This is a genomic window from Arthrobacter sp. L77 (assembly GCF_000816565.1).
GTDB classification, from domain to species: Bacteria; Actinomycetota; Actinomycetes; order Actinomycetales; family Micrococcaceae; genus Arthrobacter_D; species Arthrobacter_D antioxidans.
Window position 1 is genome coordinate 689923 of sequence record NZ_JWSU01000006.1, and the last position, 115343, is coordinate 805265.

General features: G+C 69.7%; 92 protein-coding genes, 4 tRNA genes and 1 pseudogene. 34 read left to right on the forward strand and 63 right to left on the reverse strand.

What is annotated here, in order from left to right; all coding sequences use genetic code 11:
• The first annotated feature begins 373 nt into the window (after positions 1-373).
• Positions 374-1522 carry a non-hydrolyzing UDP-N-acetylglucosamine 2-epimerase gene (gene wecB, locus RY94_RS13380; protein WP_043445855.1) on the forward strand — a complete coding sequence of 383 codons (1149 nt, stop codon included), beginning with the start codon at positions 374-376 and terminating at the stop codon, positions 1520-1522.
• A gap of 38 nt (positions 1523-1560) precedes the next feature.
• On the forward strand, positions 1561-4239 hold the full coding sequence (locus RY94_RS13385; protein ID WP_082046348.1) for a heparinase II/III family protein: 2679 nt from the start codon (positions 1561-1563) through the stop codon (positions 4237-4239).
• Positions 4240-4285: 46 nt separating this feature from the next.
• On the opposite strand, the gene RY94_RS13390 is transcribed toward RY94_RS13385, so the two are convergent.
• The 11 genes from RY94_RS13390 to RY94_RS18450 all read right to left on the reverse strand — a co-directional run bounded on the left by RY94_RS13390 (position 4286) and on the right by RY94_RS18450 (position 20790).
• A complete protein-coding gene (locus RY94_RS13390; protein ID WP_043445859.1) occupies positions 4286-5614 on the reverse strand; it encodes a hypothetical protein in 1329 nt (442 codons plus the stop codon).
• A 5-nt stretch (positions 5615-5619) separates the two neighbouring features.
• Positions 5620-10035, reverse strand: coding sequence for a glycosyltransferase (locus tag RY94_RS13395; RefSeq protein WP_082046349.1), 4416 nt, complete (start codon positions 10033-10035; stop codon positions 5620-5622).
• A gap of 45 nt (positions 10036-10080) precedes the next feature.
• Positions 10081-11331, reverse strand: coding sequence for a UDP-N-acetyl-D-mannosamine dehydrogenase (wecC, locus tag RY94_RS13400; protein WP_043445862.1), 1251 nt, complete (start codon positions 11329-11331; stop codon positions 10081-10083).
• Between the two features lie 9 nt (positions 11332-11340).
• On the reverse strand, positions 11341-13113 hold the full coding sequence (locus RY94_RS13405; protein WP_231554528.1) for a glycosyltransferase: 1773 nt from the start codon (positions 13111-13113) through the stop codon (positions 11341-11343).
• Positions 13114-13247: 134 nt separating this feature from the next.
• The gene (locus RY94_RS13410) at positions 13248-14132 is read right to left on the reverse strand and encodes an ABC transporter ATP-binding protein (RefSeq protein WP_052274344.1); all 885 of its coding nucleotides are present in this window, start codon (positions 14130-14132) and stop codon (positions 13248-13250) included.
• Positions 14122-15006 (reverse strand): ABC transporter permease, encoded by an 885-nt coding sequence (locus RY94_RS13415; RefSeq protein WP_043445866.1) that lies wholly within the window; start codon positions 15004-15006, stop codon positions 14122-14124. The genes RY94_RS13410 and RY94_RS13415 overlap by 11 nt, the downstream gene beginning before the upstream one ends.
• Entirely contained in the window at positions 15006-16769 is a 1764-nt protein-coding gene (locus tag RY94_RS13420; protein WP_043445868.1) for a glycosyltransferase family 4 protein, read from the reverse strand. Before RY94_RS13420 ends, RY94_RS13415 begins: the two co-directional genes overlap by 1 nt.
• Positions 16766-17956: a glycosyltransferase family 4 protein gene (locus RY94_RS13425; protein WP_043445870.1), complete on the reverse strand. Its 1191-nt coding sequence runs from the start codon at positions 17954-17956 to the stop codon at positions 16766-16768. Before RY94_RS13425 ends, RY94_RS13420 begins: the two co-directional genes overlap by 4 nt.
• 80 nt (positions 17957-18036) lie before the next feature.
• Complete coding sequence (locus RY94_RS17960; RefSeq protein ID WP_043445873.1) at positions 18037-18486, reverse strand: hypothetical protein; 450 nt, start codon at positions 18484-18486, stop codon at positions 18037-18039.
• Between the two features lie 356 nt (positions 18487-18842).
• Positions 18843-19913 (reverse strand): LCP family protein, encoded by a 1071-nt coding sequence (locus RY94_RS13435; RefSeq protein WP_043445875.1) that lies wholly within the window; start codon positions 19911-19913, stop codon positions 18843-18845.
• A gap of 94 nt (positions 19914-20007) precedes the next feature.
• Positions 20008-20790 carry a hypothetical protein gene (locus RY94_RS18450; protein ID WP_052274346.1) on the reverse strand — a complete coding sequence of 261 codons (783 nt, stop codon included), beginning with the start codon at positions 20788-20790 and terminating at the stop codon, positions 20008-20010.
• A 213-nt stretch (positions 20791-21003) separates the two neighbouring features.
• Here RY94_RS18450 and RY94_RS13445 point away from each other — a divergent pair, with 213 nt between their 5' ends.
• Both RY94_RS13445 and RY94_RS13450 read left to right on the forward strand, forming a co-directional pair.
• Entirely contained in the window at positions 21004-21492 is a 489-nt protein-coding gene (locus RY94_RS13445) for a DUF3515 family protein (protein WP_052274347.1), read from the forward strand.
• A 44-nt stretch (positions 21493-21536) separates the two neighbouring features.
• Positions 21537-22394: an SMP-30/gluconolactonase/LRE family protein gene (locus tag RY94_RS13450; RefSeq protein ID WP_043445879.1), complete on the forward strand. Its 858-nt coding sequence runs from the start codon at positions 21537-21539 to the stop codon at positions 22392-22394.
• Between the two features lie 43 nt (positions 22395-22437).
• Here RY94_RS13450 and RY94_RS13455 read toward each other — a convergent pair whose 3' ends face one another.
• On the reverse strand, positions 22438-25377 hold the full coding sequence (locus RY94_RS13455; RefSeq protein ID WP_197060675.1) for a discoidin domain-containing protein: 2940 nt from the start codon (positions 25375-25377) through the stop codon (positions 22438-22440).
• Positions 25378-25834: 457 nt separating this feature from the next.
• Here RY94_RS13455 and RY94_RS13460 point away from each other — a divergent pair, with 457 nt between their 5' ends.
• The gene (locus RY94_RS13460) at positions 25835-26062 is read left to right on the forward strand and encodes a DUF3072 domain-containing protein (protein WP_043445882.1); all 228 of its coding nucleotides are present in this window, start codon (positions 25835-25837) and stop codon (positions 26060-26062) included.
• Between the two features lie 80 nt (positions 26063-26142).
• Here the strand turns inward: RY94_RS13460 and ribA are convergent, their stop codons facing one another.
• Positions 26143-27531 (reverse strand): GTP cyclohydrolase II, encoded by a 1389-nt coding sequence (ribA, locus tag RY94_RS13465; protein WP_052274348.1) that lies wholly within the window; start codon positions 27529-27531, stop codon positions 26143-26145.
• Between the two features lie 73 nt (positions 27532-27604).
• On the reverse strand, positions 27605-28543 hold the full coding sequence (locus tag RY94_RS13470) for a LysR family transcriptional regulator (protein ID WP_043445885.1): 939 nt from the start codon (positions 28541-28543) through the stop codon (positions 27605-27607).
• Positions 28544-28687: 144 nt separating this feature from the next.
• Here RY94_RS13470 and RY94_RS13475 point away from each other — a divergent pair, with 144 nt between their 5' ends.
• Positions 28688-32224 carry a bifunctional proline dehydrogenase/L-glutamate gamma-semialdehyde dehydrogenase gene (locus tag RY94_RS13475; protein ID WP_082046351.1) on the forward strand — a complete coding sequence of 1179 codons (3537 nt, stop codon included), beginning with the start codon at positions 28688-28690 and terminating at the stop codon, positions 32222-32224.
• Positions 32225-32273: 49 nt separating this feature from the next.
• Here RY94_RS13475 and RY94_RS13480 read toward each other — a convergent pair whose 3' ends face one another.
• Positions 32274-32969, reverse strand: coding sequence for an NADPH-dependent F420 reductase (locus RY94_RS13480; protein ID WP_043445888.1), 696 nt, complete (start codon positions 32967-32969; stop codon positions 32274-32276).
• A 71-nt stretch (positions 32970-33040) separates the two neighbouring features.
• Positions 33041-34153 (reverse strand): glycosyltransferase, encoded by a 1113-nt coding sequence (locus RY94_RS13485; RefSeq protein WP_043445890.1) that lies wholly within the window; start codon positions 34151-34153, stop codon positions 33041-33043.
• Between the two features lie 118 nt (positions 34154-34271).
• On the opposite strand from RY94_RS13485, the gene RY94_RS13490 reads away from it, so the two are divergent.
• Positions 34272-35339 (forward strand): YeiH family protein, encoded by a 1068-nt coding sequence (locus RY94_RS13490; RefSeq protein ID WP_043445893.1) that lies wholly within the window; start codon positions 34272-34274, stop codon positions 35337-35339.
• Between the two features lie 117 nt (positions 35340-35456).
• On the opposite strand, the gene RY94_RS13495 is transcribed toward RY94_RS13490, so the two are convergent.
• The 6 genes from RY94_RS13495 to leuC form a co-directional block, all read right to left on the reverse strand.
• A complete protein-coding gene (locus tag RY94_RS13495) occupies positions 35457-36608 on the reverse strand; it encodes a D-alanine--D-alanine ligase family protein (RefSeq protein ID WP_043446706.1) in 1152 nt (383 codons plus the stop codon).
• Positions 36609-36613: 5 nt separating this feature from the next.
• Entirely contained in the window at positions 36614-37657 is a 1044-nt protein-coding gene (locus RY94_RS13500) for an NAD(P)H-dependent glycerol-3-phosphate dehydrogenase (protein ID WP_043445895.1), read from the reverse strand.
• Positions 37654-38448, reverse strand: coding sequence for a lysophospholipid acyltransferase family protein (locus RY94_RS13505; protein ID WP_043445898.1), 795 nt, complete (start codon positions 38446-38448; stop codon positions 37654-37656). Before RY94_RS13505 ends, RY94_RS13500 begins: the two co-directional genes overlap by 4 nt.
• Before the next feature lie 13 nt (positions 38449-38461).
• Entirely contained in the window at positions 38462-39811 is a 1350-nt protein-coding gene (gene murA / locus RY94_RS13510; protein ID WP_043445901.1) for a UDP-N-acetylglucosamine 1-carboxyvinyltransferase, read from the reverse strand.
• Positions 39812-40040: 229 nt separating this feature from the next.
• Positions 40041-40640: a 3-isopropylmalate dehydratase small subunit gene (leuD, locus tag RY94_RS13515; protein WP_043445904.1), complete on the reverse strand. Its 600-nt coding sequence runs from the start codon at positions 40638-40640 to the stop codon at positions 40041-40043.
• A 9-nt stretch (positions 40641-40649) separates the two neighbouring features.
• Complete coding sequence (leuC, locus tag RY94_RS13520) at positions 40650-42134, reverse strand: 3-isopropylmalate dehydratase large subunit (RefSeq protein WP_052274349.1); 1485 nt, start codon at positions 42132-42134, stop codon at positions 40650-40652.
• A gap of 145 nt (positions 42135-42279) precedes the next feature.
• On the opposite strand from leuC, the gene RY94_RS13525 reads away from it, so the two are divergent.
• From RY94_RS13525 to RY94_RS13535, 3 genes are all read left to right on the forward strand, one after another.
• Positions 42280-42999, forward strand: coding sequence for an IclR family transcriptional regulator (locus RY94_RS13525; protein WP_043445906.1), 720 nt, complete (start codon positions 42280-42282; stop codon positions 42997-42999).
• A 1-nt stretch (position 43000) separates the two neighbouring features.
• Positions 43001-43552, forward strand: coding sequence for a DUF1697 domain-containing protein (locus tag RY94_RS13530; protein ID WP_043445909.1), 552 nt, complete (start codon positions 43001-43003; stop codon positions 43550-43552).
• A gap of 77 nt (positions 43553-43629) precedes the next feature.
• Complete coding sequence (locus tag RY94_RS13535) at positions 43630-44277, forward strand: MBL fold metallo-hydrolase (protein WP_052274350.1); 648 nt, start codon at positions 43630-43632, stop codon at positions 44275-44277.
• A gap of 98 nt (positions 44278-44375) precedes the next feature.
• Here the strand turns inward: RY94_RS13535 and RY94_RS13540 are convergent, their stop codons facing one another.
• Positions 44376-44768, reverse strand: coding sequence for an SHOCT domain-containing protein (locus RY94_RS13540; protein WP_043445912.1), 393 nt, complete (start codon positions 44766-44768; stop codon positions 44376-44378).
• 180 nt (positions 44769-44948) lie between these two features.
• On the opposite strand from RY94_RS13540, the gene RY94_RS13545 reads away from it, so the two are divergent.
• Positions 44949-45509 carry a potassium channel family protein gene (locus RY94_RS13545; RefSeq protein ID WP_043445915.1) on the forward strand — a complete coding sequence of 187 codons (561 nt, stop codon included), beginning with the start codon at positions 44949-44951 and terminating at the stop codon, positions 45507-45509.
• Between the two features lie 34 nt (positions 45510-45543).
• On the opposite strand, the gene RY94_RS18180 is transcribed toward RY94_RS13545, so the two are convergent.
• The 8 genes from RY94_RS18180 to RY94_RS17970 form a co-directional block, all read right to left on the reverse strand.
• Entirely contained in the window at positions 45544-47496 is a 1953-nt protein-coding gene (locus RY94_RS18180; protein ID WP_052274351.1) for a dynamin family protein, read from the reverse strand.
• Entirely contained in the window at positions 47493-49307 is a 1815-nt protein-coding gene (locus RY94_RS13555; RefSeq protein WP_052274352.1) for a dynamin family protein, read from the reverse strand. Before RY94_RS13555 ends, RY94_RS18180 begins: the two co-directional genes overlap by 4 nt.
• Before the next feature lie 135 nt (positions 49308-49442).
• A tRNA-Glu gene (locus RY94_RS13560) sits at positions 49443-49515 on the reverse strand.
• 65 nt (positions 49516-49580) lie between these two features.
• A tRNA-Gln gene (locus RY94_RS13565) sits at positions 49581-49652 on the reverse strand.
• Positions 49653-49721: 69 nt separating this feature from the next.
• A complete protein-coding gene (locus tag RY94_RS13570; protein ID WP_082046398.1) occupies positions 49722-50537 on the reverse strand; it encodes an HAD family hydrolase in 816 nt (271 codons plus the stop codon).
• Positions 50537-52045: a glutamate--tRNA ligase gene (gene gltX / locus RY94_RS13575; protein WP_043445918.1), complete on the reverse strand. Its 1509-nt coding sequence runs from the start codon at positions 52043-52045 to the stop codon at positions 50537-50539. The genes RY94_RS13570 and gltX overlap by 1 nt, the downstream gene beginning before the upstream one ends.
• A gap of 83 nt (positions 52046-52128) precedes the next feature.
• Positions 52129-52902, reverse strand: coding sequence for a fumarylacetoacetate hydrolase family protein (locus RY94_RS13580; protein ID WP_043445921.1), 774 nt, complete (start codon positions 52900-52902; stop codon positions 52129-52131).
• A 180-nt stretch (positions 52903-53082) separates the two neighbouring features.
• Entirely contained in the window at positions 53083-53223 is a 141-nt protein-coding gene (locus RY94_RS17970; RefSeq protein WP_156135178.1) for a hypothetical protein, read from the reverse strand.
• Positions 53224-53433: 210 nt separating this feature from the next.
• Here RY94_RS17970 and RY94_RS13585 point away from each other — a divergent pair, with 210 nt between their 5' ends.
• Together RY94_RS13585 and RY94_RS13590 are read left to right on the forward strand one after the other, a co-directional pair.
• Complete coding sequence (locus RY94_RS13585) at positions 53434-54465, forward strand: hypothetical protein (protein WP_043446722.1); 1032 nt, start codon at positions 53434-53436, stop codon at positions 54463-54465.
• Positions 54466-54749: 284 nt separating this feature from the next.
• A complete protein-coding gene (locus RY94_RS13590) occupies positions 54750-56327 on the forward strand; it encodes a putative bifunctional diguanylate cyclase/phosphodiesterase (RefSeq protein ID WP_052274354.1) in 1578 nt (525 codons plus the stop codon).
• Between the two features lie 108 nt (positions 56328-56435).
• On the opposite strand, the gene RY94_RS13595 is transcribed toward RY94_RS13590, so the two are convergent.
• Complete coding sequence (locus RY94_RS13595) at positions 56436-57542, reverse strand: branched-chain amino acid aminotransferase (RefSeq protein ID WP_043445923.1); 1107 nt, start codon at positions 57540-57542, stop codon at positions 56436-56438.
• A 97-nt stretch (positions 57543-57639) separates the two neighbouring features.
• A complete protein-coding gene (locus RY94_RS13600) occupies positions 57640-58692 on the reverse strand; it encodes a 3-isopropylmalate dehydrogenase (RefSeq protein WP_043445926.1) in 1053 nt (350 codons plus the stop codon).
• 112 nt (positions 58693-58804) lie between these two features.
• On the opposite strand from RY94_RS13600, the gene RY94_RS13605 reads away from it, so the two are divergent.
• From RY94_RS13605 to RY94_RS13630, 6 genes are all read left to right on the forward strand, one after another.
• Entirely contained in the window at positions 58805-60010 is a 1206-nt protein-coding gene (locus RY94_RS13605) for a sensor histidine kinase (protein WP_043445929.1), read from the forward strand.
• A gap of 55 nt (positions 60011-60065) precedes the next feature.
• Positions 60066-60833 carry a response regulator gene (locus RY94_RS13610; protein ID WP_082046353.1) on the forward strand — a complete coding sequence of 256 codons (768 nt, stop codon included), beginning with the start codon at positions 60066-60068 and terminating at the stop codon, positions 60831-60833.
• Between the two features lie 150 nt (positions 60834-60983).
• On the forward strand, positions 60984-61760 hold the full coding sequence (locus RY94_RS13615; protein ID WP_043445932.1) for an ABC transporter ATP-binding protein: 777 nt from the start codon (positions 60984-60986) through the stop codon (positions 61758-61760).
• Between the two features lies 1 nt (position 61761).
• Complete coding sequence (locus RY94_RS13620; RefSeq protein WP_043445935.1) at positions 61762-64344, forward strand: FtsX-like permease family protein; 2583 nt, start codon at positions 61762-61764, stop codon at positions 64342-64344.
• 79 nt (positions 64345-64423) lie between these two features.
• Entirely contained in the window at positions 64424-66124 is a 1701-nt protein-coding gene (locus tag RY94_RS13625) for a sensor histidine kinase (protein ID WP_043445938.1), read from the forward strand.
• Between the two features lie 30 nt (positions 66125-66154).
• Positions 66155-66694, forward strand: coding sequence for a hypothetical protein (locus RY94_RS13630; protein WP_043445940.1), 540 nt, complete (start codon positions 66155-66157; stop codon positions 66692-66694).
• A gap of 39 nt (positions 66695-66733) precedes the next feature.
• Here RY94_RS13630 and metG read toward each other — a convergent pair whose 3' ends face one another.
• From metG to ilvD, 7 genes are all read right to left on the reverse strand, one after another.
• Complete coding sequence (metG, locus tag RY94_RS13635) at positions 66734-68308, reverse strand: methionine--tRNA ligase (protein WP_043445943.1); 1575 nt, start codon at positions 68306-68308, stop codon at positions 66734-66736.
• 58 nt (positions 68309-68366) lie between these two features.
• Positions 68367-69296, reverse strand: a complete 930-nt coding sequence (locus RY94_RS13640; protein ID WP_043445946.1) for an acetamidase/formamidase family protein — start codon at positions 69294-69296, stop codon at positions 68367-68369.
• Between the two features lie 26 nt (positions 69297-69322).
• On the reverse strand, positions 69323-70912 hold the full coding sequence (serA, locus tag RY94_RS13645; protein ID WP_043445948.1) for a phosphoglycerate dehydrogenase: 1590 nt from the start codon (positions 70910-70912) through the stop codon (positions 69323-69325).
• A gap of 136 nt (positions 70913-71048) precedes the next feature.
• On the reverse strand, positions 71049-72074 hold the full coding sequence (ilvC, locus tag RY94_RS13650) for a ketol-acid reductoisomerase (RefSeq protein ID WP_043445951.1): 1026 nt from the start codon (positions 72072-72074) through the stop codon (positions 71049-71051).
• 52 nt (positions 72075-72126) lie between these two features.
• Entirely contained in the window at positions 72127-72639 is a 513-nt protein-coding gene (gene ilvN, locus RY94_RS13655) for an acetolactate synthase small subunit (protein ID WP_043445954.1), read from the reverse strand.
• 2 nt (positions 72640-72641) lie between these two features.
• The gene (locus RY94_RS13660; protein ID WP_043445957.1) at positions 72642-74522 is read right to left on the reverse strand and encodes an acetolactate synthase large subunit; all 1881 of its coding nucleotides are present in this window, start codon (positions 74520-74522) and stop codon (positions 72642-72644) included.
• Positions 74523-74873: 351 nt separating this feature from the next.
• Positions 74874-76577, reverse strand: coding sequence for a dihydroxy-acid dehydratase (ilvD, locus tag RY94_RS13665; protein ID WP_043445960.1), 1704 nt, complete (start codon positions 76575-76577; stop codon positions 74874-74876).
• A gap of 232 nt (positions 76578-76809) precedes the next feature.
• Here ilvD and RY94_RS13670 point away from each other — a divergent pair, with 232 nt between their 5' ends.
• Positions 76810-77265, forward strand: coding sequence for a hypothetical protein (locus RY94_RS13670; protein WP_043445963.1), 456 nt, complete (start codon positions 76810-76812; stop codon positions 77263-77265).
• 33 nt (positions 77266-77298) lie between these two features.
• On the opposite strand, the gene RY94_RS13675 is transcribed toward RY94_RS13670, so the two are convergent.
• Complete coding sequence (locus RY94_RS13675; protein ID WP_043445966.1) at positions 77299-78267, reverse strand: 2-hydroxyacid dehydrogenase; 969 nt, start codon at positions 78265-78267, stop codon at positions 77299-77301.
• 152 nt (positions 78268-78419) lie between these two features.
• Here RY94_RS13675 and RY94_RS13680 point away from each other — a divergent pair.
• The 3 genes from RY94_RS13680 (at position 78420) to RY94_RS13690 (ending at position 79871) form a co-directional block, all read left to right on the forward strand.
• Positions 78420-78492 (forward strand) — tRNA-Lys (locus RY94_RS13680).
• A 108-nt stretch (positions 78493-78600) separates the two neighbouring features.
• Positions 78601-79308: a hypothetical protein gene (locus tag RY94_RS13685; protein ID WP_043445968.1), complete on the forward strand. Its 708-nt coding sequence runs from the start codon at positions 78601-78603 to the stop codon at positions 79306-79308.
• A gap of 98 nt (positions 79309-79406) precedes the next feature.
• Positions 79407-79871, forward strand: coding sequence for a VOC family protein (locus RY94_RS13690; protein ID WP_052274355.1), 465 nt, complete (start codon positions 79407-79409; stop codon positions 79869-79871).
• A 103-nt stretch (positions 79872-79974) separates the two neighbouring features.
• Here RY94_RS13690 and RY94_RS13695 read toward each other — a convergent pair whose 3' ends face one another.
• From RY94_RS13695 to RY94_RS13705, 3 genes are read right to left on the reverse strand one after another with little or no spacing between them, the layout of a single operon-like run.
• Positions 79975-80835, reverse strand: a complete 861-nt coding sequence (locus RY94_RS13695) for a glycosyltransferase family 2 protein (protein WP_052274356.1) — start codon at positions 80833-80835, stop codon at positions 79975-79977.
• On the reverse strand, positions 80832-82391 hold the full coding sequence (locus RY94_RS13700) for a PfkB family carbohydrate kinase (protein WP_043445970.1): 1560 nt from the start codon (positions 82389-82391) through the stop codon (positions 80832-80834). The genes RY94_RS13695 and RY94_RS13700 overlap by 4 nt, the downstream gene beginning before the upstream one ends.
• The gene (locus tag RY94_RS13705; protein WP_052274357.1) at positions 82391-83800 is read right to left on the reverse strand and encodes an aldehyde dehydrogenase family protein; all 1410 of its coding nucleotides are present in this window, start codon (positions 83798-83800) and stop codon (positions 82391-82393) included. The genes RY94_RS13700 and RY94_RS13705 overlap by 1 nt, the downstream gene beginning before the upstream one ends.
• 219 nt (positions 83801-84019) lie before the next feature.
• On the opposite strand from RY94_RS13705, the gene RY94_RS13710 reads away from it, so the two are divergent.
• The gene (locus RY94_RS13710; protein ID WP_043445972.1) at positions 84020-85174 is read left to right on the forward strand and encodes a glycosyltransferase family 9 protein; all 1155 of its coding nucleotides are present in this window, start codon (positions 84020-84022) and stop codon (positions 85172-85174) included.
• Here RY94_RS13710 and RY94_RS13715 read toward each other — a convergent pair.
• The 7 genes from RY94_RS13715 to RY94_RS18455 are packed head-to-tail and all read right to left on the reverse strand — an operon-like array spanning position 85140 to position 91889.
• Positions 85140-85865, reverse strand: a complete 726-nt coding sequence (locus RY94_RS13715; protein WP_043445974.1) for an SDR family oxidoreductase — start codon at positions 85863-85865, stop codon at positions 85140-85142. The genes RY94_RS13710 and RY94_RS13715 overlap by 35 nt on opposite strands.
• Before the next feature lie 59 nt (positions 85866-85924).
• Positions 85925-87292, reverse strand: coding sequence for a PfkB family carbohydrate kinase (locus RY94_RS13720; protein ID WP_043445976.1), 1368 nt, complete (start codon positions 87290-87292; stop codon positions 85925-85927).
• A complete protein-coding gene (locus RY94_RS13725) occupies positions 87289-87912 on the reverse strand; it encodes a D-sedoheptulose-7-phosphate isomerase (protein WP_052274426.1) in 624 nt (207 codons plus the stop codon). Before RY94_RS13725 ends, RY94_RS13720 begins: the two co-directional genes overlap by 4 nt.
• A gap of 41 nt (positions 87913-87953) precedes the next feature.
• A complete protein-coding gene (locus RY94_RS13730) occupies positions 87954-89246 on the reverse strand; it encodes a glycosyltransferase (RefSeq protein WP_052274358.1) in 1293 nt (430 codons plus the stop codon).
• Positions 89243-90244 (reverse strand): glycosyltransferase, encoded by a 1002-nt coding sequence (locus RY94_RS13735; protein ID WP_043445980.1) that lies wholly within the window; start codon positions 90242-90244, stop codon positions 89243-89245. The genes RY94_RS13730 and RY94_RS13735 overlap by 4 nt, the downstream gene beginning before the upstream one ends.
• Positions 90241-91344: a glycosyltransferase family 9 protein gene (locus tag RY94_RS13740; RefSeq protein ID WP_052274427.1), complete on the reverse strand. Its 1104-nt coding sequence runs from the start codon at positions 91342-91344 to the stop codon at positions 90241-90243. The genes RY94_RS13735 and RY94_RS13740 overlap by 4 nt, the downstream gene beginning before the upstream one ends.
• The gene (locus tag RY94_RS18455) at positions 91341-91889 is read right to left on the reverse strand and encodes a D-glycero-alpha-D-manno-heptose-1,7-bisphosphate 7-phosphatase (RefSeq protein WP_043445983.1); all 549 of its coding nucleotides are present in this window, start codon (positions 91887-91889) and stop codon (positions 91341-91343) included. The genes RY94_RS13740 and RY94_RS18455 overlap by 4 nt, the downstream gene beginning before the upstream one ends.
• Before the next feature lie 115 nt (positions 91890-92004).
• Here RY94_RS18455 and RY94_RS13750 point away from each other — a divergent pair, with 115 nt between their 5' ends.
• Entirely contained in the window at positions 92005-93033 is a 1029-nt protein-coding gene (locus RY94_RS13750) for a glycosyltransferase family 9 protein (protein WP_082046355.1), read from the forward strand.
• Here the strand turns inward: RY94_RS13750 and RY94_RS13755 are convergent.
• On the reverse strand, positions 93030-93854 hold the full coding sequence (locus tag RY94_RS13755; RefSeq protein ID WP_082046356.1) for a sigma-70 family RNA polymerase sigma factor: 825 nt from the start codon (positions 93852-93854) through the stop codon (positions 93030-93032). The two genes, RY94_RS13750 and RY94_RS13755, sit on opposite strands and share 4 nt — an antisense overlap.
• A gap of 263 nt (positions 93855-94117) precedes the next feature.
• Between RY94_RS13755 and RY94_RS13760 the strand changes: the two genes are divergently transcribed.
• Positions 94118-94534 carry a VOC family protein gene (locus tag RY94_RS13760; protein WP_043445985.1) on the forward strand — a complete coding sequence of 139 codons (417 nt, stop codon included), beginning with the start codon at positions 94118-94120 and terminating at the stop codon, positions 94532-94534.
• 4 nt (positions 94535-94538) lie between these two features.
• Here RY94_RS13760 and RY94_RS13765 read toward each other — a convergent pair whose 3' ends face one another.
• The 4 genes from RY94_RS13765 to RY94_RS13780 all read right to left on the reverse strand — a co-directional run bounded on the left by RY94_RS13765 (position 94539) and on the right by RY94_RS13780 (position 98142).
• Positions 94539-95735 carry a hypothetical protein gene (locus RY94_RS13765; RefSeq protein ID WP_043445987.1) on the reverse strand — a complete coding sequence of 399 codons (1197 nt, stop codon included), beginning with the start codon at positions 95733-95735 and terminating at the stop codon, positions 94539-94541.
• Positions 95736-95845: 110 nt separating this feature from the next.
• Positions 95846-96709 carry a hypothetical protein gene (locus tag RY94_RS13770; RefSeq protein ID WP_043445989.1) on the reverse strand — a complete coding sequence of 288 codons (864 nt, stop codon included), beginning with the start codon at positions 96707-96709 and terminating at the stop codon, positions 95846-95848.
• A gap of 114 nt (positions 96710-96823) precedes the next feature.
• Positions 96824-97351, reverse strand: a complete 528-nt coding sequence (gene yiaA / locus RY94_RS13775) for an inner membrane protein YiaA (protein WP_082046357.1) — start codon at positions 97349-97351, stop codon at positions 96824-96826.
• A gap of 287 nt (positions 97352-97638) precedes the next feature.
• The gene (locus tag RY94_RS13780) at positions 97639-98142 is read right to left on the reverse strand and encodes a MarR family winged helix-turn-helix transcriptional regulator (RefSeq protein WP_052274359.1); all 504 of its coding nucleotides are present in this window, start codon (positions 98140-98142) and stop codon (positions 97639-97641) included.
• A 168-nt stretch (positions 98143-98310) separates the two neighbouring features.
• On the opposite strand from RY94_RS13780, the gene bcp reads away from it, so the two are divergent.
• The 8 genes from bcp to RY94_RS13820 all read left to right on the forward strand — a co-directional run bounded on the left by bcp (position 98311) and on the right by RY94_RS13820 (position 108295).
• Entirely contained in the window at positions 98311-98784 is a 474-nt protein-coding gene (bcp, locus tag RY94_RS13785; RefSeq protein WP_043445992.1) for a thioredoxin-dependent thiol peroxidase, read from the forward strand.
• 84 nt (positions 98785-98868) lie between these two features.
• A tRNA-Leu gene (locus RY94_RS13790) sits at positions 98869-98953 on the forward strand.
• Between the two features lie 271 nt (positions 98954-99224).
• Entirely contained in the window at positions 99225-99923 is a 699-nt protein-coding gene (locus RY94_RS13795; RefSeq protein ID WP_043445994.1) for a fasciclin domain-containing protein, read from the forward strand.
• A 206-nt stretch (positions 99924-100129) separates the two neighbouring features.
• On the forward strand, positions 100130-101860 hold the full coding sequence (locus RY94_RS13800; RefSeq protein ID WP_231554531.1) for an ABC transporter substrate-binding protein: 1731 nt from the start codon (positions 100130-100132) through the stop codon (positions 101858-101860).
• Positions 101861-101981: 121 nt separating this feature from the next.
• The gene (locus RY94_RS13805; protein WP_043446757.1) at positions 101982-103466 is read left to right on the forward strand and encodes a malate:quinone oxidoreductase; all 1485 of its coding nucleotides are present in this window, start codon (positions 101982-101984) and stop codon (positions 103464-103466) included.
• A 52-nt stretch (positions 103467-103518) separates the two neighbouring features.
• The gene (locus tag RY94_RS13810) at positions 103519-106701 is read left to right on the forward strand and encodes an efflux RND transporter permease subunit (protein ID WP_043445997.1); all 3183 of its coding nucleotides are present in this window, start codon (positions 103519-103521) and stop codon (positions 106699-106701) included.
• Positions 106702-106787: 86 nt separating this feature from the next.
• Entirely contained in the window at positions 106788-107321 is a 534-nt protein-coding gene (locus tag RY94_RS13815) for a MarR family winged helix-turn-helix transcriptional regulator (protein ID WP_082046359.1), read from the forward strand.
• A gap of 50 nt (positions 107322-107371) precedes the next feature.
• Positions 107372-108295 carry an oxidoreductase gene (locus RY94_RS13820; RefSeq protein WP_043446000.1) on the forward strand — a complete coding sequence of 308 codons (924 nt, stop codon included), beginning with the start codon at positions 107372-107374 and terminating at the stop codon, positions 108293-108295.
• A 33-nt stretch (positions 108296-108328) separates the two neighbouring features.
• On the opposite strand, the gene RY94_RS13825 is transcribed toward RY94_RS13820, so the two are convergent.
• The 7 genes and pseudogenes from RY94_RS13825 to RY94_RS13855 form a co-directional block, all read right to left on the reverse strand.
• Complete coding sequence (locus RY94_RS13825; RefSeq protein ID WP_052274360.1) at positions 108329-109114, reverse strand: hypothetical protein; 786 nt, start codon at positions 109112-109114, stop codon at positions 108329-108331.
• 35 nt (positions 109115-109149) lie between these two features.
• Positions 109150-110319 (reverse strand): cysteine desulfurase family protein, encoded by a 1170-nt coding sequence (locus RY94_RS13830; protein WP_043446002.1) that lies wholly within the window; start codon positions 110317-110319, stop codon positions 109150-109152.
• Entirely contained in the window at positions 110316-111263 is a 948-nt protein-coding gene (gene nadC / locus RY94_RS13835; protein WP_052274361.1) for a carboxylating nicotinate-nucleotide diphosphorylase, read from the reverse strand. The genes RY94_RS13830 and nadC overlap by 4 nt, the downstream gene beginning before the upstream one ends.
• Positions 111260-112321 (reverse strand): annotated as a pseudogene (locus RY94_RS13840) (L-aspartate oxidase); the annotation flags it as partial. The gene nadC and the pseudogene RY94_RS13840, both read right to left, overlap by 4 nt.
• Before the next feature lie 89 nt (positions 112322-112410).
• Positions 112411-113136 (reverse strand): FAD-binding protein, encoded by a 726-nt coding sequence (locus RY94_RS13845; RefSeq protein WP_043446003.1) that lies wholly within the window; start codon positions 113134-113136, stop codon positions 112411-112413.
• Positions 113133-114425 carry a quinolinate synthase NadA gene (gene nadA, locus RY94_RS13850; protein ID WP_043446006.1) on the reverse strand — a complete coding sequence of 431 codons (1293 nt, stop codon included), beginning with the start codon at positions 114423-114425 and terminating at the stop codon, positions 113133-113135. The genes RY94_RS13845 and nadA overlap by 4 nt, the downstream gene beginning before the upstream one ends.
• Positions 114426-114499: 74 nt before the next feature.
• Positions 114500-115249 carry an NUDIX hydrolase gene (locus tag RY94_RS13855; RefSeq protein WP_052274363.1) on the reverse strand — a complete coding sequence of 250 codons (750 nt, stop codon included), beginning with the start codon at positions 115247-115249 and terminating at the stop codon, positions 114500-114502.
• Positions 115250-115343: the final 94 nt, after the last annotated feature.

A 115343-nucleotide genomic window follows, 5' to 3' on the forward strand; every position in this document is an offset into this window, starting at 1 on the left:
GACAGGGATAAGTGGCTGCCCACCCCGCTTCGGCCGTCCTCGGTTTCACTAATGGCCTTTTGACCGCTCCTTCGGGCGGGAAACACCCCTCGACGAGCGCCGCCCCGTTGTTCCTCGCGCGAGGCGCAGCCGGTCTCATCTATCTCTTGAACCACGCAAGGCCGTACCTCGATCTGACAGGACGACGACCACAGGTAACCCGGCATCGGCCGCGAGCTCACGGCGTGAAGCGATCGAACCAGCTGGGATGTCGGAGTTGGTTACGAGCCGTTGACGTGCTCAACCCAGATGGTCCCAAGGAGCCGATATACTTCCACGGGCGGCGCTCCACCTGGTCTCGCCCTATCTCAAAGACACGCTTGTTTAAGGATTTATGAAGATCGTCATGCCGATATACGGCACTCGCCCCGAAGCCATAAAAATGGCCCCGATTATTGCGGCTCTTCAAAAGTCAGGGACGCTGTCCTGTGTCGTGACGGTCACCGGGCAACACCGCGCCATGTTGGATCAGGTCAATGAGTTGTTCGACATACGACCGGACCATGACCTCAATATCCTCCAGCAACGTCAGACGCTCAGCTCGATCATGACCAGGACGATCACCGGATTGGATGAGTTGTTCAGCGTCAGCAGGCCCGATGCGGTCGTCGTCCAGGGAGATACCACTACGTCTACAGCAGCAGCGTTTGCAGCCTTCTATCACGGAATCCCTGTGGTGCATGTCGAGGCCGGTCTCCGGAGCGGAAACTTGTTCTCGCCCTTCCCTGAGGAAGGGAATCGGAAAGTCACGTCGCAAATCGCGAGTTTGCACTTGGCGCCCACGTCAGTGAGCAGGGCGAATCTCCGGGCAGAGAACATCCCTGACGGAGACATAGTCGTAACAGGGAATACCGTTATCGACGCGCTGCTTGAGACTGTCGCGAAGAACATTCCCTTTACGGATCCGGCCCTTGAAGAGGTTGCAGCCTCGGGTAAGAAAGTGCTGCTTGTCACGACTCATCGACGTGAGAATCAGGGGGAAGCCATGCAGGGGGTGGGCCGGGCCCTTGCCCGGATCGCTAATTCGGAGCCGGATCTCGCTATCGTTCTTCCGATACACAAGAACCCCGTAGTTCGTGAAGCCGTGCTGCCACAAATTGGCGGACGGACAAATATCCTGGTAACTGAACCCCTGTCCTACGGCGAGTTCACTCGGCTCCTGTCCGTCTCCAGTGTCGTGCTGACTGATTCTGGCGGAGTTCAGGAGGAAGCTCCCAGCTTGGGGAAGCCGGTCTTGGTGATGCGTGACAACACCGAACGTCCTGAAGCAGTGACGGCGGGCACTGTGCGTCTTATCGGCACTGACGAGGAGCGAATCGTCCACGAGGTAAGCCGACTACTGAATGATCAGGAGTACTACTCCTCCATGGCGAATGCCATCAACCCCTACGGGGACGGCCACGCCGCCGCTCGTACCGTTGCAGCTATCGAGTCTCTGCTCGGGTTGGGCGATCGGATCGAAGACTTCTCTTCCCTGTACTAAACGGACGGGATCCCCGGTCCCTCAATCTTCGAGGATGCATGTTCAAGTCGGATCAACTCGCTGCGCTTCAAGCAGTTGTAGTAACGCAACTTCCCAGCATCGCAAATGAATCGGCGCGGAGGAGAGCATCGAATTTCCTTACCGCTGGCGTGGTGTCGTCTCCTTCGTTCCCAGATCTCCCCTTCGATGGAGGTGCTCTTTGGTCCCGCAAGGGGCCGCGAAGCCAGCAACGCTACCTTCATGGCTTCCTCTTCTTCACCGATTGGTTCGGGACCGTCCTTGCAGACGAAACAACGGCGGTCGAGGCGGCCGAACGGGCCTTGCAAGTAGTGCAGACGTGGGCCGGCCTGCACCCCTCTCGGGACCATGCCGCATCCATGGCCTACCACGACGAGACCACGGCGCAACGGCTTATCAACCTGATCTCGCTCCACCCGTTTGTGGTCGACCGGTGCCAAGACGAGGCCAGGACGGTCCTCGAGCCGCTGATGATCACGACTGCCGATCTTCTTGCTGATGATTCTTTTCACGCCACCGGTAACAACCACGGCATGTTCCAAGATCTGGCTCTTTTGTATTGGGCCATCATGTGCGCCCACGATGATGACTCCCGTCGTTACGAGTATTTCAACAAAGCGATGATGCGCTTGAAGCTGTACTTCAGCACCTGCTTCACGAGCGACGGGGTGCATATCGAGAACACCCCGACGTACCATTTGATGGTTTCGCGGCACGTCGCGAATGTGCAGAAGATCGCTCACGCGGCGGGTCATGAGGATTCCGACTACTACCTGTCTCTGGTTCACCGTGCAGAGCGCTTTGCAATTCACGCTCTTATGCCCAACGGGACTTTCCCGCCGATAAGCGACACTCAGCAGACGGACGTCGCTCGTTCGGGCATGCAGAAGGTGTTCCCAAGCACGGAGTTCGCCTTCGCGAGCAGCCAAGGTTCGGTAGGTACCGCCCCCCCGGAGCGGTGCTTGGTCCTACCCGATTCGGGCTATGCGATCTATAGAAGTGGATGGGGAGATGCCAATGCGACCTTCGCTTTCTTTTCCGCCGCCTACAACGCCGATTACCACAAGCACTCCGATGATCTCAGCTTGTTCCTGCGGAGCGGCGGGATTGATTTACTCAGCGAGTCCGGCCCCTATGGCTACGATTACAAGCACCCATTCTCGCGGTACGCCTACTCGCAGTTCGCCCATAACAGCCTTGTAGTCGACGGCCGGAGCCTCCCGCGGACTGATGCTGGACACGACAGGGTGACGCTCCAAAGGCTTGAGGAGCACGTCGACGGCTTCAAAGTCATCGGTACCAACGCCCGATATGAGGACGTCGTGCACAAGCGCACCCTGACGGTGATGGAGGAGAGTGGAATTCCACGGTTCGATCTCGAGGACGACATCTCAAGTGACACTGAGCACGAGTATCAACTGCTCTGGAACCTCGGGACCGAAGTGAGCGTGGCATTGCGAGATCAGGGGTTCGAGCTCTTCCATCAGGGCCGCAAGATGATGGACCTGACAGTCACAGCCGATGTGCCTACTGGCATGACACTGCATGAGGGTGTCAAGAAGCCGCGACCCCTCGGCTGGCGTTTTCCGAAGTTCGGTGAGGCGGTCCCAGCGAAAGTCGTCGTCTTCAAGTTCAAGGGATCTCGCGCCCGGGTAGAAACCCGGATCAGGCTTGCAGACTTCACTTACGCCGACCAGGAGTCATCGATCTCCGAAGAACGGTGGTCCCTGTACTCCGGCGAGATTCCGCTGAAATACCGTTTCATCCCTCGTACTTCCGCGGCCGGCCGTTCTCGGCTCGCGGTGATCTTCAGCTCCGTTGATGACATAGGACACCCCGCTGGCGCCTATGAGGCCACTTTGGAGAAAGCTGGCACCAGCACCTTGTACATCTCTGGGGATGCCAAGGATCGAATCGGTAGTCATCCTACTGGTCAAGAATCCGCTGTCTCCCGCTCTCTGCAGCGCCTGATTCGAGCTGTCGCGGAGGAGAACGGCATCTCGATGGCCGACGTGGTGACCGTTGGTATCTCCGACGGCGGAGCCGATGCCCTGATCCACGGCCTCGCGTTGTCCGTTGGCCGGATCATCGTCGGGATTCCTCATTTTGGCAGTGAGCCCATCGTGTCTGGCCCCGGTGACCACATCCTGCCGCTCGCGCCAAGAAACCTGGCCATAGGCGACCAGGCCGAAGGAGCGCACACACGGGACGAATCCCCTGACACAGTGGTCGAGCACCCGCGGACTTCGATCCTCGTACTCCAAGACGACTATCACGAGGCACAACGGGTTCTGGCCTTGCTATCTGGGCTGCGCGGGACAGGCGCGCCGTCGCTGTGCCTGACAGCACCGGCCGATCTCTCTGGGGCCAATGCCAGGTCTGTGTCCGAGTACTTTCTTGCAGCGAATCTCGAGCAGTGGGTGTCTGGTTCCCAAGCGGAGGCGCTTCCCTACATTCTGACGCCAGATGCAGAGGGAGGGAGCGTCAGTATTAGGGTTCATGCCCCGAAGGGCGCACAGATTTCGTACCGGTTGTACAAGAATTCAGAGAACATCCGTCGGCGTAGCTATTCTGACCAGCAGGTCGCGGTGTTCGACAGTCTTGCCCCAGGAACGTATCGAGTGCGGGTGTTCACAGCGGAAGCCGCCGGGAACCATGTGGAAGCCTTTACGACGCGCTGGGTTACCCTCCGCGAATGATGCCTTGACCGAGGATCGGCTGGACCGTGACCTCGGTGCGCATCAACTAAACGCGGTGGCCACCGACTCGGCCAATCGTTGAATCCCCGAAATCCATGCTCATTACCAGGGGGAAATCGAGGCACTTCACGCTGAGTGTTCTGGTGTAACTGCTCCTCTCGCGAAGTGACAGGCCGAGGGCCTGGGCAGCATTGAGTGGAGGATGCATGGGGAGTATCCCGTAGGCAGCGATTTGACCGTCGATATGGCCGAGCACTTTGTCCGTCCCAACCGCGTCCAGCAGGCTCTCGGCTCCTTTTCGGGACAGCATGTAGCCGTCGGTCCCCCACCCCCCGGTCGAATCAGGACGTGAGCCTAGTGCATCCCATACGTGGGTTATGCCTGTCCCGACCCTCCCTGCTTTCAACGCCGACATCCTCTCGTTGACGAAGAGCACGTCGAAGTCTCCGGCATCGTCCGCCACGGACGCGAGGTCCCGCCAGGCATAGGGCAGGCCGTCATCCTCGATGAACAATGCATGGCTGTCCTGACCTGCCAGAAATTCACGCCACATCGACAGGTGCCCAAGAGCACAGCCGAGGGCACCGCCTCCGATTCTGAGCCCTTGGTGGGATGCAAGATCCCGGCTCGACGAAGGATCGAGGGACCGGCCATCAATTCCCTCGTGCTTCGCTGGGTGAACGCCCAACTTCCCGTACAGCTGCGTGATCAGACCGAGTTTCCGGTGATCCTCCGGCATATTGAGAACATAGACGGGGAGGTCCCCGGTTTGTCCGGCATAGCGGGCCGCGTACTGGATCCGCTGCGTCAGCGCCTGGACAGCGACAGTGCCTCGCTCCGCGACGGTGAAGTCGAGTAATCGCTCGGCATCGGCCCACGAGCCGCTCAATGCAGCCAGCTCAGCCAGCTTCATCCCTGAAGAGGATGGCACCGTCTCCAGCCGTGGATGGTCCAACTCGGCGAGCAGCACCGTCGCTTCTCCCACCCGGCCCGCGGACAGCAGTGTCTCCACCAAGAACACGAGAATGCCGATATCGTCCGGCCATCGGTGGTTGGCCTCCACGAGGAAGTCAGCGGCCGCGCCGTATTTGCCGGCTCGTCGGCCCGCTATCATTCCGGCTGTGGCGTAGAGATCTGGTCGTAGACCCGATTCCCGCAGATCCTCCAACCGTTCGAATGCTGCATCAAGACCGCGCGTCACCCTCAGATAATCGATGTAATTGCGGAAGTCGACCCTCGATCCGTTGGGAATCGCTGACCCGGGCGTCGCGAATCGGTCCTCAAGGTCCTTCGCATGCTTGGCGAAAGCGAGTTGAACATCGGTCTTCATCTCCCACTGATACATCAACTGCCGCCCGAAGGTCTTGGAATCCATGGCGATCAACCTCCTAGTACCGAGCGCTTGAGCGCCTCGAATACTGTCGTGTCTCGGAATTTCGCCTGAGCAAAGGCACGGGCTTCTTCGCCGGCTTCGACCCACGTCTCGCTTGTCGCGGTCCTCTGAACGATTCGCTGCACCATGTCCGGAACCTCTGCCGTGAGCCAGTGAACGGGATAGATCTGGTCGGCCCCGGGCCAGGCAAGGCTCACTGGTAACGCACGTGAGGCAGCCCCATCCGCCAGGGTGAGATGGAAGGATTCGAAATCGCTGACGGAAAGCACAGTGCCGATCTTTCGGTACCATTCGGCCATGTCGTCTCCGTGCGTATCGAAGACAACGGCCCCCTTCAGCAGGGGGTCTTCGTCAAGCCGCCGATACTGATCGAGGTAGTAGGCAAGCTCATCGCTTCGCTCCGCCATCCACGGGAAATCCTCAGGGCGCTTTCCCTTGATGAACAGCTTGTAGCGATCATCGACGGCACGCAGACCCCGCACAACGTCGAGCACCAGGTCCAGTCGTTTGCGCTGCGGTACGATCCCCACCACGCCGATGTTCCACCGCGCAGCAGGATCCTTGGACAGATTGAGTCGGTCCGCGGCAACATAGTTGGGAACGACGACGGACTTTTCCGAAGGGATGCCGAAGTCCCGCTGCGCGATCTGGGCTGTGTGCCGTCCCACGAAGATGAACTGATCAACATTGCCCATTTTTAGTCGTCCGAGGTAGGGCGTGCTCAACTCTTGGAGATGCAGCCGACAGACGAGGCGCTGGTCGCTCCGCTTATTGTGCGAGAACCAGACCGCATTCCCTAAAGTCCACTCGCAGAAGATGATTTCGGCCTGGGCCAATTTGATGCGGCTCTCTGCCTCATCGTGCTGCGAATGGCCTTGCCACTGGTCGATGTCTACGAGATGACCTTCGGCCTCGAGGTGGTCGATCATTCCTCGAGCAAACTTCAAATCATGGCCCGCGACAAGGATCCGCCTGCCCGCGGAACGCAGTCTTGGGAGCTCAGGGTCTGCGGGGCGTTTCAGGGTTCGGTAAAGAGTCAGTGACGGTGCGCCATCGGTGGACTCTATGGATCGGAGATCGGCACTCTCAACGGTCGCTGTAGCGTCGATTCCGACGAGCCCCTGTCCCGACACACCGACGTGCTCCGATTCGGTGCGTGCGGAGTTCCATTCGAGGTACTTCCGGGAACTCAGCAGGTCCTCGTAGTAGGTGCGGTCAACTGGCGAGCTGGGGACATTTCCGATCAGACTGATGCCGCTCGCAAGCAACTCCTGAGGATCATAAGGCTCTCCCGCCAGAAGTACGGCGGCGGGACGCACGCTCTGCTCCTCCAGCCGCTGCAGAGTCTCTGGGGTCAGTTCAGGCACCTGGAGGGCGTACTGCGCGAGAACGGGCGCATCGATCTGAAGACCGGCGGTCCTCAGCGCGTAGGTAAGACGATGAGCGGCTGTATGGGCACGCAGCACGCTTCGCATCGCCAGCCAGGCATCGTCGTTGCGTGCCTTCTCGTTGTCCATCCAGTAATCGATCAGTACGCGAGCCTTCGCCTCGTCCGGCACTATGGGAATGACGCTTCCAAAGATCTGCTCGATTCCCCTGCCCGGGCCACTGACCACGGCTCCTCCGCAGGCGGCAACTTCGAAGACCCTCCGCGAGAACATGGTCCCTGACTGCTCTACAGAGTTCACGTTGATATGCACGGGATGTGCCTTATAGGCGTTGACCATTTCCGCGTACGTCAGTCCGCCTTGTACGTGGGGAGCGAGATCCGCGGGAAACTTGTAGGGACTGTCAGGGTTGAGGTGCTGGCGGTCGTAGATCGTAAGACCGGCCGGTACTGCTGCGGCAAGAAGACGCGCAAGCTGCTCTGAACGCTTCTTGTACCGGTCGCCGTAGTAGGAACCTGCGTACGTGACGGTGTGGGAGTATTTCCTGTTGCCGGGCAGCGGGTTGTGAAGCGCCGGCTGCGCGTAGAACGGCAGCGAAGCCACCGTCTTGAGGAAGGAGCCCTTCGATTCCAGGTAGTTTCGGATTGAGCCGTCGTCACTGGTGAAGATGTGCTCGAAATGTTCCGCTGTCCGCTTGAATCGGTTGAAGTGGACCGGGTCTTCCTTGTTCCAGAACAGCGTGGGGACGGAGTTCTCGCGACAATGCTCCAGCAACTCGCGCAGATCCGCGAAGGAATCATTGTCGTAGAATCCGACCTTGCCGCGCCATTCGCCGTCGTTTCCGTCCCATGCCGACTCTACGAACAAGACGTCGATTGCTGAAGCGTCGAGTTGGCTCTTCCACCGGGTAGGGCTGAGCATGACCAGCGATGTTTCCGGTTCCAGCCCCGCGATCGTGAACTCGTCCGCGATGATTCCGATCGTGAGATCGGTCAGGCGTCGGCCCGTCCCGGAGGGTTCGGCCACGGAGGCAAGAGCAGCGAATGCCGCCTCGGCAACCTTGCCCCACGTCCGCTTGTCGACTGTCCACAGTCTCGCTCGGCGCCCCATCGCCTGTCTCTGCTCCGGGTGCTGGATGAGGTCGTCGATCACGCGGGCCAGATCGGATGAATCCCCGGCTTTGAAGAGTCTGGCGCGTTCTCCGTCGCGACCCGAAAGGTCACGCAGGGGCGCGAGGTCGGAGAGCACGACAGCTTTGGCGGCGGCCATCGCTTCGAGTGGTTTGAGGGGCGACACCATTTCCGTCACCGGAAGCGGAAGCCGTGGGCACGGCATGATGTCGAAAACGCTGACATAGTCGGGAATCTCGATTGCTGGCACACGTCCCGTGAAGGTGACCGCATCGGTAATACCCAGAGAGCGAGATTTCGCCTCCAACCTGGGCAGAGCCGGACCGTCACCCACAATCACCGTCCTCAAACCGACCCCTGCCGAAAGGAGGGTTGCCACTGCTTCGAGGAGAGTCTCGATTCCCTCGTAGTCGACGAGGCTGCCCGCGTAGCCGATCACTGGCACATCTTGGTCGAGCTTCAGACGCTGAACAGTCCCGCCGTGCTTCGGCATTTCACTGAACTCGTCGGTGTCGACGGCGTTGGGAAAAATCCGAATCTTCTCGTTGGGGGCTCCCCTGGCAACCAACTCCTGGCGGACCTGCTCGGTGATCGCAAATACGACATCGGATTCCGTTGCCACAAGAGCTTCCATGGACTTCGCGAAGGAAAATCGGTCGGATCCGCTCCATCCAGGCTTGGTGGAAGCCTCGGTGATCTCCCAGAGGCCCCGCACCTCGTAACTGAAGGGAATGCCCAGCCGTCGCGCAGCAATCAAGGCTGGCAGCGCGGTTACATGGTTCGAGGCCGCGTGAATGCGTTCGACCCGGTTTCGTAGAGCTACCTGGACATAGCTATCAGCCGCTTGATGGAGATAGTGATCGAGCGGGGCCTGAGTCCAGGTTGGACCATGACTGAAGAAATGACTGATCCCGTCGATCACTTCGCCGTAGCTGGACGCCGAGCGTGGTGCGACGTCCGTCTTGATGTCCCAGGGGTAGCCGGGCCGCGCGGCGACGACAACATCAGCTCCGGCCTGCCTGAGTCCCCCGATCACTCCCGCAGTCCGCGTCGAGTACCCGTTGGAATTGTAGGGGGAAACAGAATGGGCGCAGTACAGCACTCGTCCGCGTTCTGCCTGGTATCCGGCATTGCTCTGTCGGGGCGGCAGTGCAATCGGCTGGCTGTTCAGCCTCTCCAGCCCAGTCACGGCATCGATGAGCTGCCGCTCTTTCGGGCTCAGATCCGTCAGGACATTGGAGTATCGGTCGATAACTGCCGCGGGGTCCGCGATCTGGCCGAGGACGAAGTACTGGTGGGAGACGAGGCTGATCACATTCGCCTTCGAGCCGAGTTGCTCGAGCGTCGCGCGAAGCTCCTCTGTACGCTCCGCGGCCGTGAGAACCGCTCCCCGAGGCTTCACGGCTCGGGGAGCAACAGGCGCCGTGTGAGGCCGTGCGCCGGAACCATCACCGGCGGCCCTCGAAGCCGGCACTTTCTCGCTGCCGGTACCGGCAGGAAGCGCCAGCGCTTGAGGCTTTTCAGTACTGTCAGTCGGCTTAGCGAGCAGTCGCGAGACAGCTCGGGCTGGAGCGAGAACCGCTGTACCGACTCGAACGCGCTTCGATTGCCTCAGCGCTGTGAGGGTGGAGCGCAGCTTCCTGTTGTCGTCAGTGAGCGATGCCATCTCCTTCGACGCTCGGGAATTGGCGGTCTGAACGGCCTTCAATCGGCTCTCCGCCGCTTTCAACCGGTTCTCCAAGGCCCTTATCGCACTTGCATCCCGTTTTCGGCGCAAGAGCAACTTCTCGTGGTCGGAGATGAACTTGTCGATATCAGCGAGATAATGCGACCGTCTTGCCAGTACTTCCAACGGTAGCGAACGGACTTCGTCCTCAAAACGCATGGTTCTCCTCGATCGATTCCCGCCCAGTTGCCGCCGTAGTACTGATCAACGCCAAATTCCCCTCGTGTCGACCACAACCTTGCCGTCGAGGACCGACTTGTCCATCTCCTTGAACTCGTCGTGGTCCACCAGCAGCAGCACGATGTCAGCCTCGGCCACTGCCGTTCCCAGGTCTTTCAGGGCGACGTTCGTAAGAGATGAAAGGGTCTCCGGAAGCTCAGACACGTGAGGTTCTGCGACCAGCACTGCACACTCCGGGAGGTCGATGTTGAGTTGCCTCACGATACTGACAGCGGGTGACTCACGCAGATCGTCGATATTGGCCTTGAAGGCGAGGCCCAGAGCGGCCACCGTGGCGGTATCCCCGACCTGCTTCACAGCCAGCTTGACCTGATCGATCACCCAGGCAGGTTTTGCGTCGTTGGTCTCGCGCGCCTGCCGGATCAATTTCGACTCATTCGGGGCAGCAGAGACTATGAACCATGGGTCGACGGCGATGCAGTGCCCGCCGACTCCCGGCCCCGGCTGCAGGATGTTGACGCGAGGATGATGGTTGGCCAGCTCGATCAGTTCCCAGACGTCAATGCCGACCTTTTCGCTGACCATCGACAACTCGTTGGCGAAGGCGATATTGACGTCACGGTATGCGTTTTCCACCAGTTTCGCCATCTCGGCCGTCGCTGCGTCGGTGAGGTGGATATCACCCTGGCAGAAGACCTGGTACAGCTGGCGGGCGAGCTCGGTGGCTTCATCGGTGATTCCGCCCACGATGCGGTCATTGGTCACCAGTTCGATCATGACCCGACCGGGCAGGACGCGTTCCGGGCAATGCGCCACATGGACAATGGGCTTGTTGTCAGCTCCGTCGAGGCTCAGATCCGGTCGCAGTCCGATCAGGTAATCCGCGAGGTGCTGGGTCGTACCTGGAGGGGAGGTCGATTCAAGGATGACCAGCTCTCCTCCCACGAGCCGGGGCGCCAGTCCTCGGGCCGCAGCCTCGATGTAGCTCAGATCGGCGGTCTTGTCGGGATTAAAGGGCGTAGGCACGGCGAGAATGAAGGCATCTGCAGCAGGAGTGACGGTGGTGGCTGTCAAACTGCCCATGCTGACGGAGCCCGCCACGTGGATATTCAGATCAGGCTCGACGAAGGGCACCTCGCCGCGATTGATGGCATCAACGTTGTCTTGCTTAACATCGACGCCGATAACTTCCAGCCCGTTGGTCGCCAGGATCGCCGCGGTGGGCAACCCGATGTACCCGAGACCGATGACGGCGACTTTGCGGATGGTATTCATGTGGTCCCCTTAGATCGATACATGCTGGTCCGGCCGCCCGTAGAACACGATGTCCGCGGCGGCGAGAAGCTCATGGTCGGAAACCTGCCAGGTATGGCCGGCCCCGTTGCGTTGCTGGTAATAATTGAACTTGTCGGCAGAGTAAATGGTCCCTGAAGCAGCGGTGACCGAATTGAGAAAAGCTGTGTCCTCGCCACGGTCACGCTGTTCGAATGGGAAATCGTGAAAGACACAACGCTCCGCCATGATTGTCGGACCCATGACGAGACTCGTATACCGATGTTCCCTTTGTGGAAAGCGAAGCAGAGTCGCATCGTAGGATTTCAGGTACATGTAATGGGCGTGCTTGCCCACGACCTGGGCCCCCGAATAAGTTAGCGCATGAAGCTGGTCGAGCAGGTAATACGGCCCATAGAAGTCGTCGTCGTCCATTTTGGTGACGATCGTCCCCGAGGCCGCTGCGACGCAGTCGTTGAGACACTGTCCGAGACTTTGGTCGGCCGGCGCGCTCAGCACGGTCAGGGCCGAAACCGGATACCTGGAACGCAGCGCGGCCAGCTTGCCCGCGTCGAGCGCGAATCCGTGTGTGAGAAGGATCAGCTCGGGAGACACCTCCCGCTGCGAGCTGACCGTGCGGAATACGTGCTCCATCTGGTGCGGTCGAATGGTCGAGACGATCACCGACACCGTCGGCAGCTCGACTGGATGAGCCAACGCCGGCGTCGCTGCGGCAAGGATCTGCTCTGCACGGTGCGCATACGTGTGGTGCTGCCAGATGCGGCGCTGTGCACGATGAACCTGTCGCTCCCCCAGTGACGGCTGTCGAACCAGTGCTGATATCGTGCCCTGCGCCTCCTCCTCGCTGTCCACTACCGTCACCTCGGAAGCGGGGAAGAAATTGTCTATCGCCTTGCTTCTCGTCGACACGACGGGAGTGCCGGACGCCGTAATCTCGAAGACCCGTCGAGCGCACATACTGGGTGATGCGATCACTGAATTGACATTGAGGAACACTTTGTATGCCTTATAAGCAGTGAGCATCTGGTCGTACGGGAGAGACCCTTTCACGTAGGGGAGCAAGTGAGGCGGGAACTGGTAGGTGTCCTTGCCTCCGAGCTGACGGGAGAAGATTTCCAGACCCGTTCGCATCGAAGTCGACATCTTCGCCGCCGCACCCAGCAGAAGATCCATCTGGTCGCGCCGTTCCGGGAACTTGTGGCTGAAGTACATTCCTGCGAACGCAACATCCCGCTCGTGCCAGCCCTGCTTCGGCCTGACAGGGTTGTGTATGGAGGGTTGAGCCGCGAAGGCCAGCGGAGCCACGCGGTCGTGACCCAAGTCGCGCTGATACTCGTCCACCATGCTGGAGTCACTGGTGAAGACGTAATCGAACAGCTTCGCCGCGGGCAGGAAATCGCGGTAGTGCGGGGGATCCTCCTTGTTCCAGAACACCGTCGGGATGTTCCTCGCGCGGAACGCTCCGATCAGCTCTTGGATCATTCCAGAAGGTCCTGTCTGCCCGGTCAGCTGGTACTGCCAGGATCCCGAGCTGCCGCTCCATGCGGATTCCACGAACAGGAGATCGATATGGCCTTCTGTCACGATTTGCCGCCAGTTGTCCGGCGTCAGAACGATCGTGTCCCACTCGTAGGAGAAGGCCATGGCCGAGAACTCGTCGAGAATAATCGCGGCACGTACCGCACGCCTCGGAACAGCTGCGGGAAGCGCCGCACCGGCGAACTCCAGCTGTTTCGAGCATTTCTCCCCGGTCCACTCACCCACAGCATGCTGGACCCTGTTCACACGGCCTGGACCACGTACCGCACGCTCCCGTTGCCACGAGGTTGCAACGGCAGGAATCCCCCCACGTCGAAAATGCCAGAACAGAACGCGCAGCCGGGTGGCCCTTCTCCCTCTCACCGTGCACGTCTCCTGCGGCCGGGTTCCTGCCCGACGATCCTCGGCATCGTCCGATTGCGCATCAGCCGAGCCTTGATCTTCCGTCCCTCGGACAGGTCGCCGGCCGTCAACTGCTCGACGTAATTGCGATACCAGCGGGTCACGTATGCAGGATCCCCGTCGGTCACCACCTCGCCTTCATCCAGCCAGATGACCCGGGTGCATAGTTGCCTGATCGTCCCTAAACTGTGACTCACGAGAAAGACACATCCGGCACGCTCCCGGAGCTCATTCATTCTTCGCTTCGTACGACCCTTGAACTGGTCGTCGCCGGTGTTGAGAGCTTCATCTATGAGAAGGACTTCCGGATCCACTGCGGTCGCAATCGCGAATTGCAATCGAGATCCCATACCCGATGAATATGTGCGCATGGGCCGGTGAATGGATTCTCCGAGCCCGGACAACTCCACGATGTCTTCATACTTGCGGCCGATGTCCTGCTTGGACATGCCCATCGCGAGACAGCCGAGCACGATGTTCTGCTGTCCGGAGATATCGGGAATCAAGGCAGCACTGACACCAAGAAGAGTCGGATGCGAGGACGAGTAGACAGCACCCGAGGTAGGCGGAACCCGGCCGTTCACCAGCTTCATCAATGTGCTCTTCCCGGATCCGTTGCGGCCGATGATCCCTACAGATTCACCGCGCCCCACAACGAGCGAGACGTCCTTCAATGCCTGCACCTCGACGGTGGGACCGGATCCAACCGTCCGCCGAAGCGACGCCAGTAAACCACTGCTTCCGGCGGCACGGCTTTCATTGGTGGGCACGCGGTACGTCATGCTCACCTTGTCGACAACCACCAGAGGTTCCCGCGAAGCAACTCCGACTTCACTCGTCACGACCGTATGACTCCTCTGCCTTCCAGAAAAAAACTAGGCCCACGGCGAGCGCTCCGAGCGCCCAGGCGGCCAAGATGACCCAGGACTCCAAGGACGGTACCTCGTTGTACAGCACTGATTGCCGCACGATCGTCAGTACCTGATAAAGAGGATTCAACTCGATCACGATCCGAGCCGCCGGATAGGGGTCGAAAAGTTGAATGGGGAACATCACGCAGGAGGCGTACATCCAGAGCCTCATGGCGAAACTGATGAAGTTCGCAATATCGTTCACCCTGGCGACCACCCGGGCGAGGATGAGCCCGACGCCGAGGTTGAACGCCGTCTGCAGCAACAGCGCAGGCGCGATCAGGAACCATAGCCAACTGATCTCCTCCACCGGCGGGAAGAGCAGGATCAGTACGAGCATCGTGAGAACAACTGGCACGCTTGCCAGAAGTTCGCGAAGGTTGATCGAGAAAAGCAGCGTTGCCCGCGGGAAGTTGAAAGCCTGGATGACTTTCAAGTTGGATCGCACGGCACGCGCGCCAGTTGTGATCGCCCTGTTGGTCATCTGGAAGAGAAAAACTCCCACAATCAAGTAGCCGATGAAGTTCTCTACGCCTCGGCCGGCTTGCAACAGCACACCGAATATGAGAAAGAACGTCAGTCCGTTCAGCATGGGATTCAGGATCAGCCACAAACTACCCAAACGATCTTGGGTAGTACTCGACTGGACGCTTGCTTTCGCGTCGAAGTAGACGAAGTGGCGGTAGCTGAACAATGCTGCGACATATTCGAGAAACGAGGGTTTTGCCCCTACCCTTGTCAGATGCCTGACGCTTACCTCTTGCGAGACGGCGCGAGCCCCGGTCGCTTCCTCGTCAGCAGCCATCAGGCTGAGAACCTCAATTGCCGATAGGCCATCGAAAGAGCCGCGGCGTTGCCGGTCCAGGTTCGCTCGGCCAGAACACGCTGACGGGCGTTGCGGCCCAATTGCACGGCATGCCGACTCAGGCCCTGACCAGATCGGTCCAAGAGTCCATCAATCGCGGCTGCAACACCCTCAGGGCTCCCCGTGTCGACGAGAACCCCAGTGACACCGTCTTCAACGATTTCGCGTAGTGCGGGCAGATTGCTGGCGACCACCGGCCGAGCGCAGGCCATCGCTTCTACTGGCTTGAGGGGGGTGACGGCGCTGGTCACGTCGAGGTCCTTTCGTGGCACAACGAAAATGTCGAGGGCCTGGTGGTAGTGCCTGGCTTGACGGCGAGGAACGCGCCCGGTGAAGGTGACATGCGTAGACAATCCCAGCTCGAGAACAAGTGATTCGAGAGAGGGTCCAGCAGCACCGTCGCCTACGATCAGGCAACGGATCTTCGGATGCACCGGGACCAACAGCGAAATCGCTCGCACGAGCGTGTCCAGTCCTTCGTAGTCGACAAGACTGCTGACAGTGCCGATGAAGATCCCCTCTTCGGGGAGTCCCACCTGCCGCCGTGCCTGTCGCGAAGGAAGCGGCTCCCCCAGGTATTCGTCCCCCACACCATTGGGGCTCAGCAGCACCCTGTCCTGCGGTATTCCGCTGCGCATGATTCCCCGCTTCATAGCCTCGCCCAAGGTCACCACGAGGCTGGCTCTGCGCATCACCTGTGCTTCACGATCAGTGAAGAGCTTATAGCGTTCACTCGCCTTCACGTGCGCCGACCGGGTCGCCGCCCAGGTGTCGGCGAGCTGACCTCGGGCTTCGTACACCCACGGGATCCCGAGGGTGCGCGCCACCTGTTCGGTGACGACCCCGTTCACGAAGGGTGTAGTGGTGTGCAGGACCGCGGGCCTGACCTCCAGGGCAAGCTGCAGCAGTTCCTCGGCCTGCTGCTGGAGCCGCTGGTCGTACCCCCGCGCCATCGGCACCGGGAGCAGACGGTGGTAGCTGACGCCGTCCAGCTCGTCGACGGCGCTGGCCAGGAGTTTCCCCACCTGCACGGGGTAACCGACCCGGGTTGCCGCATGCACGGCCCAGCCGCTCTCGCTCTGGGCCTTGAGCAGGGAGTGGGTGCGCTGGGCGTAACCACTCCCGGTGTGGGGCAGTGAATTGGTCAGCAAGTGAAGAACGGTGTCTTCCTCCGGCACGTACCCCCTCACTGCGGGGAGGATCGGGTGCCAACCCTCGAAGACCCGCACTTCCCCGGCGAGCCGTTCAGCATGCCGCGTGCGGCCCGCCTCCCGCAGTATGTGCACCGCACCGCTCATGTCCCCGTCGTACCAGCGCCGCCGGGCCCGGACTCCCGCGGTGGCGCTGCCGGAACCGGCAAGGCCGAGCAGTTTGTCCGCCTCGTCGGTCATGCCCGCGGCAAGGGCGACGTCGGCCAGCCGACGTGCCACGCCGGCCCGGACGGGCCTGGCGGAGGACTTTCTGAGGGCCGATGCCAGCGAGGAAGTTCGTCCGAGCAGCTGGGCGGACAGGGTTTCGGCGACGGGCAGGTTCAGTCCCGGGACTGCCGTCAGCCTGCCTGCGGCGCCCGCCACGCGGCGGACGAGACCCGCGGGCATCCTGCGGCTGACCTGAAGGACCAGGAGCACGGGGTCATCGCTGAGGTGGATCACCGCGGCCGCCGCAGCGAGCCGCAGGTTACCCAGCAGCCGGACGGCCCTCATGCGCGGCCCTCGCGCGTGACCTCGAGGAGAAGTTCGATATAGGCCTCTCCCAGTGCCTGGACGTTCGCATTGTTCTTCACCCAGGCCCTGCCCTTCTCCCCGATCCTGAGCAGTTCGCGGTTCTCGGCGAGCGTTCGCCAGAGGTGCGCCACGGCCTTGGCCTCGGAGGCTACGATGTGCCCGGCCTCGGCTTCCTCCAGAATGGCGCGCGCCTCGCCCTTGACGATTCCGGTGACGTGGCGGCCCACCGACAGCACCTCATAGGTCTTGGACGGGATGGTGGTGTCGAACGACTTCCAGTCATCGCGGAGCGTGACGATGCAGCTGTCGGCCCGCTCGTAGTAGTCCATGATCTGCGGGCCGTGGATAGGTGCGTGGAACTCCACGGGTGCGCCGAGTTCTGCGGCCAGGGCCATGAGCCGGTTGCGTTCCACCCCGTGGCCCACGAGCGTGAGACGCATCTTCCGCCCCACCAGGGCGGCGGCACGAATAGGGACGTCGAGCCGCTGGCTTTCACCGTGGTTCCCGAGGTAGAGCACTTCCAGGCGGTCCTGCTGGCTACGCGGCGGATTCAGGGCGCGGATGGCCGCCATATCGATGCCGTTCGTGACGGTGGCGACGTTCCTGAGTCCGCGCTCGCGCAGCGTGTGGGCGAACCCGTAGGTCACCGTCACCACGAGGTCCGCACGGTTCTGGATCGCGATGATCACCTGCTCCACAAGACTCTTGGCACTGCCTCGGACAATCCGGGCATCCCGCGCGATGTCCGGCCACGCGTCGCGCATATCGACAACCAACGGACGGCGCAGGAGGCGCGACACCACGAAGCCCGCGCCGAGGATGGGGAGGCTTGGCACCGTGACGATCACGACGTCGGGCCGGGGCGCCATGGCTGCAACCGGCACAGACATCACGGCCGAAAGCAGGTGGTTGATGAGCCGGCCGAGCCGGGTGGTCCTGTGCCAGAGATAGGGGACGCGGCGGACGGTCTCGCCGAATTCACCTCGATGGGCCAGGAAAGGACGCCCAGCGATACTGGGCGGCAGCGTCCGCCGACCGTGCGGCGCATGAGCCACCGGCGTGACGACGTCCACATGCCAGCCCGCAGACCTGAACGACCGGATGAGCTGTGTCCAGCGCCGTTGGGGTGGGCTGTGTTCGGGCGCGTAAGAATGCGTGAGCAGCATTACACGCACGTGAAGGACCCCCAGGCGAAAGACGAGACCATGATGTTCCGCTCATTTTAGGTGCCGCGACAGCCAAAGCCTCATTTGAACGCCCGACCGCCTGTCCGCAGTTTCGAGTAATAGACCGCTCCGAGCCCGATGAGCAGAAGGATCACGAGGATTCGTGTTGCCGGGTGCGTGCCGATCGATTGGGCGGACGCCTGATCGATCTCCTCGGATCCAGTGGCGGGCCCGTCGGATGCGGACGGCGCCGGGGCCGCCGCGGTAGCACTCGGCGCCGGCCCTGGCTTCTTGGTGGGAGAAGCGGACGGCTTGGCGGTCGCCTCGCTGGTCGGTTCGGGCGACGCGGTCGCCAGCTCGTCTTCCGCCGTGGTCGTGTCTTCCACCAACCCGGTCACGGAATCCCATCGGAACGTCGTGTACGCGAGGCTGCCAGGTATCACGAGGATGTTGGTTCCGGGTTCGATGAGATAACCCGTGGGCGGGTGGATAAGCCAGCCGGTGCCGGGGTCGATCTCAAAGCCTGTCACCGGATCGACGGCGTTCTCAAGCTCTCCCTCCGGGACTGGATCCTCGGGCGGCGACGGGGACGGCGCGGGAGCAGGCGCGGGAGCTGGAGCCGGTACGGGAGCAGGTGCCGGTGCGGGCGCCGGCGCGGGCGCCGGTGCGGGCGCCGGCGCGGGTGTGGGTGTGGGTGTGGGGGCGGGCACCGGAGCTGTCGGGGGCGCAGTCGTCGCAAGTCCGGGCATGACGACTACAGGCGGATCAGCCGGCGGCGACACGACGGGAATCTCTTCAGCCACGGCGGGCGCCAGCGGGACGGCCGCCAGGACGGCCAAACTGAGGAGGCCCGTCGCCGTCGTGCGTCGGACCGTCCGTCCGGCATTCACGATCCGACCTCCGGGTTCGCCACGAGGTACTCGGCCAGGCTGTCGTTCTGCAGCGCCTCGCCCACCTGGGCGATCGCGGCGTCGTCCTTGACGATGATCGACTGGCCATCCGTTGAGGTACCGATTCCGAGATTCGGCAGGGTGAAGAAGTCGATGCTGTCCGACCGGACGCTGCGCAGCGAGACGGCGAGGGATCCGACCGTTCCGGCGTCGAGGCTGTCATCCACGGCCACGAAGGGGGACATCTGGTCGACCACCCGGTACACCTTCTGCGGATCGGTCAGCGTGTCCGCGGTGAGCACCTTGCCGATGACCGACTTCACGAACAGTTGCTGGTTCCTGACGCGCTGGTAGTCACCGTCGCTGAAGGCATAGCGCTCCCTGACGAACTTCAGTGCCGACTCGCCCTGCAGGGTGATGGGACCGGCGGCGAAGTACTCGCCGCCGCTTCCGCCGGACTGGAAGGCGACGGGGTTGTCGACCTCCACGCCGCCGAGGGCGTCGGTGAGGCCTTTGAAGCCTTCGAAGTCGATGCTCGCCACGTGGTCCACTCGCACGTTGAACATCCCCTCGACGGTCTGCACCACGAGGGGCACCCCGCCGAGTCCCATGGCCGCGTTCATCTTGGCCTCCCCGTGGCCCGGGATGTCCGTCCAGGTGTCGCGCATGATCGACATGACCTGGATGTCCTGGCGATCGGCCGGGATGTGCATGAGCATCATGGTGTCCGCACGGCTGTCCGACGGACTTGCCGCCGCGACGTCGCCTGGTTCCTCTGCGGCAGCCCGGGAGTCGCTGCCGAGCAGCAGGATGTTCACGGCCCCTTCGGCCTCGGGGGCCACTGTGGGTCGGGACTCCTCGACCGGAAAGGCCGATTCGATCGTCTGGGAGTTCTGGTCGAAGGACTGCGCCAGGGAGAACAGGTACCCGCCGGCCACGAGGGCCGCGACAACCACGAGGGACCCGAGGATCAGGAACGTGGTCCGGACCGGATGCTTGCGGCGACTCTGGCGCCCGTCGCGGGTCGTGTGGGGCTCGGTTGTACTGGCATAGTCGTCAAGACTCAAAGGGACTCCCCCGTCGTGGCAAAGATCAGTTCATGGTACGGCCTGATGCTGGTGTGCTCGTTCAGCCACTGTCGTCCGGGCGGTAGTGCCCGGATCAGTGCTGCCGACGACGGCGGACGACGAGGAACGCGACGGCGGCGACCGCGGCGGCGAGGATGCCCGCACCGATCCAGGCGAGCGGCGCCAGCGAGGCGGCACGCTCCTCCTCGGCGGCCGCGGCCGGCGTGCTGCTCGCGGTCGGGGTGGCGGACCGAGTGGCGCGCGGCGTGGCGCTCGCCGTGGCCGTCTCCGGGACACTGCCGACCACGGCGGGCGATGCCGTTGGTGCCGGGGGTGTGGGCGTGACCGGAGCGGATGCCTTCGCGGTCGCGGTCGCGGTGGGTGAGGCGGACGGGGTCGCTGTCGCCGTCGTCTCTGCCGGGCCGGGGCTCGGCGCCGGGGCCGGGGCCTCGTCGGCGAGCCCCACGACCTCGCGGGCCACGGCGTCGTAGCGGAGGTTCGTGTAGATGAGGGTGTCGGCGAACACGAGATTGCCCGTCCCGGGCTCGATGAGGTGGCCGGTCCCCGGGTGGACGAGGAACCCGGTCCGGGCGTTGATGGCGAAGCCCGTGGCCGGGTCCGTCCCGGAGATGGCACGCGGGTCGACGACGGGCGGGGCCGGCTCCCCGAAGGTCGCGTTCGGCTGGGGCTGCTCGACGACGCGCGTCGGCTGCTGCTGCTGACCCACGACGGCGGGACGGGCGGACGAGGGCTCGGACTCGACGGCCAGGGCGGCCACCGGGGTGGCGAGGACCGCTGCTGCGAGGAGGACGGCGACCGTACCGGTCATTGTCCTGAGGGCGGTGGCGGTCGGGGGGAAGCGGTGGTGCGTGGTCATTCGTCCTCGGCTCGGGATCTCGCACGCGCGGGTTGGGGACAACGCCGGGTGCGCGGGGGGGGACCAGCAGCCTGAGACTGACTGCCGGCTCCTGCATCCTACTGGCGGCCGCTCCTGCCGCCCTGCTTCCGGCCGGAGGCACGGCGTCGTGTCGCGCACTCAAGGCGAGGGTTCGCGACGCGGCGGCGCGGGACCACCGATTAGGCTGGCATCATGCCTGCCCTCCCCCGCGCCCTGACGTCCCTGCTGCCGGCCGTGGCCCTCCTGGTCGGGCTGACCGGGTGCTCGTCGGTGGTGGACGTGGACCCTGCAGAGGACGCCGCGAACGCCCGGTGCGCCGACGTCATGATCGCGCTGCCGCCCATTGTCGCCGAGAACGACCAGCGCGACACGAACAGCCAGGCCACCTCCGCCTGGGGTGACCCGTCCCGGGTGGTGCTGCGGTGCGGCGTGGACGTGCCAGGGCCCACCACCGACCCCTGCGTCACCGTGAACGACGTCGACTGGGTGGTCCGCGAGGGGGACCCGGCGTGGACGGCCACCACGTACGGACGGGACCCGGCGGTGGAGGTCCTGTTCGACCCCGAGGAGGTGGCATCGAGTACCGTCCTCGTGGAACTCGGCGACGCCGTGGCGCGGGTCGAGCAGACCCGGGCGTGCGTCGGGCTGGCCGACGCGACCCCCGCACCGACGGACGGCTGACGCTTCACCCCTCACCCCGAACCCACCGACTGCCAGGAGGCACTGTGAAAGCCGAGCAAATCTCCGACGTCTGCACGTTCCACGGGGAGGGGCCGTACTGGGATCCGCGCCGGGGCGAGCTCCTGTTCGTCGACATGATGGAGGGCGACGTCCTGGTCCGCCACGAGGACGGGAGCTTCGATCGACACAGCGTCCACCCACGCCTCGCCGGCGTCATCCGTGGAAGGACCTCGGGCGGCTACGTGATCGGTGTCGAACGCGGTTTCGTCTTCGCCGACGACTCCTTCTCGGTTCTCGAGCAGGGCCCCGAGGCCTTCAGCGACGGCGCGGTGCGCATGAACGACGGCGGTTGCGACACCGCGGGCCGCTTCCTGTGCGGGTCCATGGGCTGGGAGGGCGGGTTCGGCGCCGGGACCCTCTTCTCGCTGGACGCCGACCGGACCGTCTCCACGCTTCTGACGGGCCTCACCGTGTCCAACGGACTGCACTTCTCCCCCGCGGGCGACACCGCGTTCCTCAGCGACACCCCGACGGGGCGCATCGACGCCCTCGCATACGACGTCGGCACGGGCCGGTTCACCGACCGCCGCACCTTCGCCGTCATCGAGCCCGCCCTCGGCATGCCGGACGGCATGGCCATCGACGCGGACGGCGGCGTCTGGACGGCCCTGTATGGGGGCGGTGCGGTCGCCAGGTACGACGCCTCGGGACGGCTCTCCGAGCACATCCCGCTACCGGTCACCAACGTGACGGCATGCGCGTTCGGCGGGAAGGACCTCTCAACCCTCTTCATCACGACGACGCAGGAGAACATCCCCGAGGGGTCCGAACCGCAGGCCGGCGCGCTGTTCGCCGTCGAGCCCGGCGTCGCCGGCGCTCCCCTGCCGATGTACAACGGCTAACGGGATCTCCTCAGGATGCCCGCCGACCACTGGCGTCCTTTCGTCACTTGATCAAGATGGTCGACGCAATGCTGGGCACCCCGTTGTCATCCATCGCGAAGAGCATGTAGTTGCCGGGGACCAGAACCCCGGGGTCTGCGGGCAGCGTCAGTGATGCCGTGTTCCCTGACACCGAGGTGGCGGTCAGCGGGATGCGCCGCTGGTCCGTGTTCACGGTGTGGGTCACGGTGCTCATCCGGACCAGGGAGAACTCGGTGACCGGCGACCCGGTGGTCACCGCGAGCGTGCTTCCGACCGCGGCGGTGGTCGGAGCCGTGACGATCGCCGGCCGTGCACGATCGCTGCCGTCGGCGTTCAGCAGGTAGGGAGGCGTGAAGATCTCCCCATCCAGATGGTTGGTCTTAGTGCAGTTGGTGCACAGCCCACCGCCACCCACGAAGACGCGACCGTCGGGGAGCAGCAGGGCGACGCTGTGATAGGTCCGGGGAACAGCCATCGGGGCCAGCATGGTCCATGTGCCCGTTTCAGGGTTCCACATCTCCGGAGCCATCCGGGCGTCCGTATCGGTGAACGGGACGGGGGTGGCCTGGCCTCCGACGACGAACACCTGGCCGTCGGGCAGGGCGACTCCGTTCGCGAACGACCGCGTGACCGCCATGTCCGCGGTCCGTTCCACGCGGACGCCGTCGTTGATGTCGATGGTGTACGCCCGGGCCGTGGCAGCGGCATTCTGGTAGGCGGTCGCACCTCCCACGGTCAGGATCTTGCCGACGTCGTACATCACGGCGTCGCCGTTCATCGCGTCCGCGCTGTCCGACCGAAGACCGGCGGAGGTGATGCTGCCGTTGCCGGTAGTGGAGATCCAGGCCATTTCGCGGCTCGGCCCGGCGTGGAAAACCCGGCCACCCGGGGCGGCGAACAACCAGGCGTGGTTGTCGGCACGGAACTGGCCCTGGGGATCATCGGTCAGGATGCTGCCCACCCCTACGTTCGGCAGCGTTCGCCAGCCCCCGGCTGCGGACCACACCTCCCCGTGCTTCGGTGCGCTACCGCCGGACCAGGATCCGCCGATGGTGAAGACCTCCCCAGTGGAAGTGGTCACGTTGCTCTGGTAGCCCCGCGGGATCTTCATGTCCGGACCGGGGGTCCAGGCGTTGGTCGTGGGGTTGTACAGGCTCGTCTTCGAACTGTTGCTGCCGCCGCTGACCATGATCGTCCCGTCGGGCAGCATCGAGGTGCCGGGGCAGAACATGTCATGGCCCGTGTTGGAGATCTGGCTCTGGGACACCTCGCCCGTGGTGAGATCGAGGATGGATGTCTGGGTGTATCCCCTGCTGCCCCCGAAAGTGGTCGGGGAGTAGGCGGACCAGGTCAGCAGCTTGTTGCCGGGCAGGAGCGCCGCGGCAGCCGGCACGAGGGGGAAGTTGATGGTGGGACCCCAGGAACCCGCGGAAGCCCCCGACGACGACGCGGAGGACGGGCCGAGGAGGTTGATCTCGGCGGCGCTGCTCCACGGGCCCCGATTCCCGGCCTCGGAGGTCGCCGTCAACCGGACGAACCGGGCGCTGACCGCGGTGAAAGTGACCGTCTTCTCGGCGATGGTGTCCGACCAGGTGCCGGTGGTGAGCACACTCCAGGTGGTGCCGTCGGAACTGGCTTCGATCGAGTACTTCCCGATCCGCCCGTTCCCCACGTCCGCGCGCGGCAGATACGTGAGCCCGCCGATACCGCGCGCGGCCTTCGTATCGATCGTGATGCTGTGCGGCAGCGGAGCCGCGGGCGCCGGTGAATACCTGCTGTGCCAGATCGTCGCCGTATTGCCGTCCAGCACATTGGCTGCACCGTTGTTCACCCGGGCCGTCTCCGCATCACTGGCCGTGGCCGTCCACCCCGTCCGCGGCAACACCCCGGTGGGTGGGGCCGGTTCACCCGCAAGGAGATTGATCTCGGCGGCGCTGCTCCAGGGGCCGCGATTCCCGGCCTCGGAAGTCGCGGTCAACCGGACGAACCGGACGCTGACCGCAGGGAAAGACACCGTCTTCTCGGCGGTGGTGTCCGCCCAGGTGCCGGTCGCGAGGACCTCCCAGGTGGTGCCGTCGGAACTGGCCTCGATCGAGTACTTCCCGATCCGCCCGTTCCCCACGTCCGCGCGCGGAAGATACTTGAGCCCGCCGATGCCACGCGCGGCCTTCGTATCGATCGTGATGCTGTGCGGCAGCGGAGCCGCAGGCGCCGGCGAATACCTGCTGTGCCAGATCGTCGCAGCACTGCCATCCAGCACATTGGCTGCACCGTTGTTCACCCGGGCCGTCTCCGCATCACTGGCCGTCGCCGTCCACCCCGTCCGCGGCAACACCCCGGCTGGCGGCGCCGGTTCACCGCCGAGGAGGTTGATCTCGGCGGCGCTGCTCCAGGGGCCACGGTTGCCGGCCTCGGAGGTCGCGGTCAACCGGATATACCGGGCGCTCACCGCGGTGAAGGATGCCGTCTTCTCCGCTGCCGTGTCTGCCCACGTTCCGTTCGCTACCGGCTCACTCCAGGTGACGCCGTCGACGCTCACCCGGATCTCGAAGCTCCCGATCCGCCCGTTCCCCAGGTCCGCACGCGGAAGATAGCTCAAGCCAGCGATGCCACGCGCCACTTTCGTGTCGATGGTGATGGAGTGCGGCAGCGGAGCCGCGGGCGCCGGCGAATACCTGCTGTGCCAGATCGTCGCCGTACTGCCATCCAGCACATTGGCGGCACTGTTGTTCACCCGGGCGGTCTCGGCGTCACTGGCCGTCGCCGTCCACCCCGTCCGCGGCAGAGGGGTAGGAGCGGGCTCCACCAACGCCGCCGGAAGCACCGTGCTGTGATGCAGGCTGGTCGAGGGTGAGGACTCGCCCGGGTCGGCGACCACGGCGTGGTGCGCATGGGAACCGTCGGGACCGGTGGCCGCCGACGGGCCCATGGTCCCGCATCCGGCGACGAGCAGAAGAACCATCAGGAGGGCCGGCCCTCGACGAACGCTGCTCCGTCGGACAGACACGGCCGTGGAGCCGCCCAGCAGCTGCGTGTCATTGGTGGTGCGAGCGTGCGTCTCAGACTCCACGGTGGTGCCATCCTGTTCCCCAGCAATGCAGCGAAAACCTGCTTTCGACACTAGGAAGGCGGCGAACGATAAACACGAGTGGGGTCTACTGGAGGTAGGCACTGGAATCACCTGCCCTCCTACTTCCGAGCGAAGGCGCTTACTTGGAAACGGAGGCCGCGGCTACGCAGACCGACGCGGCACTATCCGGTCGGGTCAGCGCCCACAACGTAGCCGGCCTCGGCGGAGGCGAGCATCACCGACACCGGGGCGAGCTCGGCGGGCCGGCCCGTCGCCCGCACGCCCCGAAGGTGTCAGAGACAGTAAGTACACTGATGGCTCACGCTGTTCACGACGAAGAGGAACTCACATGGCAGACACACTGGGAAGCCCGAAATCCGAGCCCGAGGGCGGCTTCGAGCGCGATCCCTCCGACTGGGTCACCGGCGACGAGCCGATGACGGCGGCACAGCGGAGCTACCTCGACACGCTGGCCCGCGAAGCCGGCGAGGAGATCCCCGCCGACATCAACAAGGCCGAGGCTTCCGAGCACATCGACCGGCTGCAGGGCAAGAGCAAGAGGGTCAGCGACTCCTGATCCGCCCTGATCCCACCCTCCGTGCTGGTCGAACAAAAATCGTCGACCATCCCGGGGCGTGGGATCAGCCGTGCGCCGGCCTACCGCGCGCCGGCGAAGTTGAACTCCGTGCAGATGTCCTGGCCGAAGACGAAGCGCCGCACGGGCGCGGTACGCGCCTCGGCGAGGGCGTCGGAGCCGCTGAAGCGGATGCCGGGGACGCCGTCGCCCACGAGCACCGGCGCCGTGGTGAGGTACAGGCGGTCCAGCAGCCCGGCCTCGAGGAAGCGGGACACGGTGTTGCCACCGCCCTCGATGAGGACCTTCTCCAGCCCCCTCCCCTGCAGGAGCTCCAGGATCCGCTGCGGCGCGAAGTCCTCCGCACCCAACCGCACCACCTCCACCGAGGACGGCAGACCGTCCGGGACCGCCGCGTCGGCGCTGATGATCCAGAGCGTGGGCACGCCGTCGTCCGCCAGGACCCGCGCCCCCGCGTCCACCTTCGCCGACGCATCCAGCACCACCCGCACCGGGCTGGTGCCGGGCACGTCGCGCACGGCCAGCGAGCAGTCCTCCGCGAGGACGGTGGAGGCCCCGACGACCACGGCGTCGACGAGCGCGCGGAGCCGCTGCAGGTGCCCGTGGTCGCCGCGGTCCTCGTGGAGGCCGGCGTCACCGGAGCGTGAGGCGATGAAACCGTCGAGGCTCTGCCGCAGCTGTCCGACGACGAGCGTTCCTGACGCCCCCGCGAGGTAGCCGTACCGGTGGGTCAGTTCCTCCGCCTCGCCCGGCGCGGGAGCCGGGGGGACGGCGCCGTGGAGCAGGGACATCCAGGCGTCGGCGGACGGCGGGGTGTCGTGCCGCATGCGGGCGCGCTTCGTCGCGAGGTAGCTGGCGTTCTCCGAGCGCTCGGAGACGGCGAGGCCGCGGCGCTCGACGACGTCGATCCCGAGGTCCTCCAGCGCTTCCTCCTTGGCGGGGTTGCCGGAGAGCAGGCGGACCGCCCGGATGCCGAGGTCCTGGAGGATCTCCGCCGCCTGGTCGTAGCGGCGGGCGTCCACGGGCAGTCCCAGTTCGGTGTTCGCGTCCACGGTGTCCACGCCCTGGTCCTGCAGGGCGTATGCCTTGAGCTTGGCGAGCAGTCCGATCCCACGGCCCTCGTGCCCGCGGACGTACACCAGCACGCCGCGTCCTTCCCCGGCGATGGCGGCGAGCGCGGCGTCGAGCTGTTCCCCGCAGTCGCAACGCCAGGAGCCGAAGGCATCCCCGGTGAGGCATTCGCTGTGGACACGGACCAGGGGCGGCGCCTCGACCGTGCCGTGCGCGCCGTCGTCGATCCCCTGCGCGAGCGCCACGTGCTCCGTGCCTGCGCCGTCCCGGTAGCCGATCATGCGGAAGGTCCCGTGCCGGGTGGGCAGCACGGTCTCGACGACCCGCTCGACGGTGGCCGGGACGGGTGCTGAGGCGTGGTGCGTGGACTGCAGGGACATGGGACAACCTTAGGAGCGGAGCGTGGTGACGCGAAAAGCAGGTCTGCCGGTGTCAACGGGCGGCAGTGGGGATTTATTGCGGTTCCAGCTGGCGCTCCTCCTGCCGGGAGGGATGCAGCACATCCGCGGCGGCTCGGCCGAGGACCTCGCGGACGGCGAGGACGGCGGGCCGGCGGGCGCCGGCGCGGCGCGCCGAGGTGAAGATGGAGCGCCGCGGGTCCTCGGCGAGGTCGAGGAGCCGCACAGGCACGTTCCTGCCCGTCCAGACCAGTTCCGGCATGAGCGCGACGGCGTTGCCTGATTCGATGAGCCGGATCTGCGCCTGCAGGTCCGCCGTCTCGTAGCGCACGTCGGGCTCGAAGCCGGCCCGCCGGCACGCCTGCTCGGCCCAGTGCCGCGACGCCGCCCCCCGGGGTTCCATGACCCACGCCGCGCCGGCCGCCTCCGCCACCGACGCGATCCCGGCATAGGGGTGGCCCGCCAGGGGCACCGCGAGCTGGATGGCGTCCTGGGTCAGCGCCACGTGGTCGAGTTCCGGGTGGCGCGGTGCGGCGTGCCCCGGGTACTGCTCCGCGATCACGAGGTCGAAGTCCCTCGCGAAGGTCTCGTAGAGGGCGGTCTCCGGCTCGCGCTGCACCATCTCCACACGGACGTCCGGGTAGTCGAGGGTCATGGCCGTCAGGGCATCCGGCATCAGTGCGAGCGCGGCCGACTGGAACACCGCGACGCGCACCGTCCCGGACACCGTGGTCAGCGAGGCGGCGAGATCCGCCTCGGCCCGCTCGAGGGTCTCCAGCAGTTCCTCGGTGTGCGCGACGAGGACCTCTGCCTGGGGCGTGAGGACCACGCGGCGCCCGGTCTTCCGCAGCAGCTGGACGCCCACCTCCTTCTCGAGCTGGGCGAGCTGCTGCGACACGGAGGACGGGCTGTAGCTCAGGGCCGCGGCGACATTCGCGAGGGTCCCCCGGATCTTCAGTTCACGGAGCAGGCGGAGCCTGCGCAGGTCGAGCATCGACGCTCCACTTCTTCGGTTTCACCAATGGATACCCTTCGGTATTCATCGCTTTTCCTAATGGTACGGTGCGTCCGATACTGGGGTGGAAGTAGCTGCTTCATCCTGTGCCCGGCGCCAGCCGTCCAACCGAAAGCCGTTGCCATGACAACCCAGATCCCGCCCCGCGAGGGCACCGCCACCACCCCGGCGTCCCCGGACCCGTCGATCGCCTCGCACCCGAGCGCCGACGTCGAGCCCGACTCCTTCTCCGCCGGCCCCGGCGGCACCACGGACATCCCGGCAGCGCTGCCGGACGAGGCGATCGCCCTGGTGCGGCGCTGGCTGACCGAGGCGTCGAAGGTCCCCGTCGACGCGTCGGCCAGGCAGCTCGCCGGCGTCCTCAAGGACCCGGACGGGCTGGCGTTCACGGTCGGCTTCGTGGACGGCGTGATCCGCCCGGAGGACCTCGCCGTCGCGGCCCGGAACCTCGGCGCCATCGCACCGAAGGTCCCCGCCTTCCTCCCCTGGTACATGCGCTCCGCCGTGAAGGTCGGGGCCGCCGTCGCCCCCGTCCTCCCGCAGGTCGTCATCCCGATCGCCCGCCGGGTGTTGCGCGAGATGGTGGGGCACCTCATCATCGACGCCTCCGACGCCCGGCTGGGCCGCTCGATCGGGAGGATCAGGCGCGAGGGCATCCACCTGAACATCAACCTGCTCGGCGAGGCCGTCCTCGGCGACCACGAGGCCGAGCGCCGCCTCGCCGGGACGGTGCGCCTCCTCGAGCGGCCCGACGTCGACTACGTCTCCATCAAGGTCTCCTCGACGGTCGCCCCGCACCCCGCCTGGGCCTTCGACGAGGCGGTCCGGCACGTCGCCGAGAAGCTCGCCCCCCTGTACACGCTCGCGGCGCGGGCCACGACGCCCAAGTTCATCAACCTGGACATGGAGGAGTACAAGGACCTCGACCTGACGCTCGCCGTGTTCATGGACATCCTCGACCGCCCCGAGTTCACGCACCTCGAGGCGGGCATCGTCCTGCAGGCATACCTCCCCGACTCCCTGGCCGCGATGATCCGGCTGCAGGACTGGGCCGCGGCCCGGCGGGCCCGGGGCGGCGCCGGCATCAAGGTCCGCGTGGTCAAGGGCGCCAACCTCCCCATGGAGCAGGTGGAGGCGTCCCTCCACGATTGGCCGCTGGCCACGTGGGGCTCGAAGCAGGACTCGGACACGCACTACAAGCGCGTGCTGAACTACGCCCTGCAGCCGGGCCGCATCGACAACGTGCGCATCGGCGTGGCCGGGCACAACCTCTTCGACCTCGCCTTCGCCTGGCTGCTCGCCGGCGAGCGCGGCGTCCGCCACGGCATCGAGTTCGAGATGCTCCTGGGCATGGCGCAGGGGCAGGCCGAGGCCGTGAAGCGCGACGTCGGCTCGCTGCTCCTGTACACGCCCGTGGTGCACCCGGGCGAGTTCGACGTCGCCATCGCCTACCTCATCCGCCGACTGGAGGAGGGCGCGAGCCAGGACAACTTCATGTCCGCGGTGTTCGAGCTCACGGAGAACGAGTCCCTCTTCGCGCGGGAGAAGAACCGCTTCCTCGCCTCCCTCGAAGAGCTCGACACGGCCATCCCGGCGCCGAACCGGCAGCAGGACCGCGGCGTCCCCGCCCCGGCCCACTCCGGGACCGGGTTCTCCAACACCCCCGACACCGACCCCTCGCTCCCGGCGAACCGCGCCTGGGGCCGGGCGATCCTCGATCGGGTGGCCGCCTCCGAGCTGGGCAACGACGTCGTCGCCGCGACCACCCTGACCCGCGCCGACGAACTCGAGGACATCATCGCCGGCGCCGTCGCCGCGTCGGCGTCCTGGGGTTCGCTGACCAGCGCCGAGCGCGCCGCGGTGCTGCACCGGGCCGGCGACGCACTCCAGGCGCGCCGGGCCGACCTCATGGAGGTCATGGCCGCCGAGACCGGCAAGACGCTCGACCAGGCCGATCCGGAAATCTCCGAGGCCGTGGACTTCGCCCACTACTACGCCGAGCGCGCCCGCGAGCTCGACGACGTCGACGGCGCGTCCTTCTCCCCCGTCCGACTCACCGTCGTGACGCCGCCGTGGAACTTCCCCGTCGCGATCCCCGCGGGCTCCACCCTCGCGGCCCTCGCCGCCGGGTCCACCGTGATCATCAAGCCCGCCCCGCAGGCGCGGCGCTCCGGCTCGGTCATGGTCGAGGCCCTGTGGGCCGCGGGCGTACCGCGCGAGGTCCTGCACCTCGCGCACCTCGACGAGGGAGACCTCGGACGGCAGCTCCTCGCCGATCCCCGCGTGGACCGCGTGATCCTCACCGGCGGCTACGAGACCGCCGAGCTGTTCCGCTCCTTCCGGCCGGACCTGCCGCTGCTGGCCGAGACCTCCGGCAAGAATGCCGTCATCGTCACCCCCAGCGCGGACCTCGACCTCGCCGCGAAGGACGTGGCGCAGTCCGCCTTCGGCCACGCGGGCCAGAAGTGCTCCGCGGCCTCGCTGGTCATCCTCGTGGGCAGCGCGGCCACGTCGCAGCGCTTCCGGAACCAGCTGATCGACGCCGTCGCGTCCCTGACCGTCGGCTACCCCGCCGACCCGAGCACGCAGATGGGCCCCGTCATCGAGCCCGCCGCGGGCAAGCTCCTGGACGGGCTCACGACCCTCGGCGAGGGCGAGTCGTGGGTCCTCGAGCCGCAGCAGCTCGACGGCTCGGGCCGCCTGTGGAGCCCCGGGGTCCGCACGGGCGTGCGGCGCGGGTCCACGTACCACCTCACGGAGTACTTCGGCCCGATCCTCGGCATCATGACCGCGGCCACGCTCGAGGAGGCCATCGCTCTGCAGAACGACATCGACTACGGCCTCACCTCCGGCATCCACTCCCTCGACCGCCGGGAGATCGCCACCTGGATGAACGGCGTGCAGGCCGGCAACCTCTACGTCAACCGGGGCATCACCGGGGCGATCGTCCAGCGCCAGCCCTTCGGCGGCTGGAAGAAGTCCGCCGTCGGCGCCGGCACCAAGGCGGGCGGCCCCAACTACCTCGTGGGCCTCGGCTCCTGGGCCCCGCAGCAGTCGCGGGCACAGGACAGCCCGCTGCCCGCCGTCGAGCCCCTCCTCACGGCCGCCCGCGCGGCCGGCCTGCCCGAGGCCGACGTCGCCCGCCTCGACCGCGCCGCGGCGTCCGACGCCGCAGCATGGACGAGCGAGTTCGGCTGCGTGAAGGACGTCTCCGGTCTTGCGGCGGAGCGGAACCTGTTCCGCTACCTCGCGCACCCCGTGACGGTCCGCCTCGCCGAGGATGCACCGGTCGCCGACCTGGTCCGCGTGCTGCTGGCGGCCCGTGCCGCCGGCGCTCCGGTCACCGTGTCGAGCGCCGTCGAACTCCCCGTCGCCCTCCGGTCCGTGGTCCTGGCGCAGGCGGAGAGCGTCACCCTCGAGGACGACGGCGCCTGGCTGGCCCGGGCGTCGTCGCTCACAGCACGCCGCGTGCGGCTGATCGGCGGCGGAGCCTCGGCCCTGGCAGAGGCGACCGGCGGGCGTCCCGACCTCGCGGTGTACGCGCAGCCCGTCACCGAGGCGGGGCGGATCGAGCTGCTGCCGTTCCTGCAGGAGCAGGCGATCAGCATCACGGCGCACCGGTTCGGGACCCCGAACGCGCTGACGGACAGCATCCTGTAGCTCATCCCTCGACAGGGCAGGAATGACCACCCGACGGGGACGGACCCGGTCATGTCCGCCCTCTCGGCGTCGACGACGCTCCCGTCGGCGGGAGTGACCGGACCACCGCGACGTTGAACACCGGCGTGCCGAGCGCACCCCAGATCCGCAGCCACAGGGGCATCACCGCCTCGGTGGCGCGCGCGGTGTCGAGGGCACCGAGGTCGAGGATGTCCTCGGCGGGCCACCCGAAGCCGGTGAGCAGGCCCGTCACGAGAGCCTTCGCGTCGGCGGCGTCACCGCTGACGAAGACGGTGTGGTGTCCCTCGAGCAGACCGGGGTCCACCATCACCGCGGCCGTCATCGTGTTCAGCGCCTTGACCACCCTGGCGCGCGGGAGGGCCCGCTGGATCTGCTCCGCGAGGCTGTCACCGGCGGTTCCGCTGACGCTGGGCGGCATCCCGGCCGAGAAGTCCAGGGTGTTCGCCACATCGAGCAGCACGACACCGTCCAGATCCTCCGGAGCCAGTTCCCGGACCACGCTGAGCGATACCAGGCCCGGCGTCGCGTTGACGACCACCTCGGCGCCCCGGATCGCGTCGGCGTAGGACTCGATGCGGACCGCGCCGTGGGTGCCCGTCCCCCAGTGCCGGCCGTTCGGTGTGTCGTACGTCCGGGACCCGATCGCGACGTCGTGGCCCTGCCGCACGAGGGCAGCCCCGAGGGTCCGGCCGACGATCCCGCTTCCCAGAATGCCGATCTGCATCCCGAGACCGTGACAGGCCCGGGAACCGGTGTCAACGCCGTCGGTCGCGGAGCCAACCCTGCCCTGACGCACTACGCCGCACTGCGGTGTGCGGCCTCCTCGAGCAGCTGCGCTCCCCGGCGTGCCCCCTCGGCGGCCCGGAGGCGGTCGCCGATCACCGCGGCGGCAGCACCGTAGCTCTCCGTGGCGAGGATGGTCATGAGGGCGTCGGCGATCTGCGCGCCGGAGGACTTGCGGCTCAGGGTCAGCCCGGCGCCCGCCTCCTGCACGATCTTCCCGATCATGGGCTGGTCGAGCATGGGATGCATGGGCAGGATGAGCATCGGCAGGCCGTGGGCGAGGGCCCGCATCGTCGTCGCGTGGCCGCCGTGTCCTACCACCGCGGAGCAGTGGGGCATCAGTTCGGTGTGGGGGACGTACCGGTGGACCACGACGTTGGGCGGGGCGGTCAGCCGGTCGGGATCGATGGCGGGCCCCGTCGTCACCGTCGCGTCGACGGGCAGGTCCGCGACGGCGTCGAGGATCCGCTGCAGCACTGCGGGCTGACCCGCGAACGCCGTGGTGCTGAGACTCACCAGGACGTGGGGGTGCTCCGGCCGCACCGCCGGCCCCGCCACATCCAGTGCGGCTCCGGCCCAGACCACCCTGCCGGCGTCGTCGTCGTCCGCGGCCGGATCGAGGGCAGGGTCCGCGCAGACCAGCACCAGCTCCGCGCCCCTGGTCACCTGCCGTGGGCCCACCCCCTTCAGCCGTGCCATCACGGAGATGGGGTTGCGCCGGAACGGGCCGTCGAGGAAGGCGTAGAAGCTGTGGACCAGCGAGACGTAGGGCAGCCCTTCCCTGTCCGCGGCGCCGAGGGCACCGAGCAGCAGGCAGTCGATCACCAGCAGATCCGGTGGGTCGCGGCGGGCTTCGGAGATCAGGTCGCGGGCTATCCCGGGATCGGTGAACACCGACAGCATCATGGCGATGTCGCGGAGCGCGGGCCGCTCGACCGTCGGCGTCATGGGCGCGGCCGAGCGGTACGGGATGAACGCCGCGCCCGTGGTCTCGATCGTGGAGGCCTGGGCCGGATGCCCGATGAACCGCACGGAGTGCCCCTGGCGCATCAGCTCGCCGCCGATCAGCAGGGCCGGAGGTACATTGCCGCCGGCGTCGAGTGTGGCAAAGAGGAAGGTGGACATGACGTCCCTCCGGGGAACTCGCCGAACCATGCTGGGGGACGAGGATACTGCTCGCTCCCCCGTGGAACAATGACCGGAAGTACCCTCTTCCCCCTGTCCGGAACCCGAAAGCAGCCCCATGCCGTCACCGCCTGCCCGCCCCGACCTCCTGCGGGCGCGGACCCGGTCACTGGCGCCCGGGCTGACGGTGGTCGCCGCCGGGGTCGCCGTCGCCGTCTGGGTGGGATCGCTGCAGTCCGTTCTCGGACCGCTGGTGATCGCCCTGGTGCTCGGCGTCCTGCTCGCCAACTCCCCCCTGTACACACCGTCCCTCCGCCCGGGCGTGACGACGGGGACGAAGAAGCTCCTGCGGGCCGGCGTGGTGCTGCTGGGCCTCCAGCTCGCGCTGCCCGACATCGTGGCGCTCGGCCTCCCGGTCCTCGGCCTGATCGTGGCGTGCGTGGCGCTGAGCTACGTGCTCACACTGCAGCTCGGCCTGCGGCTCGGACTCACCCGCGCCGGCGCCACTCTCATGGCCGCAGGGTTCTCGATCTGCGGGGCGTCCGCCATCGCGGGCCTCCAGGGCGTCGTGAAGGCCGACGACGACGAGACCGCCGGCGCGGTCGCGATGGTCACCCTCTACGGGTCGCTCATGATCGTGGTCCTCCCCGTGCTCGGCGGCCTGCTCGGGCTGAGCGAGGACCGGTTCGGGATGTGGGCCGGCCTGGCCGTCCACGAGGTGGCGCAGGTCGTGGCCGTCGCGGGGACCGCCGGAGCTGCGGCGCTCGCCGTCGCGACGGTGGTCAAGCTCGGCCGGGTGCTGATGCTCGCACCGGTCGCCGCACTGGCGTCCCTCGGCGAACGACGGCGCGCTGCCGTCCTGGCCGGGGCGGATCGTCGCGGACGGAGCGGCGCCGGCTCACCGGGCGTCCCGGCGACCGGTGCCCGTCCTCCCGTGGTGCCGCTCTTCGTGCTCGGCTTCCTCGTCATGGTGGCCGTCCGCTCGCTCGGCATCCTGCCGGAGGCGGCGCTCGAGCTGGGCCGCACCGTCACGACCGTCCTGCTGGCGGCCGGGATGTTCGGGCTCGGCGCGGGGATCGACGTCCGCCGCCTGCTGCGCACGGGCGGCCGCTTCGCCGTCGTCGGTGCGCTCTCGACCGTGCTGCTGGCGGGAGGCTCACTCCTCGGGGTGCTCCTGCTGCCCTGAGGTCAGGGCCAGGACGCCGTTCCGCCCACTGACTGTCCGCACCCGGTGGGCATCACCGCGGATGCCCGCCGACATGCCGCGCCCGGTGGGCACGACGACTACGGGGACGGGCAGGGCTCAGCGCAGGCCGGTGCCACGCTCGAGGGCCAGCCCGATCAGTTCGTCGATCAGCTCGGTGTACCCGAGACCGGACTTCGCCCACATCTGCGGGTACATGCTGATGGGGGTGAAGCCGGGCATCGTGTTGATCTCGTTGATCACCAGGCGCCCGTCCGCGGTGTAGAAAAAGTCCACGCGGGAGAGCCCCTCCCCGCCGATCGCGTCGAACGCGTCGGCGGCCAGGAGCCGCACGCGGTCGATGACGTCCGCCGGGAGGTCCGCGGGGCACGTCAGCTCGGCGGCGGCACCGTCCACGTACTTCGCCTCGAAGTCGTACCAGGCGTGGTCGCCCGGCTGCATCGCGATCTCGCCGGGCAGCGAGGTGCGCGGGGCGTCGAGCCCGCGCCCCTGCAGGACCGCCACCTCGATCTCGCGCCCGTCGATCCCTGCTTCGACGATGACCTTCGGGTCGAACACGCGGGCGGCCTCGATCGCTGCCCTGATGCCGTCGACGTCGTCCACCCGGGTGATCCCCATGGACGAGCCGGCACGCGCCGGCTTCACGAACAGCGGGAACCCGAGTGCCGCGGCGCGCCGCACGGCGGCATCGGCGTCGGTGCGCCACTGGCGGTCGGTGACCACGTGGTACGGGCCGACGTCGAGCCCGGCGGCCTCGAACACCACCTTCATGTAGTGCTTGTCCATGCCGACGGCGGAGGCCAGCACGCCCGCGCCCACGTAGCGCATGTCCGCCATCTCCAGCATGCCCTGCAGGGTGCCGTCCTCGCCGAACGGACCGTGCAGGAGCGGCAGCACGACGTCGACGCCGCCGAGGCTCTGCGGCACGGACCCGGGGGCGGCGATGAGCAGTTCCTGGCCGGTTCCGCCGTCGACCGCGGAGCCCATGACCACGGCGTGCTCGGTTGCCGTCACCTCGGGCAGCACATCGGAGCGCAGGGACCACGCGGACGGATCCGCGGAGACCAGGGACCACTGCCCGGAGCGGGTGATGCCCACGGGCACGACGTCGTAGCGGGTGCGGTCGATCGCCTCGAGGACGCCGGCGGCGGTCACGCAGCTGACGGCGTGCTCACTCGAGCGGCCCCCGAAGAGGACGAGGACGCGGGGCTTGCCGGAGCGGGCCGGGGTCCCGGTGGGCGCGGTGGTCAGGGTGGTCACGGGGTGTGATCGCCTTCCGGCTTGAGGTTGCGGGCCAGCAGGCGCGGCCCGAGGTCGTTGACGGAGAGTTGCCCCTGGAGGACGGCGACCACACTCTCGGTGATGGGCATGTCCACGCCGTGCTGCTCGGCGGAGTCCAGGACGGCCTGGGCGGACTTGATGCCCTCGGCGGTCTGGTTCATCCGTGCCGTCACCTCGTCGAGGATCAGCCCCTGCCCCAGCAGCCGGCCGGCGGTGTGGTTCCGCGACAGCGCCGACGAGCACGTGGCGATGAGGTCCCCCATCCCGGCGAGGCCGGCCATCGTCTCCCGGCGTCCCCCAAGGGCGACGGCCAGACGGGTGGTCTCGGCGAGCCCGCGCGTGATGACGGAGGCCTTGGTGTTGTCCCCCATGCGGCGGCCCTCGCAGATGCCGACGGCGAGGGCGATCACGTTCTTGACGATTCCGCCGATCTCCACGCCGATCACGTCCGTGGAGGTGTACGGGCGGAAGTACGAGGCCGTGCAGGCCGCGGCGATCCAGGCGGCGGTGTCGTGGTCGACGCAGGCGACGACGGACGCCGTCGGCTCCTCCCGGGCAATCTCCATGGCGAGGTTCGGCCCGGAGAGCACCGCGATCCGCTCCTCGGGCAGCGCGAGTTCCTCCGCGATCACCTCGCTCATGCGGGCGTCGGTGCCGACCTCGAGGCCCTTCATGAGGGAGACGACGACGGCGTGGGACGCGATGAGGTCACGCCACGCCGGGAGCTGGGCGCGCAGGGACTGGGCGGGCACGGCAAGGATCACGAGGTCGCTGCCGGCGAGGACCTCCCCGACGTCGGCCGACGCCGTGATGTTCGCCGGGAGCACGGTGTCCCCGAGGTAGCGCGAGTTGCGGTGGCCGGTGGTGATCTCGGCGGCCACCTCGGGCCGGCGGGACCAGAGCATGACCGGGGTGTCCGGGGATGCGTCGGCGACGACCTTCGCGAAGGTGGTCCCCCAGCTGCCGGAGCCGAGGACGGCGATCTTCGCGGGTCGCGTCCCACGCGGGTCGGCCGTCATCTCGCTCCTCCTGGCAGGGATCCGCCGGATCCGCCGTCGTCGTTCTCCTGGCGGTCCTCGAAATCGCGGCCGGTCAGTTTCTGGTGCTGCTGCGCCGGGTCCCAGCGCTCGGCGGGCGGCCGCTCGCCCCGCAGCTCGGCGAGGAGCTCGGTGACGGCGTCGAGGATGCGTTCCGTCGCCGCATCGAGGGTCGTGCGGGTCAGCGGGAGGTCCCGGAACTCGGAGAGGTCCACGGGGTCGCCCACGAGGACACGGGAGCGCTTCCGGGGGAACAGGTGGAACCGCTTCGCGTAGCGGGGGAAGACCTCCTGGGCCCCCCAGTGCGCGATCGGCACCACGGGCGCACCGGTCTGGAGGGCCAGACGGGCGGCCCCGGTCCGGCCCTTCATCGGCCACATGTCCGGGTCGCGCGTGAGCGTGCCCTCGGGATAGATGATGATCGCCCCATTGTCCGAGAGCGCCTCGCGGGCGGCTTCCAGGGAGCGGTTCGCCCCCGCGGAGCTTCGCTCGACCGGCACCTGCTTGCTGGTGCGCAGGATGTATCCCACCACCGGCACCTTGAACAGCGACGCCTTCGCCATGAAGTGGGGCATGACGCCCTGGTTGTAGAGGAAATGCGAGATGACCACGGGGTCGATCTCCGTGACGTGGTTGGGGCAGACGACCATGCCCGTACCGTGCGGCAGTTTCTCCTGCCCCCGCCATTCCTTGGCCATCAGGGCGTTCATGACCGGCCTCACCCACAGGCCGAGGAACGTGAACATGGCGCGTGAGCCCCGTGACTCCCCCATCCTGCCGGGCCGCCTACGCGAGTGCCACGGCGACAGCCGGGGCGTCCTCCGTGACATCGAAGTCCGCGCCGAGGCCCTCGAGCTTGTCCTGGAAGCGCTCGTAGCCGCGGTTGATGAGCTCGATCCCGGTGACGCGGGATACGCCGTCGGCGGCGAGGGCCGCGATGAGGTGGCTGAACCCTCCGCGCAGGTCCGGGATGTCGATGTCGGTGCCGCGCAGCTGCGTGGGCCCCGAGATCACGGCGGAGTGCAGGAAGTTCCGCTGCCCGAACCGGCAGGGGACGCTGCCGAGGCACTCGCGGTGCACCTGGATGCTGGCACCCATGCGCAGCAGTGCCTCGGTGAACCCGAAGCGGTTCTCGTACACCGTCTCGTGGACGATCGAGACTCCGGTGGCCTGCGTGAGCGCCACGACGAGGGGCTGCTGCCAGTCCGTCATGAAGCCGGGGTGCACGTCCGTCTCGAGCACGAGCGGCTTCAGGGGGCCGCCCGGGTGGTAGAAGCGGATGCCGTCGTCGTCGACGTCGAAGGCCCCGCCGACCTTGCGGTACGTGTTGAGGAAGGCCGTGAGGTCGAGCTGGCGCGCGCCCTCCACGTAGATGTCACCCTCGGTGACGAGGGCGGCGGACGCCCACGACGCCGTCTCGTTGCGGTCCGAGATGGCCTTGTGGTTGTAGCCCGTCAGCTCCCTGACGCCCTCGATGCGGATCACCCGGTCCGTCTGCACCGTGATGATGGCGCCCATCTTCTGCAGGACGGCGATGAGGTCCATGATCTCGGGCTCGACGGCGGCACCGGAGAGCTCGGTGATGCCGTCGGCGCGGACCGCGGTCAGGAGCACCTGCTCGGTGGCCCCGACGCTGGGGTACGGCAGCGTGAGCTTGGCGCCGTGCAGGCCCTTGGGCGCGGAGATGGAGATGCCGCCCGGGCGCTTGTCGACGACGGCGCCGAAGTTGCGGAGGACCTCCATGTGGTAGTCGATCGGCCGGTCGCCGATCTTGCAGCCACCGAGGTCGGGGATGAAGGCCTCGCCGATGCTGTGCATCAGGGGTCCGCAGAAGAGGATGGGGATGCGTGAGTCCCCGGCGTGCGCGTCGATGTCCTTGGACATCGCTATCTTCGCATCGCTCGGGTCCATCGTGAGGTCACCGGTGATGGGGTCCTTCGTCACCCTGACGCCGTGCAGTTGCAGCAGGCTGGTGACGACCTCGACGTCCTTGATCTCGGGGACGTTGCGGAGGACGGACGGCGAATTGCCCAGCAGCGATGCGACCATCGCCTTCGGTACCAGATTCTTCGCCCCGCGGACGAGGACCTTGCCCCTCAACGGAATGCCGCCTCGGATGGTCAGAACGCTACCCATGAATACCTGTTTCCCTCATACGATGAACCCCCGCGAACCCGGAAATACCCCCTCCAAGCATAGGAGTACCGTCGGGCAGACAAAAAACAAGGGTACTGGGTGCACTCCCTGCTCCCCTACAGGAACCTCCGGGACCACGTGGTCATTCCTCCCGGTCCCGGCCGTGGCCCGTGAAGTGCGCGACAGCAGCACGGATCACGATGCGACGGGTCGACGCCGCCGCGCGGCGTCAGGTGCGCACGGGGAGGGTGGTCGGTTTGTGGGACGGGCGGCGGGCCTCGAACGCCGTGATGTGCTCCTCCTGCCGGAGCGTGAGGCCGATGTCGTCGAGTCCCTCCAGCAGGCGCCACCGCGTGTAGTCGTCGAGCTGGAAGGGGGCACTCACGGAGCCGCACTGCACCATGCGCGCCTGGAGGTCCACCGTGACCGTGGCACCCGGCTCGTTCTCCAGGACCTTCCAGATCAGTTCGATGTCGTCCTGGGCGACCTGCGCCGCGACGAGCCCCTGCTTGCCCGAGTTGCCGCGGAAGATGTCCGCGAAGCGCGATGACAGCACGGCCCTGAACCCGTAGTCCTTCAGCGCCCACACGGCATGCTCCCGCGAGGACCCGGTGCCGAAGTCGGGCCCGGCCACCAGGACGGATCCGCGGGAGTAGGGCTCGCGGTTGAGGATGAAGTCCTCGTCCTTGCGCCAGCCGGCGAAGAGGGCGTCCTCGAACCCTGTCCGCGTGATGCGCTTGAGGTAGACGGCCGGGATGATCTGGTCGGTGTCGATGTTGCTCTGGCGCAGCGGGACGCCGATGCCGGTGTGCGTGGTGATCTTGTCCATGGCGGGCTCCTAGACTGCGGTGACGGTGGACGGGGCGGCATGGGCGCCCGTGCCGTGGGCTTCGGTGCCGGCGGGTCGCGGAGGCAGGTCCGACGGCGAACTGAGGGTCCCGCGCACCGCGGTGGCGGCGGCCACGACCGGCGAGACGAGGTGGGTCCGGCCACCCTTGCCCTGACGGCCCTCGAAGTTCCGGTTCGACGTCGACGCGCAGCGCTCCCCCGGGGCCAGCTGGTCCGGGTTCATGCCCAGGCACATGGAGCAGCCGGCGAACCGCCATTCCGCCCCGAAGTCCTTGAAGACGCGGTCCAGGCCCTCGGCCTCGGCCTGCAGGCGCACGCGGGCGGAGCCCGGGACCACCATCATCCGCACGGCCGGGTCCTTCTCGCGTCCCCTGATGATGTCGGCGGCGATCCGGAGGTCCTCGATGCGGCTGTTGGTGCAGGAGCCGAGGAACACGGTGTCCACGCGGATGTCCTTCATGGGCGTGCCGGGCTGCAGCGCCATGTAGTCCAGCGCACGGCTGCACGCGGCCTTGTCGTTCTCGTCGGCGAAGTCCTCGGGTGACGGCACGGCTTGCGAGAGCGAGACCCCCTGCCCCGGGTTGGTCCCCCAGGTGACGAAGGGCTCCAGCTCGTTCGCGTCGAGGAAGACCTCCGCGTCGAAGACGGCGTCGTCGTCGGTGCGCAGTTCGCGCCACTCGGCGACCGCGGCATCCCAGTCCGCTCCCTCCGGCGCGTGCGGACGGCCCTCGAGGTACGCGAACGTCGTCTCGTCGGGGGCCACCATCCCGGCGCGCGCCCCCGCCTCGATCGACATGTTGCAGATGGTCATGCGCGCTTCCATGGACAGGGCCCGGATGGCCGAGCCGCGGTACTCGAGCACGTAGCCCTGCCCGCCGCCGGTCCCGATCTTGGCGATGACGGCGAGGATGATGTCCTTGGAGGTGACGCCCGGCTTCAGCGTCCCCTCGACCGTGATGCCCATGGTCCTGAACGGCTTCAGCGACAGCGTCTGCGTGGCCATCACGTGCTCCACCTCGGAGGTGCCGATACCCATGGCGAGCGCACCGAAGGCACCGTGGGTGGAGGTGTGGGAGTCGCCGCAGACGACGGTCAGTCCGGGCTGGGTGAGGCCGAGCTGGGGTCCGACCACGTGCACGATGCCCTGCTCGGCGTCGCCGAGCGAGTGCAGCCGTACGCCGAACTCCCTGCAGTTCGCGCGGAGCGTCTCGATCTGGGTGCGGCTGGTGAGATCGGCGATGGGCTTGTCGATGTCCAGCGTGGGCGTGTTGTGGTCCTCGGTGGCGATCGTCAGGTCCGGACGGCGCAGGGGGCGTCCGGCGAGGCGGAGGCCCTCGAAGGCCTGCGGCGAGGTGACCTCGTGGACGAGGTGGAGGTCGATGTACAGGAGGTCGGGCTGCGCTTCAGCGCCGACGACGTCGCCCTTCCGCACCACGTGTGCGTCCCAGACCTTCTCTGCCAGTGTCTTGCCCATGACGATCGTCCTTTTCCGCTCCGGCACCGGACCCCGGTAGGGGGCGGCGGCCGGAACTCCTCGTGCCGTCAACTCAACCAGCGCCCGCCGACGAGTGCCACTCCTACGGCTTGCGTCTCAGATTATGAGACGGCAATATCATCCTATGGACAATTCTAGCGGTGTCGGAGTCATCGACAAGGCCGCCCTCGTGCTCGACGCCCTCGAGGCCGGGCCCACCACCCTCGCCCAGCTCGTCGCCTCGACCGGACTGGCCCGCCCCACCGTCCACCGGCTCGCCCTCGCCCTGGCCCATCACCGGCTGGTGGGCCGGGACATGCAGGGCCGCTTCGTGCTCGGCAGCCGACTCGTGGAGCTTGCCTCGGCCGCCGGCGAGGACCGCCTGATCGCCTCCGCGGGGCCCGTGCTTCTCGGCCTGCGGGACGCCACGGGTGAGAGTGCCCAGCTGTTCCGGCGGCAGGGCGAGTGGCGCGTCTGCGTGGCGTCCGCCGAGCGTCCCGTGGGACTGCGGGACACCATCCCGGTGGGGACCCAGCTGTCCATGAAGGCCGGGTCCGCCGCTCAGTGCCTGCTGGCGTGGGAGGACCACGACCGCCTGCTCAAGGGCCTGCAGGACGCACGCTTCACGCCCACCGTGCTGGCGGGCGTGCGGCGCCGCGGGTGGGCGCAGAGCCTCGGCGAACGGGAGAACGGCGTGGCCTCCGTCTCGGCGCCGGTCCGCGGTCCGTCGGGCCGCGTGATCGCCGCCGTGTCGATCTCCGGGCCGATGGAACGCCTCACCCGCCAGCCCGGCCGCATCCACGCCGAGGTGGTCTCGGATGCCGCGCGCCAGCTGACGCTCGCCGTGGCGAAGGCAGCCGACTGACGTGGGCAGGGACGCTCCCGGCACCGCGCAACGCTATGCGATCTTCCTGCGGGGCGTGAACGTCGGCGGGGTCACCCTCCGCATGGCCGACCTCCGGGACCTGCTCGCCGGCCTGCCGGTGAGCGACGTCGCCACGGTCCTCGCGAGCGGCAACGCCACCTGCGCGTCCGCGCTCGGTGGCGAGCAGCTCAGGGACCGGGTGGAGGAGGCCCTGCGTGCACGCTTCGGCTATCCGGCCCGCGTGATCGTCGTCGAGCATGCGGAGCTCGCGGACATCGCGGCATCGGTGCCCCGCCGGGAGGATGCCGACTCCCACACGTACGTCACGCTGTTCAGGGGCCCGGAGGACCAGGCGGCCCTCGTCGACGAGGCCCGCGGCCTCGGCGAGGAGCCGGTGGTCCTCACCGGTGGCACGGCGATCGCCTGGTTCCCGCCGAAGGGCAGGTCCACCGACGTCCCCCTCGCGAAGCTGCTCGCCCGGGCACGGCACGCGGCGAACTCGACCACCCGCAACCTCAACACCGTGGACAAGGTCCTGCGCCTCCTGGCCTGACCGGGCGGACGCACGCCCCTTGGTAGGGTTCGAGCACGCCGTGCGGCCGATCGTACCGACCCAGCCGAAGGACACCCATGCGCCTCATCGCCCAGGACTGCCACCAGCTCGAGCATCAGAAGGGCTCCCACGGCTTCGTGGTGGCCGGCGCCGGCCGGGCCGCCGTGATCGACCCGGGCCTGGCCTTCGGGTTCGACGGCGTCATCGCCGAGCTGCGGGCCGGCGAGGCGACGACGGGCCCGATCACCGACATCGTGCTCACCCACTACGACGCCGACCACGCCCAGGTGGCGCGGCGCCTCCAGGAGGCCCTCGGTGCCACCGTCTGGATCGGTTCCGCCGACGCCGAGGTGGTGCGCGGCCGCATCAGACCCAAGACCCGGCTCCGGCGAGCGCTGCGGCGGATCGCCCGTGTCCGGCTCCCGGACGGCGTCCGGGAGCTCACCGGCGCCGGTGAGATCTTCCCCGGGCTCGCGTACTTCCCGACCCCCGGCCACACCCCGGGCCACTACGCCTACCAGTGGCGCGGGGTCCTCTTCACGGGCGATGCCGCCAGGGTGTCGGCGGACGGGACGCTCAGGGACTTCTACGCGCCCCTCATCGATGACAGGCCGGTCGCCGCGCGGACCGTCCGGCTCCTCGCCGACCGCATCCGGGCGGGCTCGGTGGAGTGGGTGTGTTCGGGCCACAGCCCGATCGCCCGGACCCCGGCCCGCACTCCCTGATCCATACCCCCTGATCCGCGCTCCCGGAGTTCCCGCTCCCGCACATGGCTGATCCCGTCCTCCGGGAACTGCCCGGGGGACGGGATCGCTCGGTGCACTCAGACCGAGGCCAGTGCGCGATCCTTCAGCTTGACGAACTCGGGCTCCGTGATGGCGCCGGCTTCGAGCAGTTCCTTCGCCTTCGCGATCTCCTCGGCCGACGTCGGCTTGGCGACGCTGCGGACGTAATTGTCCATCGACTCCTGGGCCGCCTGCCTGCTGGCCAGTTCGCGGTCGGCCATACCCCGCCCGCGAGCCAGGAGGTAGACCACGGAGGTGATCAACGGGATGAAGATCAGGCCCACCATCCAGAGCGTCTTCAACCAGCCCGAGAGCTCACGATCCCGGAAGAGATCGACGATGATCTGAAACAAGACGATCAGATAGGCGAAGAACACCATGATCGAGAAGGACAACCAAATGATGTTCCAAATGTTCTCCCAGAATTCCATCTGTCCACTCCTGTCAGAATTTTTACGCCGCGAGGACAGACGGACCGGCGCGGCTTGGGTATCACCAGTGTGGTGATCCGCCGCTGCACGGCAAAGGGTCGAAGGTCCTGATCGCGCCCCCACCGCACGGGTATCGCGCCCACCCGGAGAACGTCCCGGAGGCCGGAGGTACCATGAGGCATGGGTGGGAAAAGCCTCGGGCAGAGCAGCCCCGCGTTCTTCCGCGAACTCGACAGGACGAGCCGACGTCGGGCCGTCCTCGGCTCGATCGTGCGCGTCACGGCCTTCTGCGCGGTTCTCCTCGTCGTCTATGCCGTGATTCCCATCGGAGGGTTCAACGACGCGAACCCGGCCGGCGCGTGGGTCCGGCTGATCGCCATCATCCTCGTCTTCCTCGGCGTCATGGCGCTCGAACTGAAGATGATCATGTCGGCGCGGATTCCCCAGATCCGGGCCATCGAGGCCGTGGTGGAATCCGTCCTGATCCTGCTGTGCCTCTTCGCGCTGCTCTACCTGTCCATCTCGACGTCCGACCCGGCGTCGTTCAGTGAACCACTCAGCCGGATCGACTCCCTCTACTTCACGACCTCCACCTTCGCGACCGTGGGGTTCGGGGACATCACCCCGCAGAGCGATCTGGCCCGGGCGCTCCTGTCCATCCAGATGCTGGTTGACCTCGCTGCCCTGGTCCTGATCGGGAAGGTCACGTTCTTCGCGGCCTCGAGGCGGCTGACGGAGTAGTCCCGGGACGCCGGCACTGCACCCGACCGCGCCGCTATCGACCGCGCTGCGAAGCCGCACGCACGGCGGCGCCGAACGCGTTGCAGCGCTCCACCTCGACGAGGACGGGCCGCAGGACGACGTCGTCCGCCACGCGGGAGCAGGCCGCCAGCAGCTTCCGGCGCACCCTGGCCGCGCGCCTGCCCGCCCGCCAGCGCGCGAGGAGCGACGCGACGACCCCGAGCAGGACGCCGACCGCGAGACCGCCGAGGATCAGCAGCGTGGGCAGGGGGAAGCCCTCCACCCGGGGCACCTCGAAGGCCGGCAGCTGCAGGAATGCAAGCCCCGCCAGGAGCCCGAGCCACAGCAGTCCCGTCACGAGGGCCGCGAAGGCGATCCACTGCAGCACGCCGATGACGCCCCACCACCTGCTCCGGCCGGTCTCGAGATCGGTGCCCGTGACGGCCGTGTCGAGGGCGTCCGTGAGCTCCGGTGAGGTGTCCAGGGCCGCGTCCCGGACGGATGTGCGCCACGGATCGCCGAGGCCGCCGGCCGCGGCGTCCCCGAAGACGCGCAGTGCCTGGCCCACCTGCGCCTGCTGCGCCGGGTCCCGGACGGCGAGCGAGGAGCGGCGGAGCTCGGGGACGACGTCCTGCCGCCGCAGGTTCAGCCGGCGCAGCGGATCCGGGCGGAGACCGGCCAGCCAGCGGGTCACCGGCCAGCCCGTGGTCGCGTGCACGTCCCGGCGGTAGGCACTGCGGACGGCGTCCACCACCACGGGGACACCCGCCGCCCTGCCGAGTTCGTCGGCCAGGGCAGCCCGCGCGGCGGCGGACGGTGCGGCGGTGTGCCCCGCCGCGAACGGGAGCAGGTCTCCTGCAGCCCGCTCGGCGTCCGCAGCGACCCTGCGCATCGCCGCGGCGCGGCTCTCCGCGAATGCCCGGACGGCTCCGGCGAGCTCGCCGACCCCCTGTCCCGTCCGCGCGGACACGGGGACGACGTCGACCCCCGGCAGTCCCTCGTCGGCGAGGATGCCCGCGAGGGAGGACAGCACCGCCTCGAGGTCCTGCGGGTCCAGGCGGTCCGCCTGGTTGAGGGCCACGAGAGTGACCGCCTCGTGGGTCGCCAGTCCCCGGAGGAAGCCGTGGTGGAGCGCCGCATCGGCGTACTTCTGGGGGTCGACCACCCAGAGCAGCACGTCGACCTGGCCCGCGAGGCGCTCGACGGTCTCCCGGTGCGCAACCGCCGTGGAATCGAAGTCGGGCAGATCCAGGAGGATCAGCCCCGCGGTGTCGGGCATCGCGGGGTGCACCTGCCGGGTCGGCTCCTGGCCGACCGCCGGCATCGGACCCCTGCGTCGCCGGCGGAAGAACCCGCGGCGCGCCACCCGCTCGCCGGAGGCGGGACCGGGCCCTGCCGCCGTGCCGTCGTCGAGCGCGTCCTCAAGGCCGGTGTCGGCCGCCCGGACATCCTGCGTCACGCCTCCGTCCCGGCCCTCGGCGCCGGGGTGTGCCTCCCGTCCGCCGAGGCCGGCACGCCCGTCGGGCGCGGCGTCCGCGCGCGCTCCCCCGGAGGACACGGCCTCGAGCAGGTGCTGCTCCTGCGCGGGGCCTCCCGCGACGAGCGGGGCACCCTCCGGCAGGGCGACGCGCTGCCGGACCTCCAGCCAGTCGAGCAGCTCGTCGCTCCCGCTGCTGCCCCAGACGAGGGCCAGCGGTTCCGATGTGGTGGGGCGCCGGACCGCGACCCGCGCCGCACCCGTGCCGCTCAGTGCGTTGACGAGCGAGGACTTGCCGCTGCCGGTCGGCCCGAAGATGCCCACCACCGTGTGGTCCGCCGACAGCGCCCGGCGCCGGCCCGCGCGCTCCAGTGTTCGGCGGAGCCGCTCGAGCTCCTCGTCCGGGAGCCGGTCCGCGCCGAGCTCATAGGCTTCCTGGAGATGTGCCAGCGCCTCGGACAGCGAAGCGGCTGCCCCGGTCTCCGTGGTGTCCTGTCCGGGACGGTTCACGCGGCGCCCCCGCCGTCGGAGGGTTCCGCGGGCAGCGCCGTGCGGAGCCGGCTCGCCAGGACGGTGAGCGCCTCGGCGGAGGTCTGCAGCGCCAGGGGGTGCAGGCACCGATCGTAGGCCTCGCGTTCGCGGCGGAACAGCGCCTCGACGCGCTGGTACAGGTTCCGGCGGGCCGTGGCGGCCAGCCGGCGGACGGCGTCGTCGCCGAAGACCGCCTCCAGGAGCTTCTGGCCCGCGACCGCGGACGCCCCGGCGATGCCGATCTCCCCGCCCGTGAGTCCTCCGGTCGACGCGAAGACCACCACCATCAGTGCCACGGCGACGCCGTTGACGCCGAAGGAGAGCATGCGGGCCGTGAAGCGCTTGTCCGCGCCCTCGGCCTGGACGAGCAGCAGGATGTCCTGCTGCCACTCCCGGATCTCCCGGGCCACCTCGGCCGACACGGCGGCGGCGTCCCAGGCCGGAACGTCTTCGAGCAGCACCCGGCCCGCGTGGTCGGCGCGCCAGCGGCGGCGCGTGGTCTCGTCCGCGCGTGCGGCCTGCTCGACGATCACCGTCTGCAGCCCGCTGCCGATGGCCTCGGCGACGGTCGCCGCCGGAGCAGGGCGTCCCGTGAAGAACGCGCTCACCCGGTCGCGTGCCCGGCCGATCCTCGTCTCGAGGCCGCGCATGAACTCACCGGTGCCCACGAAGTCCTGCCAGCGGGCGAGGACCTCCCCGCGCAGCAGCTTGCCGTCCTCCGTGGCCGCGAGCACGTCCGCCAGGGCGTCGGCGTAGGCGCGCTCCACCGCTGCCCGCAGGGCGTCGGCGGCGGACTGCTCCTGGTCGGCGGCGTCGGCGATGGCGTCGATGCGACCCGCGAGGGCGCGCATGGCACCGCTCACCGTCCGACGCGCGATGTCCCGCCGCCCGTCGGCGTCGGCAGCCAGCGCCTGCAGCCACCGCGTGATCGGCTCGACGGCGTGTGCGGGCAGCATCCGCGACGGCTCGAGCGTCATCTCGGGGACCACGAAGATGGGAGCGTGCCCGAGGTTCTCGGCCGACAGCAGGGTCAGGAGGTCGCTCCTGACCTCCTCCTCCACACCGGCCGGTACCCGGTCCAGCACGACGGCGACGAGGACGTCCCGGCGGCCCGCCTCCGCCAGCAGCCTCCAGGGGACGGCGTCCGCGTAACGGTTGGCGGTGGTCACGAAGATCCAGAGATCCGCCGCCGCGAGCAGCTGGCCGGCGAGCCTGCGGTTCTCGTCCGCAATGGAGTCCACGTCAGGGGCATCCAGGAGCGCGAGGCCGGGCGGCAGCGTGGAGGTGGGGCGCAGCAGCAGCGTGTCGGGTCCCGAGGCCCGGTGGAGCGCGGCGGGCGCCCCCGCCGTGGGTGAACCGTCGGCTCCGTCGCTGTTCCCGTCGTCGTCCCCGGCGTCGTCGGCAGCGAGGCGGACCCGGCTGAGCGTGGGCAGGACCCGCGCGTCGTCGAACCACGCGCCGTCGTCGGGGTGGTGGAGCAGGAGCGGCTGGCGGGTGGTGGGGCGCACGGCGCCGGTGATGGAGACGGGTCGCCCCACGAGGGCGTTGACGAGCGTGGACTTCCCTGCGCCGGTGGATCCACCGACGACGGCGACGAGCGGGGCGTCCAGGCTGGCGAGCCGAGGAAGGATGTAGTCGGTGAGCTGTGCGCGTGCGGCCGCCGCCGATTCCCGTGCCTCGACCGATCCGGGAAGTTCGAGCGCGAACGCCAGACTGTCCAGCGCGCCGCGCACTTCGCGCAGCAGCGGGGAGAGCCCGCGGGCTTCGCCGGCCAGGGAAAGTGCACTCATGAAACCATCATGCCAGTCCCCCGCCGCCGCGCCCGGGAAGTCCTTGCCCTCCCCGGAAACAGAAAAATCCCGGACATCGTGGTGATGTCCGGGACTTCCCGGTGTCCTGACGGACTGTGCCCTTGCGGGCGAATGTGACCCCAGCGGGATTCGAACCCGCGTTACCGCCGTGAGAGGGCAGCGTACTAGGCCGCTATACGATGGGGCCAGTACTTTCCATCTTACTATGTGTTGCCGTGTGCTTTTGCCATCCCGCCCGGGGGCGGAAGTGCGCTGGGGTACCAGGACTCGAACCTAGAATGTTGGTACCAGAAACCAGTGTGTTGCCAATTACACCATACCCCAATGGCACTTTTCGGAGCCCCGATCGTGCTGAACTCCGGTCGCGTAACCGCTCCGCGCCGAGAAATAACTTTACCGGACGGAGGGCAGGAACTGCAAAACGGGCTCCAGGCCCACGATGCGCGGCACCTCGAGGGCGTCCCCGGCATCGGCCGCCGAACCGCCGTCGGTGCCCGAACCCCGGCCCGTTCCCGCGCGGTCCAGCCACACGCCGACCAGCCCTGCCGACCTCGCTCCGACGGCGTCGACCAGCCGGTTGTCGCCGACGTAGAGCGTCCGCTCGGGCGCGGTCCCGAGCAGCCGGGCGCCCTCGTGGTAGATCGCCGGTTCCGGCTTGGCGACGCCTACGGTGTCGATGCCGACCAGCGTGATGATGCGCTGCAGGCCGGCATGGTCCAGCTTCGCCCGCTGGTAGTCGTGCACGTTGTTGCTGACAGCGCCGTACGGGATGCCACGGGCGTCCAGTTCGTCCAGGAGGGGCTCCACGTCGTCGTACGCCCGGAAGTGCAGGGGCAGGGTCTGCTCGTACGCGCGCACCCAGGCCTCCGCCATGTGCCCCACGAACGGTTCGGGGGTGAACGCGGCACGCGCGTGCCGGACCCTGTGCACCCTCTGCTCCTCGAAGGTCACATCCCCCGCCAGGAACCGGTCGTAGTGCCGCTGGGGGTCCGTCGCGTACAGGGCCTTGTACCGCGCCCAGTCGTCGTCGCTCAGGTGGTTCAGGTGCGGGTCGGGGATGGCCTGCAGCGTGTGCCCCATGGCCCCTTCGAGGTCCACGAGGGTGTCGTCGATGTCGAACAGCACGCCGTCCACGACGGGACGGTCCTCCGCGTCCGGGGCGCCCTGCCGGGCCCCTGCCGGCCCGGCGGGGCCATGGCCGGTCGCCATCATGCGGCCGTCGCGCGCAGTGCCCGGACGCGGGCGATCGAGGACTCCCGCCCGAGGATCACCATCGACTCGAACAGCGGCGGCGAGATCTTGCGGCCGGAGATCGCGGTCCGCACCGGACCGAAGGCGAGCCGTGGCTTCAGGCCGAGCGTGTCGACCAGCGCGGCGCGCAGCGCGGCCTGCAGCGACTCGGCGTCCCAGGTGGAGCAGCCCTCGAGGGCTGCCAGGGTGGCGTCGAGCACCTCGCCGAGGTTCTCGGGCAGTCCCTTGCGGGCGTCGTCGGCGATGTCCACGGCGTCGTCGGCCTTGAACAGGAACCCCAGCATCTCGGGGGCTTCGCCGAGCAGGGTGATGCGTTCCTGGATGAGCGGGGCGGCCTCGGCGACGATGCGCAGGTCCTCCTCGGTGGGATCGGCACCGATGAGGCCGGCGGCCGCGAGGTACGGCAGCAGGCGGGACCGGAACTCGCCCGGATCCAGCAGCCGCACGTGGGTGCCGTTGATCGCCTCGGCCTTCTTGAGGTCGAACCGGGCGGGGTTGGCGAGTACGTCGCGCACGTCGAACTTCTGGACGAGCTGCTCCACCGAGAAGATGTCCTGGTCCGCCGACAGGCTCCAGCCCAGCAGCGACAGGTAGTTCAGGAGGCCCTCGCGGATGAAGCCGCGCTCACGGTGCAGGAACAGGTTGGATTCGGGATCCCGCTTGGACAGCTTCTTGTTGCCCTGGCCCATGACGTAGGGCAGGTGCCCGAACAGCGGCATGTGCTGGGCCACCCCGATGTCGATCAGCGCACGGTAGAGCGCCACCTGGCGGGGCGTGGAGGACAGCAGGTCCTCACCACGCAGGACGTGCGTGATGTTCATCAGGGCGTCGTCGACGGGATTGACGAGCGTGTAGAGGGGCGCTCCGTTGGCCCGGACGACGGCGAAGTCGGGGACACTGCCGGCGCGGAACGTGATCTCGCCGCGGACGAGGTCGGTGAAGGTGATGTCCTCGTCGGGCATCCGCAGCCGCAGGACCGCGGGACGCCCGGCCGACCGGAAGGCGTCCTTCTGCTCCTCGGTGAGCGTGCGGTCGTGGTTGTCGTAGCCGAGCTTCACGTCGCGTCCGGCGGCGCGGTGGCGCTCCTCCACCTCCTCGGGGGTCGAGAAGGACTCGTAGAGGTGGCCCGCCTCGAGGAGGCGGTCGATGACGTCCCGGTAGAGCTCGCCGCGCTGGGACTGGCGGTAGGGCGCGTGCGGCCCACCCACCTCGACGCCCTCGTCCCAGTCGATGCCCAGCCAGGTCATGGCTTCCAGGAGCTGCTGGTAGCTCTCCTCGCTGTCGCGGGCGGCGTCGGTGTCCTCGATGCGGAAGATCAGCTTGCCGCCGGTGTGGCGGGCGTACGCCCAGTTGAAGAGCGCGGTCCTGATCAGCCCGACGTGGGGGGTTCCCGTCGGTGACGGGCAGAATCGGACCCGGACGGGCGTGGCATCGGAGACGGTGGGGAACTCTGCGGCAGTAGTCATGGTGGTCCCATTCTAGGTGGGCCCACCGGCGGCGGCCGAGCGCCGTCGGACCCGGGACCGCAGGGCCCGACGGCGGAAGGGCGTCAGCGGCGTGCCGGGTTGGACAGGCGTCCGATGCCCTCGATGTCGACGTCGTACCGCTGGCCGTCGGTGATCATGCCGACCCCGGCCGGCGTGCCCGTGAGGATGATGTCCCCGGGCAGCAGGGTGAAGGCCTGCGAGACGTAGGCCACGAGTTCGCGGACGCCCCAGATCATGTCGCTCGTGGAGCCGTCCTGGCGGAGTTCGCCGTCGAGGCTCCCCCGGACCGTGAGGTTCTCCGGGTCCAGGTCCGTCTCGATCCAGGGGCCGATGGGGCAGGACGTGTCGAAGCCCTTGGCGCGCGCCCACTGGTCGTCGGTCTTCTGGACGTCGCGTGCCGTGAGGTCGTTCGCGCAGGTGTAGCCGAACACGACGTCGTCCACGCGCTCGAGCGGGACATCCTTGCAGATGCGGCCGATCACGACGGCGAGCTCTGCCTCGTAGGAGATCTGGTCGGAGAAGGATGGCAGCATGATGGGGTCCCCGGGGCCGATCACCGAGGTGTTGGGTTTGAGGAACATGAGCGGCGCAGCCGGCGTCTCGCTCCCCATCTCCTGGATATGGTCAGCGTAGTTGCGGCCCACCCCGACCACCTTGCTGCGGGGAATGACGGGCGCCAGGAGGCGGACGTCCTCGAGGGCGTGGCGTACGCCGGTCAGCTGGATGCCGGCGTAGAAAGGGTCTCCCTGGATGACGGCGACTTCCTCGCTGCCCTCGGTCCCTTCCACGACGCCGAACATTGGGTCATCATTTACGACAAAGCGTGCAATTCGCATGCCGCCAAGCCTAACGCGGGCCCCCGCGTCCGGTTGTCGGTGCCGGTGGGTGGCCCGTTTGCAGGCGTCAAGGAGATACCGCGGGCACTCCCTTCCCAGAGAGAGGGTGCCCGCGGTATCAGGTGTGACGCACGGGTGGAAGCGCGGCCTAACGGAACGCGACCATCTGCCGATGAGTGACTAGCCGGGCCAGTTGTTGACGCGGTCCAGCGAAGAGACAGGGGCGACGACGCCGGTCTTGGCCGGGGCGGCGTTGGCCGCTGCTGCACTTCCGGTCACGAGGAGTGTTGCGAGGAGGAATGCGGAGGTGATGCGCTTCATGATGTGTTCCTTTGGCGGATGGTCGACAGTGATGGCAGGGTCCAGCTCGTGTACCATGAGCGGCCCTGGAATTATCGTAAGCCACACCAGCCACTTTGGTAACAGGTTTTCGGATTTCTTTTTACCCTTCTCCAAATTGTTCGTCCCATCGCGTTCCGATGCCAATAATGGGACGAGTAGCCTGACCGATCCGGAAAGCCGAAGGTGAGCATGACCTATCAGGAAGCAGCGGGACAGCGATTGCTGATGGAACTCCGAGCACGCGAAGCGTGGAGCCAGCGTGACTACATCACCGCGCAGAATCTCGCACAGGAGTTGGCAGCATCTGCCCTCGCTGACAGCGACGATCTTGGCTGGTGGAACGCCACTTTCCTCGTGGCCGAGACTTTGCGGAAGCAAGGGCTGATGCAGGAGTCGAGAGCTGTGGCCGAGACACTGGCCGGCCACGCATTGACGGTCGAGTCCCAAGCCCTCAGTGCCCGGGTCTCCACCATCCTCTCCCTCGCCCTCCAGGGTTGCGGCGACCTGACGGCCGCCGTCACTGCCGCTCAACAGGCGGTTGACGACGCTTCGGGTGAGGTCGACGACGTCGGCGTTCTGGTCGGCGCGCGAAATGCACTCATCGCGGCACTTGCGGACAGCGACCAGCTCGACTCCGCCTGGCAGGAATGTCAGGCCCTTGACGCACTCCTGCGGTCCGAGCCCTTGAGCCAGACGACCGGTGTCGGCTATTGGGCCATCGGCAACGTGGCGTTTCTCCTCAAACACATCCCGCAGGGCGTCGAATATCACGGGCGTGCGGCCAAGGCACTCTCTCCTACCAACGACCTCGATCTATGGGCGCGCTTCAATCGCGCATCGGCGTCGCTCCGACTCACCGCCGGCGTCATCGAGCCCGAGACACTCGAATGCATCGAACGGGCGGAACTGGCGAGTTCGATCGTCGGCGGATCGGAGCGGGACTGCCTCGAGTTGAGCCTCACGCGGGCACAGTGGCTCGTGTTGACCGGTCAGGTCGAGGCATCCGTGACACTGCTCAGGTCCATCGTCGAGAAGAAGCGCCTACTGGCTACGCACATGGCGGCGCAAGCTCACTTCCTGCTCGGCCAGGCCCTGTCGGCCCACGGTGGTGACTCCGGAGCCATCTCGAACTTGGAGGCCAGCGAGGGCCTGTTCCTGCAGTCGGGGGCGGAGGACAGCGCCTCCACGGCCCGGGCCCTGATCGACTCGATCCGGAGCTGAACCGGAGAGATCAGCTCCTGCACGTCGCGTCAAGCGGAATTAATTCCCGATGCATATGCATGCTCTTCCGCCGCACTGGCGTAAGCTGATGAACAGACCCCGGCCGGGTCGGGCGTTTTCCCCCATTACTCCCACCCCGGTCGGGGTTCCTTCATCTCCGGACCGTGACGCCGGCCCCAGGTCCTCGACCGCCGCCGGCACTCTTCCGGCCGAGCGCTTTCAACGCGCCGTCAGAACAGGCACCTCACCGGATTAGCGGCTCCGCGGAATGTACTCTGGGATCGATGAGCGCTGACCATAAGGACCCCCGCCTCGCGATGCTCGTCGAGAGCATCGTCCGGCTGTCGCGCGGAGAACTGAGCAGCCGCATCGAGCCCTCGAGTGCCCGGGACGAGGTGGACGCCGTGATCACCGGCGTGAACCTGCTGGCCGAGGAGCTGGAGCAGGTCTACGAGCAGTTCGAGAAGCGCGTCGAGAGCCGCACGGCCATGCTGCGCCAGGCACACCTCGACATGATGAAGATGGCCATGTCCGATGCCCTGACCGGCCTCGCCAATCGCGTGGCCCTCATGGACGGCATCGAGGAGGCGCTCGCCCAGGCGGCCGCCCACAATGCCGAGCCGCCGGCCCTCCTGCTCCTCGACCTCGACAGCTTCAAGAACGTCAACGACCGCTTCGGACACGACGCGGGCGACCGCGTCCTCCGGGAAGTCGCCCACCGACTCCTCGGCGTGGTCCGCGAGAGCGACCTCGTGGCACGGCTGGGCGGAGACGAGTTCGCCATCCTGCTCCCGGGCGCCACCATGGAGATCGCCATGCAGGTGGCCCGCCGGGCACTCGACGCCCTCGCCCAGCAGATCCGCCTCGACTCCCTGTACGTGCACTCGCGTGCGAGCATCGGGGTGCGCCTCGGCACCGCCGGCCAGACGGCGGACGAACTGCTCCTGGACGCGGACACCGCCATGTACGCGGCCAAGCGGGAGGGCCGCAGCATCATCAAGGTCTTCGAACCCGTGATGCTGTACTCGCGCCAGCTCCGCAGCCAGATGGCCACCGAACTCCGCGACGCGATCAGCTCCAACCAGCTCGTCCTGCACTACCAGCCGGTCGTGGAGCTCGCCACCAACCGGATCCTCGGCGTCGAGGTCCTGGTGCGGTGGCAGCACCCCCTCCGCGGGCTGATCCCGCCGGACACGTTCATCCCGCTCGCCGAGGAGATCGGCGTCATCCACGACCTGGACCGCTGGGTGATGTCCTCGTCGCTGCGCCAGCTCGCGACCTGGCGGAGGGATCTCCCGCTCGACGACGACTTCCAGCTGCGGGTGAACCTCTCCGCCGTCGAACTGAAGCAGCTCGACCTCGTCGACCACATCAGGGGACTGCTCCGGGAGCTGGAGGTGCCCGCGCACAGCCTCGTGGTGGAGATCACCGAGACGGCGATCGTGACCCGCGGGGAAGTCGAGATGTACTCGCTGCTGAGCCTGCAGCAGCTCGGGGTCGGGATCGAGATCGACGACTTCGGGACGGGCTACTCCTCCATCAGCTACCTGCGGGAACTGCCGGTCAGCATGGTCAAGGTGGACCGGTCGCTCCTCGTCGAGCTCAACACGAGGCCCGGTCAGCTCGACTTCGTCGCGGCCATCCTGCAGCTCATCCGGGCCGCCGGCCTCGAAGCCGTCTTCGAAGGCATCGAGACCCGGGAGCAGGCCGACCAGCTGAGGTCCATGGGCTGCGCCAGCGGGCAGGGCTACTACTTCAGCCGCCCGATGCCCGCGGACGAGGCGTCGGCCCTGCTCGCCACCACGCGGCACCTGCAGGTCACCGAGGGCATCGACGACGCGGAGACGGCGTCGTCGTTCTGACTCCCCCGCGGTCCCCGGCCCACCGGGACCGGTGGATCCCGGAACGACGACGGCGCCCGTCCGTACCCCTCGCGGGGCGGGACGGGCGCCGTCGTGTCCTCCCGGAGATCAGACCAGGCGCGTGAGCCAGCCGTGCGTGTCCTCGACGACACCGGTCTGGATGCCGAGCAGCTGGCTGCGGATGGACATGGTCACCTCGCCGGCCGGTGCCCCCTCCGCGCCGATGAACTCGTCACCGTCGCGCAGGCGGCCGATGGGCGTGATGACCGCGGCCGTGCCGCAGGCGAACACCTCGGTGATCTCGCCCCTCGCGACGCCGTCGCGCCATTCGTCCAGCGTGATCTTGCGCTCGGTGACCTCGAGTCCCCGGTCCCGGCCCAGCTGGATGATGGAGGACCGCGTGACGCCTTCGAGGATGGTGCCGGTGAGGGCCGGGGTGACGATCGACCCGTCGCGGAACACGAAGAACACGTTCATGCCGCCGAGTTCCTCGACGGCGTTGTCGTTGAACTGGTCGAGGAAGAGCACCTGCTTGCAGCCGTGCGCCTCCGCCTCGAGCTGGGCCGCGAGCGAGGAGGCGTAGTTGCCGCCGGCCTTCGCCGCTCCGGTGCCTCCTCGGCCTGCCCGCGCGTAGTTGCGGGACACCCAGATGTCCACGGGCTTCACCTCACCGCCGAAGTAGTTCCCGGCGGGCGAGGCGATCACACGGTAGGACACCTCGCGGGCGGGCCGGACGCCGAGGAACGCCTCGGTGGCGATCATGAAGGGCCGGAGGTAGAGGCTCTCGCCGTCGCCGGACGGGATCCAATCCTGGTCCACCGCGACGAGCCGGCGCAGGGACTCGAGGAAGAGTTCCTCCGGCAGCTGGGGCAGCGCGAGGCGGGTCGCCGAGCGGTTCAGGCGCGCCGCGTTGGCGTCGGCGCGGAAGGTCCACACGGAGCCGTCGGCGTGCCGGTAGGCCTTCATGCCCTCGAAGATCTCCTGGCCGTAGTGCAGGACGGCGGCCGCGGGATCCAGGGCGATCGGCCCGTAGGGCTCCACGCGCGCATCATGCCAGCCGCCGACACCCGATGCGTCGACGCTGAAGTCGACGATCGCGGTGTGGTCCGTGAAGAAGTTGCCGAAGCCGGGGTTCGCCAGCACCGCCTCCCGCTCCTCGGCCGATGCCCGCTGCGTCGACAGGTGCTGGGCGAAATGGGTATCGGTGGCTGTCATGGTTCCTCCGCGCTGGAACGGACTGCACGCACGGCTCGGCCGCCGTCGTCCGTGGGTGGTCAGTGCTCCGGCACTGGGTTAATGATGTGTAACCACCTTAGGACACGGTCGCGGCAATAGCATCGCCGACAGCAGCCGTGCTCCGCGCACCCGAGCGCGCGGCGATGTCCTCCTCGACGGCCCGTTCGATCCGCGCCGCCCGGTCGGCGAGGCCGAGGTGCTGCAGGAGGAGCGCCGCGGAGAGGATCGCGGCGGTCGGATCGGCCAGCTGCCGGCCCGCGATGTCCGGCGCCGAGCCGTGCACGGGCTCGAACATGGACGGTGCGGTGCGGTCCATGTTGAGGTTCGCCGACGCCGCGAGCCCGATGCCGCCGGTCACGGCCGCCGCGAGATCGGTCACGATGTCCCCGAAGAGGTTGTCGGTGACGATCACGTCGAAGCGCGACGGGTCGGTCACGAGGAAGATCATCGCCGCATCCACGTGCAGGTAGTCATGGGTCACGTCCGGGAAGTCGGCGGCGACGGCCTCCACGGTGCGCTTCCACAGGTGCCCTGCGTACACCAGCACGTTGTGCTTGTGGACGAGGGTCAGCTTCTTCCGGCGCGCGGCTGCCCGCCGGAACGCATCCCGCACCACCCGCTCGACGCCGTAGGCGGTGTTGAGGGACACCTCCGTGGCCACCTCGTGCGGCGTGCCGCCGCGCAGCGTCCCGCCGTTGCCGGTGTAGGGGCCCTCGGTCCCCTCACGGACGACGACGAAGTCGATCACCCCGGGCTGCGCCAGGGGGCTCGGGACGCCCTGGTACAGGCGGGAGGGCCGCAGGTTCACGAAGTGGTCCAGCGAGAAGCGGAGCTTGAGCAGGAGCTCGCGCTCGATCAGCCCGGACGGGATGCGGGTGTCCCCGGGAGCAGCGCCGACCGCGCCGAAGAGGATGGCGTCATGGCTCCGGAGCCTGTCGAGCGTGGCATCCGGCAGGGTCTCCCCCGTGGCGAGCCAGTGCTCGGCACCGAGCGGATACTCGGTGAGGTCCAGCTCGACGTCGTCGCCGACCGCCGCGAGCAGCACCTTGACCGCCTCGGCGGTCACTTCGGGCCCGATGCCGTCTCCGGGGATGACGGCGAGGTCGATACTGCGGGGTGCATCAGTCATGATCCCAGCGTAGGAAAGCGCTTCGGGCGGCAGAGAATCCGTCCACAGGGTGAGACGGCTCCACCCTGGGTCTGATGTGCGGGGGCGCCCGCCCCGCCTAGAGTGGATCCCCATGGACCTCCACCTGCGACTGGCGCACTGGATCCGCACACACCCGCGAACCATCGATGTCTGCCTCGTGCTGGCGATCCTCCTCCTGTTCGTCCTGCCCTTCGCCGCCGACGGCGTCCCGGGGTACACCCTGATCGTCGGCGTGTCGATGGCGGTGACCGTCCCGCTGGTGTGGCGCCGTTCGCGCGTCGTCCTCTCGGCCGGGCTCGTCGCCGGCGTCTCCGTCCTCCAGCTGATCACCGGGATCGAACCGGTGCCGGCCCAGTTCGTCATCCTCATCACGCTCTACACCCTCGCCGCGCACGGCCCCCGCTGGGCCGGCGTCGGCGGGCTGGGACTGGCCGTCGCCGGCGCGGCGATCGGCCTCGTGCGCTACGGGGACATGATCGGGCTCGGCCCCGGCCAGCCGGTCCTCACCACCGTGCCGCTGTTCCTGATCCTGCTGTTCCTCGTGGAATCGCTCGTGCTGCTCGCCTGGACGCTCGGCGACCTCTCCCGCTCGCGCCGCCTGGCCTACCGGGCCCTCGAGGACAGGACGCGCCGCCTCGAGGTGGAACGGCAGCAGGAGCGGGACCTGGCGGCGGCGGACGAGCGCAGCCACATCGCCCGCGAGATGCACGACATCGTGGCCCATTCCCTGTCCGTGATCATCACGCAGGCCGACGGCGCCCGGTACGCCAGCGCCCAGACTCCGGAGCTCGCCGTCCGGACGCTCGGGACCATCGCGGAGACCGGGCGGGGCTCCCTGCGCGAGATGCGCCGGCTGCTCGGGGTGCTCCGCGGGGACGAGACCGCGTCCACCCGCCCGCTCCCGACGCTCGACGACGTCGATTCCCTCGTCCAGTCGGTGCGCCGGTCGGGGGTCCACGTCGCGTGCCGCCGCACGGGGTCGCCGCGCGGCGACCTCCCACCCGGCGCGGAGCTGACCGCCTACCGCGTCATCCAGGAATCGCTCACCAACGTGCTCCGGCACGCCGGGGCGGCCACCACCGCGGAGGTGGTGCTCGACCACGGACCCCGCGGGCTCGGCATCACGGTCGACGACGACGGCCGGGGCGCCGCGGCCGATCCCGCCACCGCGGGCGCGCGCCAGGGGATCCGGGGCATGACCGAGCGCGTACGGCTCTACGACGGCTCCGTGGCCGCGGCGCCGCGCTCCGGCGGCGGCTACCGGGTGGAAGCCTTCATCCCCTACACGCAGGCCTGAGGCCCGGCCCCCCTTCGCAGTCCCGGCACGGCAATCACAGGAGACGACACGCAGCATGGACAGCATCACCGAGACCCCGGCCGGCAGCCACCATGCGTCGGAGGCCGACGACGGCGTTACCCCGCCGATCCGCGTCGCGATCGTCGACGACCAGCACCTCGTGCGCAGCGGCTTCGCCATGCTCATCAACTCCCAGCCCGACCTGCGGGTGGTGAGCGAGGCCGCGAACGGCGAGGCCGCGGTGAGGGCGCTCGCGAGCACGCGCGCCGACGTCGTCATGATGGACGTGCGCATGCCCGGAATGGACGGCATCGAGGCCACCCGGCGGATCCTCGCCGACCGCACCCCGCCGGGAGGCGAGGGCGCCGAGGGCGCCGCGGCCGGCCCGCGCATCGTGGTGCTGACGACCTTCGACCTCGACGAGTACGCCCTCGCGGCGATCCACGCCGGCGCCAGCGGGTTCCTGCTGAAGGACGCGCCGCCGGAGGAACTGCTCGAGGCGATCCGGACGGTGCACCGCGGGGACGCCGTGATCGCACCCTCGACGACCCGCCGCCTGCTCGACCACGTGGCACCGCTCCTGCGGCGCCCCTCCCCCGAGCAGCATGCCCACGCGGAGGCCGTGGCACGACTCACCGTCCGCGAGCGCGAGGTGTTCGGGCTGATCGCGCAGGGCCTCTCGAATCCGGAGATCGCCGCGAAGCTCTTCCTCTCGGAAGCGACGGTGAAGACGCACGTGGGGCACATCCTCGCGAAGCTCGGGGCGCGGGACCGTGTGCAGGCCGTCGTCATGGCGTACGAGACGGGCATCGTCCGGCCGTGACCGTCGGGCCCGCCCGGCCGCATCGACACGGGCATGAACCGGGGGTGGAGACCGCGGGCAGTGCCCTCATCCCACGGGAGGAGACCCCGCCCCTGCGATCCCGGACCTGGCGCCGATCCGCCCGACGACGGGCGTCCCTAGCGTGGAAGCATGACAATCTCCACGAATCTCCCCGGGGCGATCCCGGGCTCCCCGGCTGCGTCCTCCGCCGCCGTCGCCGCACGCGCCGTGTCCAAGAGCTACGGCCGGGGTGAGACCGCCGTCCACGCCCTCCGGGACGTCTCCCTCGACTTCGAGCGGGAACGCTTCACCGCCATCATGGGCCCGTCCGGGTCCGGCAAGTCCACCCTGATGCACTGCCTGGCCGGTTTGGACAGTATCGACACCGGCCGGCTCTGGGTCGGGGGCACCGAGATCACCGGGCTTCCCGACGCCGCCCTGACGCGGCTCCGGCGCGAACGCGTCGGGTTCGTCTTCCAGGCCTTCAACCTCGTCCCCACCCTCACGGCCGAGCAGAACATCACGCTGCCGGTCGCACTGGCCGGCGGCACCGTGGACACGGCCTGGCTGCAGCAGATCTCGTCGTCGCTGGGGCTCGGCGACCGCCTCTCCCACCGTCCTCACGAACTCTCGGGCGGCCAGCAGCAGCGGGTCGCCGTGGCCCGCGCCCTGCTGACCCGGCCCGATGTCATCTTCGGTGACGAGCCCACCGGCAACCTGGACTCGGCGACGGGCGCCGAGGTGCTGTCCCTGCTCCGGCGGAGCTGCCGCGAGATGGGACAGAGCATCATCATGGTCACGCACGATCCCGTCGCGGCGTCCTATGCCGACCGCGTGGTCCTCATGAAGGACGGCGCACTGGTGGGCGAACTCGAGCAGTCGGCACCCGAGGCGATCCTCGGCGCGCTCGCGACGCTGGGGGCCTGACGTGCTGCAGGTAGCCCTCGCCCAGGTCCGGGTCCATGCCCGGCGCTTCCTCGCCGTCGGCCTCGCCGTGATGCTCGGTGTGGCCTTCCTCTCCGCGACCCTGATGGTGGGCGCGACCACGAAGGCCAGCCTCGGGGAGAGCATCGGGGCGTCCTACGCCAGGGCGGACCTCGTGGTGACCGCGCAGGACGGCGGTTCCGTCCCGGCCGGCGTGGCCGCCGACCTCGCGTCGGTCCCCGGCGTGGACGCGGTCCACGGCCTCGAGCGCGCCTACGCCCAGCTCACCACCGGCTCCCAGGACGCGCTCGCCGTCCTGACCACCACGGCGACGCCGCGGCTCGAGACGGCGGTCATGACGGCCGGGTCCTACCCGTCGGAGGCCGGCCACGTGGCACTGGACGAGGCCTCCGCGGCCCGCCTCGACGTCGTCCCCGGCGACACGGTGGCACTCGACGCCGCCGCTCCCGCCACGTCGCCGGGCAACGCCCTGACCGTCACCGGCCTCACCGAACCGAGCGCGGACCCCTCGCTCTCCGGTGCGGTGCAGGTCCTCGCCTCCACCACCGTGGTGCGGGAACTGAACGACGGCGAGACCGTGCTCCGCAACCTGCAGCTCGCCCTGGCGCCCGGAGCCGATCCTGTGGAGGTGCTCGCCGCGGCCTCCTCCGCCGTCGACGCGGTCCCCGAGGACGGACGGGCACCCCTGGTGGTCCGGACGGCGTCGGAGCAGACCGTCGCGGACATCGCCTCCTTCTCGAACGACAGCGACGTGCTCACCGGGGTACTGCTGGCCTTCGCCGCCGTGGCGGTCCTCGTCGCCGGGCTCGTCATCTCGAACACCTTCTCGGTCCTGGTGGCCCAGCGGACGCGCGAACTCGCCCTCCTGCGCTGCATCGGCGCGGAACGGCGCCAGGTCCGCACCGCGGTGCTCGTCGAGGCCGCGATCGTGGGGCTCGTGTCCTCGGTGCTCGGCGTGCTGCTGGCCACGGGACTCATGGGCGCCCTCGTGGCCCTGGCCCGGCAGACCGACTACGGCTCCTTCGCGGTCCTCGCCGTGCCGGTGTCCGCCGTCGCCGGCGGTATCGCCGTGGGTCTGCTGATGACGCTCCTCGCCGCGCTCGTCCCGGCACGCGCCGCCACCCGGGTGGCTCCGCTCGCCGCGCTCCGTCCCGCGGAGCCGCCGGTCGCCGGGAGCGGCAGCGGTCGCCTCCGGCTGGTCACGGGGCTCGTGGCCGTCGTCGCCGGCGGGGGGCTGCTGCTGCTCGGCGCGCTGTCCGTCGCCCTCGTCCCGGCGGTCGCCGGTGGTGCAGCCTCGTTCCTCGGCGTCATGCTCCTCGCCCCCCTGTTCGTGCCGCGCAGTGTCGCCGCCGTCGGCAGGATCGCCCGCCCGCTGGGCGTGCCCGGCGTCCTGGCGTCGCTCAACGCCGTCCGCAACCCGGCGCGCACGACGGCGTCCTCGGCGGCCCTGATGGTCGGCGTCACGCTCGTCACGATGATGATGGTCGGTGCCCAGACCTCCCGGACGTCCTTCGAGCGGGAACTGGACCAGAACTACGCCGTGGATCTCGCGGTCTCGGGTGCGGGCACCGCCTCGGCGTCGCCGGATGCGGGAGGCGGCGCGCAACCCCGACTCGACGGTCCCACGCTGCTGGAGGTGGACGGCGTGCGCACCGCCGTCGAGCTCACGCCGGTGATGCTCACCAGCGCACAGGACGGCGCGGAGGTGGTCTACGCCGTGGATCCCGCGGAGCTGGCCGGGGTCCTGCGCTCGGAAGGCACCATGCTCACCGACGGCGTGGTCCTGGCCCCCCAGACGTGGACGCGGACGGACGTGACGCTCGAGGGCGGCGACGGTGCAGCGACGCTCCCCGTCACGGCCGTCGACGCCGTCTACTTCCAGCCGCTGATCACCACCGCCACGGCGGAGCGGCTCGGTGGCAGCCCGGACGGCGCCCTGTCGGCCTATCTCGCGCCCACCGGTGACCAGCCGGCGGAGCCGGTCCCGGCGGGGGCGAGCCTCGCGGACCACCTCGGGACGGTGTTCTGGCTGAAGCTCGACGACGCCGCGGACGTGGCAGCGGTGACGGACGTCCAGGCGCGGATCGTGGACGCCACGGGCGTGTCCGAGTACCAGGTGAGCGGAGCGGCGCTCGAACGGGTGGCGTACAACCAGGTCATCGACGTCCTGCTCCTGATCGTCACGGCCCTGCTGGCCGTGGCCGTGCTCATCGCGCTGATCGGCGTCGCCAACACGCTCTCCCTGTCCGTGCTGGAGAGACGCCGGGAGAACTCGCTGCTGCGGGCCCTCGGCCTCACCCGCGGCCAGCTGCGCGGGATGCTCGCCGTCGAGGCCGTGCTCATGGCCGGGGTCGCAGCGCTGCTCGGCACCTGCCTGGGCACCCTCTACGGCTGGCTCGGCGCCCAGTCCGCCCTGGGCGGGATGGCCCCGGTCAGCCCCGCGGTGCCGGTGGGGCAGATCGCAGCGGTCCTCGCCGTGGCGGTCGGGGCGGGCCTGCTGGCCTCCGTGCTCCCGGCGCGCCGAGCAGCCCGGCTCTCGCCGGTCGCCGGTCTCGCAAGCGACTGACGCCCGACGCGGCGTCCTCCCCCACTCCTGCCGTGCCACCTATATTGGGAGCATCGCAGTCGATCTCGGAGAGGACGCCGTGGAGCAGGACGAAGCAGCAGGGAACGACGGCGGGGCGCTCGCCGTCGTCGTCTCCGCGTCCGCGCAGGACGGCGCGGCCGTGGACCGGGTGCTCACCGAGGGCGGGTACCGGGTGAGGACCGTCGCCCCCGGGGCATCCGTCCTCGACGCGGTCCTCGACGCCGCCCCGGACCTCCTGCTGGTGGACCTGCCCACGGCCGTCGACCACGTGGACTCGCTGCCGGACGTCCTCACCCGGCACCCCGCGCTCGCGAGCCTGCCCGTGATCCTCCTCCTCCCCGAGAACTGGAGCGGGGAGGTCCCGGAAGCCGTGGGCCGGTACGCCTCCGACGTCGTCTTCCCTCCCGTGCAACCCGCCGAGCTGCTGCACCGCACCCACGCGGCGATCGCCCGACGTCGGCGGCACAGGGCGCAGCGGGCGTCCGCCGTCCGGCTGCGGGAGGACATGCGGGCCATCTCCGCCCGCATCCGCGCGACGAACGACCCGGCCGTCATGATCGAGGCCTTCCTGCCCGGCGTGGGCCGCGCGCTCGGCGCACACCATGTGGCACTGCAGGTCTTCCACGACGAGCGCGTCGCCGCCCACGGCAGCAGCTGGACCGATCCCGCGGAGGGAGCGCGGGCGCCCCTGGCCGCACCCCGGCGCGAGCACCAGGAGGGTGCGCTCCCCCTGGCCCTGGCCCTGTGGGAGGACAGCGCCACCGGCACCTTCAGCGCCGGGCCCGGAGCCGTGCCCCACACCGGCGAGGTCCCGGTCCCGGGATGGCTGCAGGAGGGCGATGCCGGTCGGCGCACCCTTCACGGCGTGGTCGCCGCACTGGGTGAGGGGGACACCCCGTTCGGCCTCCTGTGGATCATGAGCGAGGAGCAGCCGCAGGCCTTCTCCGGCGTGGAAGGCGCCCTGACCCAGCACGTCCTCGGGAACCTCGCCCACGGACTCATCCAGGCCCAGCTCATCTCCCGCCAGCAGCAGGCGGTCCGGAAGCTGCAGGCGCTCGACCAGGCCAGGAGCGACTTCGTCGGGACCGTGAACCACGAGCTGCGCACCCCGCTCGCCTCGATCGCCGGGTACCTCGAGATGATCCTCGACGGCGTGGGCGGTGAACTGCCGCCGGAGGCGAGCACCATGCTGCAGGCCGTGGAGCGCAACACCGCCAAGCTGAGCGGGCTGATCGAGAACATCTCCGCGCTCTCCTCCCGGGAGTCGGAGGCGCCCGAGCACGGGCCCGTGGACCTCGTGCACCTCCTCTCGGAACTCGCCGGCCGAGCCGTGTCGGAGGCCGCCGCGGGCCGCATCGTGATCGAGTGCACGGTCCCGGATCATCCGGTGACGGTGTCCGGGGACCGCGGGCAGCTCTCGGCGGCCCTCGCGATCGTGCTCTCCAACGCCATCAAGTTCACGCGCGAGGAGGGCAGCGTCTCGATCGGGCTGGCCCACGAGCCGGACCACGGGCGCGTGGTCGTCGTCGTGCGGGACACCGGCATCGGGATCCCGGAGGAGGACGTGCCGCGCCTCTTCGACGCGTTCCACCGCGCCGCCACCGCGGACCGGGCGCTGCCCGGCGCGGGGGTGGGGCTCTCCGCCGCCAAGAAGACGGTCGAGGCGCACCGCGGGAGTATCACGGTCGAGTCCACCCTGGACGTCGGGACCGCCGTCGCCATCACGCTTCCGCTGCTGGAACACGCTGCCGTAGGGTGAGGTGCTGATCAATCGATGGAAGGAACGCCCATGACGAGCGCCACGAACGGCATCCCGGGGACCCGGCTGGACCTCGAGACACTCCTGCCCTACCTGGACCTCCACCTCGCCGGCGCGACGAACGGCGTCCGGCTGTTCAACGCGGCGCGGATCTCCTGGGCGAACACGCCGCACGAGGCCGAGTTCACCCGGCTGCGGAAGGAGATCAGCGAGGAGCGGGCGTACCTGAAGAAGCTCATCAAGACCCTGGGACACCGTCCCAGCCGCATCAAGATGGGCTTCGCGCACGTGGCCTCCGTGGTCGCCGAGTTCGATCCCCTGAACCCCCTGCGCCGCAAGGCGACCGCCGGGGCTCAGCTGGAACTCGAGGCCCTGCAGTCCCTGCTCCGGGGCAAGGAGGCGCTGTGGGCCACGCTCCTCGCCCTGCCGGCGGGCGCGACCGCCGGCCCCGGGCGCCCCGGCTTCGACCGCGCGGCACTCGAGCGCCTGCTGGCGGCGTCGCAGCAGCAACAGGACACCGTGGCCCGCGTCATGACGGAGACGGCCCCGGCCCGCTTCCTGCTCCGGTAGCCTGCGGTCACGCCGCGGCCAGCGCGCGGGGCCCGGCGGTCACGCCGTGACGGGCTCCTCGTACTTCGGGAACACCGGCGTCGGCGCGGGGAGGGCCGTGCCCGGTGTGATCCGCTCGTCCAGTGCGCTGAAGAGTCGCCGGGCGTCCTCGCCCTCCTCCCCCTGGCCGAGGGCCGTGAGGATCCGCCCCGCGCTGGTCGGCATGACCGGCTGGGCGAGGATGGCGACCACGCGGAGCACCTCCAGCGTCACGTACAGCACGGTGGCCATGCGCTCCGGATCGGTCTTCCGCAGGACCCACGGCTGCTGGTCGGCGAAGTACGCGTTCGTCTCCCCGAGGACGGTCCAGACCGCCTCGAGGGCGCGGGAGAACTCCTGCTTCCCGTACGCGGCACGGCTGACCTCGAGCAGGCCGTCTGCCCGGCCGAGGATCTCGGTGTCGGCGGGGGTGAACTCCCCCGGCTGCGGTACGGTGCCGCCGCAGTTCTTCGCGACCATGGACAGCGACCGCTGCGCGAGGTTCCCGAAGTTGTTGGCGAGGTCGGAGTTCATGCGCCCCACCACGGCCTCGTGGCTGTAGGAGCCGTCCGCGCCGAACGGCACCTCGCGGAGGAGGAAGAAGCGCACCTGGTCCAGGCCGTACTGGTCCACCCAGTCGGCGGGCGCCACGGTGTTGCCGAGCGACTTCGACATCTTGACGCCCTTGTTGTGCAGGAAGCCGTGGATCATGACGCGCTTCGGGACCTCGAGCCCGGCGGACAGGAGGAAGGCCGGCCAGTAGATCGCGTGGAAGCGGGAGATGTCCTTGCCGATCACGTGGACGTCGGCGGGCCAGAACTTCCGGAAGCGCTCCGAGGCGGTATCGGGGAAGCCAATGCCGGTCAGGTAGTTGGTGAGCGCGTCCACCCAGACGTACATGACGTGGTCCGGGTTGCCGGGCACGGGCACGCCCCAGTCGAACGTGGTGCGGCTGATGGACAGGTCCTCGAGCCCGCGGCGCACGAACGAGATGACCTCGTTGAAGCGGGACTGGGGCGCGCCGAACTCGGGCTGCGCCTCGTAGAGGTCCAGCAGCTTCTGCTGGTAGGCCGAGAGCCGGAAGAAGTAGCTCTCCTCCTCGGTCCAGGTGACCTCGGTGTCTGTCTCCTTCGCGTACCGCACGCCGTCCTCGCGGACCTCGGTCTCGTCCTCGCCCCAGAACGATTCGTCGCGGACCGAGTACCAGCCGGCGTACTTGTCGAGGTAGATGTCGCCGTTGGCCTCCATCCGCTTCCAGATCTCGGCGGCGGCGGCGTAATGGTCCTCGTCCGTGGTGCGGATGAAGCGGTCGTAGGAGGTGCCGACGACGTCGTTCATGTCCCGGAAGGCCAGCGCGTTGCGCGTGGCGAGCTCCCGGACCGGGATGCCCTCGCGGTCCGCGGCCTGCTGCATCTTCAGCCCGTGCTCGTCGGTGCCCGTCAGGTACATGACGTCGTAGCCGTCGAGTCGCTTGAAGCGTGCCATGGCGTCCACGGCGATCGTCTCGTAGGCGTGGCCGATGTGCGGCACGCCGTTGGGGTAGGAGATGGCCGTGGTGATGTAGAACGAGGGCTTCTCGTCGGCTGCGGGAGTCACCCTATGAAATTACCCCGCGCGGACCGCATTTGCCCAAGCGTGCCGTGCGTCCGGGGCCTCAGGCGGTTCCGACGGCGTCGAGCCCCAGCACGGCGTGGACCCCCCACGTCCGGTTCGCGATCTGCGTGACCCGGAGGTCGACGACGGCACTGGCCAGGGCCAGCGCGGCTTTCCGTTCCAGCCCGTGCAGCCGCTGCAGCCAGGTGAGCATGGCACCGAGCGCCTCCGCCGTCGCCCGGTTGAGGTCCGCGTCGAAGCCGAAGGTGATGCGCGCGGTCGGCGTCACCGCGTGGATGCCGGGGACCGGGGCGTCGCGGAGGACGTCCACGGTGACCGTCGTCGTCATGCCGCACTCGATGGCCGTGCCGCCCACCTCGCCGTCGCCCTGGGCGGCGTGCCCGTCGCCCAGGTGCAGGAGGGCGCCGGGCACCGTCACCGGGAGGAAGAGCGTGGAGCCTGCCGTGAGTTCGCGGCAGTCGATGTTCCCGCCGCCTTCCGCGCGCGGCGGGGTGGTCGAGTGCTCGCCCGGCTCCGCCGGCGGCAGCCCCACCACGCCGAGGAAGGGCGCCAGCCGGACGACGTGCCCGTACTGGTCGGTGCCGGTCCCGGACGCCCGGTCGAGGTCCCAGAGCAGCCACGCAGGCTCCGCCCCGTCGAGGCCGAGGCTCCGCGCGAAGGCGTCGTCCCGCCGGCCGGCCACCGTGAAGCCCCACTCCGCGGGCTCCAGCGCGTCGAAGCGCACCGCGAGGACGTCGCCGGGTACGGTCCCGGCGACGTCGATCGGCCCGGTGAGGGCGTGGCCGCGCCGGTCCGGGAAGCGGTAGGGCGTCACCGCCCCCGGTGTGGCCTGCCGCTCGAGGTGGCCGGACGCGTCGAGGGACTCGACGACCACGCGGTCGCCGGGCTCGATCCTCAGCACGGGCGGGGTGTCCCGCGACAGGACCTGCGTGGCGGTCGCCTGCGTCGCCGGGAGATGGTGGGTGGGCATGCTCGTCCTCTCGTGCCGGCCGTCGCTCAGTCCTGCAGGTCCACTTCCCGCGCCACGGTGGCGCCGATCTCGGTCCGGATGGCGTCCAGGACGTCCTGCGGCACCGCGCTGTCCACGGTGAGGAGGGACAGCGCCTGCCCGCCCTCCTTGTTCCGGGCCACCTGCATGCCGGCGATGTTGATGTCCCGCTCGCCGAGCAGCCGGCCGAGGGCGCCGATCACGCCGGGGCGGTCGGTGTAGAGGAGGACGAGGAGGTGCTCGCTGATGGGGATCTCGAGGTCGTAGCCGTTGACGCCCACGAGCTTCTCCACCTGCTTGGGACCCGTGAGCGTCCCGGCCACCGAGATCTGGCTGCCGTCGGACAGCGCCCCGCGGAGGCGGAGCACGTTGCGGTACTCCTCGGACTCGGGCGTGGTGATCAGGCGCGAGGTGATGCCGCGCTGCTCGGCGAGGACGGGCGCGTTGACGTAGGAGACCTGCTCGGAGACGACGTCGGTGAAGACGCCCTTGAGGGCGGCGAGTTCCAGGGCCTTGACGTCGAGGGACGCGATCTCGCCCGCCACCTCGATGTCGATCTGCGTCAGGGAGGCGTGCGTGAGGGCCGTGAAGATCCGGCCGAGCTTCTCCATGAGCGGGATGCCCGGGCGCACCGCCGGGTCGATCACGCCGCCGGCCACGTTGACGGCGTCGGGCACGAGCTCCCCGGCCAGGGCGAGCCGCACCGATTTCGCCACGGAGATGCCCGCCTTCTCCTGGGCCTCCTCCGTGGACGCCCCGAGGTGGGGGGTCACCACGACGCTGTCGTGCGCGAAGAACGCGAGGTCGGTGCTGGGCTCCCGGACGAAGACGTCGACGCCGGCACCGGCGATCAGCCCCTGCTCCAGCGCGGTGTGGAGGGCCTCCTCGTCGACCAGCCCGCCCCGGGCCACGTTGACCACGTAGGCGGTGTCCTTCATCAGCGCGAAGGCCTCGGCGCCGAGCATCCCGACGGTCTCGGGGGTCCTGGGCATGTGGATGGTGACGAAGTCCGACTCGCGGAGCAGCTCCTCGAAGGACACCAGGCGCACCCCGAGCTGGGCGGCGCGGGCCGAGGTCACGTAGGGGTCGTAGGCGAGGATCTGCGTGCCGAAGCCCTGCAGGCGGGCCGCGACGAGGGCGCCGATCCGGCCGAGGCCGATGATGCCGATGTTCTTCTCGTACAGTTCCGTGCCCGAGTACTTCGAGCGCTTCCACTCCCCCGCCTTGAGCGCGGCGCTGGCCTGCGGGATGTTCCGCGCGAGGCTGAGGATGTGGCCCACGGTGAGTTCGGCGGCGGAGATGATGTTCGACGTCGGGGCGTTCACCACCATGACGCCGGCCTGCGTGGCGGCCTTGATGTCCACGTTGTCGAGGCCCACTCCCGCACGGGCGATGACCTTCAGCTTCGGCGCGGCCCGGATGGCTTCGGCGTCCATCTGCGTGGCCGAGCGCACGAGCACGGCCTCGACGTCGGCCAGCGCGGCGAGGAGCTGGGAGCGGTCGGCGCCGTCGGTGCTGCGGATCTCGAAGTCGGGGCCCAGCGCTTCGACGGTGGCGGGCGAGAGTTCTTCGGCGAGGAGGACGACGGGCTTGGTCACTGGGGTTCCTTCGGGGTGAGCGGGGTGTGCGGGCGGGACGGGACGGACCGTGTCCGGAGGCGGACACAGGTCCGGCAGGACACCTGCTCGTCGCTGAGCATCGAACACGTGTCCTGCCGGGCCGGGGGTACCTGCGCTAGCGCGCGACGGAGCCCTCGGTGTAGTCGTCGCTCGTCTTGATCCAGGAGAAGAGCTTGCGGAGCTCGCGGCCCGTGCTCTCGATCGGGTGGTCCTCGCCCTTCTTGCGGAGTGCGGTGAACTCGGGCGCCCCGGCGTCCTGGTCGTCGATGAACCGCTTGGCGAAGGCACCGTTCTGGATGTCCGCGAGGACGGCCTTCATGTTCTCCTTCACCTCGGGCGTGATGACGCGCGGGCCGGAGACGTAGTCGCCGTACTCGGCGGTGTCGGAGACACTCCAGCGCTGCTTGGCGATGCCGCCCTCCACCATGAGGTCGACGATGAGCTTCAGCTCGTGCAGCACCTCGAAGTACGCGACCTCCGGCTTGTAGCCGGCCTCGGTCAGCGTCTCGAACCCGTACTGGATGAGCTGCGAGGCGCCGCCGCAGAGCACGGCCTGCTCGCCGAAGAGGTCCGTCTCGGTCTCCTCGGTGAAGGTGGTCTCGATGACGCCCGCACGGGTGCCGCCGATCGCCTTCGCGTAGGACAGGGCGAGGTCGCGGGCCTTGCCCGACGCGTCCTGCTCGACGGCGATGAGGTCGGGGACGCCGCGGCCGGCTTCGAACTCGCGCCGGACGATGTGCCCGGGGCCCTTGGGTGCCACGAGGGCGACGTCGACGTCGGCCGGCGGCTGGATGTAGCCGTAGCGGATGTTGAAGCCGTGCCCGAAGAACAGGGCGTCGCCGGCCTGCAGGTTCGGCGCGATCTCGTCCTTGTACACGTGCCGCTGCACCTGGTCCGGGGTGAGGACCATGATGAGGTCCGCTTCAGCGGTCGCCTCGGCCACGGAGAGCACCCGGAGGCCCTCGGCCTCGGCCTTGGCGCGCGACGCCGAGCCTTCCTTCAGTCCGACGCGCACATCGACGCCGGAGTCCCTCAGGCTCAGCGCGTGGGCGTGGCCCTGGCTGCCGTAGCCGATGACGGCCACGGTGCGGCCCTGGATGATCGAAAGATCTGCATCGTCGTCATAGAACATCTCGGTCACGGGTGTTATCTCCTTGAGGTGGGTACTGCTGGAAAGGTCTGGTGGGGTGGGGTCAGGCGCTGCGCAGCGCGCGGTCGCTCATCGACTTGGCGCCGCGGCCGATCGCGAGCGTGCCCGACTGCACGATCTCGCGGACGCCGAACGGCTCGAGGACGGACAGCAGCGCCGAGAGCTTCTCGGCCGTGCCCGTCGCCTCGATGATCAGCGAGTCGATCGCCACGTCGACGACGGCCGCGCGGAACAGGTCCGCGGCCTGGGTGACCTGGAGGCGCGTGGCGGCGTCGGCCCTGACCTTGATCAGGACGTGGTCGCGCTGCACCGACTGCTCGGTGGTCAGTTCGACGATCTTGATGACGTTGATGAGCTTGTTCAGCTGCTTGGTGACCTGCTCGAGGAGATCTCCCTCGGCTTCCACCACAACGGTGATGCGGGACATGCCCGCGACCTCGGTCGGTCCGACGGCGAGGGAGTTGATGTTGAACGCGCGCCGCGCGAAGAGGCTCGCGACGCGGGTGAGGACGCCGGGGACGTCCTCGACGAGCACGGACAGGGTATGGCGTGCCATGGTCAGTCCTCCTGTTCCCAGGTCGGGGTCATGTTGCGGGCGATCTGGATGAGGTCGTTGCTGACGCCCGAGGGCACCATCGGCCACACCATCGAGTCGCGGCTCACCACGAAGTCGATGACGACGGGGCGGTCGTTGATGGCCAGCGCCTGCTCGATGGTGGCGTCGATGTCCTCGTCGCGCTCGCATCGCAGGCCCACGCAGCCGTAGGCGTCGGCGAGCTTCACGAAGTCGGGCACGCGGACGGTGTCATGACCCGTGTTGAGGTCCGTGTTGGAGTAGCGGCCCTCGTAGAAGAGGGTCTGCCACTGCCGCACCATGCCGAGCGAGGAGTTGTTGATCACCGCGACCTTGATGGGGATGTTGTTGATGACACAGGTGGCCAGTTCCTGGTTGGTCATCTGGAAGCAGCCGTCGCCGTCGATGGCCCAGACCACGCGGTCCGGGTTGCCCACCTTGGCGCCCATGGCCGCGGGGACGGAGTAGCCCATGGTGCCGAGGCCACCGGAGTTGAGCCAGGCGTGCGGGCGCTCGTACTGGATGAACTGCGCGGCCCACATCTGGTGCTGGCCCACGCCGGAGACGAACACGCCCTCGGGTCCGGTGAGCTCGCCGATGCGCTTGATGACCTGCTGCGGTGCCGACAGGCCGTCGTCGGGCTGGGTGAAGCCCACCGGGTAGGTCTCGCGCAGGTGGTCGATGGTCCTCCACCAGGCGGAGATGTCGGGGCGTTCCTGCGCCGCGAAGGACTCGCGGACGGCGGCGGTGAGTTCGGGGATGATCTCCTTCACCGAACCGACGATCGGCACGTCGGCCGCGCGGTTCTTGGAGATCTCGGCCGGGTCGATGTCCGCGTGGATCACCTTCGCGTGCGGCGCGAAGCTGGCCAGCACGCCGGTCACGCGGTCGTCGAAGCGCGCGCCGAGGGTGATCAGCAGATCCGACTGCTGGAGTGCCGTGACGGCCGAGACCGAGCCGTGCATGCCCGGCATGCCGACGTGCTGCTGGTGGGAGTCGGGGAAGACGCCGCGGGCCATCAGGGTGGTGACCACGGGGGCGCCGACGAGCTCGGCGAGCTCCCGCAGCTCCTGCGAGGCGTGCCCCTTGACCACGCCGCCGCCCACGTAGAAGACGGGACGCTGCGAGCCGCTGATCAGCCGCGCGGCCTCGCGGACCTGCTTGGCGTGTCCGCGCAGCACGGGCCGGTAGCCGGGGATGTCGATCCGGGGCGGCCAGGAGAAGGTCATCGACGACTGCTGGGCGTCCTTGGCGATGTCCACGAGCACGGGGCCCGGACGGCCGGTCGTCGCGATGTGGAAGGCCTCGGCGAGCACGCGGGGGATGTCCTGGGCGTCGGTGACGAGATACGAGTGCTTGGTGATGGGCATCGTGATGCCGACGATGTCCGCTTCCTGGAAGGCGTCCGAGCCGATGAAGGCGCTCGAGACCTGCCCGGTGATGGCGACCATGGGCACGGAGTCCATGTGCGCGTCCGCGATGGCGGTCACGAGGTTGGTGGCACCCGGGCCCGAGGTCGCGATGCACACGCCGGGACGGCCGGTGACCATGGCGTAGCCCTGGGCCGCGTGGCCGGCCCCCTGCTCGTGCCGGACGAGGATGTGCCGGAGCTTCGTGGACGCCAGGAGGGGATCGTAGGTGGGGAGGATGGCCCCGCCGGGAAGGCCGAAGACGTCGTCGACGCCGAGTTCCTCGAGGGAACGGACGATCGCCGCCGACCCGAGCATCTCGGTAGGGGCCACGACCCGGTTGGGGCCGCGGACGGAGCTCGCCGGAGCGACGGGCGCGGACTCGCGCGCGGGTGCTGCGGGAGGTGCTGGCCTTGCTGCCAACAGCGCTGGGCTGATGGGCGATCCCTTGGACATCTCAGACTTCCTTTGGAACGTTCGCTGCACTGCTGCAACTGTGACTGCGGGCTTCCGCGCACTTCTTCGTGTTGACGGGTTGTGTCAACAAAAAAACCCCTCAGCCTGGTGGGGCTCTACGAGGGGTTGCGCGTGACTGCAGTCGTCTACGAGACGGGCTTCAGGCCACGCGCTGTATAAGAATGACGACTACGGGTTCGGGCTGCATACCTGTAGTTTCCACGCCCCCGTGAAAGGGTGTCAACCGGACCCCTCCGCGTCTCACATGATGGACAACCAGTCCAGTTAGTGGACATTAACCCCTGGGCTGCGATCCCGCCGGGAGGTCGCATCCTCCCGGCGGGCGGGGCCTCAGCCGCAGTAGGCCCCTTCGGAGGCCGAGTGGACGAGCTTGGCGTACTTCGCCAGGACGCCCTTGGTGTAGCGGGCGGGAAGTGGCTCCCAGCCGATCCTGCGCTCCTCGAGCTCGGCGTCGTCGACCAGGAGGTCGAAGCTCTTCGCGGCGATGTCCACGCGGATGCGGTCGCCGTCGCGCACGAAGGCGATGGGTCCGCCGTCCACGGCCTCCGGCGCCACGTGCCCGATGCAGAGGCCCGTGGTGCCGCCGGAGAAGCGGCCGTCGGTCAGCAGCAGCACGTCCTTGCCCAGGCCGGCGCCCTTGATCGCGCCGGTGATGGCGAGCATCTCGCGCATCCCGGGGCCGCCCTTCGGGCCTTCGTAGCGGATGACGACGACGTCCCCTGCATGGATCTGCCCGGCGTCGAGCGCGTCCAGGGCGCCCTGCTCGCGCTCGAACACGCGTGCCGTTCCCTCGAAGACGTCGGCGTCGAACCCGGCGCTCTTCACCACGGCACCCTCAGGGGCCATGGACCCGTGCAGGATGGTGATACCGCCGGTCCTGTGCAGCGGGTTGTCGAGGGCCCGGAGGATCTTGCCGTCGAGATCCGGCGGATCGATGTCCGCGAGATTCTCCGCGAGCGTCTTGCCGGTGACGGTGAGGCAGTCGCCGTGCAGCAGTCCGGCGTCGAGCAGCGCCTTCATGATGACCGGCACCCCGCCCACCTTGTCGACGTCGAACATGACGTAGCGACCGAACGGCTTGAGGTCGCCGAGGTGCGGGATCGTGTCGCCGATCCGGCTGAAGTCGTCGAGGCTCAGGTCCACCTCGGCCTCGCGGGCGATCGCCAGGAGGTGCAGGACGGCGTTCGTGGAGCCGCCGAAGGCCATGGTGACGGCGATGGCGTTCTCGAAGGCCTTCTTGGTCATGATGTCGCGCGCCGTGATGCCGAGGCGCAGGAGGTTGACGACGGCCTCGCCGGACTTCTGGGCGAAGGCGTCGCGTCGGCGATCGACGGAGGGAGGGGCAGCGGACCCGGGCAGTGACATCCCGAGGGCCTCGCCGATGCAGGCCATGGTGTTGGCGGTGTACATACCGCCGCACGCGCCTTCCCCGGGACAGACAGCGCGTTCGATGCTGTCGAGGTCCTTCAGGCTCATCGTGCCTGCGGCGCAGGCTCCCACGGCCTCGAAGGCGTCGATCAGGGTGACTTCCTTCTCGGTGCCGTCCTCGAGCTTGGCGAAGCCCGGCATGATGGTGCCCGCGTAGAGGAACACGGAGGCGAGGTCGAGGCGGGCGGCCGCCATGAGCATGCCCGGCAGGGACTTGTCGCAGCCGGCAAGGAGCACGGAGCCGTCGATGCGCTCGGCCTGCATGACGGTCTCGACCGAGTCCGCGATGACCTCACGGGAGACGAGGGAGAAGTGCATGCCCTCGTGTCCCATGGAGATGCCGTCGGAGACGGAGATGGTGCCGAACTGCATGGGGAACCCGCCGGCGGAGTGGACGCCTTCCTTGGCACCCTGGGCCAGACGGTTCAGGGAGAGATTGCAGGGGGTGATCTCGTTCCAGGAACTCGCGACGCCGACCTGCGGTTTCGCGAAGTCGTCGTCTCCCATGCCCACCGCACGCAGCATCCCGCGTGAGGGGGCCGCGTGGATGCCGTCGGTGACGATGCGGCTTCTTGGCTTGATGTCTGGGGTTGTGTCCGCGCTCATAGGGGAGAGTCTAGGCCCGCGTTGCACGCACGTTTCGCCATGTGACCGGCCTGTTACAGCCGTCCGCGGGCCCGCCGGCGGCGGGTTCCCGGGTGCGCACGGCACCTCGTCCGCGGGGTGCACGCTCCGGTACAGTGTGGACTTCGCGGGCGAATCGACAGCCCGCCGGGCGCACCGCGAGCAGCCCCGCGAGGGGCCGAGTCCGACAGCCTCCTACCGCAATGGCCGTGATATGACCCCCGAAGAGCCCTCCTCCTCCAGCCGACCGCTCGACGGCGGGCAGGGCCTGAAGAACGCCCTGCGCCGGGTCTTCGACTCGCAGATCCCCAACTACGGCGACTACAACCTCGTGTTCGCGGTGCAGGCGGCCGCGCCCGGCGCCCGGACGGCCTACGTGGTGGGCTACCGGTGGAAGCCGGCCGAGCTGATGATCGCCCCGGTGGACCTCGCCGGCATCACGGGCGCGGGCGTGCCGGTCGAGGTGAACATGACCAACCTGGCGCACGCGCTGCAGTGGGACGAGGACGGCAGCTTCGAGGTGGGGACCAGCACAGGGCGCATCTTCCGGTTCACCGTGACGCCTGCCCCGGTGCTGGACGTCGGCCCCGGCACCGCCCTGCAGCTCCTCCAGCACGAGGACGTGACGGATTTCACGTCCTTCATGGAGGCCTTCATCGGCATGTCCTGAGCGGTTCCCGGCCCGCCCCGTCGGTCGGGGGCGTCAGGCCCAGGGGCCGCGCCGCACGAGGTTGGCGGGCTCCTCGCCGCGGCCGAGCAGCTCGACCTGCCGGCGGAGCAGCGCGATGATCCGGGGCGGGAAGGCGCCGGTGTTGCCACCCACGTGCGGCGTGATGATCGCCCCCGGCGCGCTCCACAGCGGGTGCCCCGCGGGCAGCGGTTCCGGGTCGACGACGTCGAGCGCCGCCCGGAGCCGGCCTGCCAGCACCTCGCGGGTCAGCGCGTCGGTGTCGACGACGGCGCCGCGGGCCACGTTGACGACGAGCGCGCCGTCGGGCAGCGCCGCGAGCACCTCCGCCCCGATCAGCCCGCGCGTGGCGTCCGTGAGCGGCGTGATCACGATGACGACGTCGTGCTCCGGTGCGAGCCGGACGAGTTCGTCGCTGCCGTGGACGTGGCCCAGGGCGTCGTCCCGCGCCGCACTGCCCACGCGCGTGAGCGTCACCTCGAAGGGTGCGAGCCTCCGGCGGATCTCCTCGCCGATCCCTCCGACGCCCACCAGCAGGACCCGCCGGTCCGCGAGGCCCGGGTAGCGCGCGCTGCGCCAGCGGCCCGCGGCCTGCTGCCGCACGGCGTCGTCGATCCCCCGCAGCGACGCGAGGGCCAGGCCGACGGCGAGTTCCGCCGTGGCCGCCGCGTGGACGCCCGCGGCGGTCGCGATGGCGACGCCGGGGCCCACGAGGTCCGCCACGCCGTCGTAGCCCGTGGACTGCGTCTGCACGAGGGCGAGGTTCGGGGCGGCGTCGAGCGCCCCGTCGAGGTGCGCGCGTCCCGTGTACGGCAGGACGACGGCGTCGAGCGCGGCCGGGTCGCATCCCTCCGGCGGCGCCTGGAAGTCCCACAGCACCACGTCGACGCCGGACGAGACACCGGCCAGGGCGTCCCTCAGGTCGGCGGACGGGACGCTCAGGGTGCGGACGGTCGGGGGCGCTGCGGCGGCGGGGATCGTCATGGCGCCAGCCTAGCGCCGTACCCGGCCCGGCCCCCGGGGACCCTCCGGGGCGGGGTGCGATCCCCCGGTTTCGGGTTTGGGGCAAAGTGCTGGTAGAGTTTCATGCTGTTGCGGATGACCCGGACGGCACGAGAAAGCCGGGAAAACGCCACGCACCTCTAGCTCAATTGGCAGAGCAATTGACTCTTAATCAATGGGTTTCGGGTTCAAGTCCCGAGGGGTGCACATCGAAGCCCCGCTCTTCAGGTCTCGCCGCCTGGAGGGCGGGGTTTCGTTTCTTTAACCGGTTCCCCGTCCTCGTGGGGCGGCCGCGGCCGGGCCTACGATGGACGCGTGAACGATATCCTCTCCTTCGCCGGGAGCTACTGGTGGCTGGTCTTCCCGCTCTCGGGTGTCTTCGCCATCTGGGGCAAGTCCCTCTCCGAGGCGACGGAGCGGCGGCACCAGCGCAAGATGGAGCTGTACCGGCTGAAGCATCCCGGCGGCGCCCCGGCGCCGCTCGAGGCCCCGCCCGCTGCGACGAAGCCGGCCCCGACGACGACGCAGCGCGAGCACGTGCAGCGCATGCACGACGAGGTGGACCGGAAGTGGCTCGCCTACGAGCTCGACGCCGCGAAGCTCATCGACTACCCCATGATGACCGACGTCCGCGAGCCGCTGACCGTCGCGTTCCTGCGCGCCAAGCGTGAGGCGGACGCGCTGCGGCCTGAAGCGTCCGCCGCGGTGACGCCCGAGGACCTTGCAGCGTACCGTTCCGCGGTCACCTCCTACGACGTCGCCTTCCAGATCGCGGAGACCGAGGCCCGGCGGGTCCGGACGAGCGGGTTCACCACCGAGGAGCGGCAACGGCTCGCGACGGCGCGCCGGCTCGTGACCGTGGCGATCGACGACGCCGCCACGGCGGCGGAGCGCCAGACCGCCTACCGCCGCGCCCGCCGGGAACTCGACGGCCTGATCGTGCTGCCGGACGCCACGGTGACCTCGCTCGAGGAGAAGGTCGCCGGGGCGATCGGGCAGCGGCCGGAGCCCCCACTGCCCTGAGTGCCGCAAAGCCCTTCCCCGTTCCGCGCCCCGGGACGATAATCGCTCCGTCCAGCACAAGTCAGTGGCCGGCGAGCCACCCGATGAAAGGCGACCCCATGGCAGCGACGATCAACACGTACCTCAGCTTCAAGGACACCGCGAGGGAGGCCATGGCCTTCTACCAGTCGGTGTTCGGCGGTGACCTCACCAGCAGCACCTTCGCGGACTACCAGGTCAGCGAGGACCCGGCGGAGCAGGACAAGATCATGCACTCCATGCTCACCACCCCGTCCGGGCAGGTCCTGATGGCGGCCGACACCCCCAACAGCATGGAGTACACCGCCCCCGCCGGGCACTCGCTGTCGATCAGCGGCGACGACCAGGAGGAGATCCGCGGCTACTGGGACGCCCTGGCGGGCAGCGGCACCGAGGTGATGCCGCTGGCGCAGTCGCCCTGGGGCGACAGCTTCGGCATGTGCGTCGACCGCTTCGGGATCAGCTGGATGGTGAACATCGCCGGGGCGCCTGCGGGCGATCAGGCGGCGGGGCAGGGAACGGAGCGGGAGACGGCCCGGAGCTGACCCGCGGCTTCGGTCCGCCACCGGCACGACCGACGGCGGTGCACCTTCGGTTCGGTTGTACCGGGTCGGGATTGCTGGTGGTGCCTCCGGTGCGGAAGCACCGTCACTGGTCCAGGATCTCCTGGGCAGCGTCCGTGGCACGGTCGACCACCGTGGTGGGTGCTTCCAGGTGCACCGCCCCGGAGGGGATGATGCCGGCGCCGCCGTAGCGCTCCATGACACGCCACTGGACGGCCACGTCCTCGCCTGCGTGCCCGGGCGGCAGCTGGTCCCAGAAGTCGAACCCGCCGCAGTCCACGAGGGCCCGGCGGTCGAAGAGGACGCAGCCGCCCACCCACGCGATGCGGTAGAGCCGCCACTGGCCGGGTGGGAGGGCCAGCTCGGCGGCGGCGTGCGCGAGGTTGGCCGCGTTGTGCAGCGGCCAGCGGTCGAAGCCCTCCGTGCCCGGGCGGATGCGTTCGGGCTGCACCTCGTTGTCCGGCCAGAGGACGAGCTCGCTGCGCTCCTGGGGCCGGGAGTCGTCGAGGAAGGACAGGCCCTGCACCGCGGAGCCCACGAACCCGCAGCCGGCGGCCCGCAGGGCCCGGGTCATGCGGTGCAGGGACCCGGGTTCGAGCCAGACGTCGTTGTCCAGGAAGAGGACGAACGGTGCCGAGGCCAGGCCGAGCAGGTAGCTCCGGTGTTCGGCGAGTCCCCGGCGCGGGAGGTGCCGTTCGAGCCGGACGGGCCGGCCCTGCGCCTCGAGGACCCGCACCATCGCGCGGACGGCCGGCTGGTCGAAGGCCGCCTCGCCGTCGGTCTGGTCGCTGAGGATCACGCGGAACGCCGGCGCCTCCTGCGCGGCCAGGCCCGCCAGCGTCACCGCGAGCTCCGCGGGACGCCCGAACGAGGGGATCAGCACGTCCACCGCGGGCTCCCCACCCGGCGGCTCCAGCGCCCACTCCCCCGACCACTGCGAGGTCACGGCGCCCCACCCGCCGGGGGCGTGGCGCGGATCCGGCGGACCACCTCCGCGGTGGAACGCTCGGGGACGTAGTCGAGGATGCTGACACGACCGCCGCAGGCCTCGACGGCGGGCGTCTCCTCCAGCATCTGGGCGGTGTAGTCGCCGCCCTTGGCGTAGACGTCGGGCTTCAGCTGGTCGATCAGCGGCACCAGGGTGTCGGTCGCGAAGACGGTGACGTAGTCCACGCAGCTGAGGGAGGCGATGATGCCCGCGCGGTCGGCGATCGGGTTGATGGGCCGGTCCGGGCCCTTGAGCCGGCGCACGCCGTCGTCGTCGTTCAGGGCCACCACGAGGACGTCCCCGAGCTGCTTCGCCTGGTTGAGGTAGCGCGTGTGCCCGCGGTGCAGCACGTCGAAGCAGCCGTTGGTGAGGACGATCCGCTTGCCCGCGGCGCGGTCCGCCTCCACCTTCCGCAGCAGCTCGTCCGTGGCGAGGGCCGTGTCCGCGAACTGCTGCAGGTGGCCCGTCAGGTCCGCCGTCGTGCATACGGAGGTGCCGGGGCGGTGGACCACGACGTCGGCCGCGGCCTGCGCGAGGTCCAGGCTCGTGGTGAGCGGCAGTCCCGCGGCACGTGCGGCGGTGAGGCTCGCGACGAACGTGTCCCCCGCACCCGAGGCCTGCTTCTCGGTGGCGGGCCTGGCGTAGGTGCGGTGCTCCTCGCCGTCGGGCCCGAGCAGCACCGTGCCGTCGCGGTCCAGCGTGACGACGACGGTGGCCGCGTTGGTCGCGGCGAGCAGGTCGGTGCGGCGGGCTGCCACGGCGGCGGCGCGGTCGGTCCGCGCATCGAGGCGCAGGCCGAGGACCTGGGCGGCCTCCTGGGCGTTCGGTGTGACGATGTCCGGGCGCAGGGCGGACCACGCCGCGGTGTCGTGGGCGTCGACGACCACGACCGCGCCCGGATCGAGGGTTGCACGGCGGGCCAGGGCGGCACGGACCTCCCCGTCGAGCGCCCCGGAGCCGTAGTCGCAGACGACCACCGCGTCGGCGCCCGTGACGGCGGCGGGGATCCGGGCGGCCAGTGCGGCGATCGCGGCCGCAGGCAGGCCGTCGTGCGTGTCGTCGAGCCGCAGCATGACCTGGTCGCCGGCGAGGATGCGGTACTTGGTGGTGGTGGAGACCCGGGCGTCCTGGACGAGGTCCGTGGTGTCCACGCCCGCGTCGTCGAGGATGCCGCGCAGGCGGCGGCCGGCGTCGTCGTCCCCGATCAGCCCGCACATCCGCACGCGGGCACCGAGCGCCGCGAGGTTGACGGCCGTGTTCGCCGCACCCCCGGCCGCGTACTCGCGGTGCGTGACGTCGACCACCGGGGCGGGCGCCTCCCGGCAGAAACGCTCGATGGTGCCGCTCCACCAGCCGTCCAGCATCGCGTCCCCGACCACCGTGACGGACGGCGCGCGGTCGGCGATGGCGGCGGGCACCCAGGCCGCGAGACCGCGCACCTGCGCCAGGTCCCCCGCACCGTCCCGGTCCTCGGGAGCGGTGTCGGCGGGCAGTCGCTGCAGGGCGTCCTCCATCAGTCCACCTGCGGTGGGCTGCTGATGTGCACGACCTTCACGAGGGAGAACTCGTCCAGCAGTTCGGGGCCGTAGCCGAAGCCCGCACCGCTGATGCCGCGCGGCTGCGCGGAACCGCCCGGGGCGCCCCCGAACACCGCGTTGACCTTCACGGTGCCGACGGCGAGCCCGGCGATGGCCCGCTGCGCGTGGGCGATGCTCCCGGTCAGGACGGACGCCGCGAGCCCGTACGGGCCGGCGGCGGCGAGCCGCAGGGCGTCGTCGAAGCCGTCGACGACGGTCACGGGCGCCACCGGGCCGAAGGTCTCCTCCGTCATGACGGTCATGGCCTCCGTGCAGCCCGAGAGCACGGTGGCCGGGTAGTGGGCGCCGGGGCCGTCGGGGACGGCGCCGCCCTCGAGGCACACGGCGCCCTGCTCGACGGCCTCCGCGACCTGCGCCTGGACGGCGTCACGCATGCGCCGGTCCACGAGCGGCGGGAAGGTGCCGCTCGCGTTGCGGCTCCGGGCCTCCTCGGTGAGGGCCGCGAGGAACGGCTCGGCGATGGCCCGGCACACGTAGATGCGTTCCACGGAGGTGCAGATCTGCCCGGCGTTGGCGAAGGCTCCGAGGGCCGCCTGACCGGCCGCCCACACCGGGTCGACGTCGGCGTCGACGATCAGGGGGTCGTTGCCGCCGTTCTCGCGGATGACATGGGCGCCGGTGAGGACCGCCGCGCGGGCGATGCGGGCGCCGGTGTCACTGGAGCCCACGTGCGCGTACACGTCGACGTCCGCCTCCGTGGTGAGCTGCTGCCCCACCCCGGCGCCGCCGGTCAGGGTGATGAGGACGCCGTCCGGGAAGGCCGGCTGGAGCAGGCGGCCGAGGAGCTCACCCACGTGGGGGCAGCGTTCGCTGGGTTTGTGGATCACCGTGTTGCCCGTGACGAGCGCCGCCCCGATCAGGCCGGCGGCCACCGCCACGGGATCGTTCCAGGGGGTCAGGAGGACCGCGACGCCGCGCGGCCCGGCCGCCGTGTAGTCGGTGGCGGTGACGGCCCCGCGCAGGCTGAGCCCGCGGTGGACGGGGCCGAGTTCCGCGTACTGCTCGAGCGTCGAGATGGCCGCCTCGACGCCACCGAGCGCATCCGCGGGTGGCTTGCCCGTCTCCCGCATGTTGAGGTGGGCCAGCTCCCGGGCGCCGTCGCGCAGCGCCGAGGCGGCCCGTCGCAGGGCGGAGCCCCGCTCCGCCGGGCTGGTGGCCGCCCATTCGGGCTGCACGGACCGGGACAGGGCGACGGCGAGGGAGACCTGTTCGCGCGCGGCGGAGGGCAGGGTGCCCACCTCGCTGCCGTCCCGGGGATCGACGATGGTGACGGATTCGTCGCCGAGCGCATCGGGCAGCGTGGGTGTCTGGGCGTTGACGGACATGGTGCTCCTCGAGGTCGAAGGCCGTGACGGCTGATCTACTCTTCCCGTACCCGGCTCCCGCGCGTTCACACAGGCGGCGGGCCGATTTCTCCTCTCCGTGCCGCAGTCATCAGCAGGCTTAGCATATGGTGGCAGGAGGAGCGGCGGTGGCCGTCCCGCACGGCGGGGAACCGCTGGACAGCGGCCGGTCACAGGACACGGCGGACGGAGAGGACACCCATGCAGGACGGCACGACGGCGGCGGACTTCGGCGGACGGCAGGACACGGCGCGAGCGGTGGGACCCGTCCTCGAACCGTTCGGGGACATCCGGCGGATCGCCGTCCTGCGCGGCGGCGGCCTCGGCGACCTCATGTTCGCGATGCCGGCGATCTCCGCCCTCCACGCCCGCTATCCCGACGCGGCGATCACCCTGCTCGGCATGCCCGGCCACGCGGCGCTGCTCGACGGCCGACCCGGACCGGTGTCCTCGGTCGTGGAGCTGCCCGTCTCCCCGGGGGTCCGCCCGGGGGACGAGGACCCGGAGGCGGTGGACGCGTTCTTCGACGGGATCCGGGGGTCCTTCGACCTCGCCGTCCAGCTGCACGGTGGCGGCCGCAACTCGAACCCGTTCATCCTGCGGCTGGAGGCCCGCCACACGGTCGGCACCCGCACGCCCGACGCCGCGGCGCTGGAACGCACCATCCCCTACGTCTACTACCAGCACGAGGTGTTCCGCGCCCTGGAGGTCGTGGGCCTGGCCGGGGCCGTGCCCGTGGATCTGGAGCCGCGGGTGAGGGTCCTGCCCGAGGAGGTGGAGCGGGCGGCGCAGCTGACCGGTGCGGGTGCCGTCGTCGCCCTGCATCCCGGCGCCACGGATCCGCGCCGCCGGTGGCCGTCGTCGTCGTTCGCCGAGGTGGCGGTGCGCGCGGCCGCGGACGGCTGCGAGGTGGTGGTGGTCGGGGATGCGACGGACGTGCCGGCGGCCGAGGAGATCGTCAGCCTCGCGCTCGCGCAGGACCCGGCGGCGGACGTCAGGTCGCTCGCGGGGCAGCTCTCGCTCGGCGAACTGGCCGGCGTGCTGGACCGCAGTGCCGTGCTGGTGGGTAACGACAGCGGGCCCCGGCACCTCGCGCAGGCGGTGGGGACGCCCACCGTCGGCGTCTACTGGATCGGCAACATGATCAACGCGGGGGCGATCGGCCGGACCCTGCACCGCGTCCACTTCTCCTGGGTGACGCACTGCCCGGTCTGCGGCGTGGACGTCACCCAGGTGGGGTGGACGGCGGAACGCTGCGAGCACGACGACTCGATCGTCGCCGCCGTCCAGCCCGCGGCCGTCTACGCGGACGTGGCCGAACTCAGGGCCACGAGCCTTCTTCTGCGTGGGCGATGACCATCTCGCGGATCTCGCAGCTCCTGGGCTGTGAGAGCGCGAAGAGGATCGCCTCGGCGACGCGCTCGGGATCGTTGAGGCGGGAGTCGTCCTGCGGCTTGTACTGCTCGTCGCGGTCGTCGAAGAAGCGCGTCTTCATGCCGCCGGGGATGATCGTCGTGACGCCGATCTGCCCGGTGGTCTCCGCGGCCAGGGCCTGCGAGAAGCCCATGACCCCGAACTTGGAGGCGCAGTAGGCCGTGGCGTCGCCCACGGCCTTGATGCCGAGGGTCGAGGCGATGGTGACCACGCGGCCGTGGGTCTTCTTCAGGTACGGCAGGGCGGCGCGGGCGGTGGACGCGGTGCCCATCAGGTTCACGCCGATCACCTTCTCCCACTCGTCGGCCGGCACGGTGTCCAGCGCGCCGCACCGGTCGATCCCGGCGGCGGTGACGACGGCGTCGAGGCCGTCCATCATCTCGGCGGCCTCGCGGACCGCGGTCTCGACGGCCTCGCGGTCGGCGACGTCGACCTCGAAGGCCTTGACGCCGGTCACCCGGCTGATGTCGCGGTCCAGCACCACGGGGGTGCCTCCTGCGGCGAGGACACCCTGGACGATGGCCGCGCCGAGGCCGGAGCCTCCGCCGGTCACCAGGACGCGTCCCGGGTTGAAGCCGTTGCCGGTCGTGGTCGTCGTCGTGTTCTCGGTCATGTGCGTTCCTTTCGTAGCGTGCACGGGGCCGGCCGGACGGGCCGGAGGATCTCTGGAGGTCAGCCGACGCGGGCGAGCGCGGCTGCCAGTTTCGTGGTGGAACGTGCGGGGATGTACGGGACGGTGACGGTCCTGCCGCCCCAGCTGCTCACCAGCGCGGCTTCGGGGAGGTCCTCGGCGGCGTAGTCACCGCCCTTCACCCAGATGTCGGGCTGCAGGCGGGAGATGGCGTTCTCCGGCGTGGACTCGGAGAACACCACGACGGCGTCCACGCACCCGAGGGCCAGGAGCAGCTCCGCGCGGTCCTCCTGCTTGATGATGGGCCGGCTCTCCCCCTTGAGCCCGCGCACCGAAGCGTCCGAGTTGAGGCAGACGATCAGGCAGTCGCCCAGCCGGCGTGCCGCGGCGAGGGTCCGCGCGTGCCCGGCATGCAGGAGGTCGAAGCATCCGCCGGTCGCCACGACGGTCCCGCCTGCCTCACGCGTCCGCCGTGCGAGGTCGAGGGCGTCGAGCCCGTCGACGGGCAGCAGCTGCGGTGCGTCCTCGCGCCGCCGGCCCATCGTGGCCACACCCCCGGAGGCGAGGAAGTGCGCCGCGGCCTCGACGGCCTGCTGGGCGGCCGCGTCGATCGGTGCTCCCTCGGCGAGTCCGACGGCGAGGGCCGAGGCGAAGCGGTCTCCTGCTCCGCACGGATCGGGGGCGCTGACCGGGGGTGCGGGCACCACCTGGGGCAGGAGGCCGGCCGCTGCGACGAGGGCTCCGTGGTCGCCCATGGTGACGAGCACGGCCCTGCTCCCCCAGGCGGAGAGCAGGACCTCGGCGGCCGCCGCCGCGGCACGCGTCCCGGAACCCTGGACGTCGGCGAACCGCAGGGCTTCCGCGAGGTTGGGCGTCACGGCGGCCACGCCGGGCACGGGCCGGGCGCCGGAGGGGTGGGGGTCCCAGACCACCGGGATGGTCCCGGCGAGCGCCTGGAGGCGGGCCCGCAGATCCCCGTTGGCGAGCAGGTTGCGGCCGTAGTCCGCCGCGATGATCGCGTCGGCGCCGTCGAGGGCGGCCAGCATCGCGTCGGTGGTGCCCGGCACGGGAGGCGTGGCACAGCCCTCGTCGAACCGGACCACCGCCTGGCCGGACGCCCTGACCCTCGTCTTGACGGGCGTGGGCGCTCCGGAGGGTCCGGCGACGACGGTCACACCCTCGAGTTCGGTCCGCAGGAGTCCCGCCGCCTCGTCGTCCGCGAGGACGGTGACCAGGACGGCGTCGTGCCCGTCGGCGTGCAGCATGCGGGCCACGAGGCCCGCTCCCCCGGCGCGCCGCCGGACGTCGTCGACGTCGACGACGGGCACGGGCGCGTCCGGCGACAGCCGTCCGGCCCCGCCGGAGAGGTCGGTGTCGAGCAGGACGTCGCCGACCACCACGATCCTCATCGCTGTTCCTCCCGGCGGCGGCGGTGCACCTCGGCGTCGAAGGCCCGGCAGATCGCGTGGAGGGCGATGAGATGGCCCTCCTGGGCATTGGCGGACTGGGCGTCGACCGCGACGTAGTCGTCGACGCACTCGGTGAGCGGGTTGGGTCCGGCTCCGGTGAGCGCCCAGGTGGTGATGCCGGCCGAGCGGGCGGCCTCCACGGCGCGCAGCAGGTTGGGGCTCCTGCCGCTCGTGCTCAGGAGCACCAGGATGTCCCCCGACCGCCCGTGGGCGCTCACCTGACGGGCGTACAGGTGCTCGAACCCGTAGTCGTTGGCGATCGCCGTGACCGCGGAGCTCTCCGCGTGGAGGGAGATCGCCGAGAACGGTTCACGCTCGCCGTCGAACCGGCCCACGAGCTCCGCCGTGAGGTGTTGGGCCTCGGCGGCGGACCCGCCGTTCCCGGCCGCGAGCAGCCGCCGGCCGGCCAGCAGGCGGTCCGCCATCTCCACGCCCCAGCCGGCCAGGGTGTCGGCGTTGAGGGCGAGGGATTCGAGGGCCGGCGTGACCGCCCGGAGGTGGTCCAGGACGAGTCGCCGCGAATCCTCCTGCACGGTGGTCGGGACGGCGTCAGCGATCAGGTCCGAGCGGATGTCGGACGGGATGTCCGTGAGATGCGTGGTCACAGTGCCCTGCCTCCTGTGCTTTCGAGTCGACGCGCGGCACTGCGCCGCGCGGTGGCCGGTTCTGCGGGTGCTGCGGCGGCGAGGGCCGCCTGGTAGGCCTTCTCCGTGTCGGCCGCGATGCGGCTCCACGAGTAGCGGGCCTTCACACGGCGGTAGCCGTTGTCACCGAGCGCGCGGGCCCAGTCGGGCTCGCCCACGATCCCCGCGATGGCCGCCGCGATGGCCGCCGGATCCTGGGCCGGGACGTGCAGTCCCGTGGTGCCGTCCACCACGGTGTCGACGAGGCCGCCGACGGCCGCGGCGATCACCGGGACGCCGCATGCCATCGCTTCGAGCGGGACGATCCCGAACGGCTCGTACCAGGGCGCGCAGACCACGGCGTCGGCGCTGCGCAGCACCGCGGGCATCTCCGCCCGTGACACCTGGCCGCGCAGGACCACGCGGTCGGCGACGCCGAGGTCGGCGGCGAGCGCGCGGAGGCGCTGCGCCTCCGGGTCGTCCTCGAGTCCGGTGGAACTGCCGGCGCCCCCCACGATGTGGAGTTCGACGTCGTCGCGGCCCAGGTCGGCGAGTTCGCGCATCGCCCGGATCACGAGGTCCATGCCCTTGCGCGGGACGAGCCGTCCCACGCTCACGATGCGGTGCGCGCGGGCGCGGGCCTCCACGGGCCCGTGCGGCGTGAACAGCTCCACGTCGACGCCGCACGGGGCGATCGACACCCGGTTGCCCGGGATGCCCATGGCCTTGAGCTCGAACACCTCGTCCGAGCACGTCGCGACGATGCGGTCGGCGCTGCGTCCCACCATGGCCTCGAGCATGAGGCGCTCGGACGGGCTGGTGTCCTCGGCGCCCTGGTGGCGGCGCTTGACCGTGCCGAGGGCGTGGAAGGTCTGGATGACCTGCACGGGCCGGCCCGCGGCGCGTGACCGTCCGGCGGCGTCGAGGGCGGCGAGCCCGGACATCCAGAAGTGCCCGTGCACGATGTCCGGCGGCTCCTGCCCCCAGTCCTCCACGATGCCCGCCGCCAGTTCGCCCATGTAGGGCAGCAGCAGGTCCTTCGGGACGTTCCGGACGGGGCCCGCGGTGACATGGACGACCTCCAGGCGCGGGTCGGTGCGCACCCGGTCCGGAAGGGCCGGGTCGTCGCGGCGCGTGTAGACCGTCACGTCGTGTCCGCGGCGGGCCAGCGCGAGGGACAGCTCGGCGACGTGGACGTTCTGCCCTCCGGCGTCGACACCCCCCAGCGCGGCCAGCGGACTCGCGTGCTCCGACACCATCGAGATCCTCACTGGGCTTTCCTCTCTGTGACCGCCAGGACGCGGTGCCGTGTCGGTTCCTGCTCCAGGACGTCGTCCCAGTCGGCCAGGAACCGGGCCAGCCCGTACCGTGCGAGGGCCGCCTCCCGTGCTGCCTGCCCCCTGGTCCGGGCCTCGTCGGGGTCGGCGACGAGCCGTGCCGCCATGCGGACGAGGTCGTCGACGCTCGTGGAGATCGCTCCCGCCTCCGGGGGCACCGCACGGGACGCCTCCGTGGTGGCCAGGGCGAGCACCGGGAGCCCCACGTGCATCGCTTCGAGGAGCGAGAGCCCGAGGGACGTCCAGCGCAGCGGGTGGACGTAGGCCCGGGACAGCCCGAGCCGTGCGTGCAGCTGCGCCATGGGCAGGTCGCCACCGATGCGCAGCTCCGAGGGGGCGAGGTCCAGGGCGTCGGCGAGCCCGTCCGTCCCCATCCCGAAGACCTCCAGCGGGGCGACGCCCGCGAAGCGCGGCAGCAGGTCGGTGCCGGTGATGCGGCCACGGCGCACGGGCTCGTTGATGACGGCGGCGAGCTGCTCGAGCTCGCCCGTGTAGAGGTAGCCCGGGTCCACGATGCCGTGCTCGATCACCGTGGTGCGTGCGCCGCCGTCGTCCCAGAAGAGGGCGTTGAAGTGGGTGACGTGGACGATCGGGATGTCCGTCCGGCCCGCCAGCGGGTGGACCGTGCCGACGATGTCCCGGCGGGGCGTGTTGTGCTCGAGGAAGACGGCGGGGAGGTCCCGGCCCGGGGTGCGCCGCAGGAGCCGCTCGCACTCGGCGATCTCCTCGACCCGCTGCAGGACGACGACGTCGATGCCGGCGTCGGCGAGGTCGTGCGGTGCCACCTCGACGACGGAGGCCGGCCAGTCGCGGCCGGCGCGGCCGAGGCCCCAGGGCCCGCCGTCGGGCGTGGTGGGCAGCACATAGGTGTGCTCCCCCCGCACGAAGGCGTCGGTCCACCCTCCGTGCACGTGCCATAACAGGATCCTCATCGGTGCCCCCTCGTTGGTCGGCGGCCCTCGGTGCGGCCGATGCTGCGGCGTGAGCCGAGTGACGATATCCCGGAGCTGAGCCGGAGGACGGCGTCCACGACGTCCTCCGGGGAGACGCCGGACAGGCAGGGATGCCCCTGCACGGGGCAGACGCGGGCCCTGCTGAGCGCGCAGGCGGCGTCCTGGTCGCCGAGCAGTTCCACGGGCACCCGGTAGGGCGCCCAGCGGACCGCCGGGACCACGGGCGAGAACAGGCAGACCACCGGGGTGCCGACGGCGGCCGCCAGGTGCGCCGGGCCGGTGTTGCCGGTGATGATGACGGATGCCCCGGCGATGACGGACCCCAGCGTGGCGAGGTCGGTCCTGCCTCCGAGGTCCAGGGCCTCGGGGCCGGCGACGGTGGAGGTCAGTCCGGTCTCGTCCGGCCCGCCGGTGACGACCACGCGGAAGCCTGCGGCGGTCAGGAGCTCGACGGCGGCCGCGTGGTGCAGCGGGGGCCAGGCGCGGGCGGGCACGGAGGCACCCGGGTGGACGACGACGTAGGGCCCGTCGCCGACGACGGCCGCGGCGTCGGTGAGGCCCGTGACCTGCAGGCGGCCGTCGTCGCCCGGGGGCAGGGCGTAGCCCGCCGCCTCGGCGATACCGAGCGCCCGTTCGGCTTCCGGCTGGTCCTCCGGGAAGTCCTCGCCCGGTTTGAGCCGCACGTCGAGGAGCGAGCCGGCGTAGTCGACGGACGCGCCCGCGATCCGCCGGACGCCGGCGAGCCGGAGCAGCAGCGCGAGCGGCAGCGGGGACTGGTGGAACGAGGTCAGGAGCACGGCCTCGTCCACGGCGAGCGCCACCACGGCGTCGTGGAGTCCGGCCACCAGCTCCGGCGTGGGTTCGGGGGCCGGGTCCACGATCCAGGGCGCGGACCAGGTGACGACGTCGACGACGCCGGGCAGCAGGCGGGCCGCCGCGGCGCCCTGCGGCCCGCACAGCATGACGACGTCGTTCGGGGAGTCCCCGTGGTCTCCCGCGGCGACGGCCCGGACGGCGGGCCCGGCGAGGAGGACGTCCCCGGCGCTGTCGAGGCGGGCGACGAGGACCCGGCGCCTCACGGCGTCACCGTCCACAGCGTGTCGACGGCCTCGGCGAGGGTCCGGGCGACGGCGGGAGCCGAGCGGATCTCGTCCTCGAGGGTGACGCTCGTCGGGACGAGGACGGCCTGCGCACCCGCGGCGGCCGCAGCTCCCATGTCCGCGCCGATGTCCCCGATCACGGCGACGTCCGCGGCATCGAGGCCCAGGCGGGCGCTGGCCGCGAGGACCATCCCCGGGGCGGGCTTCCGGCATCCGCAGCCGTCGCCGGACCCGTGCGGGCAGAGCTCCCAGACGTCGAACGGTCCGAGCAGTTCCTCGACGCGTGCGTTGACGGCGTCCACCTGGTCGCGGGTGACGAGTCCCCTGGCGATCCCCGACTGGTTGGTCACCACGCCCACCGGGATACCCCGGGAGCGCAGCCCGTCGAGCACCTCGCGCGCCCCGGGCATGGGCTGCACGAGCGCGGGATCACCGTTGTAGGGGACGTCCACGACGATCGTCCCGTCGCGGTCGAACAGGACGGCCCGGGGAGCTGTCCGCGTGGGTCCGGCCGAAGTATGCATACAGGCTTAGTTCCCGGGCAGGAGCACTGCTAAACACTTTCCGCCGAACTTCTTCCCGGCGGCGCCCTCGCACGCCCGACCGGTGCGGCACCGATCCTCTGGCAGGATCGGACCCATGACTTCCGAGGGCACCGGCACCACAGGCACGTCCGCACGACCGACCGGGCACCGTCCGGGGGCCGGATCCCGGACGGTGCCCGCCTCGACCCCCGCACCGGACGGGCGTCCCGAGATCCTGGCGCTGCGCGCCCTGAAGCTCGGCGACCTCCTCGTGGCGGTGCCCGCCCTGAAGGGACTGCGGCGTGCGTTCCCGGAGCACCGCATCCTGTACGCCGCCCAGGAGTGGCTGCGTCCCGTCATCCCGCTCACCGACGCCGTCGACGACCTGCTGCCCACGCACGGCCTCGACGATCCGCTGCCCATCGAGTACGGCAGGATCGACCTCGCCGTGAACCTCCACGGCAGCGGCGGGGAGAGCAGGGGGCGCCTCCAGGAGATCGGTGCCCGACGCCGGATGGGGCACCGCTCCCCCGGCTGGGACGGACCCGAGTGGCGCGACGGCATCCTCGAGCGCGAGCGGTGGGCGTCGCTCGTGAGCTGGCACGGGGTCCCCGCCGATCCGCTGGACTGCAGGCTCCGGGTACCCGATGTCGGGAATCCGGCGCCGGGCGCCGTCGTCGTGCATGTCGGGGCCGCCTATGGGAGCCGGCTCTGGCCCGTGGAACGGTTCGCCCAGGTGGCGCGCACCCTGGCCGCCGCCGGTCACCGGGTGGTGTTCACGGGCAGTGGCAAGGAGCGACCGCGAGCGCTCGCGGTGGCCGACGCCGCCGGCCTGCCGGAGGCGTCGGTCGCCGCCGGGGACCTGCCCCTCGACGTCTTCGCGGGCCTGGTGGCGGGCGCGTCCCTCGTGATCTCCGCGGACACGGGGGCCGCCCACCTCGCCTCCGCCTACGCGCGGCCCTCGGTGGTGCTGTTCGGACCCGCGCCTCCCTCGGAGTGGGGACCGCCGCCCGGACCCCACACCGTCCTGACGGACGAGTCGGTGCGGGTGGGCGAGACGTTCTCCGCCGCGCCGGATCCGGCCCTGCTGGCCGTCACGGTCGACCAGGTGCTGGCCGCAGCGGCGGACCACGGGATCTCCTAGGCGGTACCGGACCGCGCAGCCTGCCGTTCCCCGGCGGCGGGTGCGCCGAGGAGCCTCTTCTGCAGTTTCACGAGGATGCGCGCCAGTGCCCTCGAGACCTGCATCTGGGACATGCCGAGCTCGTCGCCGATGCCCTGCTGGGTCTGCTCCATGAAGTACCGGCGGTAGAGGAGTTCCTTCTCGCTGCGGCACAGTTCGTTGACCGCACCGCGCAGGGAGATCATGTCGTCGCTGCGCTCCGTGCCGTTCGCATCGCCTGCCAGGGTGTCGGCCCAGGTGCGCCCCTCGACGGGCGCGTCGAGCGACACCGGCCTGAGGCTCGTGGAGCACGCCTGTGCTTCGAGGACCTTGCCCTCCGGCCGGCCGAGTTCGAGGCCCAGCTCGCGGGCGGTGGCCTCGCGGCCGAGCCGCTGGGCCAGGGCAGGAGCCGTGCGGGCGATCTCCGTGCGGAGGTCCTGCACCTCCCGGGGCGGCCGGACCACCCAGCAGGAGTCACGCAGGTAGCGCTTGATCTCACCACTGATCGTGGGGACCGCGAACGAGGCGAACGGGATGCCGCGCGTCGGGTCGAAGCGCTGCACGGCCTTGATCAGTCCCAGGTAGGCGACCTGGCGGATGTCCGCTGCCTCGGGGCCGGCGACGGCGAAGGACCGCGCGACCGATTCGGCGATGTCCAGGTGCCGCAGGGCGATGTCGTCCTGCAGGGCGGCCTTCAGCGGACCGTCCTGACGGACGCGGCCTGTGTGTCCGTCCACCGCGGCATGGGCAGGGCTGCTCGGACGGGCCAGGACGATCGGCTGGGCTTCGGCGGTGGTCTGCATGCTGTTCTCCGATGGGCGCTCGACACTGACGTGTCCCAACACAACATCAGCACGCTTAGTATGCAAGGGGGCTGGGCCGGAAAGATCCGAACGGGTGGGGGTCTTCCCTTTTCCACCCCGTGGATGTACGGCCCGGAGGCTCGTGCCGTCTCCGCCCACCGGGCCGTCGTTTCCTCGGCCCGCTGTGTGCCATTGCGGCGACGGGTCCGTGCTGGCAGTATCACTGCCGTATCCCTGCACGCGAGCGGATCGAGGAGCAGTTCATGAACTGGACACTGGAAGTCGTGGTCGTGCCGGTGGCCGACATCGATCGCGCCAAGGCCTTCTATTCCGACCAGCTGGGCTTCGTGGTCGACCACGACATCACCATGGGCCCCGGCAACCGGTTGGTCCAGCTCACGCCGCCGGGCTCCGGTTGCTCGATCGTGATCGGCGAGGGCGTCGTGCCGCGCATGCCCCCGGGCTCCCTCCAGGGACTCCAGCTGGTCGTTCCGGACGTGCTCCGGGCGCACGCGCAGCTCGTCGAGCGCGGCGTCGAGGTCGGCGATATCCAGGTGATGGGCGGTGACCCGGATGCGGTGCGGCAGGGCGGGACGGCGCTCGACAACGTCGGGTTCGTGTTCTTCAGCGACCCGGACGGCAACGGCTGGGCGGTGCAGCAGATCTCCGCCCGGGCCTGACGTCCTACTCCGGCTGGCTGGTTCCGGGCACGGTGCGTTTCACCAGCAGGTAGGGGATCCACAGCAGACCTGCGGAGAGAACGGTCAGCCCGACACCGATCATCGCCGTCTCCTCGGCCGCAGGCCCCATCGTCACGGTGCCGACGAGAACGGCGAATGCGGTGACCACCAACAGCAGCCAGCACACCACGGCGTGGTACCACCTCAGGCCACGGCGCAGCGGCAGGAAGAAGAACGCTGCTGCGGGAAGGACCACGAGGAACTGCAACGGCCACGCGGTGGCAGGCAGCAGCCCGCTCTGCACGAGGTGGGGCAGCAGGAAGCCCGCACCCGCCGCGTACATGCCGGCGAACCACGCACCGGAGATCCACTGACCGGCGCCCGGCGTCAGACGCCGCTCCCGCAGGGCCGGGTCGAGTCGCTCCGCCTGCTCCCGGACCTGCCTGAGGTTCTGATGCCAGCGGTGGTCCAGCCGAGTCGTGTTCCCCAGCCAGCCGCCGGTATCGGGGAAGTCGATGACCTCCTCGGTGGTCGCGAAGTACTCGAGGCGGGCCTCGTCGCTGAGGTGGCCCTCCTCCTTCCACGAGAGCGGCCGCGCGGTGTAGCCCAGCTCGATGCGATGCTTCCGCAGAGCCTCGATCCACGTGTCGACCGCGGGGTCCTCGTGGGAGGGGAAGGGCACGCTGCTGATCCGGCGGCTCCCGTCCTGGTCGAAGAGGACATGCAGGATCGGCGCCGTCTCGGTCAACGTCCCGCCGCCGTTCCCGATCAGGATCACGCGGCGAAGGATCCGGTAGGAAACGATCACCGAGACCACCTCCCGCATCGGGATGATCCGGCGCACCGGGTCCTCGGCGCCCACGGTGTTCCACTCCGTCGTCTCGATCCGGCCCTCGCGCAGGACGAAGCTCGAGCGGTGGCGTGCCCGCCAGGCCGTCGTCCGGGCCGCGGCCACGGTCCGGACCAGGAGCAGGATTCCGGTCACGACGAAGACCAGGGTCACCAGGAGCCAGGGATTCCGGAACGTCACCATCAGCGCGACGGGTACCCCGATGAAGGTTGCGCCGATGGCCGCGACGAGGAGCAGGGCAAGGACCAGGATCCCTCTCCAGAACAGGTCCATCCCCTGCTCATGCTGGACGTGGAGGACGGGGCTGTCGGTCCTGCGCGACTCCGGCACGGAGGGGGGATGCGGGATCACGGTGACTGCTCGCTCTCGTTGTCCGGGTGGTTCCCTGCAGGAGAAGACCTCCGACGATCGGTCCGTGCCGACGCCCGCGGCCGGCGGACGGTCCGGCCTGGCCTGGCCGCTCAGGTGACCCTGTTGATGTCGTCGGCGTCCCAGGTGAGGTCCGTCGTTTCTCCGACTCTGACTGCTTCGATGGCGGGGTGGGCCATCAACTCGTTGATGAGGCGGTAGGTGCCGCCGATGAGCGTCGAGTCGACGTCGATCTCCGAGGCGATGGCCCACGCATGATCGGACGGCCAGATCAGTTGCGGCATGGGCCCCGGCAGTCGGTCGGTCCACCCCATGCCGGCCGCCAGTGGCCATGCCGGATCCGTCAGCTCCGGAGCACCGGTGGCCAGCAGGACGTAGCGGCGCCCGGGCAGTTCGAGGAACGGCCCCCGCTTCAGCAGTTCCGACAGGGCGCGGTCCACCGTCGGGCGCTGCGGCTGAACGGAGCGCGTGTCCTCGTCCTCGGCGTCACCCTCCGGCGCGAACGCCTCGAACCAGACGGTTCCCGCATCGATGGCCCATCCCTCCCAGAGGGCGGCGGTGACGTCGTCGGGCGTGCCGGTGTGTCCACCGGCGATCGTCATGACGTGGGCCAGGACCGCGGGGTCGAGGTGACCCAGCGGAGGCGGGTCGGCGCTCCTGCCTCCCGGGAGCAGTATCGGATCGTACTGGTGGCCTGCCACCCGGATCCACTGGACCTGGGGATGGATGACGGTCCCCGTGTGGGCTGCGATCCGGGCCCACGTCCACGCTTCCTCGGAGTAGTCCTCCCGGGGATCACCGTGGCCCTTGGGGTCGTACCGGGTCACCGTGGAGGGATGCAGGACCCGGGCGTAGGCCTCGAAGCCCGACGGGACGATGCTGCCCGCCGATCCCGGTGGCCCGTTCAGCCGGGACCCGATCCAGGCACCACGCTCTACGTCCCCCGTCCACCGCATCAGCGCATACTCCCACTCGGCGTTGCTTCCGGCACATGGGTCCGTCGATCGACGGATCCCGGAACTACGGGGTGCAGGACAGGTCCGCGTGCGCTGAACCATTCCTTCGACGTGTCATCCTGGTCGACCATGGCTCGGAGTGGAGTCAGGGCGATGAGCGGACCCGGGCATCACGGCAGGGACATCCTGGCCGGAGAAGAGCTTCCGCTTCGGGTTCTCGGCCTTCTCGACCTCGGCGAACACTGCCGTGTCCCGCACGTTCTTCTGGACGGTGATAGCCCCGAAGAGGGACATCAGCATGGCCAGACCGTAGAAACCCTTCTCGGACAGCAGCATGTCCGCATTCCACAGACCGATCACCAGGAGCGAGAGCGACGCGATGACGGAGAACCATGCCACGCCGTAATAGATATTCGTGACCGGGATGTCTTCGGCCCGATCCCGAATCGTCTTCTGGATCGAGATCACCGCGAACAATCCGAAGAGGAGGATCGTGAAGTAGTACCCCTTCTCGTTGAGTTCCATGCTCGTCGCGTTCCAGAGACCGATGAGATAGGACGACACTCCGACGAGCAACGCGACCCAGCTGGCGCCGATGAACGCCCCCGTGGGCTTCTGCGGGACAAGTCTTGATTCAGCCATGTGGTTTCCCCCCTGATTGGATCGAGCAGATCACCCATGTCTGTCGGGCGTGTTCTCGATCGTCCGAATCGATGAATACCGTCTTCGATCCGTTCGACCACAGTAGGCGAACGACGGCGACCGCGATCGCCCCGACACAGTGATTCACAAGGCCGGCATCCGGAGCGACCCGTCGCCGCGACGCCCCCCGTGGTTGCCTGCGAAGCGAAGCCGTTCTTCATCCACGCAGAAAGCCCCCTGCCTTCCGGGCAAGGGGCTTCCGTCGGAGCCGTGGGGACCGGGGCGGGTCAGCTGGGCACGGTGGCGGCCGGCCCGGCGGCGTCGGAACCGTCGGCGCCGCCGCGCGATGCCGCGCCCGCAGGCGTCGAGCTCCAGCGTGGCGCTCCGAGTTCCCGGATGACGGTCTGCAGGTGGTTCCGCAGCTCCTCGGAGACCAGCCCCCCGCCGGGGACCAGGGTGCGCTCGATGTCCTCGGAGGCCTCGAGGACCTTGCGCCCCGCGGGCGAGATCGACACCATGTGGGAGCGTCGGTCCAGGTCGTTCCGTACGCGCGTCACATGGCCCCGGGACTCGAGCCGGGAGAGCGTCTTGCCCATGGTCTGGGCCTGCACGCGCACGATCTGGGCGAGGCTGGCCTGCGTCATCGCGCCCTGGTCCTCAAGGACGCCGAGGGCGATCACGCCGGCGTGGGTCACCCCGATGTCGACCAGACGCTCATTCCATGCGTGCTCGACCAGACGCGCCGCTGTCGTCAGCAGTCGACCGGTGGGCCATTGCTCCAGATCGGGCATAGAACCGTGCACTTCCTCTCGCTTGCGAGACCGGCGGCCGCCGTCGGCGTCGGACCTTCCACCTATGATAGCTAGGCCGGCTGCCCGATCTCTCCATGCCGGGCGGCGGGTCCCTGCCCTCCGGCACGTCCCGGGGCGCCGCCATCCCATCGATCCTCAGGAGGATGTATGTCGCAACGACTGGTCACGGGCGCCCACGCCCCCGATTTCACGCTCAGGAACGCCACCGGCGAGGAGGTGACGCTGTCCTCCTTCAGGGGCAGCAGCGTCATCGTGTATTTCTACCCCGCCGCCGCCACCCCCGGCTGCACCACCGAGGCCTGCGACTTCCGCGACAGCCTCTCCTCCCTCGGTGCCGCCGGGTACACGGTGCTGGGGATCTCGCCGGACCCGGTGGGCAAGCTGGCCGCCTTCTCCGAGAAGGAATCGCTCACCTTCCCCCTGCTCTCGGACGAGGACCACGCCGTCGCGGAGGCCTACGGGGCCTGGGGGGAGAAGAAGAACTACGGGAAGACCTACGAGGGCCTGATCCGCTCCACCGTTGTGGTCGACGCAGAGGGCAGGGTGGCGGTGGCCCAGTACAACGTGCGCGCCACCGGTCATGTCGCGAAGCTGCGTCGCGACCTCGGGATCGACCGGTAGGGAGCCCTCGGCAACCAGGGCCACCGGCCCATTGGCATTACAGTGAAGGACGAAGGAATGCCCTCCGCGTGAGCGGCATCCCGAGCGCGAGTGGCGGAATTGGCAGACGCGCTGGATTTAGGTTCCAGTGTCTTCGGACGTAGGGGTTCAAGTCCCCTCTTGCGCACCATCAGTACCATCAGCACCAGTCGCCGGGCCCGTCCCGGGCTGGTCCGTCGAGCCCCGCCGGGCCGCCGCCCGGTGGGGCTTTCTCGTGCCCGACGACGCCGCCGCTCCTATCGCCGCAGGTCACGAGCCGGTCACGAAAGCGCCGCTTCCCGAATCCCCACCCATCCACCCCGGCCGCACGCCCGAAGTACCTCCGAGACATCGACACGATGTGTTTCACACGACAGTCACTGATCCAGGCAGATGCCGGGTCGTAACTATGGAGGAAATTCATGCAGATCACCAAGCGTAGGAACCTGTCCATCCTGGGTATCGCGGCAGTCTCGATGTTCGGTCTCGCTGCCTGCGGCGGCGACGAGGCCGCAACCGGGTCCGACTCGACCAGCATGGCGGAAGAGACCACCATGGCCAGCGAGTCCCCCTCGATGGAGGCCAGCATGAGCCCCTCCGCCGACGCCATGATGGACCCCGCGGCGAACCTCGTCGGCCCCGGCTGCGAGGGCTACGCCGCCGACGTTCCCGACGGCGCCGGATCGGTGGCCGGTATGGCCCTCGATCCCGTGGCGACCGCCGCAGGCAACAACCCCATCCTGACCCAGCTGACCGCTGCCGTCTCCGGTGGCATCAACCCCGAGGTCGACCTCGTCGACACGCTGAACGGCGACGAGTTCACCGTCTTCGCACCGGTCGACGACGCCTTCGCGGCACTGCCGGCCGAAACCGTCGAGGGCCTGAAGACCGACACCGAGGGTCTGTCCGGCATCCTGACCTACCACGTCGTGCCGGGCAAGATCCAGCCGTCCGAGCTCGAGGGCACCACGCAGACCACGGTCCAGGGCGGCGACGTCGAGATCACCGGATCGGGCGACGAGCTCCAGGTCAACGGCGCCAACGTCATCTGCGGCGGCGTCCAGACCGCCAACGCCGTCGTCTACCTGATCGACACCGTCCTCACGCCCCCCGCCGGCTGAGGACTCCCCGACCTCCCTGGTTCACTCCTCTAACGTGTTCCGGGGATCACGGACGGACCTCCTCACCGCTGGGTGAGGGGGTCCGTTCGTGTGTCCGGCCCATTGCGGTTTCTGGGCGGCGGGAACAGGCCCATCGCCTACACTGGGGCATTCCAGACACCGGGCCACGACGGACCGGCCCCCCTGCCCTTCGGAGATCGACGCCAGTGAACAACCGTGCCGCGCGCCGCACCAGCCACGGACGGGCGACCCACGGTGTGACCCGCGTCGCCACGATGGCAGTCGCCCTCGTCTCGGCGGTTTCCCTTGCCTCCTGTACGGTCGGCCAGGTCCCGCCGCCCCAGCCCGCGACGACGACGGCGCCTGCCGCCTCGGAGGCCGCCACCTTCACCTTCGGGACGGCGGCGCACCCCCGAACCCTCGACCCGGCGCTCGCGAACGACACCGAGTCCTACCGCGTGAGCCAGCAGATCCTGCAGGGACTCGTGGGCGTGGATCCGCTGACCTCCGAGCCGACGCCGCTCCTCGCGGAATCGTGGGACGAGAACGACGACGGGCGGTCCTACGAATTCACCCTGCGCGACGACGTCGTCTTCCACGACGGCGAGCCGTTCGACGCCGCCGCCGTGTGCGCCAATTTCGACCGCTGGTACACGCTGCCCCAGAGCGCGCGCGCCGGTACGAGCCGGCTGCCCTTCGAGAACGTGTTCAAGGGGTATTCCGACACACCCGAGGTGAGCCTCTACAAGGGCTGCACGGCGACCTCCGCGCACACGGTGGACCTCCAGCTCACCTCCCGGATCACGGGGCTGGTCCCGGCACTCGCCACGCCCGCCTTCGCCATGTCCTCCCCCGCCGCGCTCGAGGCCGGCGCCGCGGACGAACTGACCGCGACGCGGGACGGCGCGGGAATCTCCCGCTACGGGCAGGCGCCCGTGGGGACCGGCCCGTTCCGGCTCGTCTCCTGGGAGGAAGGGGACGTGGAGCTCGCGTTCTTCGACGGCTACTGGGGTGAGCGCGGGGAGGTGGACCGCGTGGTGTTCACCACCATCGCCAATCCCGATTCCCGGGCGCGCGCCCTGACCTCGGGCAGGATCGACGGCTACGACTTCGTGTCCGTGGACAGCGCCGTCGACCTGGCCCGCAACGGACTGCAGTTCCTGCAGCGCGACCCCTACTCCGTGCTCTACCTGAGCATGAACCAGGGCTTCCCCGGCGTCGACGACCCCCTGTTCCGCGAGGCCGTGGCCCACGCCATCGACAAGAGCGCCCTCATCGACGGCCGCTTCCTGAACGGGACCAAGCCGGCCCGCCAGTTCATCCCCGAGAAGCTCGGCGTGAGCAACGAGACGGTCACCGACTACAGCTACGACGTCGACCTCGCCAAGGACCTGCTCGAACGCTCCGGGTACGACGGGCGCGAGCTGCCCTTCTACTATCCGCGCAACGTCTCCAGGGCCTATCTCCCCTCCCCCGAGAAGGCCTACGCCGAACTGAGCCGCCAGCTGACCGAGGCCGGCTTCAACATCAAGCCGGTACCCGTCGAATGGAGCGACGGCTACGTCGCGACGGTCCAGCAGTCCGGGGACCGGGCCTTCCACCTGCTCGGCTGGAGCGGCAGTTACCAGGACCCCGACAACTTCGTGGGTGCGCTCTTCGGCATGTACTCGGAGGAGTTCGCCTACGAGGACCCGCAGCTGTTCAGCAAGATCAACCGCGCACGGGGACTGCCGACGGGCGAGGACCGCACGGCGGCCTACGCGGACATCAGCGCGCAGATCTCCGACAGGATCCCGGCCGTCCCGCTCGCCTTCCCGATCTCCGCGCTGGCGATGAGTCCGCGCGTGACCACCTACCCCGTGAGTCCCGTCATGAACGAGGTCTTCAACCGCATCGACCTGGCCGATGTCGAGCCCCGGCCGGCGCCGTCCGGCTGAGCCGCCGGACGCCGGCTCTCCCGGGGCGGTCCCCGTCCTCCGGACGATTTAAGTTCGGTCACCACCAGACGTTAGTCTTTGTCTGCTAGTGACCTCGCGACTGGAGACTCCGTTGACCACAATCCATCAGGGCACGCCCGCCAAGACCACCGACGTCGTCCTGATCGGTGGCGGGATCATGAGCGCCACCCTCGGCGCGTTCCTCCGGCAACTGCAGCCCGACTGGGACATCTCCCTCTTCGAACGGCTCGACGTCGCAGGCCTCGAGAGCTCCGACCCCTGGAACAACGCCGGCACCGGCCACTCGGCCCTCTGCGAGCTGAACTACTCGCCCGCCGGGAAGGACGGTTCCGTCGATCCGGCGAAGGCCGTCGCGATCAACGAGCAGTTCCAGGTCTCGCGGCAGTTCTGGTCGCACATGGTCTCCGAGGGGCTCATCGGTGACCCCCGCACCTTCATCAACCCGGTGCCGCACATGAGCTTCGTGTGGGGCCAGGCCAACGCCGAGTACCTGCGCCGGCGCTACGAGGCGCTGAGCCCGCAGCCGCTGTTCAGCACCATGGAGCACAGCGAGGACCACGACACCATCGCCGGGTGGACCCCCCTGGTGATGCAGGGCCGCAACCCCTCCCAGCCCGTCGCGGCCTCCCGCGTCGAGGGCGGCACCGACGTCGACTTCGGTGCCCTCACGCGCCAGCTCACCACCTACCTCGAGGGAACCGGCGTCGACCTGCACTACGGGTTCGACGTCCTCGACGTCGCACGCGCGACCGACGGCCGCTGGGACGTCAAGGTGAAGAACAAGGCCACCGGCGAGACCAGCACGGTCACCACGAAGTTCGTCTTCATCGGCGCCGGCGGCGGCGCCCTGCACCTGCTGCAGCGCAGCGGCATCCCCGAGGGCCGCGGGTTCGCGGGCTTCCCGGTCTCGGGCCAGTTCCTGCGCTGCACCGATCCCGACCTCGTGGGCCGGCACAACGCCAAGGTCTACGGCCAGGCATCGGTGGGTGCCCCGCCGATGTCCGTCCCGCACCTGGACACGCGCTTCGTCCAGGGTGAGCGCTCCCTGCTGTTCGGCCCCTACGCCGGGTTCTCCACCAAGTTCCTCAAGAGCGGTTCCTACCTGGACCTGCCCACGTCGATCCGCCCCTCGAACCTCGTACCGATGCTCGCGGTCGCCAAGGACAACATGTCCCTGACGAAGTACCTCATCACGGAGGTCCTCAAGAACCGGGACGCCAAGAACGACGCCCTCACCGACTTCCTGCCGATGGCCGAGGGCGGCAGCTGGGAACTGATCTCCGCGGGCCAGCGTGTACAGGTCATCAAGAAGGCTCCGGGCAAGGGCGGCGTGCTGCAGTTCGGCACGGAGGTCATCACGTCCTCGGACGGATCCGTCGGAGCGCTCCTCGGGGCCTCTCCGGGAGCGTCCACCGCGGCGCCGATCATGGTGGAACTGCTCAAGCGGTGCTTCCCTGCCAACATGGCCGGCTGGGAGCCGAAGCTGAAGGAGATGCTGCCCGGGTACGGCGTCAGGCTCAACGAGACCGCATCCCTGGCCGCCGAGGTGCAGTCGATGACCGACCGGGTCCTCCGGCTCACGTAACGTCCGACGGAGCCAGCCGGCCGGTCGACCCTCAGCATCAAAGGCAGGTTCCTTGTTCCGTCTGGCTCACTTCTCCCTCGGCAACAGGGCGCTGATCGCGCTCGTCACCATCCTCGCTTCCGTCTTCGGCGTCATCACCCTCGGGTCCCTCAAGCAGGAACTCATCCCGTCCCTCGAGTTCCCGCAGATCACGGTCATCTCCGCGCTGCCCGGAGCCTCCCCGGAGTACCTCGACCAGCAGGTCAGCGAACCCCTGGAGGCTGCCCTGAGCGGGGTGGAGGGCCTCGAGTCGTCGTCGTCCACGTCCCGCTCCGGCATCTCGACCGTCAGCCTCGTCTTCGTGTACGGCACGAACCTCGACCGGGCCCGGGCGCAGGTGGACCGGGCGATCTCCACGGTGCGCCCCACCCTCCCCGAGGACGTCGAGCCCCAGGCCCTCGCGGGCAGCATCAGCGACCTGCCGATCGTGTTCATGGCCGTCTCCTCCGACCAGTCGCTCAGCGAACTGAACGGTGACCTGGCCCGTCTGACCGTCCCCCGCCTGCAGAAGATCGACGGCGTCCGGACCGCCGACGTGTCCGGAGGATCCACGCAGCATGTCGCGATCCTGCCCCGGGAGGGAGCCCTCGCAGCCGCGGGCCTGACGGTCGGCGACATCAGCAGCACCCTCGAGGACAACGGCGCCCTGTTCCCGGTCGGGAGCCTCGAGGACCGCCCGCGGTCGCTGACCATCCAGGCAGGCAGCCGCATCGGCTCCCTCGAGGACATCGAGGCGCTGCCGGTGCTTCCCTCCTCGGACACACCCGCCCCGGGTCCGGTCAGCACCATCGGCGAGCTGGCCGACGTCAGCCTGGCCGACGACGAACCCACGTCCGTCGCGCGTACCAACGGGATCGAGACGCTCGCGCTGACGGTGACGAAGGTGCCCGACGGCGACACCGTGGAGATCTCCCAGCAGATCGTGGCCCTCGTCCCCGAACTCGAGACCGAACTGGGCAATGCGGCGGACATCACCGTGGTCTTCGACCAGGCCCCGTTCATCGAACGCAGCATCGACGACCTCACCACCGAGGGGCTGCTGGGCCTCGGCTTCGCCGTGCTGATCATCCTCGTCTTCCTGCTCTCGGTCCGCTCGACCCTCGTCACCGCGATCTCCATCCCGCTGTCACTGCTCATCACGTTCATCGGCCTGTACGTGGCGGGGTACTCCCTGAACCTGCTGACCCTCGGCGCCCTGACGATCGCCGTCGGACGCGTGGTGGACGACTCCATCGTCGTCATCGAGAACATCAAGCGGCACCTCGGGTACGGGGAGGAGGAGCGGGAGGCCATCCTCACCGCGGTCCGGGAGGTGGCCGGAGCCATCACCGCCTCGACCCTGACCACCGTGGCCGTCTTCGCCCCCATCGGCTTCGTCGGCGGCCTCGCGGGAGAGCTCTTCCGCCCGTTCGCGATCACCACCGGGATCGCCCTGCTGGCGTCCCTCGCCGTGTCCCTGACGATCGTCCCGGTGCTCGCCTACTGGTTCCTGAGGCGCACACCCCCGGCGCCCCACGAGGCCCGCCACGTCGCGGCCCCGGCGGCCTCCGCCGTCCCGTCCGGCTCCCTGGCCGCCGCGACCTCCCGGGCGGAGCGCACCTCCCGGACGGAGCCCACCGACCGGCCGTCGCTCCTCCAGCGCGGCTACCTGCCGATCCTCACCGGCACCCAGCGCCACCCCGTGATCACCCTCATCAGCGGTGTGATCGTCCTGGGCGCCACGGCCGCCATGGTCCCGTTCCTGCCGACCAACCTGCTCGGCTCCTCGGGCCAGAACAGCTTCTCGATCACGCAGAACCTCGCCCCGGGCACCAGCCTGGCGACGACGGCGGAGACGGCGGCACGGACGGAGGAGATCCTCATGGACAACCCGGAGATCCGCGACGTGCAGTTGACGGTCGGCAACGCCGACGGTGCCTTCGCGGCGCAGTTCTCCGGCGGAGCCTCGGTGGCGACGTTCACCGTCATCACCGATCAGGACGCGGACCAGGAGGCCCTGCAGGAGTCCGTGCGCCAGGACCTCGAGGGCCTCGAGGACGCGGGCACCATCTCCCTGTCCAGCCAGCAGGGCGGCTTCGGGACCTCGAGCACCATCGACATCGACATCACCGCGCCCGTCACGGCGGATCTCGAAGCCGCGGACAGCGCCGTGGTCAAGGGGCTGCAGGGGATCGACGGCGCGGGAGAGATCACGAGCAACCTCGCGGCGGCCCAGCCGCAGGTCCAGGTGGACGTCGACCGCACGGCCGCCGTGGAGGCGGGCCTGAGCGAGGGCCAGATCGCGGGCCTCCTCGGGGGCAGCATCAGCCCGGTGCCGGCCGGTTCGGTGCGTTTCGACGCCGACGACTTCCCCGTGCTGATCGGCGAGGGGACCACGATCACGAGCCTCGACCAGCTGAGGGACCTGCAGATCCCTACCGCGACGGGGCCGGTCCCCCTCACCGACGTCGCATCGGTCGAGGAGGTGCAGGTGCCCCTGTCCGTCACGAGTTCCAACGGTGAACGCACGGCCCGGGTCTCGATCACGCCGTCCGGCGACGATCTCGGGACGCTGACGGGGTCGGTGAACGAGCGCCTCGACGGCATCGACCTGCCGCCGGGAGCCACCGCGACCATCGGCGGTGCCTCCAGCCAGCAGGCGGAATCGTTCGACCAGCTGTTCCTCGCGCTGTGGGCCGCCGTCGCCATCGTGTACGTGATCATGGTGGCGACGTTCAAGAGCCTCGTCCAGCCCCTGATCCTGCTCGTCTCCATCCCGTTCGCGGCCACCGGCGCCATCGCCCTGCTGCTGATCACCGGGACCCCCCTCGGGCTGCCTTCCCTGATCGGCATGCTGATGCTCGTGGGCATCGTGGTCACGAACGCGATCGTGCTGATCGACCTCATCAACCAGTACCGACTCCCCCACGACGGACGGCCGGGGCTGCCGGTCGCGGACGCGATCCGCGAGGGCGCCCGCCAGCGCCTGCGCCCGATCCTGATGACCGCGCTGGCGACCATCTTCGCCCTCACCCCGTTGGCCCTCGGCCTGACGGGGAAGGGTGGCTTCATCTCGCAGCCCCTGGCCATCGTGGTGATCGGCGGCCTCGTCTCCTCCACCGCGCTGACCCTCGTCCTGGTCCCGGTCCTGTACCGGCTCGTCGAGGGCCGCCGGGAGCAGCGGGCGCTGCGCCGGGAGGCCGCTGCCACTGCCTGACCGGTGGGCCGTACGGAGGAGGACGGCGTACACTTGATGCATACGTATCTAGTTGCCGGTGCCCCGGCAGGAGGCCCCAAACCGCCATGGCTGACCGCTCGCCGACCGTCGTCGACCCCGCCCCCGAATCTGCCGTCGAGCCCGCCGACAGCCCGGCGGACGTCGGGGACCCGGAGCCGGCGGCGTCCGTCCGCCAGGCGTCGGAGACCTGGGAGTCGCTCTTCCGGGCGCAGGTGGGCATCATGCAGCGCATCCGACAGGACCCGGCGTTCAAGGACCTCCCCATCCGCGAGTACGACGTCCTGTTCAATCTGAGCCGGTGCCCCAGCGGCTGGACGCGGCTCAACGAGCTCAACCACCACCTCCTGATCAGCCAGCCCAGCCTCAGCCGCATGGTGGATCGGCTCGAGGCCCGGAACCTCGTGCGCAGGCGGCCGGCGGCGACCGACCACCGCGGCATCGAGCTCGCGCTGACCGAGGAGGGCAGAGCGCTCCAGCGGCGGATCGGCTCGGGCCACGTGCAGCGCATCCGGGAGGTCCTCGCGCCCGTCCTGGACCCCGGGGAGATGGACCAGCTGAAGGCCCTCACGGACAAGATCAACGCCCGGCTGGGTGCCTGACACCGAACCCCGCGGACCCGGGGCAGGATGAACGAGCGGTAAGGACCAGGATGGACAACGACTTCACAGCGGACGCGATCGGCGATCTCACGGGCAGGCGCGCGGTCATCACCGGGGCCAACAGCGGGCTGGGCCTCCAGACCGCCGTCGGGCTCGCGCGGAAGGGCGCGGAGGTGATCCTCGCCTGCCGCAGCGAGGAGCGCGGGCGCGACGCCCAGCAGCGGGTCCGTTCGATCACCGGCAGCGAGCGGGTCGAGCTGCGACTCCTCGATCTCGCCAGCCAGCAGTCCATCCGCGAGTTCGCGGACGGCCTCAGCGGTCCCGTGCACGTCCTGGTCAACAACGCCGGGGTCATGGCGACGCCGCGGTCGTCGACGGCCGACGGCTTCGAGCTGCAGTTCGGCACCAACCACCTGGGCCACTTCGCCCTGACGGGCCTGCTGCTGCCGAACCTGCGCGAGGCCGGGTCCTCCCGCGTGGTCACGCTCTCCAGCCTCGCCCACAAGCGAGGGCAGATCGACTTCGACGACCTGCAGTCCGAGCGCCGCTACCGCCGGTGGGCCGCCTACGGGCAGAGCAAGATCGCCAACCTCTACTTCATGGTCGAGCTCGACCGGCGCGCACGCGCCGCCGGGTGGGACCTCACCTCGGTGGCCGCACACCCGGGCCTGGCCAAGACGAACCTGACGGCCGGGATGCGGACGCCGGCGGTGCTCGACGTCTTCTCCGGTTTCATCGGGCTGATGAGCCAGTCCGACGCCGCCGGCGCGCTCCCCACCCTCTATGCGGCCACCGCCCCCGATGTCCGGGGCGGGGACTACTACGGGCCGTCAGGCGTCGGCGAGACACGCGGCGCCCCCCGCCTCGTCGCCCCCGTGCCCCGCGTGCTGGACCGCGACATCGCCGTGCGGCTCTGGAACCGCAGCGTCGAGCTCACGGGCGTGGACTTCGGGGCGCTGCAGCCCGTCGGCTGAGACCGTCGTCGAGCGAGGACGCCGGCGTGGAGGTCAGCCGGTGGCTGCGGGGACGATCCGGAGGGAGAGGAGCATCTCGCGGATGGTCGCGAAGTCCGGGGTGTCGTAGAAGGCCTGGGCCTCCCCGATCGTCCCGAAGGTGACCGTCTGCGGTCCGGTGTTCGCGGGCGCCTTGGGTGCCAGCACCTCGAGGTCCCCGAAGCTGACCCGCCCGAGGGCGTCGCCACCATCCACGGTGTTGGACAGCGTGCAGGCCAGGCCGTCCGCGCCGCCCACCTGGTCGGTGATGCCGTAGGCCGCGAAGAAGCGGAAGCCCGTGATGAGCCGGATCACGACGCGCGGCTCGACGTCGGCACTCGCCGGCGCCTCCCCCGTGAGGTCGAGCGGTTCGCTGCCGATCACGTGGTAGGGCGTCCGCTCCGCGTCCGGGCAGGGCGCCTCCGCCGTCCGGATACCGGTGTGCAGCTCGGCCGCCGTTACGCCCTCCGGCGTACGGACCGCGTAGTGCAGCGAATCGGGGGCGTAGACCCCGGGCTCCGGCTCGAGGAGCTGCACCACCCACTCCTCGGGCAGCTCGAAGCTGAGGAGACGGCCCGGATCGGTGAAGACCTTCCAGCCCTCACGCGCCTCGCGCAGGGGCACCACCGCGGCCTCCGCCGGCCCGGCGGTCGCGGTCGCCGCGTTCGTCGAGGGCGGCGGCGCACCGCCGTCACCCCCGGAACCCGTGCACGCGGTGACCAGCGTCAGGGCGAGTGCGGCAGCGGCGAGGGCCTGCGGCAGCCGCCGCCTGCCCGCGTTTCCGGACGGTCCGTGCTCCATGGCGTCCTCCCTGGCAGTGGCTCGGTGCCGCAAGTCTAGGCGCCGGCCTGGCTGCCAGCGTGTGCCGCGCCGAGGGACCGGACGGCCTCCACCGCCGCGACGACGGCGCGGGCCGCCTGGTCGAGGTCGGCGGACGCGGTGTCCTGCGTCCAGGACAGCCGCACGGCACTCCGCGCCGTCTCGCCGTCGAGACCGAGCGCCAGGAGGACGGCGGACGGCTCGGAGGATCCGGCCGCACACGCGGACCCGCTCGAGCAGACCACGCCGCGACGCTCGAGTGCCAGGAGGATCGCCTCGCCGCTGACGCCCGGGAAGCAGAAGGAGGCGAGATTCGGGAGCCGGCGCGCGGCGTCACCCGTGAGCAGGGCCCCGGGCACGCCGGCGAGCACCTGCGCGATGAGGGCGTCGCGGGATGCCGTGGACCGGTCGGCGGCCCCGGGCAGGGCGGCCTGGGCGAGTTCCAGTGCGCGGGCGAGGCCCACCGCGCCCGCCACGTTCTCCGTCCCCGACCTGCGCCCCCGCTCCTGGCCGCCGCCGTGGAGCACCGGCTCGCAGGGCGTCCCGGAGCGGAGATACAGCAGGCCGATCCCCTTCGGCGTGCCGAGTTTGTGCCCCGAGACGCTGAGCGCGGTGACGCCGAGCCGGTCGACGTCCAGGGGAAGCCAGCCCGCAGCCTGCACGGCGTCGGTGTGGAAAGGCACACCCGCGCGCCGGCAGACCTCCGCGAGCTCCGGGATGTCCTGGACGGTCCCCACCTCGTTGTTCGCGTACATCACGGTGCACAGCGTCGTCGTGTCCTCGAGCGCGGCGGCGAGGTCCGACGGCGAGACGCGGCCGCTGCCGGAGACGGGCAGCACCGTGGTCCGGAAGCCGTGGAACTCCCGCAGGTAGGCCAGGACCTCCAGCACCGCCGGGTGCTCGATCGCACTGGTGACGATGTGCCGGCCGCGCGGGGCGGCGAGCGCCAGGCCCTTGAGCGCGAGGTTGTCCGCCTCCGTGCCGCCCGAGGTGAAGATGATCTCCCCCGGCCTGCAGCCGAGCAGCGCGGCGATGCGGGACCGTGCGCGCGCGTAGTCCGACGCCGCGGCCTCGCCGTAGGTGTGGTGGCTGGAGGGGTTGCCGAACGTCGCGGTCAGCAGGGGCCACATCTCCTCGAGGACCTGGCGCCGGGCGGGCGCGGTGGCGGCGGCGTCGAGGTAGATCACGGGTGCCCTCCCGGGTCGACGATCGCCGCCCCCTGCGCCGCGAAGTCCAGGCCCAGGTCCAGGGAGCGGACGCTGTGGGTGAGCGCTCCCGCGGAGATGATGTCGACGCCGGTGGCCGCGATCGGCCCCACCGTGTCGAGGCGGACGTTCCCGCTGGCTTCGACGAGCGCGCGGCCGCCGATGCGGCGCACGCCCTCCGCGAGGTCGGCCGGCGCGAAGTTGTCGAGCATGATGGTGTCCACCCCGGCGGCGAGGACGGGCTCGATCTGGTCCAGCCGGTCCACCTCCACCTCGACGTGCACGGTGTGCGGGAGCCTCGACCGCGCCGCCCGGAGGGCCGCGGTGAGGGCCTCCGGGCCGTCCACGGCGAGGAGCGCCAGGTGGTTGTCCTTGACCATGACGGCGTCGGACAGGCCGGAGCGGTGGTTCGACCCTCCCCCGCAGCGGACGGCCCAGCGCTCCAGGACCCGGAGCCCCGGCGTGGTCTTGCGGGTGTCGGTGATGCGCGCGCGGGTGCCCGCCGCGGCGTCGACGAAGGCGCGGGTCATGGTGGCGATCCCGCTGAGCCGCTGCGCGATGTTGAGGGCCGTCCGTTCGGCGGTGAGGATACCGGCGGCCGGTCCTGCGATCTCCGCGAGGGTGTCCCCCGCGGCGAAGGCGGTCCCGTCGGCCCGCGGGAAGGTGACCCGGATCCGCGGGTCGGTGAGGCGCATCGCGGCCTCGATGGCGGCCGTCCCGCAGAGGACGCCCGGCTCGCGGGCCGTGATGGTCGCCGTCGCCCGCTGATCGGGACGGATCAGGGCCTGGCAGGTGAGGTCCCCCCACGGCGCGTCCTCGGCGAGGGCTGCGGCCACGACGGCGTCGATGAGGTGCTGCGGCGGCCGCGCCGGTTCGACGGCGGCCGGGGAGGGGGTCCGGGCGGCGGTGGTTGCGGTCTCGGTCATGGACGTGTTCCTTCGGTGGCTCGTGCGTAGGACCGGCTCGGGGCGGGAGCCTGCGGCGCGGGATCGGGCTGGTCCGCGCGGTGGTGCGCCCCGCAGGACCCCGTGCGGCGGGACGCCGCGTGCACGAGCAGCCGTGCGCACAGCAGCAGGTTGGCGAGCTCGGGGTCGGTGTCCGGGCGGTAGGAGGCGAGGTGCTTGCGGGCGAGCTCCAGTCCGGCGCCCGTGCGGAGCACTCCCGCGTGGTCGGACATGACGGCCTGCAGGTCGCCGCGCGTGAACGGCTGCGTGCCCGTCTCCTCCGCCTCGAGGTCGAGGTACTCGACGTCGAAGGACGGCGCAGGTCCCCCGCCGGCGGCGAGCGCCGCCGCACAGCGGGCACCGAACACCACGCCCTCGAGCAGGCTGTTGGAGGCCAGCCGGTTCGCGCCGTGCACACCGGTGCGGGCGACCTCCCCGACGGCGAAGAGGCCCGGGACGGATGTCCGCCCCGAGGTGTCCGTCCGCACGCCGCCCATCCAGTAGTGGGCCGCCGGCACCACGGGGACCGGCGTGGTGGACCAGTCGACGCCGTGCTGCGCGGTCAGGGCCGTGAGCGTGGGGAAGCGCCGGACCAGGAATGCGCGGCCGAGGCCCGTCGCGTCGAGGTACACGCCGGCACGACGGCGCCCCTCCCGAGCGCCGTCGCCCTCGGGGGTGCCGGATCGGCCGCCCGCGGGATGGTGGAGGAGGTGCTGCGCGATGCTGCGCGAGACGACGTCCCGCGGCGCGAGGTCCCCGTCCGGGTGGTAGCCGGCCATGAACCGGTGGCCGTCGGCGTCGACCAGGTGTGCGCCCTCGCCCCGGACCGCCTCGGAGATCAGCGGGTTGCCGGGCACGTCGAGGGAGGTGGGGTGGAACTGGAAGAACTCGAGGTCAGCGACCGCGGCACCGGCGCGCCAGGCGAGGGCGACGCCGTCGCCCGTGGCGATCCGGGGGTTGGTCGTGGAGTCGAACAGCTGGCCCGCCCCGCCGGTCGCGAGGACGACGGCGTCCGCCCGGAGGGTCCGCGCGGCTCCGCCGTGGAGCACCTCGGCTTCGACGAGTTCAAGATTCTTCCCATCCAGGGCTTCGGCTTTTTCCGCTTCTACGAGTTGGCAAACTCCACTCGCTAGGCCGGCCTCCCACAGGCGGCGCCCGTATACTGCCAGACCGGTCGCGCCCTCCCGGGCGGACCACCACTGGAACAGCTCACCGCTCGGGACGCTCCAGCCGAGGTCGTCGCCGGGTGCGGCGATNCCTCGACGCCGGAGGCCCGCCGGCGGCCCCGGCGGGTCCGGGGTGTGCCGTCGTCGTGGCCGGCGCCGTCCTGCAGCAGCACGCGCGTCACGAGGGTGTCTTCGAGGACCTCGATGCGGGGGTCGCGGCGGACCGCGGCGGTGAGCGCCGCGACGAGTCCCGCCCCGGAGGCGTCGCCGCCGAGGTGCAGGACCCTCGCCGCCGAGTGCGCGGCCTCCCGGCCCCTGGCCGGTACTGTCGCATCGGCCGGCGAGGCGTCGAAGACGACACCCGCGGCCTGGAGAGCGGCGATGCCCTGTGCCGCCTCCGCGCAGAGCACGGCGACGGCCTCGGGATCCGCCAGTCCCGCGCCGGCGGCCAGCGTGTCGGCGATGTGATCGGCGACGGAGTCGTGCACGGCCGCCCGGGTGCCCGGCGGGTCCGGGACGACGGCGGCGATACCTCCCTGGGCGTACCGGGTGTTGCTCTCGGCGAGCGCCGTCTTGGAGGCGAGGACCACGTCGCAGTGCGGTGCGAGCCGGCGCAGCACCAGGGCGGTCTGCAGGCCGGCGACGCCCGAGCCCACGATGACCACGCGCTGCACGGAGTCCGCCGTCATGGCTGGACCGCGAGCATCCGGTTCAGCGCGATCCGGGCCGGTTCGGCGACGGCGTCCGGCACCGTGATGCGGTTGAGCACCCGGCCCTCCACGAGCCCCTCGAGCACCCAGGCCAGGTAGCCGGGGTGGATCCGGTACATCGTGGAACACGGGCAGATCACCGGATCGAGGCAGAAGATGGTGTGCTGCGGGTACTGGGCGGCGAGGCGGTTCACCATGTTGATCTCGGTGCCGACCGCGAAGGTGCTGCCGGGTGCGGCGGCGTCGATCGCCTTGCGGATGTAGTCGGTGGATCCCGACTCGTCGGCGGCGTCGACCACGGGCATGGGGCACTCGGGGTGCACGATCACGCGCACGCCGGGGAATTCTGCGCGGGCCTTCTCGATCTGCGCCACGGTGAAGCGCCGGTGCACCGAGCAGAAGCCGTGCCAGAGGATCACGCGGGAGTCCCGGAGCGCCTGCTCGTCCGTGCCGCCCCAGGGCTTGCGCGGGTTCCACAGGGGCATCTGCTCCAGCGGCACGCCCATGGCCTTGGCGGTGTTGCGTCCCAGGTGCTGGTCCGGGAAGAACAGGACCCGCTGGCCCCGCTCGAACGCCCACTCCAGCACGGCGGCGGCGTTCGAGGAGGTGCACACGATGCCGCCGTTCTCCCCGCAGAAGCCCTTCAGGGCGGCGGAGGAGTTCATGTACGTCACGGGGATCACGGGCCGGCGGCCGTCGGCGTCCGGCGCTGAGCCGAGGAGCGCGGTGAGCTGGTCCCAGCACTCGGAGACGGAGTCGATGTCCGCCATGTCCGCCATGGAGCAGCCGGCGGCGAGGTTGGGGAGGATGACGGCCTGCCGGGGCGTCGAGAGCATGTCCGCGGTCTCCGCCATGAAGTGCACCCCGCAGAAGATGATCGCCTCGGCCGCCGTCCGTTCCGTGGCGGCGCGCGCGAGCTGGTAGCTGTCACCCACGAAGTCGGCGTACTGCACCACCTCGTCGCGCTGGTAGAAGTGGCCGAGGATGACGACGGACTCGCCGAGGGTCTCCCTCGCCGCGCGGATACGCCCGTCGAGGTCCTCGGCGGACGCCGTCCTGTACTCCTCGGGCAGTTCTCCCTGCCGGGGGGTGGCCGCCGGGGCGATGTCGAACATGGACGCGCCGGGACCGTAGTCGGGCAGGGGTGCGGCATCGAACGCCCAGGGGTCCTGCGCGAGATCCGGCGAGCAGGTCCCGGTGGCCCCGGCGGCCCCGGTGGTGCCGGCCTCGCCGCGGGTGATCAGCTGGATGGCGGTGGTGACGGACATGGGGCTTCTCCCTGGGGGTGGGGCCGGCGCGGCGGTCGGCAACGGGGCGTAGGTGGAATCGTGCCTGACGGGGACTAGGACGCCGGCGCGGCCGGCGAGGGGCCGGCCTCGACGTCGGAGGGCGGGGCCCCGGAGGGCGACGCCCCGGAATGCGGTCCCGTGGAGCGGTAGAGGCGCGGCGGCCGGTTCCGACCGCCCTGGAGGACCTCGTCCGTCGCCGCGATGTCCTGCGCCGATCGCAGCTGGCGCCGGAAGTTGGCCGGGTCGAGCTGCCTGCCGAGCACGGCCTCGTAGACGCCCCGCAGTTGCGCGAGGGTGAAGCGCTCGCCGAGGAAGTGATACGCGACGGACCCGTAGGTGACCTTGCCGCGCAACCGCTCCAGGGCGTAGGCGACGATCTCGTCGTGGTCGAAGGCGAGGCCCACCGCCTCGGAGGCGCGGAACCAGCGCACGTTCTCCGAGTCGCGGGCCAGATCCGCCTGATCCGGGCGGACGAGGGCCCAGTAGACGATGGACACCAGCCGCTGGGTGGCGGACCGGTCCAGCCCGCCGAAGGCGTAGAGCTGTTCGAGGTAGGTGGGGTCGAGGGCGGTCGTGTCCCGCAGGTTCCGCGAGGCGGCGTCCTGCAGCGACTCGCGGGCGCCCAGCGGGCCGCCGGGCAGGGCCCACTTGCCGAGGTGCGGCTGCCGGATGCGCCGGACGAGCGGCAGCCAGATCTCCGACCGGCCCGATGCGGGGTCGGTGCGGAGCGCGAAGATCACGGTCGAGATGGCGAGGGAGGGGGCCTGGGACTGCCGTTCCGAGACGTTGGCCGAGCTGTACATCCCCGATCCTCCGACCGTCCGTTGTGTTCCCTACTTGTTAGGGTCATAACGACTATAACTCATGGGGGGCCGTTCTCGCAGGGGACGTCCGACC

What these genes read in the sequence shown, in the direction of transcription:
- wecB (WP_043445855.1), top strand. Translation starts at nt 374, where the DNA reads ATGAAGATCGTCATGCCGATATACGGCACTCGCCCCGAAGCCATAAAA.
- RY94_RS13385 (WP_082046348.1), top strand. Translation starts at nt 1,561, where the DNA reads ATGTTCAAGTCGGATCAACTCGCTGCGCTTCAAGCAGTTGTAGTAACG.
- RY94_RS13390 (WP_043445859.1), bottom strand. Translation starts at nt 5,614, where the DNA reads ATGGATTCCAAGACCTTCGGGCGGCAGTTGATGTATCAGTGGGAGATG.
- RY94_RS13395 (WP_082046349.1), bottom strand. Translation starts at nt 10,035, where the DNA reads ATGCGTTTTGAGGACGAAGTCCGTTCGCTACCGTTGGAAGTACTGGCA.
- wecC (WP_043445862.1), bottom strand. Translation starts at nt 11,331, where the DNA reads ATGAATACCATCCGCAAAGTCGCCGTCATCGGTCTCGGGTACATCGGG.
- RY94_RS13415 (WP_043445866.1), bottom strand. Translation starts at nt 15,006, where the DNA reads ATGGCTGCTGACGAGGAAGCGACCGGGGCTCGCGCCGTCTCGCAAGAG.
- RY94_RS13420 (WP_043445868.1), bottom strand. Translation starts at nt 16,769, where the DNA reads ATGAGGGCCGTCCGGCTGCTGGGTAACCTGCGGCTCGCTGCGGCGGCC.
- RY94_RS13425 (WP_043445870.1), bottom strand. Translation starts at nt 17,956, where the DNA reads ATGCTGCTCACGCATTCTTACGCGCCCGAACACAGCCCACCCCAACGG.
- RY94_RS18450 (WP_052274346.1), bottom strand. Translation starts at nt 20,790, where the DNA reads ATGACCACGCACCACCGCTTCCCCCCGACCGCCACCGCCCTCAGGACA.
- RY94_RS13445 (WP_052274347.1), top strand. Translation starts at nt 21,004, where the DNA reads ATGCCTGCCCTCCCCCGCGCCCTGACGTCCCTGCTGCCGGCCGTGGCC.
- RY94_RS13455 (WP_197060675.1), bottom strand. Translation starts at nt 25,377, where the DNA reads ATGGTTCTTCTGCTCGTCGCCGGATGCGGGACCATGGGCCCGTCGGCG.
- RY94_RS13460 (WP_043445882.1), top strand. Translation starts at nt 25,835, where the DNA reads ATGGCAGACACACTGGGAAGCCCGAAATCCGAGCCCGAGGGCGGCTTC.
- ribA (WP_052274348.1), bottom strand. Translation starts at nt 27,531, where the DNA reads ATGTCCCTGCAGTCCACGCACCACGCCTCAGCACCCGTCCCGGCCACC.
- RY94_RS13470 (WP_043445885.1), bottom strand. Translation starts at nt 28,543, where the DNA reads ATGCTCGACCTGCGCAGGCTCCGCCTGCTCCGTGAACTGAAGATCCGG.
- RY94_RS13475 (WP_082046351.1), top strand. Translation starts at nt 28,688, where the DNA reads ATGACAACCCAGATCCCGCCCCGCGAGGGCACCGCCACCACCCCGGCG.
- RY94_RS13480 (WP_043445888.1), bottom strand. Translation starts at nt 32,969, where the DNA reads ATGCAGATCGGCATTCTGGGAAGCGGGATCGTCGGCCGGACCCTCGGG.
- RY94_RS13485 (WP_043445890.1), bottom strand. Translation starts at nt 34,153, where the DNA reads ATGTCCACCTTCCTCTTTGCCACACTCGACGCCGGCGGCAATGTACCT.
- RY94_RS13490 (WP_043445893.1), top strand. Translation starts at nt 34,272, where the DNA reads ATGCCGTCACCGCCTGCCCGCCCCGACCTCCTGCGGGCGCGGACCCGG.
- RY94_RS13500 (WP_043445895.1), bottom strand. Translation starts at nt 37,657, where the DNA reads ATGACGGCCGACCCGCGTGGGACGCGACCCGCGAAGATCGCCGTCCTC.
- RY94_RS13505 (WP_043445898.1), bottom strand. Translation starts at nt 38,448, where the DNA reads ATGGGGGAGTCACGGGGCTCACGCGCCATGTTCACGTTCCTCGGCCTG.
- murA (WP_043445901.1), bottom strand. Translation starts at nt 39,811, where the DNA reads ATGGGTAGCGTTCTGACCATCCGAGGCGGCATTCCGTTGAGGGGCAAG.
- leuD (WP_043445904.1), bottom strand. Translation starts at nt 40,640, where the DNA reads ATGGACAAGATCACCACGCACACCGGCATCGGCGTCCCGCTGCGCCAG.
- leuC (WP_052274349.1), bottom strand. Translation starts at nt 42,134, where the DNA reads ATGGGCAAGACACTGGCAGAGAAGGTCTGGGACGCACACGTGGTGCGG.
- RY94_RS13525 (WP_043445906.1), top strand. Translation starts at nt 42,280, where the DNA reads ATGGACAATTCTAGCGGTGTCGGAGTCATCGACAAGGCCGCCCTCGTG.
- RY94_RS13535 (WP_052274350.1), top strand. Translation starts at nt 43,630, where the DNA reads ATGCGCCTCATCGCCCAGGACTGCCACCAGCTCGAGCATCAGAAGGGC.
- RY94_RS13540 (WP_043445912.1), bottom strand. Translation starts at nt 44,768, where the DNA reads ATGGAATTCTGGGAGAACATTTGGAACATCATTTGGTTGTCCTTCTCG.
- RY94_RS13545 (WP_043445915.1), top strand. Translation starts at nt 44,949, where the DNA reads ATGGGTGGGAAAAGCCTCGGGCAGAGCAGCCCCGCGTTCTTCCGCGAA.
- RY94_RS13555 (WP_052274352.1), bottom strand. Translation starts at nt 49,307, where the DNA reads ATGAGTGCACTTTCCCTGGCCGGCGAAGCCCGCGGGCTCTCCCCGCTG.
- RY94_RS13570 (WP_082046398.1), bottom strand. Translation starts at nt 50,537, where the DNA reads ATGGCGACCGGCCATGGCCCCGCCGGGCCGGCAGGGGCCCGGCAGGGC.
- gltX (WP_043445918.1), bottom strand. Translation starts at nt 52,045, where the DNA reads ATGACTACTGCCGCAGAGTTCCCCACCGTCTCCGATGCCACGCCCGTC.
- RY94_RS13580 (WP_043445921.1), bottom strand. Translation starts at nt 52,902, where the DNA reads ATGCGAATTGCACGCTTTGTCGTAAATGATGACCCAATGTTCGGCGTC.
- RY94_RS17970 (WP_156135178.1), bottom strand. Translation starts at nt 53,223, where the DNA reads ATGAAGCGCATCACCTCCGCATTCCTCCTCGCAACACTCCTCGTGACC.
- RY94_RS13585 (WP_043446722.1), top strand. Translation starts at nt 53,434, where the DNA reads ATGACCTATCAGGAAGCAGCGGGACAGCGATTGCTGATGGAACTCCGA.
- RY94_RS13590 (WP_052274354.1), top strand. Translation starts at nt 54,750, where the DNA reads ATGAGCGCTGACCATAAGGACCCCCGCCTCGCGATGCTCGTCGAGAGC.
- RY94_RS13595 (WP_043445923.1), bottom strand. Translation starts at nt 57,542, where the DNA reads ATGACAGCCACCGATACCCATTTCGCCCAGCACCTGTCGACGCAGCGG.
- RY94_RS13600 (WP_043445926.1), bottom strand. Translation starts at nt 58,692, where the DNA reads ATGACTGATGCACCCCGCAGTATCGACCTCGCCGTCATCCCCGGAGAC.
- RY94_RS13605 (WP_043445929.1), top strand. Translation starts at nt 58,805, where the DNA reads ATGGACCTCCACCTGCGACTGGCGCACTGGATCCGCACACACCCGCGA.
- RY94_RS13610 (WP_082046353.1), top strand. Translation starts at nt 60,066, where the DNA reads ATGGACAGCATCACCGAGACCCCGGCCGGCAGCCACCATGCGTCGGAG.
- RY94_RS13615 (WP_043445932.1), top strand. Translation starts at nt 60,984, where the DNA reads ATGACAATCTCCACGAATCTCCCCGGGGCGATCCCGGGCTCCCCGGCT.
- RY94_RS13630 (WP_043445940.1), top strand. Translation starts at nt 66,155, where the DNA reads ATGACGAGCGCCACGAACGGCATCCCGGGGACCCGGCTGGACCTCGAG.
- RY94_RS13640 (WP_043445946.1), bottom strand. Translation starts at nt 69,296, where the DNA reads ATGCCCACCCACCATCTCCCGGCGACGCAGGCGACCGCCACGCAGGTC.
- ilvN (WP_043445954.1), bottom strand. Translation starts at nt 72,639, where the DNA reads ATGGCACGCCATACCCTGTCCGTGCTCGTCGAGGACGTCCCCGGCGTC.
- RY94_RS13660 (WP_043445957.1), bottom strand. Translation starts at nt 74,522, where the DNA reads ATGTCCAAGGGATCGCCCATCAGCCCAGCGCTGTTGGCAGCAAGGCCA.
- ilvD (WP_043445960.1), bottom strand. Translation starts at nt 76,577, where the DNA reads ATGAGCGCGGACACAACCCCAGACATCAAGCCAAGAAGCCGCATCGTC.
- RY94_RS13670 (WP_043445963.1), top strand. Translation starts at nt 76,810, where the DNA reads ATGACCCCCGAAGAGCCCTCCTCCTCCAGCCGACCGCTCGACGGCGGG.
- RY94_RS13675 (WP_043445966.1), bottom strand. Translation starts at nt 78,267, where the DNA reads ATGACGATCCCCGCCGCCGCAGCGCCCCCGACCGTCCGCACCCTGAGC.
- RY94_RS13690 (WP_052274355.1), top strand. Translation starts at nt 79,407, where the DNA reads ATGGCAGCGACGATCAACACGTACCTCAGCTTCAAGGACACCGCGAGG.
- RY94_RS13700 (WP_043445970.1), bottom strand. Translation starts at nt 82,391, where the DNA reads ATGGAGGACGCCCTGCAGCGACTGCCCGCCGACACCGCTCCCGAGGAC.
- RY94_RS13705 (WP_052274357.1), bottom strand. Translation starts at nt 83,800, where the DNA reads ATGTCCGTCAACGCCCAGACACCCACGCTGCCCGATGCGCTCGGCGAC.
- RY94_RS13710 (WP_043445972.1), top strand. Translation starts at nt 84,020, where the DNA reads ATGCAGGACGGCACGACGGCGGCGGACTTCGGCGGACGGCAGGACACG.
- RY94_RS13715 (WP_043445974.1), bottom strand. Translation starts at nt 85,865, where the DNA reads ATGACCGAGAACACGACGACGACCACGACCGGCAACGGCTTCAACCCG.
- RY94_RS13720 (WP_043445976.1), bottom strand. Translation starts at nt 87,292, where the DNA reads ATGAGGATCGTGGTGGTCGGCGACGTCCTGCTCGACACCGACCTCTCC.
- RY94_RS13735 (WP_043445980.1), bottom strand. Translation starts at nt 90,244, where the DNA reads ATGAGGATCCTGTTATGGCACGTGCACGGAGGGTGGACCGACGCCTTC.
- RY94_RS18455 (WP_043445983.1), bottom strand. Translation starts at nt 91,889, where the DNA reads ATGCATACTTCGGCCGGACCCACGCGGACAGCTCCCCGGGCCGTCCTG.
- RY94_RS13750 (WP_082046355.1), top strand. Translation starts at nt 92,005, where the DNA reads ATGACTTCCGAGGGCACCGGCACCACAGGCACGTCCGCACGACCGACC.
- RY94_RS13755 (WP_082046356.1), bottom strand. Translation starts at nt 93,854, where the DNA reads ATGCAGACCACCGCCGAAGCCCAGCCGATCGTCCTGGCCCGTCCGAGC.
- RY94_RS13760 (WP_043445985.1), top strand. Translation starts at nt 94,118, where the DNA reads ATGAACTGGACACTGGAAGTCGTGGTCGTGCCGGTGGCCGACATCGAT.
- RY94_RS13770 (WP_043445989.1), bottom strand. Translation starts at nt 96,709, where the DNA reads ATGCGGTGGACGGGGGACGTAGAGCGTGGTGCCTGGATCGGGTCCCGG.
- yiaA (WP_082046357.1), bottom strand. Translation starts at nt 97,351, where the DNA reads ATGGCTGAATCAAGACTTGTCCCGCAGAAGCCCACGGGGGCGTTCATC.
- RY94_RS13780 (WP_052274359.1), bottom strand. Translation starts at nt 98,142, where the DNA reads ATGCCCGATCTGGAGCAATGGCCCACCGGTCGACTGCTGACGACAGCG.
- bcp (WP_043445992.1), top strand. Translation starts at nt 98,311, where the DNA reads ATGTCGCAACGACTGGTCACGGGCGCCCACGCCCCCGATTTCACGCTC.
- RY94_RS13795 (WP_043445994.1), top strand. Translation starts at nt 99,225, where the DNA reads ATGCAGATCACCAAGCGTAGGAACCTGTCCATCCTGGGTATCGCGGCA.
- RY94_RS13815 (WP_082046359.1), top strand. Translation starts at nt 106,788, where the DNA reads ATGGCTGACCGCTCGCCGACCGTCGTCGACCCCGCCCCCGAATCTGCC.
- RY94_RS13820 (WP_043446000.1), top strand. Translation starts at nt 107,372, where the DNA reads ATGGACAACGACTTCACAGCGGACGCGATCGGCGATCTCACGGGCAGG.
- RY94_RS13825 (WP_052274360.1), bottom strand. Translation starts at nt 109,114, where the DNA reads ATGGAGCACGGACCGTCCGGAAACGCGGGCAGGCGGCGGCTGCCGCAG.
- nadC (WP_052274361.1), bottom strand. Translation starts at nt 111,263, where the DNA reads ATGACCGAGACCGCAACCACCGCCGCCCGGACCCCCTCCCCGGCCGCC.
- nadA (WP_043446006.1), bottom strand. Translation starts at nt 114,425, where the DNA reads ATGTCCGTCACCACCGCCATCCAGCTGATCACCCGCGGCGAGGCCGGC.
- RY94_RS13855 (WP_052274363.1), bottom strand. Translation starts at nt 115,249, where the DNA reads ATGTACAGCTCGGCCAACGTCTCGGAACGGCAGTCCCAGGCCCCCTCC.